The organism is Qipengyuania aurantiaca (genome assembly GCF_019711375.1).
GTDB classification, from domain to species: domain Bacteria; phylum Pseudomonadota; class Alphaproteobacteria; order Sphingomonadales; family Sphingomonadaceae; genus Qipengyuania; species Qipengyuania aurantiaca.
In genome coordinates, this window is record NZ_CP081295.1 from 1,576,647 (window position 1) to 1,687,613 (window position 110,967).

Annotated in this window: 111 protein-coding genes and 1 tRNA gene (1 of these 112 cut by a window edge); 65 read left to right on the forward strand and 47 right to left on the reverse strand. The window is 64.9% G+C overall.

Translation table 11 applies throughout. The features are described from left to right. Positions 1–66: 66 nt before the first annotated feature. Positions 67–1,125 carry a helix-turn-helix transcriptional regulator gene (locus tag K3148_RS07620; RefSeq protein ID WP_221424251.1) on the reverse strand — a complete coding sequence of 353 codons (1,059 nt, stop codon included), beginning with the start codon at positions 1,123–1,125 and terminating at the stop codon, positions 67–69. A gap of 191 nt (positions 1,126–1,316) precedes the next feature. Further along, on the reverse strand, positions 1,317–2,039 hold the full coding sequence (locus K3148_RS07625) for an alpha/beta hydrolase (protein ID WP_221424252.1): 723 nt from the start codon (positions 2,037–2,039) through the stop codon (positions 1,317–1,319). A gap of 157 nt (positions 2,040–2,196) precedes the next feature. Here K3148_RS07625 and acs point away from each other — a divergent pair, with 157 nt between their 5' ends. Then, positions 2,197–4,146 (forward strand): acetate--CoA ligase, encoded by a 1,950-nt coding sequence (gene acs / locus K3148_RS07630; RefSeq protein ID WP_221424253.1) that lies wholly within the window; start codon positions 2,197–2,199, stop codon positions 4,144–4,146. Positions 4,147–4,157: 11 nt separating this feature from the next. Here the strand turns inward: acs and K3148_RS07635 are convergent, their stop codons facing one another. Together K3148_RS07635 and moaA are read right to left on the reverse strand one after the other, a co-directional pair. Further along, positions 4,158–5,342, reverse strand: a complete 1,185-nt coding sequence (locus tag K3148_RS07635; protein ID WP_221424254.1) for a molybdopterin molybdotransferase MoeA — start codon at positions 5,340–5,342, stop codon at positions 4,158–4,160. A 9-nt stretch (positions 5,343–5,351) separates the two neighbouring features. Then, the gene (gene moaA, locus K3148_RS07640) at positions 5,352–6,368 is read right to left on the reverse strand and encodes a GTP 3',8-cyclase MoaA (protein ID WP_247711512.1); all 1,017 of its coding nucleotides are present in this window, start codon (positions 6,366–6,368) and stop codon (positions 5,352–5,354) included. A gap of 107 nt (positions 6,369–6,475) precedes the next feature. Between moaA and K3148_RS07645 the strand changes: the two genes are divergently transcribed. Genes K3148_RS07645 through K3148_RS07660 form a run of 4 tightly spaced genes read left to right on the forward strand, consistent with a single transcriptional unit; the run spans position 6,476 to position 8,694 of the window. Beyond that, complete coding sequence (locus K3148_RS07645) at positions 6,476–7,426, forward strand: MBL fold metallo-hydrolase (RefSeq protein WP_221424256.1); 951 nt, start codon at positions 6,476–6,478, stop codon at positions 7,424–7,426. Beyond that, entirely contained in the window at positions 7,423–7,857 is a 435-nt protein-coding gene (locus tag K3148_RS07650) for a YeeE/YedE family protein (protein ID WP_221424257.1), read from the forward strand. Before K3148_RS07645 ends, K3148_RS07650 begins: the two co-directional genes overlap by 4 nt. Beyond that, a complete protein-coding gene (locus tag K3148_RS07655; protein ID WP_221424258.1) occupies positions 7,854–8,294 on the forward strand; it encodes a DUF6691 family protein in 441 nt (146 codons plus the stop codon). Before K3148_RS07650 ends, K3148_RS07655 begins: the two co-directional genes overlap by 4 nt. Continuing rightward, positions 8,287–8,694: a protein tyrosine phosphatase family protein gene (locus K3148_RS07660; RefSeq protein ID WP_221424259.1), complete on the forward strand. Its 408-nt coding sequence runs from the start codon at positions 8,287–8,289 to the stop codon at positions 8,692–8,694. Before K3148_RS07655 ends, K3148_RS07660 begins: the two co-directional genes overlap by 8 nt. A gap of 10 nt (positions 8,695–8,704) precedes the next feature. Here K3148_RS07660 and K3148_RS07665 read toward each other — a convergent pair whose 3' ends face one another. After that, positions 8,705–9,028 (reverse strand): ArsR/SmtB family transcription factor, encoded by a 324-nt coding sequence (locus K3148_RS07665; RefSeq protein ID WP_221426656.1) that lies wholly within the window; start codon positions 9,026–9,028, stop codon positions 8,705–8,707. A 193-nt stretch (positions 9,029–9,221) separates the two neighbouring features. Between K3148_RS07665 and K3148_RS07670 the strand changes: the two genes are divergently transcribed. The 7 genes from K3148_RS07670 to K3148_RS07700 are packed head-to-tail and all read left to right on the forward strand — an operon-like array spanning position 9,222 to position 16,671. Continuing rightward, the gene (locus K3148_RS07670; RefSeq protein WP_221424260.1) at positions 9,222–10,298 is read left to right on the forward strand and encodes a CaiB/BaiF CoA transferase family protein; all 1,077 of its coding nucleotides are present in this window, start codon (positions 9,222–9,224) and stop codon (positions 10,296–10,298) included. Between the two features lie 28 nt (positions 10,299–10,326). Then, positions 10,327–11,745, forward strand: a complete 1,419-nt coding sequence (locus tag K3148_RS07675; protein ID WP_221424261.1) for an aldehyde dehydrogenase family protein — start codon at positions 10,327–10,329, stop codon at positions 11,743–11,745. Continuing rightward, positions 11,745–12,194 (forward strand): MaoC family dehydratase, encoded by a 450-nt coding sequence (locus tag K3148_RS07680; protein WP_221424262.1) that lies wholly within the window; start codon positions 11,745–11,747, stop codon positions 12,192–12,194. Before K3148_RS07675 ends, K3148_RS07680 begins: the two co-directional genes overlap by 1 nt. A 58-nt stretch (positions 12,195–12,252) precedes the next feature. Beyond that, entirely contained in the window at positions 12,253–12,930 is a 678-nt protein-coding gene (locus tag K3148_RS07685) for an exopolysaccharide biosynthesis protein (protein WP_221424263.1), read from the forward strand. 41 nt (positions 12,931–12,971) lie between these two features. Then, a complete protein-coding gene (locus tag K3148_RS07690; protein WP_221424264.1) occupies positions 12,972–14,924 on the forward strand; it encodes a DUF3604 domain-containing protein in 1,953 nt (650 codons plus the stop codon). Continuing rightward, complete coding sequence (locus K3148_RS07695; RefSeq protein ID WP_221424265.1) at positions 14,921–15,706, forward strand: peptidyl-prolyl cis-trans isomerase; 786 nt, start codon at positions 14,921–14,923, stop codon at positions 15,704–15,706. The genes K3148_RS07690 and K3148_RS07695 overlap by 4 nt, the downstream gene beginning before the upstream one ends. Then, the gene (locus tag K3148_RS07700) at positions 15,703–16,671 is read left to right on the forward strand and encodes a HupE/UreJ family protein (protein ID WP_221424266.1); all 969 of its coding nucleotides are present in this window, start codon (positions 15,703–15,705) and stop codon (positions 16,669–16,671) included. Before K3148_RS07695 ends, K3148_RS07700 begins: the two co-directional genes overlap by 4 nt. Here the strand turns inward: K3148_RS07700 and K3148_RS07705 are convergent. From K3148_RS07705 to K3148_RS07720, 4 genes are read right to left on the reverse strand one after another with little or no spacing between them, the layout of a single operon-like run. Further along, complete coding sequence (locus K3148_RS07705) at positions 16,641–18,065, reverse strand: efflux transporter outer membrane subunit (RefSeq protein WP_221424267.1); 1,425 nt, start codon at positions 18,063–18,065, stop codon at positions 16,641–16,643. The genes K3148_RS07700 and K3148_RS07705 overlap by 31 nt on opposite strands. Continuing rightward, positions 18,065–19,057, reverse strand: coding sequence for an efflux RND transporter periplasmic adaptor subunit (locus tag K3148_RS07710; RefSeq protein ID WP_221424268.1), 993 nt, complete (start codon positions 19,055–19,057; stop codon positions 18,065–18,067). Before K3148_RS07710 ends, K3148_RS07705 begins: the two co-directional genes overlap by 1 nt. Then, a complete protein-coding gene (locus K3148_RS07715) occupies positions 19,057–19,761 on the reverse strand; it encodes an ABC transporter ATP-binding protein (protein ID WP_006833904.1) in 705 nt (234 codons plus the stop codon). Before K3148_RS07715 ends, K3148_RS07710 begins: the two co-directional genes overlap by 1 nt. Continuing rightward, complete coding sequence (locus K3148_RS07720) at positions 19,758–20,891, reverse strand: ABC transporter permease (RefSeq protein ID WP_221424269.1); 1,134 nt, start codon at positions 20,889–20,891, stop codon at positions 19,758–19,760. Before K3148_RS07720 ends, K3148_RS07715 begins: the two co-directional genes overlap by 4 nt. An 83-nt stretch (positions 20,892–20,974) precedes the next feature. On the opposite strand from K3148_RS07720, the gene K3148_RS07725 reads away from it, so the two are divergent. The 4 genes from K3148_RS07725 to K3148_RS07740 all read left to right on the forward strand — a co-directional run bounded on the left by K3148_RS07725 (position 20,975) and on the right by K3148_RS07740 (position 24,337). Continuing rightward, positions 20,975–21,613, forward strand: a complete 639-nt coding sequence (locus K3148_RS07725; protein ID WP_221424270.1) for a TetR/AcrR family transcriptional regulator — start codon at positions 20,975–20,977, stop codon at positions 21,611–21,613. 42 nt (positions 21,614–21,655) lie between these two features. Beyond that, positions 21,656–21,892, forward strand: a complete 237-nt coding sequence (locus tag K3148_RS07730; protein ID WP_221424271.1) for a hypothetical protein — start codon at positions 21,656–21,658, stop codon at positions 21,890–21,892. An 82-nt stretch (positions 21,893–21,974) separates the two neighbouring features. Continuing rightward, positions 21,975–23,945: an ATP-dependent zinc metalloprotease FtsH gene (ftsH, locus tag K3148_RS07735; protein WP_221424272.1), complete on the forward strand. Its 1,971-nt coding sequence runs from the start codon at positions 21,975–21,977 to the stop codon at positions 23,943–23,945. A gap of 95 nt (positions 23,946–24,040) precedes the next feature. Next, on the forward strand, positions 24,041–24,337 hold the full coding sequence (locus K3148_RS07740) for an entericidin EcnAB (RefSeq protein ID WP_221424273.1): 297 nt from the start codon (positions 24,041–24,043) through the stop codon (positions 24,335–24,337). Here K3148_RS07740 and K3148_RS07745 read toward each other — a convergent pair whose 3' ends face one another. Further along, positions 24,338–25,489: a DUF3667 domain-containing protein gene (locus tag K3148_RS07745; RefSeq protein WP_247711513.1), complete on the reverse strand. Its 1,152-nt coding sequence runs from the start codon at positions 25,487–25,489 to the stop codon at positions 24,338–24,340. Positions 25,490–25,594: 105 nt separating this feature from the next. On the opposite strand from K3148_RS07745, the gene K3148_RS07750 reads away from it, so the two are divergent. Continuing rightward, positions 25,595–26,377, forward strand: coding sequence for a sterol desaturase family protein (locus K3148_RS07750; RefSeq protein WP_221424275.1), 783 nt, complete (start codon positions 25,595–25,597; stop codon positions 26,375–26,377). Positions 26,378–26,430: 53 nt separating this feature from the next. On the opposite strand, the gene rpoZ is transcribed toward K3148_RS07750, so the two are convergent. Then, positions 26,431–26,775 (reverse strand): DNA-directed RNA polymerase subunit omega, encoded by a 345-nt coding sequence (gene rpoZ / locus K3148_RS07755; RefSeq protein WP_006833911.1) that lies wholly within the window; start codon positions 26,773–26,775, stop codon positions 26,431–26,433. A 113-nt stretch (positions 26,776–26,888) separates the two neighbouring features. Here rpoZ and K3148_RS07760 point away from each other — a divergent pair, with 113 nt between their 5' ends. Beyond that, positions 26,889–28,076 (forward strand): phospholipase D-like domain-containing protein, encoded by a 1,188-nt coding sequence (locus K3148_RS07760; protein ID WP_221424276.1) that lies wholly within the window; start codon positions 26,889–26,891, stop codon positions 28,074–28,076. Positions 28,077–28,080: 4 nt separating this feature from the next. Here K3148_RS07760 and K3148_RS07765 read toward each other — a convergent pair whose 3' ends face one another. Next, entirely contained in the window at positions 28,081–29,607 is a 1,527-nt protein-coding gene (locus K3148_RS07765) for a replicative DNA helicase (protein ID WP_221426658.1), read from the reverse strand. A gap of 136 nt (positions 29,608–29,743) precedes the next feature. On the opposite strand from K3148_RS07765, the gene K3148_RS07770 reads away from it, so the two are divergent. The 4 genes from K3148_RS07770 (at position 29,744) to K3148_RS07785 (ending at position 31,638) form a co-directional block, all read left to right on the forward strand. After that, positions 29,744–30,247, forward strand: a complete 504-nt coding sequence (locus K3148_RS07770) for a UPF0262 family protein (protein WP_221424277.1) — start codon at positions 29,744–29,746, stop codon at positions 30,245–30,247. A 6-nt stretch (positions 30,248–30,253) separates the two neighbouring features. After that, positions 30,254–30,961, forward strand: coding sequence for a glycoside hydrolase family 25 protein (locus K3148_RS07775; RefSeq protein ID WP_221424278.1), 708 nt, complete (start codon positions 30,254–30,256; stop codon positions 30,959–30,961). 11 nt (positions 30,962–30,972) lie between these two features. After that, positions 30,973–31,389, forward strand: a complete 417-nt coding sequence (locus tag K3148_RS07780) for a cytidine deaminase (protein WP_221424279.1) — start codon at positions 30,973–30,975, stop codon at positions 31,387–31,389. A 75-nt stretch (positions 31,390–31,464) separates the two neighbouring features. Beyond that, entirely contained in the window at positions 31,465–31,638 is a 174-nt protein-coding gene (locus K3148_RS07785) for a hypothetical protein (RefSeq protein WP_221424280.1), read from the forward strand. Between the two features lie 30 nt (positions 31,639–31,668). Here the strand turns inward: K3148_RS07785 and K3148_RS07790 are convergent, their stop codons facing one another. Further along, a complete protein-coding gene (locus K3148_RS07790; protein ID WP_221424281.1) occupies positions 31,669–32,808 on the reverse strand; it encodes a M14 family metallopeptidase in 1,140 nt (379 codons plus the stop codon). Between the two features lie 159 nt (positions 32,809–32,967). Here K3148_RS07790 and galE point away from each other — a divergent pair, with 159 nt between their 5' ends. The 3 genes from galE (at position 32,968) to K3148_RS07805 (ending at position 34,904) form a co-directional block, all read left to right on the forward strand. Further along, positions 32,968–33,981, forward strand: a complete 1,014-nt coding sequence (gene galE / locus K3148_RS07795) for a UDP-glucose 4-epimerase GalE (RefSeq protein ID WP_221424282.1) — start codon at positions 32,968–32,970, stop codon at positions 33,979–33,981. A 90-nt stretch (positions 33,982–34,071) separates the two neighbouring features. Continuing rightward, on the forward strand, positions 34,072–34,197 hold the full coding sequence (ykgO, locus tag K3148_RS07800) for a type B 50S ribosomal protein L36 (protein WP_006833921.1): 126 nt from the start codon (positions 34,072–34,074) through the stop codon (positions 34,195–34,197). 92 nt (positions 34,198–34,289) lie between these two features. Then, positions 34,290–34,904: an HAD family hydrolase gene (locus K3148_RS07805; RefSeq protein WP_221424283.1), complete on the forward strand. Its 615-nt coding sequence runs from the start codon at positions 34,290–34,292 to the stop codon at positions 34,902–34,904. Between the two features lie 89 nt (positions 34,905–34,993). Here the strand turns inward: K3148_RS07805 and K3148_RS07810 are convergent, their stop codons facing one another. Beyond that, complete coding sequence (locus K3148_RS07810) at positions 34,994–35,335, reverse strand: DUF8200 family protein (protein ID WP_221424284.1); 342 nt, start codon at positions 35,333–35,335, stop codon at positions 34,994–34,996. A 188-nt stretch (positions 35,336–35,523) separates the two neighbouring features. Here K3148_RS07810 and K3148_RS07815 point away from each other — a divergent pair, with 188 nt between their 5' ends. From K3148_RS07815 to K3148_RS13900, 3 genes are all read left to right on the forward strand, one after another. Further along, positions 35,524–36,078 carry a winged helix-turn-helix transcriptional regulator gene (locus K3148_RS07815; protein WP_221424285.1) on the forward strand — a complete coding sequence of 185 codons (555 nt, stop codon included), beginning with the start codon at positions 35,524–35,526 and terminating at the stop codon, positions 36,076–36,078. A 116-nt stretch (positions 36,079–36,194) separates the two neighbouring features. Continuing rightward, positions 36,195–36,389, forward strand: a complete 195-nt coding sequence (locus tag K3148_RS07820) for a hypothetical protein (RefSeq protein WP_345719523.1) — start codon at positions 36,195–36,197, stop codon at positions 36,387–36,389. Positions 36,390–36,561: 172 nt separating this feature from the next. Next, positions 36,562–36,912 (forward strand): hypothetical protein, encoded by a 351-nt coding sequence (locus tag K3148_RS13900; protein WP_247711516.1) that lies wholly within the window; start codon positions 36,562–36,564, stop codon positions 36,910–36,912. A 25-nt stretch (positions 36,913–36,937) separates the two neighbouring features. On the opposite strand, the gene K3148_RS07830 is transcribed toward K3148_RS13900, so the two are convergent. Both K3148_RS07830 and K3148_RS07835 read right to left on the reverse strand, forming a co-directional pair. Next, complete coding sequence (locus K3148_RS07830; protein WP_221424286.1) at positions 36,938–37,468, reverse strand: hypothetical protein; 531 nt, start codon at positions 37,466–37,468, stop codon at positions 36,938–36,940. A 72-nt stretch (positions 37,469–37,540) separates the two neighbouring features. After that, positions 37,541–39,049: a YifB family Mg chelatase-like AAA ATPase gene (locus K3148_RS07835; protein WP_221424287.1), complete on the reverse strand. Its 1,509-nt coding sequence runs from the start codon at positions 39,047–39,049 to the stop codon at positions 37,541–37,543. 213 nt (positions 39,050–39,262) lie between these two features. Here K3148_RS07835 and rpmH point away from each other — a divergent pair, with 213 nt between their 5' ends. The 5 genes from rpmH (at position 39,263) to yihA (ending at position 42,558) form a co-directional block, all read left to right on the forward strand. Then, a complete protein-coding gene (gene rpmH, locus K3148_RS07840; RefSeq protein WP_006833929.1) occupies positions 39,263–39,397 on the forward strand; it encodes a 50S ribosomal protein L34 in 135 nt (44 codons plus the stop codon). A gap of 91 nt (positions 39,398–39,488) precedes the next feature. Continuing rightward, entirely contained in the window at positions 39,489–39,872 is a 384-nt protein-coding gene (gene rnpA / locus K3148_RS07845; protein WP_221424288.1) for a ribonuclease P protein component, read from the forward strand. Beyond that, positions 39,869–40,078 (forward strand): membrane protein insertion efficiency factor YidD, encoded by a 210-nt coding sequence (gene yidD, locus K3148_RS07850; RefSeq protein ID WP_006833931.1) that lies wholly within the window; start codon positions 39,869–39,871, stop codon positions 40,076–40,078. Before rnpA ends, yidD begins: the two co-directional genes overlap by 4 nt. Positions 40,079–40,147: 69 nt before the next feature. After that, entirely contained in the window at positions 40,148–41,908 is a 1,761-nt protein-coding gene (gene yidC / locus K3148_RS07855) for a membrane protein insertase YidC (protein WP_221424289.1), read from the forward strand. Then, positions 41,905–42,558 carry a ribosome biogenesis GTP-binding protein YihA/YsxC gene (gene yihA / locus K3148_RS07860; RefSeq protein ID WP_221424290.1) on the forward strand — a complete coding sequence of 218 codons (654 nt, stop codon included), beginning with the start codon at positions 41,905–41,907 and terminating at the stop codon, positions 42,556–42,558. The genes yidC and yihA overlap by 4 nt, the downstream gene beginning before the upstream one ends. Before the next feature lie 15 nt (positions 42,559–42,573). On the opposite strand, the gene K3148_RS07865 is transcribed toward yihA, so the two are convergent. Both K3148_RS07865 and K3148_RS07870 read right to left on the reverse strand, forming a co-directional pair. After that, positions 42,574–43,047, reverse strand: coding sequence for a hypothetical protein (locus tag K3148_RS07865; RefSeq protein WP_221424291.1), 474 nt, complete (start codon positions 43,045–43,047; stop codon positions 42,574–42,576). Positions 43,048–43,097: 50 nt separating this feature from the next. Beyond that, entirely contained in the window at positions 43,098–43,517 is a 420-nt protein-coding gene (locus tag K3148_RS07870; RefSeq protein WP_221424292.1) for a VOC family protein, read from the reverse strand. A gap of 211 nt (positions 43,518–43,728) precedes the next feature. On the opposite strand from K3148_RS07870, the gene K3148_RS07875 reads away from it, so the two are divergent. Beyond that, positions 43,729–44,391: a glutathione S-transferase family protein gene (locus tag K3148_RS07875; protein WP_221424293.1), complete on the forward strand. Its 663-nt coding sequence runs from the start codon at positions 43,729–43,731 to the stop codon at positions 44,389–44,391. After that, a complete protein-coding gene (locus K3148_RS07880; RefSeq protein WP_221424294.1) occupies positions 44,358–45,251 on the forward strand; it encodes a S1/P1 nuclease in 894 nt (297 codons plus the stop codon). Before K3148_RS07875 ends, K3148_RS07880 begins: the two co-directional genes overlap by 34 nt. Here K3148_RS07880 and K3148_RS07885 read toward each other — a convergent pair. Next, complete coding sequence (locus K3148_RS07885) at positions 45,248–45,715, reverse strand: cupin domain-containing protein (RefSeq protein WP_221424295.1); 468 nt, start codon at positions 45,713–45,715, stop codon at positions 45,248–45,250. The two genes, K3148_RS07880 and K3148_RS07885, sit on opposite strands and share 4 nt — an antisense overlap. A gap of 29 nt (positions 45,716–45,744) precedes the next feature. On the opposite strand from K3148_RS07885, the gene dapE reads away from it, so the two are divergent. Together dapE and K3148_RS07895 are read left to right on the forward strand one after the other, a co-directional pair. After that, positions 45,745–46,878: a succinyl-diaminopimelate desuccinylase gene (gene dapE / locus K3148_RS07890; protein ID WP_221424296.1), complete on the forward strand. Its 1,134-nt coding sequence runs from the start codon at positions 45,745–45,747 to the stop codon at positions 46,876–46,878. Between the two features lie 24 nt (positions 46,879–46,902). After that, on the forward strand, positions 46,903–48,141 hold the full coding sequence (locus K3148_RS07895) for a dicarboxylate/amino acid:cation symporter (RefSeq protein ID WP_221424297.1): 1,239 nt from the start codon (positions 46,903–46,905) through the stop codon (positions 48,139–48,141). A gap of 315 nt (positions 48,142–48,456) precedes the next feature. Here the strand turns inward: K3148_RS07895 and nth are convergent, their stop codons facing one another. Genes nth through dapB form a run of 3 tightly spaced genes read right to left on the reverse strand, consistent with a single transcriptional unit; the run spans position 48,457 to position 50,639 of the window. Further along, positions 48,457–49,107 carry an endonuclease III gene (nth, locus tag K3148_RS07900; protein ID WP_221424298.1) on the reverse strand — a complete coding sequence of 217 codons (651 nt, stop codon included), beginning with the start codon at positions 49,105–49,107 and terminating at the stop codon, positions 48,457–48,459. A gap of 10 nt (positions 49,108–49,117) precedes the next feature. Further along, complete coding sequence (locus tag K3148_RS07905; protein WP_221424299.1) at positions 49,118–49,906, reverse strand: ion transporter; 789 nt, start codon at positions 49,904–49,906, stop codon at positions 49,118–49,120. Positions 49,907–49,910: 4 nt separating this feature from the next. Continuing rightward, on the reverse strand, positions 49,911–50,639 hold the full coding sequence (gene dapB, locus K3148_RS07910) for a 4-hydroxy-tetrahydrodipicolinate reductase (RefSeq protein ID WP_221424300.1): 729 nt from the start codon (positions 50,637–50,639) through the stop codon (positions 49,911–49,913). Positions 50,640–50,674: 35 nt separating this feature from the next. Here dapB and K3148_RS07915 point away from each other — a divergent pair, with 35 nt between their 5' ends. After that, positions 50,675–51,385, forward strand: a complete 711-nt coding sequence (locus K3148_RS07915) for an NAD-dependent deacylase (RefSeq protein ID WP_221424301.1) — start codon at positions 50,675–50,677, stop codon at positions 51,383–51,385. Here the strand turns inward: K3148_RS07915 and K3148_RS07920 are convergent. The 5 genes from K3148_RS07920 to rpsT form a co-directional block, all read right to left on the reverse strand. After that, entirely contained in the window at positions 51,382–52,248 is an 867-nt protein-coding gene (locus tag K3148_RS07920; protein ID WP_221424302.1) for a hypothetical protein, read from the reverse strand. The genes K3148_RS07915 and K3148_RS07920 overlap by 4 nt on opposite strands. A gap of 64 nt (positions 52,249–52,312) precedes the next feature. Further along, positions 52,313–53,080: a HesA/MoeB/ThiF family protein gene (locus K3148_RS07925; RefSeq protein ID WP_221424303.1), complete on the reverse strand. Its 768-nt coding sequence runs from the start codon at positions 53,078–53,080 to the stop codon at positions 52,313–52,315. Next, complete coding sequence (locus K3148_RS07930; RefSeq protein WP_221424304.1) at positions 53,077–53,508, reverse strand: DUF983 domain-containing protein; 432 nt, start codon at positions 53,506–53,508, stop codon at positions 53,077–53,079. Before K3148_RS07930 ends, K3148_RS07925 begins: the two co-directional genes overlap by 4 nt. A gap of 114 nt (positions 53,509–53,622) precedes the next feature. Then, positions 53,623–55,032 (reverse strand): chromosomal replication initiator protein DnaA, encoded by a 1,410-nt coding sequence (gene dnaA / locus K3148_RS07935; protein ID WP_425594633.1) that lies wholly within the window; start codon positions 55,030–55,032, stop codon positions 53,623–53,625. A 519-nt stretch (positions 55,033–55,551) separates the two neighbouring features. Then, complete coding sequence (gene rpsT, locus K3148_RS07940) at positions 55,552–55,812, reverse strand: 30S ribosomal protein S20 (RefSeq protein ID WP_006833949.1); 261 nt, start codon at positions 55,810–55,812, stop codon at positions 55,552–55,554. Between the two features lie 218 nt (positions 55,813–56,030). Between rpsT and msrB the strand changes: the two genes are divergently transcribed. Continuing rightward, complete coding sequence (gene msrB, locus K3148_RS07945) at positions 56,031–56,411, forward strand: peptide-methionine (R)-S-oxide reductase MsrB (RefSeq protein ID WP_221426660.1); 381 nt, start codon at positions 56,031–56,033, stop codon at positions 56,409–56,411. Positions 56,412–56,535: 124 nt separating this feature from the next. Continuing rightward, complete coding sequence (locus tag K3148_RS07950; RefSeq protein ID WP_221424306.1) at positions 56,536–58,734, forward strand: transglycosylase domain-containing protein; 2,199 nt, start codon at positions 56,536–56,538, stop codon at positions 58,732–58,734. Positions 58,735–58,808: 74 nt separating this feature from the next. On the opposite strand, the gene K3148_RS07955 is transcribed toward K3148_RS07950, so the two are convergent. From K3148_RS07955 to hflK, 3 genes are all read right to left on the reverse strand, one after another. Beyond that, positions 58,809–60,344, reverse strand: a complete 1,536-nt coding sequence (locus tag K3148_RS07955) for a Do family serine endopeptidase (protein WP_221426661.1) — start codon at positions 60,342–60,344, stop codon at positions 58,809–58,811. A gap of 163 nt (positions 60,345–60,507) precedes the next feature. After that, a complete protein-coding gene (gene hflC, locus K3148_RS07960) occupies positions 60,508–61,341 on the reverse strand; it encodes a protease modulator HflC (protein WP_221424307.1) in 834 nt (277 codons plus the stop codon). A 1-nt stretch (position 61,342) separates the two neighbouring features. Next, the gene (gene hflK, locus K3148_RS07965; RefSeq protein WP_247711517.1) at positions 61,343–62,473 is read right to left on the reverse strand and encodes a protease modulator HflK; all 1,131 of its coding nucleotides are present in this window, start codon (positions 62,471–62,473) and stop codon (positions 61,343–61,345) included. A 312-nt stretch (positions 62,474–62,785) separates the two neighbouring features. On the opposite strand from hflK, the gene K3148_RS07970 reads away from it, so the two are divergent. Genes K3148_RS07970 through K3148_RS07985 form a run of 4 tightly spaced genes read left to right on the forward strand, consistent with a single transcriptional unit; the run spans position 62,786 to position 68,277 of the window. Beyond that, a complete protein-coding gene (locus K3148_RS07970) occupies positions 62,786–63,556 on the forward strand; it encodes an Mrp/NBP35 family ATP-binding protein (protein WP_247711679.1) in 771 nt (256 codons plus the stop codon). Next, positions 63,535–65,826 carry a molybdopterin cofactor-binding domain-containing protein gene (locus K3148_RS07975; protein WP_221424310.1) on the forward strand — a complete coding sequence of 764 codons (2,292 nt, stop codon included), beginning with the start codon at positions 63,535–63,537 and terminating at the stop codon, positions 65,824–65,826. The genes K3148_RS07970 and K3148_RS07975 overlap by 22 nt, the downstream gene beginning before the upstream one ends. Then, the gene (gene hemH, locus K3148_RS07980; RefSeq protein ID WP_221424311.1) at positions 65,823–66,845 is read left to right on the forward strand and encodes a ferrochelatase; all 1,023 of its coding nucleotides are present in this window, start codon (positions 65,823–65,825) and stop codon (positions 66,843–66,845) included. Before K3148_RS07975 ends, hemH begins: the two co-directional genes overlap by 4 nt. 43 nt (positions 66,846–66,888) lie before the next feature. After that, the gene (locus K3148_RS07985; protein ID WP_221424312.1) at positions 66,889–68,277 is read left to right on the forward strand and encodes a cytochrome P450; all 1,389 of its coding nucleotides are present in this window, start codon (positions 66,889–66,891) and stop codon (positions 68,275–68,277) included. Here K3148_RS07985 and K3148_RS07990 read toward each other — a convergent pair whose 3' ends face one another. Then, positions 68,278–68,436, reverse strand: a complete 159-nt coding sequence (locus K3148_RS07990; RefSeq protein ID WP_221424313.1) for a DUF1674 domain-containing protein — start codon at positions 68,434–68,436, stop codon at positions 68,278–68,280. It abuts the gene before it with no gap. Between the two features lie 57 nt (positions 68,437–68,493). On the opposite strand from K3148_RS07990, the gene K3148_RS07995 reads away from it, so the two are divergent. Together K3148_RS07995 and K3148_RS08000 are read left to right on the forward strand one after the other, a co-directional pair. Continuing rightward, on the forward strand, positions 68,494–69,732 hold the full coding sequence (locus tag K3148_RS07995; protein ID WP_247711518.1) for an RsmB/NOP family class I SAM-dependent RNA methyltransferase: 1,239 nt from the start codon (positions 68,494–68,496) through the stop codon (positions 69,730–69,732). Between the two features lie 277 nt (positions 69,733–70,009). Next, positions 70,010–70,876 (forward strand): OmpA family protein, encoded by an 867-nt coding sequence (locus K3148_RS08000; RefSeq protein ID WP_221424315.1) that lies wholly within the window; start codon positions 70,010–70,012, stop codon positions 70,874–70,876. A 55-nt stretch (positions 70,877–70,931) separates the two neighbouring features. On the opposite strand, the gene msrA is transcribed toward K3148_RS08000, so the two are convergent. Next, positions 70,932–71,468 (reverse strand): peptide-methionine (S)-S-oxide reductase MsrA, encoded by a 537-nt coding sequence (msrA, locus tag K3148_RS08005; RefSeq protein ID WP_221424316.1) that lies wholly within the window; start codon positions 71,466–71,468, stop codon positions 70,932–70,934. A gap of 104 nt (positions 71,469–71,572) precedes the next feature. Here msrA and K3148_RS08010 point away from each other — a divergent pair, with 104 nt between their 5' ends. The 5 genes from K3148_RS08010 (at position 71,573) to folK (ending at position 75,023) form a co-directional block, all read left to right on the forward strand. Beyond that, on the forward strand, positions 71,573–72,397 hold the full coding sequence (locus K3148_RS08010; RefSeq protein ID WP_221424317.1) for a class I SAM-dependent methyltransferase: 825 nt from the start codon (positions 71,573–71,575) through the stop codon (positions 72,395–72,397). A gap of 76 nt (positions 72,398–72,473) precedes the next feature. Beyond that, complete coding sequence (locus K3148_RS08015) at positions 72,474–73,235, forward strand: SIMPL domain-containing protein (RefSeq protein ID WP_221424318.1); 762 nt, start codon at positions 72,474–72,476, stop codon at positions 73,233–73,235. Between the two features lie 12 nt (positions 73,236–73,247). Further along, entirely contained in the window at positions 73,248–74,111 is an 864-nt protein-coding gene (gene aguB / locus K3148_RS08020) for an N-carbamoylputrescine amidase (protein WP_221424319.1), read from the forward strand. Between the two features lies 1 nt (position 74,112). Then, positions 74,113–74,550 carry a hypothetical protein gene (locus K3148_RS08025; RefSeq protein WP_221424320.1) on the forward strand — a complete coding sequence of 146 codons (438 nt, stop codon included), beginning with the start codon at positions 74,113–74,115 and terminating at the stop codon, positions 74,548–74,550. After that, positions 74,547–75,023 carry a 2-amino-4-hydroxy-6-hydroxymethyldihydropteridine diphosphokinase gene (gene folK / locus K3148_RS08030; RefSeq protein WP_221424321.1) on the forward strand — a complete coding sequence of 159 codons (477 nt, stop codon included), beginning with the start codon at positions 74,547–74,549 and terminating at the stop codon, positions 75,021–75,023. The genes K3148_RS08025 and folK overlap by 4 nt, the downstream gene beginning before the upstream one ends. Here folK and K3148_RS08035 read toward each other — a convergent pair. After that, positions 74,989–75,561 (reverse strand): LbetaH domain-containing protein, encoded by a 573-nt coding sequence (locus tag K3148_RS08035; protein ID WP_247711519.1) that lies wholly within the window; start codon positions 75,559–75,561, stop codon positions 74,989–74,991. The genes folK and K3148_RS08035 overlap by 35 nt on opposite strands. Before the next feature lie 109 nt (positions 75,562–75,670). Here K3148_RS08035 and K3148_RS08040 point away from each other — a divergent pair. Next, positions 75,671–75,746: transfer RNA gene (locus K3148_RS08040), tRNA-Lys, on the forward strand. A 46-nt stretch (positions 75,747–75,792) separates the two neighbouring features. Here K3148_RS08040 and K3148_RS08045 read toward each other — a convergent pair. From K3148_RS08045 to K3148_RS08060, 4 genes are all read right to left on the reverse strand, one after another. Further along, a complete protein-coding gene (locus K3148_RS08045) occupies positions 75,793–77,340 on the reverse strand; it encodes a tryptophan halogenase family protein (protein WP_221424323.1) in 1,548 nt (515 codons plus the stop codon). After that, positions 77,333–79,117, reverse strand: a complete 1,785-nt coding sequence (locus K3148_RS08050) for a tetratricopeptide repeat-containing sulfotransferase family protein (RefSeq protein ID WP_221424324.1) — start codon at positions 79,115–79,117, stop codon at positions 77,333–77,335. Before K3148_RS08050 ends, K3148_RS08045 begins: the two co-directional genes overlap by 8 nt. Then, complete coding sequence (locus K3148_RS08055; protein ID WP_221424325.1) at positions 79,117–79,902, reverse strand: hypothetical protein; 786 nt, start codon at positions 79,900–79,902, stop codon at positions 79,117–79,119. Before K3148_RS08055 ends, K3148_RS08050 begins: the two co-directional genes overlap by 1 nt. 101 nt (positions 79,903–80,003) lie before the next feature. Next, positions 80,004–83,186 carry a TonB-dependent receptor domain-containing protein gene (locus tag K3148_RS08060; RefSeq protein ID WP_221424326.1) on the reverse strand — a complete coding sequence of 1,061 codons (3,183 nt, stop codon included), beginning with the start codon at positions 83,184–83,186 and terminating at the stop codon, positions 80,004–80,006. A 462-nt stretch (positions 83,187–83,648) separates the two neighbouring features. Between K3148_RS08060 and K3148_RS08065 the strand changes: the two genes are divergently transcribed. Together K3148_RS08065 and K3148_RS08070 are read left to right on the forward strand one after the other, a co-directional pair. Next, complete coding sequence (locus K3148_RS08065; protein ID WP_221424327.1) at positions 83,649–84,224, forward strand: TIGR04282 family arsenosugar biosynthesis glycosyltransferase; 576 nt, start codon at positions 83,649–83,651, stop codon at positions 84,222–84,224. 2 nt (positions 84,225–84,226) lie between these two features. Continuing rightward, entirely contained in the window at positions 84,227–84,943 is a 717-nt protein-coding gene (locus K3148_RS08070) for a glycosyltransferase (RefSeq protein WP_247711520.1), read from the forward strand. Here the strand turns inward: K3148_RS08070 and K3148_RS08075 are convergent. After that, complete coding sequence (locus K3148_RS08075) at positions 84,940–85,974, reverse strand: SDR family oxidoreductase (RefSeq protein WP_247711521.1); 1,035 nt, start codon at positions 85,972–85,974, stop codon at positions 84,940–84,942. The genes K3148_RS08070 and K3148_RS08075 overlap by 4 nt on opposite strands. Positions 85,975–86,062: 88 nt before the next feature. On the opposite strand from K3148_RS08075, the gene K3148_RS08080 reads away from it, so the two are divergent. The 3 genes from K3148_RS08080 to K3148_RS08090 are packed head-to-tail and all read left to right on the forward strand — an operon-like array spanning position 86,063 to position 89,012. Next, positions 86,063–87,478, forward strand: coding sequence for a dihydrolipoyl dehydrogenase family protein (locus K3148_RS08080; RefSeq protein ID WP_221424329.1), 1,416 nt, complete (start codon positions 86,063–86,065; stop codon positions 87,476–87,478). Next, positions 87,475–88,464 (forward strand): radical SAM protein, encoded by a 990-nt coding sequence (locus tag K3148_RS08085; protein WP_221424330.1) that lies wholly within the window; start codon positions 87,475–87,477, stop codon positions 88,462–88,464. The genes K3148_RS08080 and K3148_RS08085 overlap by 4 nt, the downstream gene beginning before the upstream one ends. 32 nt (positions 88,465–88,496) lie before the next feature. Continuing rightward, positions 88,497–89,012 (forward strand): DUF421 domain-containing protein, encoded by a 516-nt coding sequence (locus K3148_RS08090; protein WP_221424331.1) that lies wholly within the window; start codon positions 88,497–88,499, stop codon positions 89,010–89,012. Here K3148_RS08090 and K3148_RS08095 read toward each other — a convergent pair. After that, positions 89,009–89,695 (reverse strand): queuosine precursor transporter, encoded by a 687-nt coding sequence (locus K3148_RS08095; protein WP_221424332.1) that lies wholly within the window; start codon positions 89,693–89,695, stop codon positions 89,009–89,011. The two genes, K3148_RS08090 and K3148_RS08095, sit on opposite strands and share 4 nt — an antisense overlap. A gap of 149 nt (positions 89,696–89,844) precedes the next feature. Here K3148_RS08095 and K3148_RS08100 point away from each other — a divergent pair, with 149 nt between their 5' ends. From K3148_RS08100 to K3148_RS08110, 3 genes are all read left to right on the forward strand, one after another. After that, a complete protein-coding gene (locus K3148_RS08100; protein WP_221424333.1) occupies positions 89,845–91,188 on the forward strand; it encodes a NupC/NupG family nucleoside CNT transporter in 1,344 nt (447 codons plus the stop codon). A gap of 14 nt (positions 91,189–91,202) precedes the next feature. Then, positions 91,203–92,144, forward strand: a complete 942-nt coding sequence (locus tag K3148_RS08105) for an isopenicillin N synthase family dioxygenase (RefSeq protein ID WP_221424334.1) — start codon at positions 91,203–91,205, stop codon at positions 92,142–92,144. Between the two features lie 254 nt (positions 92,145–92,398). Then, on the forward strand, positions 92,399–95,902 hold the full coding sequence (locus tag K3148_RS08110; RefSeq protein WP_221424335.1) for a TonB-dependent receptor: 3,504 nt from the start codon (positions 92,399–92,401) through the stop codon (positions 95,900–95,902). Between the two features lie 75 nt (positions 95,903–95,977). On the opposite strand, the gene K3148_RS08115 is transcribed toward K3148_RS08110, so the two are convergent. Beyond that, entirely contained in the window at positions 95,978–98,737 is a 2,760-nt protein-coding gene (locus K3148_RS08115; protein ID WP_221424336.1) for an ATP-binding protein, read from the reverse strand. A 110-nt stretch (positions 98,738–98,847) separates the two neighbouring features. Here K3148_RS08115 and K3148_RS08120 point away from each other — a divergent pair, with 110 nt between their 5' ends. The 3 genes from K3148_RS08120 to K3148_RS08130 are packed head-to-tail and all read left to right on the forward strand — an operon-like array spanning position 98,848 to position 101,479. Further along, entirely contained in the window at positions 98,848–99,573 is a 726-nt protein-coding gene (locus K3148_RS08120; protein WP_221424337.1) for an energy transducer TonB, read from the forward strand. A 56-nt stretch (positions 99,574–99,629) separates the two neighbouring features. Beyond that, the gene (locus K3148_RS08125; protein WP_221424338.1) at positions 99,630–100,670 is read left to right on the forward strand and encodes a mannose-1-phosphate guanylyltransferase; all 1,041 of its coding nucleotides are present in this window, start codon (positions 99,630–99,632) and stop codon (positions 100,668–100,670) included. Next, the gene (locus K3148_RS08130; protein WP_221424339.1) at positions 100,667–101,479 is read left to right on the forward strand and encodes a class I mannose-6-phosphate isomerase; all 813 of its coding nucleotides are present in this window, start codon (positions 100,667–100,669) and stop codon (positions 101,477–101,479) included. Before K3148_RS08125 ends, K3148_RS08130 begins: the two co-directional genes overlap by 4 nt. Here the strand turns inward: K3148_RS08130 and K3148_RS08135 are convergent. The 5 genes from K3148_RS08135 to K3148_RS08155 form a co-directional block, all read right to left on the reverse strand. Then, entirely contained in the window at positions 101,451–104,003 is a 2,553-nt protein-coding gene (locus tag K3148_RS08135) for an HWE histidine kinase domain-containing protein (RefSeq protein ID WP_221424340.1), read from the reverse strand. The genes K3148_RS08130 and K3148_RS08135 overlap by 29 nt on opposite strands. After that, positions 104,000–104,536, reverse strand: coding sequence for a biliverdin-producing heme oxygenase (locus tag K3148_RS08140; protein ID WP_221424341.1), 537 nt, complete (start codon positions 104,534–104,536; stop codon positions 104,000–104,002). The genes K3148_RS08135 and K3148_RS08140 overlap by 4 nt, the downstream gene beginning before the upstream one ends. A gap of 168 nt (positions 104,537–104,704) precedes the next feature. Next, positions 104,705–105,007 (reverse strand): polyhydroxyalkanoic acid system family protein, encoded by a 303-nt coding sequence (locus K3148_RS08145; RefSeq protein WP_221424342.1) that lies wholly within the window; start codon positions 105,005–105,007, stop codon positions 104,705–104,707. After that, the gene (locus K3148_RS08150; RefSeq protein WP_221424343.1) at positions 105,007–105,765 is read right to left on the reverse strand and encodes a hypothetical protein; all 759 of its coding nucleotides are present in this window, start codon (positions 105,763–105,765) and stop codon (positions 105,007–105,009) included. Before K3148_RS08150 ends, K3148_RS08145 begins: the two co-directional genes overlap by 1 nt. Before the next feature lie 3 nt (positions 105,766–105,768). Continuing rightward, positions 105,769–107,016, reverse strand: a complete 1,248-nt coding sequence (locus K3148_RS08155; protein ID WP_221424344.1) for a toxic anion resistance protein — start codon at positions 107,014–107,016, stop codon at positions 105,769–105,771. A 158-nt stretch (positions 107,017–107,174) separates the two neighbouring features. On the opposite strand from K3148_RS08155, the gene K3148_RS08160 reads away from it, so the two are divergent. Beyond that, positions 107,175–108,191, forward strand: coding sequence for a PAS domain-containing protein (locus K3148_RS08160; protein WP_221424345.1), 1,017 nt, complete (start codon positions 107,175–107,177; stop codon positions 108,189–108,191). Positions 108,192–108,201: 10 nt separating this feature from the next. Here the strand turns inward: K3148_RS08160 and K3148_RS08165 are convergent, their stop codons facing one another. Next, positions 108,202–108,540 carry a response regulator gene (locus tag K3148_RS08165; protein ID WP_221424346.1) on the reverse strand — a complete coding sequence of 113 codons (339 nt, stop codon included), beginning with the start codon at positions 108,538–108,540 and terminating at the stop codon, positions 108,202–108,204. 189 nt (positions 108,541–108,729) lie between these two features. Further along, on the reverse strand, positions 108,730–110,469 hold the full coding sequence (locus K3148_RS08170) for a fatty acyl-AMP ligase (RefSeq protein WP_221424347.1): 1,740 nt from the start codon (positions 110,467–110,469) through the stop codon (positions 108,730–108,732). A gap of 196 nt (positions 110,470–110,665) precedes the next feature. On the opposite strand from K3148_RS08170, the gene K3148_RS08175 reads away from it, so the two are divergent. Beyond that, a protein-coding gene (locus K3148_RS08175) for a regulatory protein RecX (RefSeq protein ID WP_345719524.1) crosses the window boundary here: on the forward strand, positions 110,666–110,967 show its 5' portion. It continues 211 nt past the right edge of the window; the window shows 302 of its 513 coding nt (coding positions 1–302); its start codon is at positions 110,666–110,668; its stop codon lies off the right edge, out of view.

Sequence of the window (110,967 nt, forward strand, 5' to 3'; positions counted from 1 at the left end):
GGCAATCCGTCCCGCCGGGGTCACCGCCGGCCGCCGGTGCCGACTAACCGGGCCCTGCGTATCCGATCAGCCGATCCGGCCCTTGCGCGCGGCGGCGAGCATGGTTTCGCGGCGGGATACGCCGCATTTCATCTGCATGTTCTTGAGATGCCACCGTACCGTTTCGTATGTTAGGCCGCACCTGTCGGCGGCGAGGCGCAGGTCGTCTTCAGCAAGGAGGATGGCGAGGATATCGGCCTCCCGGGCGGAAAAATCATGCGCCGTTGCGAACAGGCGCGCGCTTGTTTCGGCCTGTTTCTCCTGGGCGACAATGGCGAGGAAGCAGTGGTCCTTGTCGGCCAGCCAGGCGAGGGCCTGCGGGACGCGGCTGAACTCCATTTTAACACCGGAAAGGTGCAGCGAAACCGGACGCTCGCCCAGCGCGGTCTCGATGGCCTGTTCGATGGCCCGATCAACGCCTTCGTTGCCGCTGGCAAGCAGATCGCCCGTCGAGGAGAGGGGCCCCGAACGCGCGAGATATTGGTCTTGGCTGCTGTCGGCAAAGATCACCCGCCGCGCCCGGTCGACGACCATGTAGCAATAGCCGTTGCCGCTCATATGGCCCGCCACGGACCGGGCGACACGGATCGAATCCTTCATGGCGCGCTCCAGCGTAGGGAGGATCACGGCGAGCCTCTCGGCCTCCCTTTCGGCAAAGAATTCCTCCTTGAAACCGCGCTGGATGCTGATCGAGCGCCGTCCGATCTCCGCATCGTTCGCGATGATACCGTGGACCGAATCCTTGACGTCACCATCGAGATTTATCGCCTGGAAATATTCGGTCTTCGCAATGCTTTCGTTGCGGACGTATTTCTGGCCCAGTTGAGCGCCGTGGAGCGGGGTGAGCCGTGCGTAGGGGGTGCGGGGGTCGAAGCGGTTGTAGTAGGAATTGTACCGGGCAAGCCCCTTGGGATCGTGGTTCCAGTCGAGCGTATGGCGATGGGGTCCGAGAAGACCCGCCCCAAGCATCATCCCCTTGGAGCCACCGACCCATTCGCCAATGTCGCGAAGGAGGGCATCCCACGCATAGGCACCCGTCGCTGCGTCGCGGCAGCGTCGTTCGAGCAGCTCGATCGAAAGCCCCATGGGGCTTCTCAACCAGAACGCCGGAGTTTTGGCAACCATGGCGGATCAAGCGGTTACGGCGATGATGCGCCGGTATCGGCGGCGTTTGCGCAGTCCAACCGGCGAACGCGAACCATTCCGACCCTCCTGCTTCTGGAAGCGCAGTAACACAGAGATGCCGGCGATAACCCACCCAGTTGGGTGGGCTGCGGTCAAATCCAGGAAAAAGCTCTATCCATTCCGGCGGTGAGGACTCCGAAATGTTCGCTTTCGGGCACGCGATGGAAATCGAGGCGGTCTTCCATCGACCGGGCGAGGCGAGCGGCGAGGTCCTCGGCCAGGCTGACCATGCTGCCGGGCCGGAAGGGCGCTGGGTCGGTTTCCAGGCCGCCGACGGAGAGGTGGAGTCTCGCGTCCGGTCGGGTTTCGAAGGTGGCGGCGAGTTCGTTTTCCAGCGCCGCGTCCAGCCACAGGGAGGCGGAGAGCAGACCAATATATTCGAGCCGCTCCAGTTCGCCGGCAAAGCGCATCGCGAAGGCGGCGGACAGCGAATAGCCGATCACGCCCACGAGAGTGCTTTCCGCGCGAACCAGACCCTTCAGAAATTCGGCCAGCTGTTCCGCCCCGCCGGTTTTTGGCAGCGCCGCAAAACCGAGATCATATTCCCCGAAGGTCAGATACTCCCCGCGCATGGGGTGGAGCGTAGCGTAATCCTCCGCATCGAAGCCGACCAGCAGCAGCGCGACATCGTCGAGCGTGCCGTCCACCGTCCGCGCGCGCAGGGCGGCGATGGCGGCATCGCCGATGAGATTGTCGTCGAGCACGAGGATCGTCCGCTTCGGGTCGGGAACGGGCGAATAGCGGCGCAGGGTGAAAGGTCCGTGGACCACGAGTTCGCTCGGTTTCAGTCGGATAGTTTCCGGTGCTGCGGCCACTGTTTTTCCCCTTCGAAGCGACGAGCTATGCAGGGTCGGGAGAGCCATTGGAACCCCTCGCTCCGCGCTCACCCACGCGCCAAGTCTCCGCTTGCCCCCGTTCCTGCTGCCGGTAAGGTCGAACCCGAGAGACGCCGAAGGGATGAGGAGCACCGCCATGAGCACGATCTCGCACGACCAGGACTGGGTCCGCCGCCCCGCCGCCGCTGGCGAGGGGACGCTTTGCGATGCGGCCGAATACGAGGCGCTCTATGCGCGCAGCCTTGAGGCGCCCGACGAATTCTGGGCCGAGCAGGCCGGGCGGCTCGACTGGGTGCAAAAGCCCGCGAAGATCGCCGACTGGAGCTACGACCCTGTCGACATCAAGTGGTTCGAGGACGGTGTCCTCAACATCTGCCACAACGCCGTGGACCGCCATGTCGAGGCGGGCAACGGCGCGCGCACCGCGATCATCTTCGAGCCCGACGACCCCGAGGGCGAAACGCGCCACATCTCCTACGCCGATCTGCAGCGCGAAGTGGTGCGGATGGCAAACACGCTCAAGAAGATGGGCGTGGCCAAGGGCGACCGGGTCACGATCTATATGCCGATGGTGCCCGAAGGCGCTTTCGCCATGCTTGCCTGCGCGCGGATCGGCGCGGTGCATTCGGTGATCTTCGGCGGCTTCTCGCCCGAAGCGATCGCGGGCCGGGTCGAGGATTGCAAAAGCGACTGGATCGTGACCGCCGATGAAGGCGTGCGCGGCGGCAAGCCGATACCCCTCAAAGCCAATGTCGATGCCGCGCTCGAAAAGGTGCCAGCCAAGGGCGTGCTGGTGATCCGCCATACGGGCGGCGCGGTCACGATGAAGGACGGGCGCGACCACTGGTATCATGAGCTTTCGCGCGATGTCGCCGCCGATTGCCCTTGCGAGCCGATGAAGGCGGAAGACCCGCTGTTCATCCTCTACACCTCGGGTTCCACCGGAAAGCCCAAGGGCGTGCTGCACACCACCGGCGGCTATGCGGTCTGGACCGAGACGACCTTCCGCTATGTCTTCGATTACCGGCCCGGCGAGGTCTACTGGTGCACCGCCGACATCGGCTGGGTCACCGGGCACAGCTACATCGTCTACGGTCCGCTCCAGAACGGGGCGACCGCGGTGATGTTCGAAGGCGTTCCGAACTATCCCGATCACGACCGGTTCTGGGCGGTCTGCGCCAAGCACAAGGTCAACATCTTCTACACTGCGCCCACCGCGATCCGCGCGCTGATGCGCGAAGGCGAGGGGCATGTGGCGAAGCACGATCTTTCCGCCCTGCGCCTGCTCGGCTCGGTGGGCGAGCCTATCAATCCCGAGGCCTGGCGCTGGTATCACGACCATGTCGGCGGCGGCACCACGCCCATTGTCGACACCTGGTGGCAGACCGAGACGGGCGGGGTGATGATTACCACGCTTCCTGGCGCACACGACATGAAACCGGGCAGCGCGGGCAAGCCTTTCTTCGGCATCTGCCCGCAGCTGGTCGATGCCGATGGCGGCGTGATGGAAGGCGCGGCGGAGGGCAATCTGTGCATCACCCGCAGCTGGCCCGGACAGGCGCGCACCGTCTATGGCGATCACGAGCGTTTCGTGCAGACCTATTTCAGCACCTATCCCGGCAAGTATTTCACCGGCGATGGATGCCGCCGCGATGCCGATGGCTATTACTGGATCACCGGGCGTGTGGACGATGTGATTAATGTTTCCGGCCACCGAATGGGCACGGCCGAAGTCGAGAGCGCGCTGGTGCTGCATCCCAAGGTGTCGGAGGCGGCGGTGGTCGGCTTCCCGCACGATATCAAGGGGCAGGGCATCTACTGTTACGTCACGCTGATCGCGGGCGAGGAGGCCACCGAGGAGCTCGAGGCGGAACTGCGCCAGCAGGTCCGGCGCGAGATTGGACCGATCGCGACGCCCGACCATCTGCACTTCACCTCCGCGCTTCCCAAGACGCGCAGCGGCAAGATCATGCGCCGCATCCTGCGCAAGATCGCGGAGAACGAGTTCGGCGCGCTGGGCGACACCTCGACGCTGGCCGATCCGGGCGTGGTGGAGACGCTCATCGAGGGACGGCGGAACCGCTGACCCGCGCGGCGCTAGAGCGGGAGCGCCTCGACGAGGCAGCCTGCACTTGCGGCTGGCGCATGAGGCGGGCGGCGGATGAGCCAGCTTGCCTCGGCGAGCACGGCCTGCGCGCCGCTGACCTGATTGCTCACCGGCACGAGGCCCTGCGGCGTGGCGCTCGCGCGGAAGAAGGTCTCGCGCGAACCGTTCGCTTCCAGATCGGCGCCGAGGCGGAGCGGCATGGTGGCGATTTGGGCCATCGGATCGCCTCCCTGCATCGCCGCCAGCAGCGGCTGAAGGAACAGGCGGGCTGTGACGAGCGCGGAGCCGGGATTTCCGGGCAGGCCGAGCACTGGCTTGGATCCGGCCTTGCCGAACCACACGGGTTTGCCCGGTTTGATAGCGATGCGCGAGAATAGCAGCTCCATCCCGGTCTCGGCGAACATGGGCCGCGCGTGATCGTGATCGCCCACCGAAGCGCCGCCGGTGACGACCACGCAATCGGCGACTTCGAGAGCCTGGGCGGCCAGGGTGGCCAGCGCCTCGCGGTCGTCGCGCCCGCGCACGTGAAGGACAAGCTCTGCGCCCATGCGGCTGGCGAGCGCGGCGACGGCGTGACTGGCCGTGTCGGGCTGGGCGAGAGGCTGGCGGTGCGCTTCGCCGGGCGGAACGAGCTCGTCGCCGGTCGCGATCAGGGCGAGGCGAGGGCGGTGCGCGACGTCCAGCTCCGCACGGTCGGCGGCGGCGGCGGCGATGATGGCTTGCGGCGTCAGCCGTGCTCCCGCCGCCAGCAGCCGCTCGCCTTCGCGAAAATCGCTGCCCTTCCGGCGGATGTGGCGCGCCGGGCCCCAGCCCTCGGAGAAGCGCACGGTATCGCCTGAGGCTTGCGCGTATTCCTGCATGATGACGATGTCGGCGCCCTTTGGGACTGGGGCGCCGGTGAAGATGCGGACCGCATTGCTCTCAGCGACGTGGCCCGCGAAGGGCGCTCCGGGTCTGGATTCGCTAGTCAGTTGCAAAGGCCTGTCCTGCCCTGCCGAATTCGCGCGCACGGCGTATCCGTCCATGACGGAGACATCGCACCGGGGGGCATCGTAGCGGGCTTGCAGGTCCTGGGCGATGAAGCGACCGGCGACCTGATCGAGGGGGACGATCTCGCTATCCAGCGCCGTCACCGAACGGGCGAGAATCGCGAGCGCTTCGTCGAAACCGATCATGGAATAGGCCTACCCGCCGATGGCGGCGAGATGCGGGGTCGTGCCGCTGTCGCCTTCGTGCAGCCGGTGGCCGCGGGTCTTGGACGGCATGGCCGAGCGGATGCGGCTCACCAACTCGTCTTGCTGGTCGTCGTGCTGGAGCAGGTCGCGCAGGTCCAGCCCTTCCGTGCCGAACAGGCAGAGGTGCAGTCGCCCACGGCTCGACAACCTCAGGCGGTTGCAGCTGTCGCAAAAGCCCGTCGAATAAGGGGCGATCAGGCCGATCTTCCCGCGATAATCGGGATGGGCGTATTCCACCGCCGGTCCGGCCCCGTCGGCGCGGGAGAGCGGGGTCCAGCCGCCGTCCCGAAGGCGCTCGCGGATCGCTTCGCCCGGGGTCGCCTGTCGCTGATGGAAGCCGGCGTTATCGTTCGTCCGCATCAGTTCGATGAAGCGCCAGGAGACTTCGCGTGCCGCCACGAAATCGAGCACCTGCTGCCATCCTTCGCCCTCCAATTCGCGCAGAAGGACGCTGTTGACCTTGACCGCATCGAAGTCGGCAGCGAGCGCCGCGTCGATCCCGGCCAGGACGTCGCCCAGCCGGTCGTGGCCCGTCACCCGCGCAAAGCTCTCCGCGTCGAGCGTGTCGACGCTGACATTGATCGCGTCCACGCCTGCCGCGCGCCATGCGTCCGCTTCGCGCGCCAGCCGGTAGCCGTTGGTGGTCATCGCAACGCGCCTGATGCCCTCCACTCCGGCAAGCTCGCGCGCAATTTCCGTGAAGTCGCGGCGCACCGTAGGCTCCCCCCCGGTGAGGCGCAGCTTCCACAGGCCGAGCCGCGCGAAAGCGGAAACGGCCCGGCGCAATTCCTCGCATGAGAGTTCGGGGGGCAAGCCGTCCTGCTTCACGAAACCGTTCGGCAGGCAGTAACTGCAGCGGAAGTTGCATCGGTCGGTGAGCGAGAGGCGCAGGTAGGAAAATCGCCGTCCGAACCCGTCTTCGAGCTGCCGGGACCCAAGGTAGGACCTTGAAAGTTGATCGGGCAAGGGTGGGTCCGAAAGAGCCATCTACCCAGCGCCTACACCCTGCTGCGGAGCATGGCCACCGCTTCGGCCCATTGACAGCCGACAAAGGTATATTAGATAATCCTGATATGAACCAGTCAACGACATCTTCCGCTCCCGACGACTCGCTTTCCGCCGCGACCGAACAGGTGCGCCGCGCCGCGCAGGACAAAGCGAAACGCCCCTCCATCGCAGGCTTCTTCGACGAGGCGACCAATACGGTTACCTATGTCGTGCACGATCCGGCGAGCGGCGAGGCGGCGATCATCGATTCGGTGCTCGATTACGATGCGGCTGCGGGGCGTACCTCGCATGGATCGGCCGAGCTGATCGTCGAATATGTGAAGGCCAACGATCTCACCGTCACTTGGCTGATCGAGACCCACGCCCATGCCGACCATATCTCGGCAGCGCCTTACCTGCAGGAAAAGCTGGGCGGGAAACTGTCCATCGGGCGCGAGATCATCCGGGTGCAGGACGTCTTCGGCAAGCTGTTCAACGCGGGCACCGATTTCGAGCGCGACGGGTCGCAATTCGATCACCTGTTCACCGATGGCGAGACCTTCAAACTGGGCGAGATCGAGGGCATTGCGCTCCACGTACCCGGCCACACGCCCGCCGACTACGCCTTCATCATCGGCGATGCGGCCTTTGTCGGTGACACGATCTTCATGCCCGACTTCGGCACGGCGCGGGCGGACTTTCCCGGCGGCGACGCGCGCCAGCTCTACCAGTCGATCCAGCGCCTGCTGTCGCTGCCCGGCGAAACGCGTCTGTTCCTGTGCCACGATTACAAGGCCCCCGGCCGCGACGAATACGCGTGGGAGACCACCGTTCGCCAGCAGCGCGAGGAAAACGTCCACGTCAAGCAAGGTACGAGTGAGGACGAGTTCGTCGCCATGCGGACCAAGCGTGACAGCACGCTTTCCATGCCCGAACTGATCATGCCGAGCGTGCAGGTCAATATCCGCGGCGGGCACCTGCCCGAGCCGGAGGAGAATGGCGTGAGCTACATCAAGATCCCGGTGAACACGCTGTGACGCTTCCCGGATTTCCCGACGCCGCCCCGCTCGACGGGCTCTTTGGCGGTCTCCTGATCGGCCTTGCCGCAGCGCTCATGCTGCTGGGCGCAGGCCGCATCGCGGGCGTTTCCGGCATCGTCGGCCGCGCCTTCGGCATCAACGACAGCGGCATGTCGCCTTCCAGCGCGTGGATGTTCGTGATCGGATTGCCGCTGGGTGCAGGGCTCGTCGCGCTGCTCAAGGGCCGCCTCGATCCTGAGTTTATGCCGCTGCCCGTGCTGGCTGTCGCCGGTGTCATCGTGGGCTTCGGCGCGCGGCTTGGCAGCGGCTGCACCAGTGGGCATGGCGTGTGCGGCGTCAGCCGATTCTCGCAACGTTCGATCGTCGCGACGCTCACCTTCATGGCCGCCGGAATTGCGACGGTCGCGCTCATGGGAGCCTTCGCATGATCCGCACCCATCTTCCCCCGCTCGTGTCCGGCACGCTGTTCGGAGCGGGCCTCGCGTTCGGCGGCATGACCGATCCGGCGCGCGTGCGCGGATTCCTCGATATCTTCGGCGACTGGGACCCGACGCTGGCCTTCGTCATGGGCGGCGCGGTCATCGTCATGGCCATCGCCTGGCGCTTCGTCCCGCGCATGCGCCACCCTCTCTTCGCCGGCGAATTCGCCCTGCCCGAACGCAGCGACCTGACCCCGCGGCTGATCGCCGGGGCCACGCTGTTCGGCATCGGCTGGGGCATGGCGGGCCTGTGCCCCGGGCCCGGCATCGCCTCGCTCGCCATCGCTCCGCTGGAAGCTTCGGTCTTCACCGCAGGCCTGCTTGGCGGGCTCGTGCTCAATCGGCTGGCCTTCGACCGGCCCGCAAAGGAAACCGCCCATGGATAGCAACCAGCTTACCGACAATCTCTGTGTGAGAGGGCAGGTCACGCCCGACGATGTCGCAGCAGCGAAAGACGCTGGCTTCACGCGCATCGTCTGCAACCGCCCCGATGGCGAGGCCGAGGGGCAGCCGGACGCCGAGGCCATTCGCGCCGCCGCGCAGGCCTGCGGCCTCGACTTCACCTACAACCCCGTCAGCCCCGGCGCGATCACGCCCGAGGCGGTGCAGCAACAGGCCGACGCCTTGTGCGCGGGCGAGGGCAAGGTTCTGGCCTATTGCGGCAGCGGCAAACGCGCCACGGTCCTGTGGGCACTCTCCAATCCCGAAGGGCTGAGCGTGGATGAACGCCTCGCACGGGCGGAGCGCGCCGGATACGATCTATCGGAACTGCGCGACCGGCTGTAACGCCGACAGCTTATTCAGCCGCTTCTTCGCCGTCCTCGTTGCAGGCGCAGAACTGGTCGTAAAGCGTGCCGATCACGGCTTTCACTTCCTCGCTGTCGAGCCCGTAATAGACATATTGCGAGCTGCGCCGCGTGGTCACCAGCCCTTCGCGCCGGAGCAGCGAAAGGTGCTGCGAGAGCGCCGATTGCGACAGCGAGACATGCTCGGACATCTCGCTCACGGTAAGCTCGCCCTGCGACAGCTGGCACAGGATCATCAGCCGCGATTCGTTCGCCATCGACTTCAGCAGCGAAGTCGCGCGCGCCGCGTTCTTTCGCAATTCGTCCAATGGCATGTCCACGTAAGGATCCCCTGTTAGCCGCGCCCCGCAGCCATGCTGCAACGCGGCATTGTACTCCTCTCGCTCCTTACGCGCAACGAGCGGTTTCAACTGTAACATTTGATGAAAGGTGCGAGCATCCTTCGATGCGAGTTGCATTTGCGCACTCTTTCGCTTTGTGTGCGAAGGAGAGTTCAGGGAGAGACTTATGAATAACGGACCGCTGAGCGGCCTTCGTGTCGTCGAATTCCAGGGCATCGGGCCGGGCCCGCACGTCGCCATGCTGCTTGCCGATCTCGGCGCGGAAGTCGTGCGGATCGAGCGGCCCGGACATCAGCCGATGAACGCCGTGGTCGAGCGCGCGCGCCACCGCGCGGCGGTCGACCTGAAGAGCGAGGAGGGGCAGGCCTTCGTGAGGCAGGCGCTCGCCTCGGCGGACGTCCTTGTGGAAGGGTTCCGCCCCGGCGTGATGGAGCGGCTGGGCCTCGGTCCCGACGAAATGCTCAATCTCAACCCGCGGCTCGTCTATGCGCGCATGACAGGTTGGGGGCAGGACGGGCCTCTGGCGCAAGCGGCGGGGCACGACCTCAACTATATCGCCATCACCGGCGCGCTCGACAGTATCGGGGCGAAGGGCGCATTGCCAATTCCGCCGCAAAACCTCGTCGGCGATTTCGGCGGCGGGTCGATGTATTGCGCCTTCGGCATCTTGGCCGCGCTGTACGAACGCCAGACCAGCGGCAAGGGGCAGGTGGTCGATGCGGCCATTGTCGATGGTGTGACCAGCCTGATGAGCTTCTTCTACGGCCAACCGCATAGCGCGCTGCGCACCACCCAGCGCGGGGCAGGCCTGCTCGGCGGAGCGGCGCATTTCTACCGCTGCTATACCTGCGCCGACGGCAAGGAGATAACCGTCGGGGCCATCGAGCCGCAGTTCTACGCCGAGCTCCTTGAACGCGCCGATGCGCCCGAGGAATTGCGCGAAGGGCAGATGAACCCCGCGAACTGGAACGATTACGCGGACCGCCTCGCGGCCCTCTTCAAGACAAAGCCTCAGGCCGAGTGGGTCGCACTTCTCGAAGGTACCGACGCCTGCTTCGCGCCGGTCGTCCCGCTGGACGAGGCGAAAGACCATCCGCATATGAAGGCGCGGGGCGCTTTCGTCGACCATGGCGGTCGCTCGCACACAGCGCCCGCACCGCGCTTCGACCGTACGCCTGGTACGATCCGCGACAGTGCACAGGACGGCGAAGAGGTGGTGGCGCGCTGGTCGCAAGGGAGCTAGAGAGCCGCGCATAAGGAGAGTATTTCCCATGCGCGATTGCACCAAGTTCTACATCGACGGCCAGTGGGTCGACCCGGTCACCGAGAATACCCAGCCGGTAGAAAACCCCGCCACCGAAGATACTATCGGCCACATCAGCTTCGGCACCAAGGCCGATGTCGACAAGGCGGTCGCCGCCGCGCGCCGCGCGTTTGAGAGCTTCAGCCAGACCACCAAGGAAGAGCGCCTCACCCTGCTGCGCGCCATCCAGGCCGAGATCGCCAACCGCAAGGACGATCTCGCGCTCGCCGTGAGCGAGGAAATGGGCGCGCCGATGAGCCTCGCCAACGGCCCGCACACCGGCCTGCTTGCCGGTCACTGCCAGACCGCCATCGAAGTGCTTGAGAAGTTCGAATTCGAACGCCAGGACGGCCCGACGCTCCACGTGTGGGAGCCGATCGGCGTGGTCGGCATGATCACTCCGTGGAACTGGCCGCTCAACCAGATCGCGTGCAAGGTCTTCCCCGCGCTGGCGACCGGCAACACGATGATCCTGAAGCCATCCGAAATCGCGCCGTTCGACGCCTATATCTTTGCCGAGATCATGGACGCGGCGGGCGTGCCGGCTGGCGTGTTCAACCTCGTCAACGGTGACGGTCCGGGCGTGGGCGAGGCGATGAGCGGCCATCCCGATATCGACATGATCAGCTTCACCGGCTCGACGCGCGCCGGCGTGCTAATCGCCAAGAACGCTGCCGAGACGGTCAAGCGCGTGGCGCAGGAACTGGGCGGCAAGAGCCCCAACATCATCCTCGACGACAGCGCCTTCACCAAGTCGGTCATGCGCGGCACCACCGCCATGATGGGCAATTCGGGCCAGACCTGCACCGCGCCCAGCCGTATGCTCGTGCCGCACAAGCGTATGGAAGAAGCCAAGGCCGCGGCCAAGGAAGCCGCCGAAGGCGTCATTCCCGGCGATCCCAAGGGCAACGCCACCATCGGTCCGGTGGTCTCCAAGGCGCAGTGGGAAAAGATCCAGGGCCTCATCCAGAAGGGTATCGACGAAGGCGCGACGCTGGTCGCAGGCGGTCCGGGCAAGCCCGAAGGCCTCGAAACCGGCCACTACGTCAAACCGACCGTCTTCGCCGATGTCACCAACGACATGACCATCGCGCGCGAGGAAATCTTCGGCCCCGTCCTCGCGATCCTCGGCTATGACGATTACGACGACGCGATCCGCATCTCGAACGACACCGAATACGGCCTCGCCAGCCACATCATGGGCGAGGATGTCGAGACCGCGAAGAAACTCGCCAGGCGCATCCGTGCAGGCCGGGTCGCCATCAACGGCGGCTACGACATGAACGCGGCTTTCGGCGGCTACAAGAAATCGGGCAACGGCCGCGAATGGGGCGAGTGGGGCTTCCACGACTTCCTCGAGGTCAAGGCCGTGATGGGCCACAGCTGATGGCGGGCAAGCACTTCGACGAATGGCAGGTCGGCGACAAGTTGACCCATGAAATCCGGCGCACGGTGACCGAGGCGGACAACCTCTTCTTCACCGTGATGACCCACAACCCGCAGCCGCTCCACCTCGACGTGGAAGCGGCCAGGGAAAGCGAGTTCGGGCAGATCCTGGTCAACGGGACCTACACCTTCTCGCTCATGGTGGGGCTGAGCGTCGGTGACACCACGCTCGGTACCCTTGTGGCCAATCTCGGTTACGACAAGCTGGTGATGCCCAAGCCCGTCTTCATCGGCGATACGCTGCATGCGACGAGCGAAGTCATTGCCTTGCGCGAAAGCAAGTCGCGCCCGGACACCGGCATCGTCACCTTCCTGCACGAGGCGGTGAACCAGCGCGGCGAAGTGGTCTGTCGCTGCGAACGCTCCGCGCTGCTCAAGAAAAGCGCCTGATCACGGGCGCTTGCACCCATTCCTCCCCTTCGCGCGTTGACGCTCGAAGGGGATAGGAATGAGTGAGCAAAAAGACGACAAGGAACCCGAAGGCGTCGAAGACGTCATCGGCGAACTCGACGAGCTGGCGGCCGAGAACGACGAGGTTTGCATCGCCGACGTGCTCGACGATTTCGGCGCGCGCAGCTTCGGCCCGGTCATCATGATCTTCGCCTTGATCGAACTCACCCCGATCGGCGCCATTCCCGGAGTGCCCACCGCGCTCGCCTCCATCATTGTCCTGATCGCCTTGCAGCTTCTCTTCGGCAAGGACCACATCTGGATGCCCCAGTTCATCCAGAGCCGATCGGTGGAATCGAAGAAGTTGCACAAGGCCGTCGGCAAGCTGCGCGGCGTGGCGCATTGGCTCGACGAACACAGCAGGGACCGGCTCAGCGCGCTGACCGAAGGCGTGTGGCTGAAGGTCGCCGCGCTGGCGATCATCATCCTGTGCGTCACCGTGCCGCCGCTCGAGGTGCTGCCCTTCGCCAGTTCCGGTCCGATGCTGGCAATCGCCGCAATCGGCCTTGCGCTAATCGTGCGCGACGGACTGGTCATGCTCTTTGCTCTCGCGCTTGCCATCGCCGCGCTGGGGGGCGGGACCTATTACTATTACACCTCCGACGAGGAGGAGGGCGAGAGCTCGGGCGGCATGGCGCTCGTACAGCCAGCCAAGGGCGAGAGCCGCTTGACCTGATCGCATAGACAGGCGCACAGTCCGCATCGGGAGGAGAGCCGATGCGATATCTGTTGGCAGTGGGAGCGGCGGGCCTCTTGCTCGCAAGCTGTTCGGACGGCGCGCCGGGGGAGGCTACCGAGGCCCAGCAAGGCGACGGCACCGACACGGTGGACCTCGCCGAGTTTCCCGACCGGCCCTATTGGGGCGACACCCACCTCCACACCGATGTCTCGGTCGACGCTTTCGGTTTCGGCGTGCGCCTTGGCCCGGAAGAGGCCCTGCGCTTCGCCCGCGGTGAGGAGGTTACCGCCACCACGGGCATGAAAGCGCAGCTCGACCGTCCGCTCGATTTCCTCGTCATCGCCGATCATTCCGACGCCATGGGCGCGACCCGCAGGCTTTACGATGCGCCGCGCATGATGGTGCGCGATCCCACGCTCAGGCGCTGGTACGACATGATGCACGAGAGTCCCGAGCAATCGACCCGCGCGGTGGCCGAGCTGATCACCGCGGCCGCCAACGACGAAATTCCGGAAGCCTTCCGCGATCCCGAACGCCAGGCCGCGGCCACGCGCGAATTGTGGGACCGCCACCTCGACGTGCTCGACCGCTATAACGAGCCGGGGCGCTTCACCGCCTTTGCCGGGTTCGAATGGACGCTGATGCCGTCGGGCAACAATCTCCACCGCGTGGTCATGTTTCGCGATGGCAGCGCGAAGACGCGCGAAGTGCTGCCCTATCCCGGCCTCGATGGCGACGTGACCGGCCTGTGGGACTACATGGACGCCTATGAGGAGACAACGGGTGGCAAGGTGCTGGCGATCCCGCACAATTCCAACCTCTCCAACGGGCAGATGTTCGAACTGGTCGGGCCCGATGGCGGCGCGATGAGCGCGCAATACGCCCGTCGCCGTGCCGCGCGCGAGCCGGTGGTCGAGGCGACCCAGATCAAGGGCGACAGCGAGACGCATCCTTTCCTCTCACCCAATGATGAGTTTGCAAGCTTCGGCGTGGCCGGCTGGGAGCTCGGCAACCTCCCGCTGACCGAGCGCAGCACGCCCGATATGTACGCGGGCAGCTATCTGCGCTCGGCCTTGCTGCGCGGGCTGACGCTGGAAGAGCGGCTGGGCGTGAACCCCTATGCCTTCGGCCTCATCGGCTCGACCGACAGCCACACCGCTCTCGCCACGGGGGACGAGGACAATTTCTTCGGCAAGCATACCGGCAACGAACCGAGCGCAGAGCGCGCCATGGACGCGCAGAACCTGGGCACGCGGCAGGGGCGCTTCGGCTGGCATTACTTGGCTGGCGGCTATGCGGCGGCCTGGGCGCGGGGCAACACGCGCGCCGAAATCTTCGACGCTTTCATGCGGCGCGAGGTCTACGCCACCACCGGCCCGCGCATGGTTCTGCGCTTGTTTGCGGGTCACGATTTTGCGGCAAGCGATTGGGGGGGCGATTGGGTGCGAGCGGGCTATACGCGCGGCGTGCCCATGGGCGGCGAGCTGGAGGACACGGGACGCGCGCCGACTTTCCTGATCTCCGCACTCAAAGATCCAGACGGGGCGAACCTCGACCGGGTGCAGGTGGTGAAGGGGTGGGTCGATGCAGGCGGGGAAGCGCAGGAGAAGGTCTTTGATGTCGCCTGGAGCGCGCGCGAGATGGACGGCGCTTCCGACAGCCCCGTTCCGCCCGTGGGCGATACGGTCGACCGTTTGCGCGCGACCTACAAGAACACGATCGGCGCGGCCGAGCTGCGGGCGACATGGACCGATCCCGAATATCGCCGCGGCCAGCGCGCCTTTTATTACGTGCGCGTGCTCGAAATCCCGACGCCTTCGTGGGTGCTCTACGATGCCGTGCGCTTCGGCCTTAAGCTGCCGGACAATGTGATCGAGGCGAATGTGATACAGGAACGCGCCTATTCCTCGCCCGTCTGGCTGCGCCCGAAGAACCGACCGCAGACGCGCCCGCAGGTGGGCGATGCGCCGCCGATCATGGAGGCGGAATGATCCGCAGCGCCTTGCGCGATCCGCTCGCGCATTTTCTCCTCGCCGGCGCGGCGATCTGGGGCGTGCTGGCGCTGGCCGGCGAGCCGGTCGATCCGGCGGAGCGGAGTATCACGCTGAGCCGCGAGCAGCAGGCGGGTCTCGCGCTCGCCTTCGAGCGGACTATGGGCCGCGCGCCGACCGATGCCGAACTTGACGCTCGCGTCGATCAATGGGTGCGCGAGGAGGTGCTTTACCGCGAGGCATTGCGGCTCGGGCTGGACGAGGGGGACCCGGTCGTCCGGCGACGGTTGGCGACCAAGATGGACGAACTGGCCGGGGCCGAGGCGGAACTGGCACGCCCGACCGAGGCGCAGCTTGCCGAGTGGTACCGCGACCACGGGACCGATTACGAGCGCGGCGGCATCCTCAATTTCGAGCAAGCCTGGTTCCCGACGCGCGAGGCCGCGCTTGCGGCGCGCGGGGAAGACCGGCCGCAAGGGCAATCCACCAGCCTGCCGCGCACCATGGCCAAAGCGGATCGCGAGGACATCGCGCGCGCTTTCGGGACCGCTTTTGCCGATGAGATGCTGGCGCTGAGCGTGGCGCGCGATTGGCAGGGGCCGATCCGCTCGGGCTATGGATGGCACCTCGTCCAGCTCTACCACCGCGAGGAAGGCAGCGTTCCGCCGCTCGAAGAGGTGCGCGACAGGGCCGAGAGGGACTGGCGCGGCCGCACGATCCAGGCCCGGCGTGAAAAGGCGTACCAGCTACTGCGCGACGCCTATACGATCGAGATCGAATGATCCGGCTGCTGGCCGCGCTGGTTATGCTCGTGTGCGCGGCGCCGGCGCTGGCCGACGAACTGCGCCCGGTGTCGATCCAGTTCGAGCAGCAGGCGGAGCGCGAATGGACGCTGGGCTGGAAAGAGCCGCTTGCCGGTTCGCGCGGGGCTCCGCTGGGGATGCCGCAACTCCCGCAAGGCTGCGCTATGGAAGGCATGGCGCGCGAACGCGCACCGGCGGCCATGCTCGGCCATGTCAATGTCCGCTGCGAAGGCCCGGTCGCGGGAGGGCGCATGGGCTGGGACGGGCTCACGGGTCAGGGCGAGGCCATTCTGCGCATCGCGCCGCTCGGCGGTCCGGTGCAGGTCCATCGCCTGACGGTGGCAGCGCCGGTGGCGGTCATCGAGGCGGCCCCTTCCTCGGCGCAGGTCTGGCGCAGCTATTTCGTGATCGGGGTCGAGCATATCCTGACGGGCTGGGACCATCTGCTTTTCGTGATCGCGCTGGTGCTCCTGCTCGCGCGCGGCTGGCCGGTGGTGAAGGCAGCGACGGCCTTCACGCTAGCGCATTCGCTCACGCTCGCAGCCGTGACGCTCGGCGCGGCTGGGCTGCCGCAAAGGCCCGTCGAAGCGCTGATCGCGCTGTCGATCCTGTTTCTCGCGGTCGAAGTTGCGCGGGGGACAAAGGATACGCTGACCCGGCGCTGGCCCTGGCTGGTCGCCTTCGCTTTCGGCCTGCTCCACGGCTTCGGCTTTGCTGGAGCCTTGCGCGAGATCGGCCTGCCGGAAGGCGAGGTGCCCGCGGCGCTGGTCAGTTTCAACCTCGGAGTCGAGGTCGGGCAATTGCTTGTGATCGCCGGTGTGCTGGCGCTGGTCGCGTTGCTGCGCCGCTTGGGACCCGAGCTGGAGGCGCGCGCGATCCGGCTTACCTCCTACCCTATCGGGATCATCGGGGCTTACTGGCTGGTCGACCGCGTCGTGGGCTGAGCCTCGCCGCCCAGCGCCTGCCACAGCACCACCCGCGCCCGCTGCGCCCGTCCGAGGGCAGCTGCGGCGCGTTCCCCGCTTGCATCGGCAGCGCGGCGCGCTTCGAGCACGGTGAGGAAATCGGCGAGGCCGGCCTTCTGGCGGGTCTCGGCAAGGCTGGCGGCGCGCTGGAGGCTTGCGGCCTCGGCCTGTGCTGCAGCCAGTTCGCGGTCGGCCGCTGCGATGAGACCGTAAGCCGCCTCGGCATCGCCCAGCGCGGTGTAGACCGCGCCGCGATAGGACTGGAAGGCGGCGCGCTTCTCCGCAGCTGCGCCATCGATTTCCGCCTCGATCCGGCCGAAGTCGAACAGCGGCCCCGCGACCGAGGCCGCCAGTGTGCCCACGAGGCTGTCCTCGTCGAAGAGGTCGGAGGGGCTGAAGGCGAGGAGGCCGATCACGGCGGAGAGATCGAAAACAGGGAAGCGGCGGCGCGCGGTGGCGGCAAGCTCTGCGTCCTCGGCAGCGAGCGTTGCTGCGGCGGCCAGCACATCGGGGCGGTTGGCGAGCAGAATCGACGGCAGCGCTACCGGCGATTCGGGCAGGGCGGGCTCCGGCGCGTCGAGCGCGAGCGCGCTGCGCACCTGCGCCGCCCCTTGCGCGGTCAGCGTCACCAGCCGCCCAGTCAGCCGCGCCCGCTCGCTTGCCAGCGCGGCAAGGCGGCTGCGCGAGGCGTCGGCGGCGCTTGCCGCGCGCACGCGGTCGAAACCGGGCGCGATGCCCGCTTCCTCGCGCACGCCGGCGAGCCGCGCGAGTTCCTCGGCGGCGGCAATGTCTTCCTCGATCGCGGCCTGCCTTGCATCGAGCGTGCGCCAGTCGATCACGCTCGCGGCGATCTCGGCGACCAGCGCGTTGCGCACGGCAAGCGAGGAGGCGGTGGCGGCGTCGACGCGGGCCAGCGCGGCGCGTTCCTGCGCGCGTAGTCGTCCGAAGATGTCGGGATCCCAGCGCGCGGTGAGATTGGCGGCGTAGCTCACGCGCTCGGTATCGATGGCCACCCCGGGCGGCAGGGAGGCCCCGAACTGCGCGGGGTTGGTCCGCTGGCCCGTGACCGAGGCGTTGGCGCCCAGCGAAGGGAGGCGCTCGGCCCCCGCACGGTCGGCTCCGGCGCGTGCCTGGTCGATCCGCGCGAGCGCTTCGGCCAGCGTCGGCGAACCCGCCAGCGCTTGCGCGGCCAGCGTATCGAAGCCGGGGTCGGCCTCAGGGAGCAGTTCAGCGAGCGCGGTCCCGGTCGGCGCATCGGGCGCATAGAGAAATTCGGGCGGCAGCACCGGCGTCGGCGTCGCCACTTCGGGCGGCGGCCCGCCGGCACAGGCGGCAAGGGCCAGCGTGCCCGCAAGGATCAGGCCGCGGCGCATCACTGGGCCTTCTTCGCGGGCATATAAGCATCGACCTGCTGGCCGACACGGAAGATGCCGCCATCGCCCACGGCCTCGCCGGGAAGCTCGTAGATGACCTGCAGCACGCGCACGTCGACGCGCTCGGCGGCCGAATTGGTAAGCGAGCGCTTGGGCACGACACGCGGCTCGGCGCGCACGAAGGTGGCCTGCACCTGCTGTCCTGACGCGCCACGTGGGGACACCGTCGCCGGTTCGCCCATGGCGAGGCGCGGGGCCTGTTCCTCGTCGATATCGATGCGCACATGCATGGGCTGCGTCTGGCCCATCTCGATGAAGGGCTGCGATCCGCCGCCGCCCATGGTCGAGACATATTCGCCCTTGCGAATGTTCACCGCGAGGATCTCGCCCGAAATGGGCGCGCGCACGGTCAGTCGGCCGAGTTCGGTCCGGGCGGAAGCGGCACGCGCCTCGGCCGCCTCGAGCCGCGCGCGGGCGAGCGAGAGACGCTGGGCGGCGGCATTCGCCTCGCCCTCGGCTCGGATGACTTCGCTGCGGCTGACCGCGGCGGGATCGTCGACATTGCGGTAAAGCGCCAGCTGGCTGGCGGCCGTGGCCTGCGCGCTGCGCGCTTCGGCAATCGCCGCGCGCGCTTCGCCGATGGCGGCGTTCGCCTCGCGCAATTGCGAGCGGGCCTGTCTATCGTCCACGGTGAACAGCGTCTGCCCTTCCGAGACCCGGTCGCCGGGCTGGACGTAGAGGCCGGTGACGAGCCCCGACAGGGCCGAGCCGATCTGCACCAGCTCGCTCGACGGTTCGACCACGCCCGAGCCTGCGACCCGCGCTTCGTCCGCCAGCGCTTCGGGCGCACGCGGAGGCTCGCGTTCCGGTTTGGACAGCTCGCGATCGGGCTGGCCCGAGAGGATGTAGAAAGCGGCGAAGATCAGGCCGATGACCGCGATCACCGGCAGGATCTGCCGCGAAAAGCTCAAATTGCGTAGGTTCAAGGCCATCAATGATCCTCCGGCATGTGCTTGCCGTCATGGGTGACCTTCCCGTCCTCGAGCACGAGGATGCGGTCGGCCATGTCGAAAATACGGTTGTCGTGGGTGACGATGATGCAGGCGCGGTCCTCGGCGACCGCGACCTCGCGCAGCAAATCCATCACGCGGCGGCCCGAAGCGGCGTCGAGCGCGGCGGTCGGCTCGTCGCAAACCACGAGGCGCGGTTCGTGAACCAGCGCACGGGCAATGGCGACACGCTGCTGCTGGCCGCCCGAAAGCTGGTTGGGCAGCTTCGCGGCCTGGTCGCCGATGTTGAGTTTCTCCAGCATGGCGACGGCTTTCTCGCGCGCCTCGTGCCGGTCCATCCCCTGCGCGATGAGGGGCACGGCGGCGTTGCTGGCCGCGTCGATCGAGGGGATGAGATTGTACTGCTGGAAGATGAAGCCGATGTTCTGCAGCCGGAAATCGACCAGCGCGTCGTCCGACAGATCATAGATGTCGGTGCCGAAGACCTCGACCTCGCCCTCGGTCGGCCAGAGGATGCCGCACATGATCGAGATGAGCGTCGTCTTGCCCGACCCGCTTTCGCCGACAAGAAAGGTCAGTTCGCCCGCGCGCACATCGAGGTCGATGCCGTGCAGCACGGTGATCGTCTGCTGCCCCGCCTTGAAATCGCGCGTGACGCCGCGGGTGGAGATGGCGGGACCGCTCACCGGAACACTGCCGCCGGTTCGGTCTTGAGCACGCTGCGCAGCGCGAGCCAGCCGGTCAGCGCCAGGATCAGCGTGACGGCGACGAGGCTTATGATCGGGATCTGCCAGGGGATGTAGAAGCCCTTGAAGGTGGGATCGGAGGAGAAGGCGGTGATGAACCCGACCGTCCCGAGCACGCCGAGGCCGTAGCCGATGAGGCCCACGAGACCCGCCTGCGCGGCGACCATCTTGCGGATCTTGCCGTTTGTGACGCCGATGGCTTTGAGCGCGCCGAACTGCTTGATATTGTCGCGGATGAAGAGGCTGAAGGTGAGGCCGACAATCGCCACGCCGACGATGAAGCCGAGCGCCACGGTGATCCCGAAATTGAGCGGGATGCCGGTGTTCTCGATGATGAAATCGACCCCGTCGCGGGCAAATTCCTCGCGCGTCTGGGCCTTGAGGCCGGTCTCGCGCTCGATCCGTTCGGACAGCGCCTTGGCCTCGGCCGGGTTTTCCGCCCCGACGAGGACGAAAGAGAGGCGATTGCGCGTGCCGGGGACGAAATTCAGCGCCTGGCTGTACTTGGTATAAAGCACCACCGTGCTGGTGAAACTGGGAATGGCGTCGGCAATCCCGCGGATGACAGCGCGCTGGTCGTTCAATTCCAGCCGCTCGCCGATAGGGGACTGGCCGGGGAACATGCGGGTCATGCCGACATCGTCGATAATGACGCTGTCGGGCTGGGAAAGGACATCGACCGAGCCTTCGACCATGTTCTTGGGCAGGCCGATCAGCGTCGCATCGTCCACGCCGATCACCGCCACGCCCTCGAGGTCGCCGTCCTTGGTGCGGACAGAGGCCTGCGCGCGGATATGCGGGACCGCCCATTCGACGCCCGGCACGCCGCGCACCTTGTCGAGCGCGGTGGAGGGCATGGCGTAGGCGACATCGGTGGTGCGGCTGACAGGATCCATCACCCAGACATCGGCGCTGGAGACGTTGTAAACCCCGCTCGCCCCGCGTTCGAGGAGGTTCACGAAGATCGTCAGCTGCTGGGTGATGAGCAGGGTCGAGAAGGCAATGCCGAACACCAGCCCGAAGAACTTCTGGGCGTCGCCGGTCAGCATGCGGATCGCGATCCAGATCATCTGCCTTGGTGCCTCCGCTTGCCTATTGCCTGCGACTCGTCCATTAGTGAACGCAGGCGTTCAACTGAACGGGACCGTTCACTTTGTCAAGCGAGACGAAAAAGGCAGGCCGGCCGGCGGACACGGCCAAGCGCGAGGCGATCCTCGCGGCGGCTTCGCGCGCGTTCTTCGATTCCGGCTTCGCGGCCACCTCGATCGAGCAGGTGGCGGCGGACGCCGGGGTGTCTAAGGTCACGGTCTACAACCACTTCGGCGACAAGCGCGGGCTCTTCGCGGCCGCGGTCGAGTGCGAATGCGAGAAGATGCGCGACCAGTTCGCCGTCGCGCCCGATATGCGTGGGTCCCTTCGCGAGAGGCTAACCGCGATCGGCGAGGCCATGGTGGCCTTCCTCTCGCGCCCCGAAATGGTCCAGTTCGAGCGCCGTATCGCCGCCGAGACCGAGCACGAACCGGCCATCGGCGTGGCCTTCCTCGCCTCGGGCCCGCACCGCATGAAGGCGGCCTTCGCCGGGCTGATGCGCGCCATGGTCGAGGCGGGCGAAGTGCGCATCGACGACGTGGAGCTCGCGGTCGAGCAGTTCGCCGCCATGTGCAAGGGCATGGGCGATCTGGAACGCCGTTTCGGCCATCCCGGCGATCCGCAACGCGACCGCGAACGCATCGAAGGCGCCGTCGAGGTGTTCTGCCGCGCCTATGCGGTCGAGGATTGCGGGAAATCTTAAACTGCATTCCGTATTAAGATCCCTCTCGCGGGGAGCAGGACCATGCACGACAACAAGAACGATATCCTCGCCGGTCGCGGACCGGACAAACGCAGTGCGCGGCGCAGGCATTTCGCCGTACTCATCCTCGGCGTGCTGGCCTTCGGGCTGGTGTACAACCTCCTGAAAGCGGCGAACATCCTGCCATACCTGCTCGTGCAACTCGCGCCTTTCGTGCTGATCGTAGGGATCGCCGTTTACACGCTGCGCAAGCGGATCGATCACGATGACCGGAATTAAGCGGAAAATCGCGAAGGCCTAAACTTGCCATTCACCAGCGCGCTCCTACATTCCTACAGTGTAGGAAAGGATTGCCACCGCAATGCGCGACGATAACCAGAACCAGCCTCCCGAACCCGAAGGCAACGGTCCCAATCCGTGGATCAAGAGCCTCATGGTGTGGGGCGGCGTATTCCTCGGCCTGTTGCTGGTGGTCTCCATGCTCGGCGGCGGCGGTCAGAGCGCGGGCACCTCGCTGCTCTATTCCGACTTCAAGGAAAAGGTCGCCGAGGGCGAGATCAAGTCGGTCGAGATCTCCGACGAGCGCATCACGGGCGTCACCAAGGACAACGAGACCTTCAGCACCATTCCCGTCCGCAGCGACACCACGCTGACGACGCTGCTCGAACAGAACGGCGTCGAGTTCAGCGGCAAGGAGCCCGATAACGGCGGCCTCCTGCTCTACACGCTCGCCAACCTCCTGCCCTTCCTCTTGCTGATCGGCATTGCCTTCTTCTTCCTGCGCCAGATGCAGAAGGGCGGCGGCGCCGGCGGGGCGATGGGCTTCGGCAAGTCCAAGGCCAAGATGCTCACCGAAAAGCAGGGTCGCGTCACCTTCGAGGACGTGGCCGGCATCGACGAGGCGCGCGAGGAGCTGGAAGAGATCGTCGAGTTCCTGAAGGACCCGAGCCGCTTCTCCAAGCTGGGCGGCCAGATCCCCAAGGGCGCGCTGCTGGTCGGCTCGCCCGGTACGGGTAAGACGTTGCTCGCCCGCGCCATTGCTGGCGAAGCGGGCGTGCCCTTTTTCACCATTTCGGGCTCGGACTTCGTCGAGATGTTCGTCGGCGTCGGCGCCAGCCGCGTGCGCGACATGTTCGAACAGGCCAAGAAGAACGCGCCCTGCATCGTCTTCATCGACGAAATCGACGCGGTCGGCCGCAGCCGTGGCCATGGCCTCGGCAACTCGAACGACGAGCGCGAGCAGACGCTGAACCAGCTGCTGGTCGAAATGGATGGCTTCGAAGCCAACGAAGGCATCATCATCATCGCGGCGACCAACCGTCCCGATGTGCTCGACCCCGCGCTGCTCCGTCCGGGCCGTTTCGACCGCCAGGTCGTGGTGCCCGTTCCCGATATCGACGGGCGCGAGAAGATCCTTGCCGTGCATATGCGCAAGCTGCCGCTCGCTCCCGATGTGAACCCTCGCACCATCGCGCGTGGTACCCCGGGCTTCTCGGGCGCGGACCTTGCGAACCTCTGCAACGAAGCCGCCTTGCTGGCTGCGCGCCGCAACAAGCGCCTCGTCGCGATGCAGGAGTTCGAGGACGCCAAGGACAAGGTCATGATGGGCGCGGAACGCCGCTCCATGGTTATGACCGAGGATGAGAAGAAGATGACCGCCTATCACGAGGCCGGCCACGCGCTGGTCAGCCTCAACGAGCCGGCATCGGACCCGATCCACAAGGCCACCATCATCCCGCGCGGGCGCGCGCTGGGCATGGTCATGCGCCTGCCGGAACGCGACAATTACTCCTACCACCGCGACAAGATGCACGCGAACCTCGCCGTCGCTATGGGCGGCCGTGTCGCTGAAGAGATCATCTTCGGTCACGACAAGGTCTCGAGCGGCGCGAGCGGCGACATCCAGTATGCCACCGATCTGGCGCGCAACATGGTCACCAAATGGGGCATGAGCGACAAGCTCGGCCCGCTGCAGTACGAGCAGAGCCAGGAAGGCTATCTCGGCATGGGCCAGACCGCGCGCACCATGTCGGGCGCGGAGACGAACCGTCTGATCGACGAAGAGATCAAGCGTCTCGTCGAAGAAGGCCTGAAGCGCGCGACGGATGTGCTGACCGACCAAGAGGACAAGCTCCACCTGTTGGCCCAGGCCATGTTGGAATACGAGACGCTGACCGGCGACGAGATCGACCAGCTCATGAAGGATGGCAAGATCGACCGGCCCGACGAGCCCAAGGGTCCCGTCTCGGTCAGCCAGCCGGGCGGCAGCACCGTTCCCAAGGCCGGCAAGAAGTTCGGCGGATCGGGCGAGGGCGCTCCCGCCGGGGCCTGACTATCAAGGCAATCGGTACGCGAAGGGCGTCGCTCGGGAAACCGGCGGCGCCCTTTTTGCGTTGAGAGGCAAAACACTTCCATGAGGATTTTGCCATGAAGCGCATCGTTACCACTGCCATCGCCCTTGCCACGCTCTCGCTCGCTGCCTGCTCGCAGGAAACGCAGGACGACGCCGCGCGCACCGCCGACCTTGCGGGCGACGATATCGAAGCCAACGCCGCCGTGGTGGGCGAAGTGCTGGAAGACGGGGCAAAGAAAGCGGCCGGCGCGGTCAGCGAAGGCGCGGCAAATCTCGAACGCAATATCGAGGAAGGCGACACGGAAACGCCGGGCCCCGCACCCATCACCGGGCAAGACCTCAACGAGGATCGTGAAGACCCGGCAGGGTAGTCAGAACGCCCCGATCACCAGCAGCAGTTGCAGGAACAGCACCAGCACGATCACGATGAAAACCATGAGCACGCACAGGCGCCAGAAGGCCGAAAAGCGGGATAGCCCGTAGGCTCCGCGCAGCTGCTTGTACATGTGGATCGGCGGGATGAAGCACAGCATGCTCCCCCAGACCGCCTCGGCCACGCCGAACAGGGCGAGCAGGGTGACTGTGAGGATCAGCAGCGTCATGAACGAGATCGAATAGGTGATGAAGATCGCGTGGTCATAGGCCTTGAAGCGCCGTTTCCACGCGAAAAGCAGCCACACGAAGGGGATCGATAGCGGGATCAGCAACCAGCTGAATTTGTAGAAATTGGTCTGCAGCTTGTAGAGCATCAGCCCCGGATTCTTGCGCCATTTTTCCAGCCCGCCGTCGATCCATTCGAGGCCCGACGACTTCATTTTAATCGTCGCCCCGTCGCTGTTCGTGAGCGGGACGATCGTGTTGCCCTCGGCATCGGTTTCGAGTTCGCGCGGTTCGCTGTCGTTGCGCAGGAAGGGCACATTCTCGCGCGCCTCGCGGATCGCGGCGACCTGGTCGGACAATTCCTTGCGCCGCTGTTCCAATTCCTCGCGCTCTTCCGCTGGCGTTTCCGGATCGGCCAATTCGCTCTCGACATCGGCAAGCCGCTTCTCGACGCGGTCGAATTCGGTCGCGGCCATTTCGGCCAGCTCTTCGCCGTTATCGCCGCGAATGTCGGTGGGCGCGCTGATCCCGGCGAACTGGAAGACGGCGAACATCAGGAAGATGCAGAACAGGAACAGCGCCATGGGCGAAACGAACCGCGCACGCTCGCCTTCGATATATCGCCGGGTGAGTTCGCCGGGCTTGAAGAAGAGCTTGGGCAGGGTGCGCCAGGTACGCCCTTCGAAATGCAGCGCGCCGTGCAGCAAATCGTGCAGGAAGGCGCCGAGCGTGCGGTGGAGATGCGCCTGCTGTCCGCATCCGTGGCAATGCGAGCCGATAAGCTCGGTGCCGCAGTTGAGGCACTGCCCCTCGGCAAAATGACCCTTTTCGAGCGGGGCCTTGTCACCGGAGCGCTCGTCCAGCGCCTTGGCGAAGAGCCCGCCTTCCACTGCCGTCCCGATGGCGTCGCCGATGTCGCTCACGCTTTCCCCCACCTAATCCGCGCCCGAGTATAAGTGCCTGTCGCGATAAGGCCAGAGGCTCACCGCCGCCTTGCACATGAGGGCGGCGATTGCGAGATAGCTGGAATGGATACGATCGGCACGGAATGGGAATTGGGCGCGTTCGGTGCAATGGCGCTGGTCTTCACCCTGTTCGCGCTGGTCGAGTGGCTGCGCCCGGCGCGAAAAGCGCCGCGGGGAAAGCGCTGGGTGACGAACCTGGCCTTGTTCGCGCTGGATACGCTGGCGGTGCGGCTCGTCGTGCCGCTGCTCATGGTCGGGGCCGCGGCGCTGGCGGCTGAGCGAGGCTGGGGACTGCTAAACCAGTTCGAACTGCCCGCATGGGCGGGCGTAGCGATAGCCCTCCTCGCGCTCGACCTTGCGCTTTATGTCCAGCACTGGGCGACCCACCGCGTCCCGCTGCTCTGGCGGCTGCACAAGGTCCATCACAGCGACCCCGCGTTCGACGTGACGACGGCGGCGCGTTTCCATCCGATCGAGATCGTGCTGAGCATGGGCTTCAAGATGGCGGTGGTGGTCGCGCTCGGCCTGCCGGTCTGGGGTGTCTTGGCCTTCGAGCTCGTTTTCAACCTCGCAACGCTTTTCACCCATGCAAATTTCGCGCTGCCCCGCGGGCTGGAGCGGCCGGTGCGCGCGCTGCTCGTCACGCCCACCATGCACCGCATCCACCATTCCGCCATCCAGCGCGAGACGGACAGCAATTACGGCACGCTGCTGTCGGGCTGGGACCGGCTCTTCGGGACCTACACGGAGGAGGCCGAGGGACGGCTCACCATCGGGCTGGAGGAGTACCAGGACACGCGGCCGCACCGGCTCGGCTGGAGCCTGCTGCTGCCGTTCCACAAATGAAAAACCCGCCCGGTGAGGGGCGGGTCTTCATGTTTTGCGCAAATGCGAAGGGATCAGCCCTCGTAATCGGCCCCGATCGAGGTCGAACGGGTCGGCGCCGATGCGGTAATCCGCAGCGCTTCGGCCGACTGGCTGAGCGAACCGACCTCATCGATCTCGTCGTCATCGTCCGGCAGGATCTTCTGCAGGTTGGTGACGGCGGCTTCCTTGAGGTCCTTGGGCTTGACCGTCTGTTCGGCAATTTCGCGCAGGGCGACGACCGGGTTCTTGTCGCGGTCACGCTCCAGCGTGATTTCCGCACCGCCCGAAATCTCGCGCGCCCGCTGGGCAGCCAGCAGGACGAGATCGAAACGGTTGGGAATCTTGTCTACGCAATCTTCGACGGTAACGCGCGCCATGGGCACTCCGGTGTAATAAGTTCGAGAATCTCGGAAGGCGCGGCAAATAGAGTGCAGGCGCGCGATAGTCAAGGATTTGCGCCGTGCGCGCGGCGCGCTAAGGGTTGCTGCACATGGGAGCAGAACCGACCACCGAGATGGCGACCGCCTATCGCGACCCGCCGCCCTTCACGGCCGAGGCGCAGGGCCAGTCGCTGACTTTCTATCCCGCCGGCAATGACCGGCGCGAGGCATTGATGGAGCTGGTGCGCGGCGCGAAGGAAACGCTCGACGTCTGCTTCTACATCTTCGCCGAGGACGAGGTTTCGACCGAGCTGCGCGACGGTTTGTGCGACGCCGCCTCGCGCGGAGTGAAAGTCACGCTGATCATCGACCGCTTTGGCGCTTCGGCAACCGACGAATTTCTTGCACCCCTGGTCGATTGCGGCGGGCGCTTCCTTTGCTTCAGCCCGCGCTGGACCATGCGCTATCTCATCCGCAACCACCAGAAGATGGTCATTGCCGACAATGCGAGCGCCATGTTCGGCGGCTTCAATGTGGAGGACGATTATTTCGCCCCGCCCGAACGCAACGGCTGGAACGACATCGGCATCCGCATCGAAGGCGACGGAGTGCAGGGCCTTTCCGAATGGTTTGCGCGCCTGCTCGACTGGACCGATGACGACGAAGCGCATTTCAAGGAAATCAAGCAGACCGTGCGCGATTGGTCGTGGACCTCGGAGGATGGCCACGCGCGCTGGCTGGTCGGCGGCCCAACGCGCGGCCTCTCGACCTGGGCGCGCTGCGTCACGCAGGACCTGAAGGAGGGCGAGAAGCTCGACATCTTCATGGCCTATTTCTCGCCGCCCTACACGCTCTTGAAGCGGATCGCGCGGGTGGCGAAGAAGGGGCAGACGCGCCTGCTGATGGCCGCCAAGAGCGACAACGGCGCCACCATCGGCGCGACCCGCTCGCTTTACAATTACCTGCTCAAACGCGGCGCGAAGATCTGGGAATTCTCACCCTGCAAGCTGCACACCAAGCTGCTCGTGCTGGATGACGCTGTTTATGTAGGCAGCGCCAATTTCGACATGCGCAGCCTCTATCTCAATCTCGAGATCATGCTGCGGATCGAGGACAAGGCACTGGCCGACCGGATGCGCGACTTCGTCAGCCACCATATCGAGGCGTCCGAACACATTACGCTGGAAAAGCACAGGAAGCGTGCAACGCTATGGAACCGGGTGCGCTGGTGGGCCGGCTGGGTGCTGGTGTCGGTGATCGACTACACCGTGGCGCGGCGCACCAACCTGGGGTTCTGAAACCCTATTCGTAATCGTCCTCGTAACCGCCGCGCATTTCGGGCGAGGAGAATTTGGTGAACTCGCTCTGGAACAGCAGCGGCACATTGCCGGTCGAGCCGTGACGCTGCTTGGCGACGATCAGTGTTGCGCGGTTGACCAGTTCGAGGTGGCGCGCTTCCCAGTCGGCGTATTTCATCCGAACTTCCTCGCTGCTGGTTTCGTCCGGCGTGTCGGGCTTCAGCGCGTTGTGGTAATATTCACCGCGGAAGATGAACCACACCATGTCGGCGTCCTGCTCGATCGAGCCTGATTCGCGCAGGTCGGACAGCTGCGGGCGCTTGTCCTCGCGCTGCTCCACCGCACGGCTGAGCTGCGAGAGCGCGATGACGGGGACATGGAGTTCCTTGGCCAGCGTCTTCAAACCACGGCTGATTTCCGAAATCTCGTTCACGCGATTGTCGCTCGCGCGGCCCGAGCCCTGCAGCAGCTGCAGATAGTCGACGATGACGAGGCCGATATCGTGGCGGCGCTTCAACCGGCGCGCGCGGGTACGCAGCGCGCCGATGGTGAGGCCGGGCGTGTCGTCGATATAGAGCGGCAGCTCGTTCAATTCCTGGCTGGCGAAGGAAAGGCGCTGGAACTCCTCCTTGCTCAAGCGGCCCGAACGCAGTTTTTCGGAGGAAATTTCGGCGGTCTCGGCAAGGATACGCGTGGCCAGCTGGTCGGCGCTCATTTCCAGGCTGAAGAAGGCGGTCGCCGCACCCGGGCTTTCGCTGCCTTCGATGCCCAGCTTCTTGTCGTCCATCAGGCGGCGCGCGGCGTTGAAGGCGATGTTGGTGGCAAGCGAGGTCTTGCCCATGCCGGGACGACCGGCGAGGATGACGAGGTCGGAATTGTGCAGGCCGGAAGTCTTGTCGTTGACCGTTTCGAGGCCCGTCGTTTTGCCGGAAAACTTGCCGCCCGAATTGATCGCCGCCTCGACCATTTTCAGCGCGCCAAGCGCTGCGGTGCGGAAATCCTGCGCTTCGTTGCCCGTGGTGGCCCCTTCGGCGACCTTGTAGAGATCGGCCTCGGCCTGGCTGATCCGCTCCATCGGCGCGACCTCGTCCGAGGTGTCGAGCGCGCCTTCGACGAGGTTGCGGCCGACATGGACCAGTTCGCGCAGCAGGGCGAGGTCGTAGATCTGTTCGGCCAGCTTGCCGGTAGCGAGCAGGCCTTGTCCGTCAGCGGTGAGCTGGGCGAGGTAGGTCACGCCGCCAAGCTGCTTGAGCGCCTCGTCGCTCTCGAAATAGGGCTTCAGCGTCACCGGTGTGGCGACCGAGTTGCGGTCGATCAGCTTGAGCACGCGCTCGTAGATGCGTTCGTGCACCGGCTCGTAGAAATGGTGCGGCTGCAACGGCGTGTTGAGCTCGCCCACCACCTGGTTGTCGATCAGCACCGCACCCAAAAAAGCGGCCTCGGCCTCGACATTGCTGGGCAGGGTGGTGCCTTGCGGTTCCTTGGCAGGAGTCGAATCGGTAGCGGGAAAGAGGAGATCGGTGTCGGCCATGGGCAGGACCATGCAGGAAAGCGGCGCGCGATTGAACCGGCTCGCAATTTCCCCTTGCGGACAGCCCTGTGGATGGATTGGCCAAAGTTCGACCTTGCCCCGCTTGACCGCAGTTGCGAAAGCACGTCCCCACACGATGACCGAATCCACACCTTCCTCCGGCGACCAGCGCATTGCCAAGATCGAGCTCGACGAAGAGACGATCATCTGGCGCAACGCCGATATCGAGCAGGAACGGCGGATCGCGATCTTCGACCTGATCGAGGAAAACACCTTCCGCCCCGTCCGCGCGGCCGAACGCGGGGCGAGCGGGCCCTACCATCTCACGCTGGCGGTGCGCGACGGGCGGTTGCTGATGACCATTGCCGACAGCGAGGATACGCTGGTCGAGGAATTGCTGCTGGGCCTGGCGCGCTTTCGCCGCCCGATCCGCGAATATTTCGCCATTTGCGACAGCTATTACCAGGCCATCCGCAAGGCGACGCCGGGCGAGATCGAGACGATCGACATGGCCCGGCGCGGCGTTCACAACCGCGCTGCCGAGCTGCTGCTCGAACGGCTGGAGGGCAAGGTCGAAACCGATTTCGCCACCGCGCGCCGCCTCTTCACGCTCATCTGCGTCCTCCATATCAAGGGCTGACGGGTGATGGCGAAACGCAGGAAGAAGGGCCGGTTCGGCCTCCTCGTAAAGCTGGTGTTGCTCGCCGCGCTGATCGGTGCGGGCTACTGGTTCTATACCGAATATGAGCAGCGCAGCTGGCGCCCTGACGATTCGACCTATCCTGACCAGGGCGCGCTGATTGGCGAGCGCGATGCCGCGGTCGATTTCGCGGTCCTCAAGGGGCTCGGCGCAAGCTTCGTCTATCTCGAGGCCAGCCGCGGCGCGCGCGGCAAGGACGCCAATTTCTCGCGCAATCTTGCTGCCGCGCGCGAGGCGGGGCTGCAGGTCGGCGCGGTCCACCTGTTCGACCCCTGCGAGACGGCGGACGGCCAGTCGGCCAATTACGTCACCATCGTGCCGCGCGACGCCGATCTCCTGCCCGCCGCCATCAAGCTCACGCGCACGACCGACGAATGTTTCGAGCGCGTCTCCGATGCGGCCGTGCAGAGCGAGCTGCTCACGCTGGTCAACCAGATCGAAGCCCATACCGAAGCGCCTGTGGTGCTCGCCCCGAGCGAGGAGTTCGAGGACCGCTACCGTCCCGCCCGCCGCCTCGAACGCGCGTTGTGGCTGACCGGCGATGGCGAGGAACCCGATTACGGCGGCCGCCCGTGGACCGTGTGGACCGCCAATTCCGCCTACGCCAGCGACGCCGCGCAAACGCCCTTGCGCTGGCTGGTCGTGCGCCCCTAGGACCCAATCCCATGACCGACGACGATCTCATTGCCGCCGCCCGCAAAGCGGCGCTCAATTCCTATTCGCCCTATTCCGACTTTAAGGTCGGGAGCGCGCTGCGCTTTGCCGATGGCAGTGTGGTGACCGGCACCAATATCGAGAACGCGAGCTACGGCCTTGCGCTGTGCGCAGAGACGGTGGCGGTGTCGAAGGCGATGGCGGACGGCGTGCGCGGCGGGTTGGAAGCGGTCGCGGTGACGGGGCCGCTCGACAAGGGCGGCGATGCGCCGATCACGCCCTGCGGCCGGTGTCGCCAAGTGCTCAACGAACTTGCACAGCTCGGCGGGACCGACCCGATCATCCTGTGCGTCGGCCCCAAGTCCGTGCGCCGCGTGCGCCTCAGCGAATTGCTGCCGGACGCGTTCGGGCCTGCAAGCCTCGACTAAAGCCTCCTAACGCTTCCTTCACCAATCGCGTTTAGCAAACTCACGTGGCGCAACATGCGTCCGGAGTAAGCGACAATGAAATTCGTCCAACTGGAATCGCGTGGCGGCAATTACCTCGTGGTCGCCAGCAACGTGGCCTATCTTCGCGTGGGCGAAAACGGCCAGACGCTGGTTGGCATCGTCGGCAGTCAGCCGCTGCTCGTCACCGGCACGCCCGAAAGCGTGGCCCAGAAACTGATGCAGGGCTGAGGCCCCGGTCGCCGGTGTTGCGGGGAGGCCTTACGCCTCCCGCGCTTCCATCCATTCCACCAACGACGCAAGGCAGTCGCGCGCGAGCATCTTGCAGCGTTCGGGCGACCAGCCCTGTTCGGGCTCGGGATCGGCCTTGTTGTCCTTGTAGGGCATTTCCAGCGTCATCGCGGTTGCGCCGAAGCGTTCGGCCACCTGGTTGGTGCTCATCGACAAATTCGCCTTGCCGGGCGCGGCCTTGGTGTAGCCCTGCTCGGTCTGGAAATCGGGCGTGCGGCGGTCGAGGATCGCCTCGTAATCGTAATAGCCTTGGCCCTGTTCGTCGGTCCACGAGGGGATGCCTTCGAAACCGGCGAGGAAGCTGACGGGGATCGCCTCATCGCCATGGACGTCCATCGCGAAGTCGACGCCGGTCTTGTCCATGTGGTTGCGGATGGCGAGCACTTCGGGGCTGCGTTCCGCGCTCGGGTTTTCCCATTCGCGGTTGAGGTTCGCGCCCGCCGCGTTGACGCGCAGGTTCCCGCGCTTCGAGCCGTCGGGGTTGCAGTTGGGCACAATGTGCAGGCGGCAGGTCTGGCGCAGCTTGCGGCCCACGCTGTCGGCGGGATCGGTCAGCACTTCCAACGCGCCTTCCATCCACCATTCGGCCTGCGTTTCGCCCGGATGCTGGCGGGCATAGAGCCACACGTTGAAGCTGCCCTCGCCCATTTCGAGGCAGTCAATCGGCTGGCCGTCGAGCGTGTTGCCGAGCGCGACATGGTCGACGCCTTCCGAAGCGGCGGCTTCGGCGACGAGGTCGTGGTGCCGCTCCATCGAATAGGGCGCGAAATAGGCGAACCAGGCGATGTCGCTGGCGGGCGTATAGCGGATCGTCAGCGTGCCGCCTTCTTCGTCCTTGTCATAGGTCGAGGCGGCGCGGCCCCAATAGTCGCGGTCTTCCGATACGCAGGCGTCGTAATCGGGCCAGCCATCGGGATAGGCGCTGTCGGAAAGCTGGGTGATCTTGAGCACCAGCTCGCGGCCCTTGGCGCCGGCGACGCGGAAGTGGAACCACTGCTTGAACTCGCTGTTCGTATCCAGCGGGATCGCCAGCCGCGCGGTTGCGCCGTCCACCGAAAGGACTTCGATATTGCCACTGTCGAAGGCGGAATCGATCCGGATATCGCTCACGTAAAACCTCTTCTTTTTGCTCTAGCCCAAGGCGTGCCGGCCCGAATGGGCGCTGGCAGTGCGATAGGCAAGGGCTGAATTTCGTGCGGCCAGAACGGCCTCATGCGGGAGGCCTCTAGGCGATTGCCCTTACCAAATCGTATGCTAGGTGCCTCCCCCATGAGCGAAACGACAAAAGTGCCGGTGCTGGTCACCGGGGGCGCAGGATATATCGGCAGCCACGCGGTGCTGGCGTTGAAGGACGCGGGCTGGCCGGTGGCGGTCATCGACAACCTCTCGACCGGCTTCACGTTCGCCGTGCCCGACGACGTGCCGCTTTATGAAGGCGATATTGCCGATGCCGAATTGCTTGCACGCATCTTTGCCGAGCAGGGCACGAAGGCCATCATGCATTTCGCTGGCTCCATCATCGTGCCCGAATCGGTGGAACAGCCGCTCGCCTATTACGAGAACAACACGGTGAAGAGCCGCGCTCTTATCGAGGCAGCGGTGAAGGGCGGGGTAGAGCACTTCATCTTCTCCAGCACCGCGGCCACCTACGGCATTCCTGAAAGCTCGCCGATTTCGGAAGACTCGCCTAAGAGCCCGATCAATCCCTACGGCTGGTCGAAGCTGATGACCGAGCAGATGCTCGCCGATGCGAGCGCCGCGCATGGCTTCAACTTCTGCGCGCTCAGGTATTTCAACGTGGCGGGTGCCGACCCGCAGGCGCGGAGCGGCCAGTCGACCGCAGGCGCAACGCACCTCATCAAGGTCGCCTGCGAGGCAGCCACCGGCAAGCGCGACGGCGTTTCGGTCTTCGGCACCGACTACGAGACGCCCGACGGCACCGGCGTGCGCGACTATATCCACGTGAGCGACCTTGCGAACGCGCATGTGCTGGCGCTGGGTGCGCTCATCGAGCAGCCCGAGCGCTCGCTCACCATGAACTGCGGCTATGGCAAGGGCTTCTCGGTCCTCGAAGTGCTCGATGCAGTGGACCGCGTGACCAACACGAAAATCGAGCGCCGCATGGAGCCGCGCCGTGCAGGCGACCCGGCCGAGCTCATTTCCGATCCCAGCCGCATCCGCGCCACCGTCCCGTGGCAGCCGAAACACGACGATTTGGGCGAAATCATCACACATGCGCTGCAATGGGAGCGGAAGCTGTCCGAAATTCGGGGAAATACTTGACCAGAATCACTGCCCCCGTTATCGGGCCCGCTTGAAATCGGCGCGTCGGGGCACCATCTCCGGCGCGTATTTATTTATCAGAGAGAAACGATGAAGATCCGCAACAGCCTCAAGTCGCTCAAGAGCCGTCACCGCGATTGCCGCGTGATCCGTCGTCGCGGCCGCACTTACGTCATCAACAAGACCAACCGTCGCTTCAAGGCCCGTCAGGGCTAAGCTTCGGCTGCGCGGAAGGTCCCTTCCGCGAGTGTCTACCGACCGGCCCGGCTCCGCGAGGAGTGCGGGCCGTTCGCATTTGCAGGTGAGCGATGAGCGATAACAGGGTCGATGCCGTGGTCTTCGACGTCGGGCGCGTGCTGTACCTGTGGCAGCTGTCCGCCCTGTTCGAGAAGATGACCGACGATCCCGCGCGCCTTGAAAAAGTGCTGGGCGAGGTCGTGACCGAGGAATGGCATTTCCTCCACGACGCGGGCCGCCCGCTTTCGCAGATGGTGCCCGAGCGAATCGCGCTCTATCCCGATTTCGCCGACGAAATCCGTGCCTATGCGACGCGGTTCAACGAGACCATTCCCGGTCCCGTCCCCGGCAGCCACGCGCTGGTCGAGCAGCTCGACGAGGCGGGCGTGCCGCTGTTCGCCATCACCAATTTCGGCGCAGAATTCTGGGCCGGTTTCCGCCCGCACGAACGCATCTTCGACCGCTTCATCGATATCGTCGTCTCGGGCGAGGAGCGGATTGCCAAGCCCGATCCGGCGATCTTCGCCCTGTCGGCGGCGCGTTTCGGCCACGCGCCCGAAGCCATGCTCTTCATCGACGACAACCCAGCCAATATCGAGGCCGCGCGCGGCTGCGGCTGGCAGGTGCATCACTTTACCGATGCCGCGTCGCTCGAAAGCGATTTGACGGGCCGCGGCCTCATCTGAACGCACACGAAAAAGCCCCGGCGCTTGGAAACGCCGGGGCATCGAGGTCCACCCTGATGGAGAGGGGGTGGGGGATTTCGTGGCCGGGATCAGCCGTTGCACTTGGCCAGCTTGTCGGCGTCGAGCGCTTCACCCTTGGCGGTGAAGGCAATCACGTCACCGGTGTCGCGCTGCAGTTCGCGGCAGACGCGCAGCGGGCGCGAGGTGCCCTTGCCGGCGACGCACTTGGTGCCTTCGCAGGTCCAGGCGACGCCGCCCGCGATCACGGTGCGCTCGGTGGCGGGCTGGGCGAGCTCGGCGGTGTAGAACGGGCCGTTGCCGCGCGCTTCGGCAGCCGTCGGGGCGACGAGCGCGCCGAAACCGGCGGCGGTGTAGAGGACAGCGGCGCCGAACACGCCGAGCTTGGTCGAGGGGGAATTGGAGAGGGTCATGGTCGATACCTTTCGGCTGATGCAATTTACTCAACACCAATTGCGATAACTGCAATATCAGTTTCTCTTTGCAACTGGTTGCGAATTGCTACCTATCTAGATAAGTTGCATTCCACAACCCTTTTCTCGAAAAATTTGGCTTGGGGCGGATTTGCGGTAGATAGGTTGCTCTGGAAGGACTGAATTTTATGGGCGATATCCGCGAACCCTTGCGTGAACTGACCGAATGCGGCCTGCCGCAAGCCTTGGAAGTGATGGGCGAACGCTGGAGCTTCATGATCCTGCGTGCCAGCTTCAACGGGCTGCATCACTTCGAGGAATTCCTGAGCGAGCTGGGCATTGCCCGGAACATCCTCTCGAACCGGCTGGCCAAGCTGGTCGAGCACGGCATCCTCAAGCGCGATCCTTGCCCGGACGATCGCCGCAAGATCGAATACCGCCTGACCGAGAAGGGCTTCGACCTCCTCCCCGCCATGGTCGCGCTGCGCCAGTGGGGCCAGAAATACGGCGCCGAGGTGATCGAGAACCCGGTGCTGGTGGACGAGCGCGATCGCCTGCCGATCGGCCCGACCTCGATCCTCAGCCACGACGGCCGCATCCTCGGCCCAGCCGACCTCCACCTCGTCGAACGCGCCAATCTCGGCCTGCGCGCCGATGGCACCAAGGCGAAACCGGGCAAGGCGCTCGAACGCGGTTCGGTCATCGAGCTCGACGCGCGCCGCAAGGGCCGCGACGCAGCCTGACCGGCGAGGTTCAGCGAACCGCCGACGGGCGCTATATCGTGGTGCGCGGCCGGTTATGGCGGGCGAGCAACCCGGGTTTGCCTGAAGCGAAGCGCGAATCACTCGTGCACGAATTGATGGACGCACGCCGCGCCGTCGCGGCGGCCAAGCGCTCCGACGATGCGAAAGCGGAGAAGGCGGCGCGGGCACGCGTGCATGACGCCAAGGTCGGGCTGGGCGAACGTGGGCCGGTCTGGTGGGCCGATGGCGCCCCCGATCTCAACCGCCACCTTGTCAAAAACACGCCCTACGCTGCGGAATTCGAGACCTGACCGCTTGCGCCAGGCCTCGCCGCCACTTCGGCAAGCTGGTTAACAAGGCTTTGCAAAAGTGACGTCAAATCAGGCTCTGGCGGTGTGACGTCATCGTTAAAACCATCGCAACACCTTTATGCGATACCTTGCGGTGAATCGGGGCGCCTGCCCCTTTGAGCCGGATAAAAACGTGATCGAAATCGAAGTCCAGAACGAGACGCACCAGACGCAATTCCGCATCAAGGCGGTGAGCGTGCCGCGCATTGGCGAAGGCCTCCGACTGAAGGAGCCCGACGGGACCTGGGCGAGCTACGACGTGCTCGACGTGTGGTACCAGCAGGCCGATTACGGCGAAGTCTGGGTGCCCTATCTCCACGTCAAGACCACGCCCGCCGACGGCATGAGCGCCCCCGCACCGACACCGGGCGAGGCCGTGGCCATGGACCAGGCCATGCCCATCGCCGACTTCCTCGCCAAGTTCGAGGGCGACCACGAACATGAGACGGTCAAGCTCAACCTCGACATGAGCGAGGAGCAGTAGATTCGCTCTGAGAGAATGAGAAACTTTAAGGCGTCTCTGATATGGTCTCGGCCGCTTTCGTCACGGCATACGTGATCTGAACGACGTCATCCCCAGCCGCATCTGTCAGGTGAACAAGGGTGAAAACACCTGTCGGATGGGTGGCGAGCAAAAGTCTCGGATGCTGGGTATCCAATGCCTTCCCGAACTCCGTGCCTAGCTCCGAGGCCATTTGCTCGAGAACATCCTGAAGGATGGCCTGCGAAGTCGAACCCTCGGAGGGGCGGATTGTGGCCAATGTTGCAAAGCCGAAACCGCTGTAGTTCGAGAGCGCCTTCATTTTGCTGCGATTTGATCGAGAATATAGCGAAGACATACCGTTATCGATCACTTCGAAGCGCGCGCTCGAACGAATGACAATTGGGCGATCCAGAAGGCTCTCGGTCGTCTCTGCAGTTTCCGTCACCGATGCAGCAGGAACCTCCGGCGCCTCTTCTGCTTCGGCCGAACATCCGCCGATGACGAAGGGCATAAGGACTAGAAGCGACTGGGTCGCCTGTTTGCGGGTGAAAACCAATTTCAATCTCCTGTCTCGAAAAATAAGCATGGACCTGCTGTCCACCGTCTGCTGAACCTGTTCTGTCTTGTGCTAAGCCCGCGGCGGCTGCCTGCGATAGCTCAGCGCCTCCGCCACATGGATGCGGCCCACCTTCTCCGCTCCCGCCAAATCCGCAACCGTGCGCGCCACTCTCAACATCCGCGTGTAGCTGCGCGCCGATAGCCGCATCGCGGTGGCTGCCTGCATCAAAAGTTCGCGCCCCTTTTCGTCGGGGCCGGCGAAGTCCTCCAGCGCGTCGCCCTGGAGTTCGGCGTTGGTGCGCGCGCCGCTTGCCTCGGCGCGGGCCGTTTGAACCTCACGCGCGGTGGCGACCCTTGCGGCGACTTCGGCGCTGCCCTCGGCGGGCGGGGGCAGGGCGAGGTCGGCGGCGCTGACCGGGTCGACCTCGACATGGAGGTCGATGCGGTCGAGCAGCGGGCCGGAGACTTTGCTCTGGTAATCGGCGGCGCATTTGGGGGCGCGGCTACACGCCAGCGCGGGATCGCCCAGATGCCCGCAGCGGCACGGGTTCATCGCCGCGACCAGCTGGACATTGGCGGGGAAGATCACATGCGCGTTGGCGCGCGCGACATCGACCGTGTTGGTCTCCAGCGGCTGGCGCAGCGAATCGAGCACGGCGCGCTGGAACTCGGGCAATTCGTCGAGGAAGAGCACGCCCAGATGCGCGAGGCTGACCTCGCCCGGTTTCACCTTCAGCCCGCCGCCGGTAAGCGCGGCCATGCTCGCCGAATGGTGCGGCGCGCGGAACGGGCGGGCGCGGGAGATGCGGCCTTCCTCCAGCAAGCCGGCGACCGATTGCACCATGCTCACCTCCAGCGCCTCGGGCGGGGAAAGCGGGGGGAGGATGCCGGGAAGGCAGCTTGCCAGCAGCGACTTGCCCGCACCCGGCGGTCCGATCATCAAAAGGTTATGCCCGCCCGCCGCGGCAATCTCGAGCGCGCGCTTGGCGGTTTCCTGCCCCTTTACCTGTTTGAGGTCGGGCGCCTTGCCCGCATCCTCGATCATGCCCTGTTCGGGCTGGGCCAGCTGGCTGGTGCCCTTGAGGTGGTTGAGCAGGCTGGCGATATCGGGTGCGGCGAGGACCGGGACCTCGCTCGCCCACTTGGCTTCCGATCCTTGCCCGGCGGGGCAGATCAGGCCCTTCTCCGCCTCGCTTGCGTGAATAGCCGCCAGCAGCACGCCGGGCGAGGGCTGGACGCGCGCATCGAGCGCCAGTTCGCCGACCACGATCCAGTCCTCCAGTTGCTCGGCATCGGTGATCCCCATCGCCGCCAGCACGGCGAGCGCGATGGGGAGGTCGTAATGCGAACCTTCCTTGGGCAGGTCGGCCGGCGAGAGGTTGATGGTAATGCGCTTGGGCGGCAGCGCGAGGCCCATGGAGGACAGCGCAGCGCGCACCCGCTCCTTGCTCTCGCCCACCGCCTTGTCGGCCAGTCCCACGATGTTGAAGTTCGGCAGGCCCGGCGCGAGGCTGCATTGCACCTCGACGCTGCGCGCCTCCAGCCCGAGATAGGCCACCGTACGGACCAGTGCGACCAAACCAAATCCCCCCTTGTTGTCTGGCGGTCTGGCAAGAAGTCCTTATATTGTCGAGGCCTGCGTGATCGGGATCGCGCCCGCGTGCCTTCAGGCTTGACCTTCGCCCCCGATTTCCTTAAGCGCGCCCCTCCAAGAGCGGTCGCCTGCCACTGGCGGCCCTTTTTCGTCGCGGCGATTCGCCCGGCAGCAACGTAATTTACTGAAGGTGTTCCCATGAAGCGGACTTTCCAGCCCTCGAACCTCGTGCGCGCCCGTCGCCACGGTTTCTTCGCGCGCAAGGCCACCCCGGGCGGCCGCAAGGTTCTTCGTGCACGTCGCGCTCGCGGCCGCAAGAACCTTTGTGCGTGATTGACTGACCGGTCGCGCCTCGCGCGTGACCTTACAGTCTGAGCGAAGCTGCGGGCTCCCTTCGGGGGGCCCGTTCGCGTATGTAACGCCCATGCATCCGAGCCTGTCCGTCATCCGCAAGCGCAGCGATTTCCTCGCCGCCAATCGCGGTATGCGCAACGCGAAGCCGGGCTTCGTGCTGCTCACCCGCCCGAACGAGGGGCAGGGCAAGCGCTACGGCATCACCGTAACCAAGAAGATCGGCAACGCCGTGGTCCGCAATCGGATGAAGCGGCGCTTTCGCGAACTGCTTTGGGCGGCGCTGCCGGACGGGGGCCTGCCCGATCACGACCATATCCTCATCGGCCGCGAGGGCGGGGTGGAGCGTGATTTTGCCGCGCTGGCCGAGGAACTGGACGCCGCACTCGCCCGCGCGGCACGCGGCGAAGGCGACCGCGCCCGCCGTCCGCGCCACTCCCGATCGCGCCGCGCGTGAAGTACCCGCTGATCTGGATCGCCCGCCTGTGGCAGCTCGGTCCGAGCCGCATCCTGCCGCCCACCTGCCGCTTCACGCCCTCGTGCAGCCAATACGCCATCGAGGCGCTGCAGAAGCATGGCGCAATCAAGGGTGGATGGCTGACGCTCAAGCGGCTATTGCGCTGCCAACCCTGGGGGGGCTGCGGCCATGACCCGGTTCCCTGACGGGCCGGTGTCTTGACGTAGCAACACACCCTTCCCATCTGACGAAGACAACTACCACCGGGATCGACCTTGGAAAATTCACGCAATTTCGTGCTCGTGCTCACCCTTTCCCTGGCCGTGCTGATCGGTTGGCAGTGGGCGATGGACCATTTCTATCCGCAGCCCGACGACGTGCCGGTCACCGCGGAAAAGGTCGACACCCCGGCAGAAGCCGCGGCCGTGGCGCACACGCGCACCGGCGGTCTCCAGGATCCCGCCGCCCTTGCGCAGGAAGAGGCCGATCTCGCAACCGCGCTGGCCTCGCCCGAGCGCCTCGTCATCGATTCGCCCAAGATTGCCGGTTCGATCAACCTGCAGGGCGCGTTCCTCGACGACGTGGTGCTCAAGGATTACGCCGCCAGCACCGATGCCGATGACGACGAGCCGGTGCGCATCTTCTCGCCGCGCGGAACGCCCGCGCAGCAATATTCGCAGTTCGGTTTCCTGCTGAATGGCCAGAAGGTCTCGGACGACGCAGTCTGGACCGCGACCGGCGATCGGCTTTCGCCGGGCAATCCCGTCACGCTTACGCACGATGCGGGCAACGGCATCGGCCTGCAGCTGACCTATTCGATCGACGATCAGTACATGCTCACCGTCGAGCAGACGATCGCCAACCGCTCCGGCGACGCGATTGTCGCGCAGCCTTTCGGCCTCGTCGGCCGCACCAGCGACACGGCGAGCGAAGACTTCTTCATCGCCCATTCGGGCCCGATGGGCGTCTTCGGCGACGCCGCGAATTACGACTACGACTACGACGACATCGACGACGCCAAGAAGGTGACGCCCGAAGGAGCGCCGAGCTGGTTCGGCTTCACCGACATCTACTGGCTGGCCGCGATGGTCCCGCAGGACGGCACGGCGCCCGATGCGACCTTCCGGGCGCTGGGCGGCAACACCTACCGCGCCGACATGATCTACGACACCGTGCGTGTCGAAAAGGGCATGAAGCACACCACCACTTCGCGCCTCTACGCCGGTGCGAAGGAATCGACCGTCCTCGATTCCTACGAGGATGCGGGGCTCGAAAAGTTCGGCCTCGCCATCGACTGGGGCTGGTTCCGCTGGTTCGAGAAACCGTTCCTCTGGCTGCTCAAGAACATCTTCGGCCTGGTCGGCAATTTCGGCGTCGCCATCATCATCCTGACGATCATCGTGCGCGGGCTGATGTTCCCCATCGCGCAGAAGCAGTTCGCTTCCATGGCCGCGATGAAAGCGATCCAGCCCAAGATGAAGAAGCTGCAGGAACGCTACAAGGACGACCGTGTCCGCCAGCAGCAGGAAATGCAGAAGCTGTTCAAGGAAGAGCAGGTCAACCCGCTCGCCGGCTGCCTGCCGCTGATCCTGCAGATCCCGATCTTCTTCGCGCTCTACAAGGTGCTCTACCTCGCCATCGAGATGCGCCACCAGAATTTCCTCTGGATCGAGGATCTTTCCGCGCCCGATCCGGCGACCATCCTCAACCTGTTCGGCCTGCTGCCGTTCACCCCGCCGAGCTTCCTTGCCATCGGCGTGCTTGCCGTGCTGCTGGGGGTGACCATGTGGCTGACCTTCAAGCTGAACCCCAGCGCGATGGACCCGGTCCAGCAGCAGGTCTTCAGCATCATGCCCTGGGTGCTGATGTTCATCATGGCGCCGTTCGCCGCCGGCCTGCTGCTTTACTGGGTGACCTCCAACGTGCTCACTCTGGCGCAGCAGAAGTACCTCTATTCGAAGCACCCGCAGTTGAAGGCGGCGGCCGAAAAGGAAAAGGCTGAGAAGGCTGCCGAAGCGGCAAAGGCGAAACAGTGACCGAAGAAGAAGCCGCCGAACTCGCCCAGCTGGAACGGCGCGCCAACAAGCTGTTTTCCGGCCGGGTGGAGTTTCTCCTATCGGCCCCGCAGCTGAAATTCCTGCCCGAGCCGACCGTGCCGGAGATTGCCTTTGCGGGGCGCTCGAACGTCGGCAAGAGCTCGCTGCTCAACGCTCTCACCGGGCGCAAGAAGATCGCGCGCGCCTCGGTAACGCCAGGCCGCACGCAGGAATTGAACTTCTTCGAAGTGGGCGAGCCGACGCTCTTCCGCCTCGTCGACATGCCGGGTTACGGCTTTGCCAAGGCCCCGGTGAAGGTCGTCGAGAAGTGGAAGAACCTCGTGAAGACCTACCTGCGCGGACGGCAGGTGCTGGTCCGCAACCTCGTGCTGGTCGACAGCCGCCACGGGCTGAAGGATGTCGACCGCGAGATGATGAAGATGCTCGATGAGGCCGCGGTGGGCTACCGCGTGGTCCTCACCAAGGCCGACAAGATCAAGGCGAGCGAACTGGCCAAGACCGTCGAAGCGGTCGAGGCCGAGGCCAAGAAACACGTCGCCGCCTATCCGCAGATCCACGTCACTTCGAGCGAGAAGGGCATGGGGATCGGGGAACTGAGGGCCGCGCTGCTCAGGGACGCGGGCGTTTAGAGCGAGAGCGCCAGACTAGTTCGGCGTGCCACGAGAGCGATCTACCAAGCCGAACACGCCGAGGCCATCCTCCGGATCGGCAATTCCGGCGCCCACGTTGAAATGCAGACTGAGGCTCTTGCGGACGCATTCGACGACCTCCGCGTTACGGGGCGACCCATCGACCACGACAAAGGTGCGATGCGACCAGTTGGGTTCGAACCATGGGTTCTGAGCACCGCAATTCGTAAAGATGCTCGCAAAGTCGCGCCAATACTCTGCGGTCAGTGGCGTTGAATAGGCGCTTCGGATGGGCCAATCGCCCACGCCCTGTATCTTGCCGGAACCGCCGCGGACACCGTCGGGGAATTCGAAAACGAGATATGCGGCCCGGCCGACCTTTGATGGTTTTCTGGCCTCGAAAAAATCCTCGACCGTTCCGTTTGGCATGGCTGCCTCATCTGCCGCACTATCTTCGGTGACCGCGCGCGAACTGTCCTTCCCGCCCATGCAACCGGCAAGAAGCAGGGCATGAGCGACCACCGCGAATATTCGCCGTTTCATGTTGCAAACAGCATCGCGTCGTCGGCGAAGGCCTTCATCTCCAGCGCGTTGCCGCTGGGGTCGCGGAAGAACATGGTGGCCTGTTCGCCGGGCTGGCCCTTGAAGCGGACGGTGGGCTGGATGATGAAGTCGACCTCGGCGGCTTCGAGGCGGGTCTTGAGCGCGTCCCACTCGTCCATCGTCAGCACCACGCCGAAATGGGGGACGGGGACCTCTTCGCTGTCGACCTTGGTTCGCGCTCGGTCGGCGACGAGGCCGGGGGCCTGGTGGGCGACAATCTGGTGGCCGTGGAAATCGAAGTCGATCCAGTCGTCGCTGCTGCGCCCTTCCGCGCAGCCGAGCAACTCGCCGTAAAAGGTGCGGGCGGCGTCCAGATCGTGGACGGGAAAGGCGAGGTGGAAGGGGCGCAGGCTCATGGGCGCACCTTAGGCGCGGCGATTGCATTTTCCTACTCCCCTTGGGCCGTGCAAGCCCTTGCGAATGCTTGAAGACATCACTCCAGAAGAGGCGCGCGCCGTGGTGGCGGATTACATCGCAGGACTGTGCTCCATCCGCTCCACCGTTCAGGCTCGACAGCGCAGGGATGAACGCCTAGGGCGCGGGGAACAGGGAAAAGGTGGGCCAGCCATGAAGATCATCATCGGCAACAAGAACTACTCGAGCTGGTCCTTGCGCGGCTGGCTCGCGGCCAAGCAATCGGGGCTGGCGTTCGAGGAAATCACCGTCCCTATGGGCGGCGAGGCGTGGGACGAACTGAAGCAGGACGGCAGCGGCACGCAGCCCTCGCACGGCAAGGTCCCGATCCTGTGGGACGACGAGGTGGTGGTGTGGGACAGCCTCGCCATTCTCGAATACCTTGCCGACAAGGTCGGGCGCGAACGCTTCTGGCCCAAGGACGACACGGCGCGCGGCATGGCCCGGTCGATGGTTGCCGAAATGCACTCTTCCTACCTCTCGCTGCGCAGCGAATGCCCGATGAACGTGCGCAAGCGCTTCGACGGGTTCGAGCCGAGCGAGGCCTGCCGCGCCGACATCCTGCGCATCCTCACCATCTGGGCCGAAGCGCGCAGCCGGTTCGGCAATGGCGGGCCCTTCCTCTTCGGCACCTTCGGCGCAGCGGACGTGTTCTTCGCCCCCGTCGTCAGCCGCTTCATCAGCTACCAGATCCCCGTCCCGGGCTTCGCCGCGGCCTATATGCAGGCCGTGTGGGAGCACGAGTGGATGCAGGCGTGGGTCACCGCATCGGAAAACGAAGAATGGGTCATCGAACAATACGAAACCGTCTCCTGACGCTGGTCGCGGCGGCGCTCGCGCTGCTGCCCGCACAAGCGCAGGCCTGGGGCTTCTTCGCTCATCGCACGACCGCCGAGATCGCGCTCGAGAACGTGAAGCCGGAAACGCGTGCCGGAATTGCGCGCTTGCTGAAGGCCGCGCCGGAACTGGGCGTGCCCGGTTGCGATCTCGCGAGCCTGGAGGATGCGAGCGTGTGGCCCGATTGCCTGCGCAAGGACTACTGGCGCTGGGGCTACACCTTCGCCTGGCATTACCGCACCACGCCGGTGTGCGAGGCGTATGAGCCGCGCAAGAACTGCTCGGGCCAGAACTGCATTCTCGCCCAGATCGAGCGCAACCAGCGCATCCTTGCCGACGAGGGCCTGCCCGCGAATGTCCGGCTCGAAGCGCTGGCCTTCCTCGTCCACTTCATCGGCGATGTGCACATGCCGCTCCATTCGGGCGATCACGAGGACCGCGGCGGCAACGATATCGACACCGCCTATGGCATCGCGCCGGGGCTGAACCTGCACTGGATCTGGGACGGCCCGCTGGCCGAACGCGCGATCACCTCGGCTGAGATGCCGCTGGTGCGCCGCTACAGCGCGAAGGAACGCGCCGAACTGGGGGGAGGCACGCCCGCCGACTGGGGCCGCGAAAGCTGGGAGACGAGCCGCGACTTCGTCTATCCCAACGCCTTCGACCGCGCCCCTTGCGAAGGCGAGGACCTGCCCGACGAAACCGCGCTGACGCAGGAGGATATCGAGAGGGCCATCCCCATCTCCCAGCGCCGCGTGACGCAGGCGGGCATCCGCATGGCCGAATATCTCGACGCCGCCTTTGCGCCGGGCCCCTTGCCGGAGCCGGAGCGCGACTAGGGAACGCGCTTGGTCGGGTAGGGCGTGCCGTCCTTGCGGAAGTATCCCTCGGGCGTGAAGACCATGTCGATATCGGGGTATTCGCCCCGGTCGGTATCCCGGTCGCCGCCGCTGATGGCGAAGAAGACGCAAGGAATGTCTCCGCGATTGTGCAGGCGGTGGCCGTTCTTCTCGCCCGCCGGCCAGGCGAGGATGTCGCCGGGCCCGACCGGGATTTCGCCCTCGTCCTCAATCAGCATGGCCTCGCCCTGCAGGATCACCACCAGCTCGTCCTGCCCCTCGTGCCAATGCCGCTGCGAGGAGTAGGCGCCGGGCTGGAGCACCACATGGCTCGCGCCCAGCTTGGTCAGCCCGCCGACCGGAGCGAGGCGGCGATAGTGCCGGCCCTCGACCTCCGCATCATAAGGCGGCGGATAGCCCGTCGCGTTGGTCTGGGGGATGGCGTCGAGATCGAGCTTGGGCATTGGCGGGCACTCCTGCTAGCGGAGCGAATATGACTGAGGTTCTCGAACTCGCCAAGCGGCTGATGGCCGCCGAAAGCGTCACTCCCGCTACGGGCTCCGTCTTCGACCGCATGGAGGCGATGCTCGCGCCGCTCGGTTTCGAAGTGCACCGCTTCACGCGCGGCGAGGGTGCGGCGGGCACGCCCGAAGCTCCGGTGGAGAACCTCTTCGCGATTCGGCGCGGCCCCGAAGGTTCGAAGCATTTCGCCTTCGCCGGCCATCTCGATGTCGTCCCACCCGGCGGCGGCTGGGCGAGCGACGCCTTCGAGCCCGAAGTGCGCGGCGACCTGCTCTATGGCCGCGGGGCGGTCGACATGAAGGGCTCGATTGCCTGCATGGTCGAAGCGGTAAAGCACGTGCCGGCCGAGGCAGGCACGATCAGCTTCATCATCACCGGCGACGAGGAAGGCCCGGCGCTCCATGGCACCCGCGCGCTGATCGACTACATGCGCGAGGCAGGCCACCAGCCCGACCTCTGCCTCGTCGGCGAACCTACCAGCGTCAATCGCTTGGGCGACATGATGAAGATCGGGCGGCGCGGTTCGGTGAACATCTGGCTGGAGGTCGAGGGGACGCAGGGTCACGTCGCCTACCCGCATTTGGCCGACAATCCGATCCCCAAGCTGGTCGCCATGCTGGCCGAACTCGACGCTCTGGTGCTCGACGAAGGCAATGACTGGTTCCAGGCCTCCAACCTCGAGATCACCGATCTCGAAGTCGGCAATCCGGCGCACAACGTTATTCCGGAAACCGCCAAGGCGCGCATCTCAATCCGCTTCAACGACGAGCATTCGGGCGCTTCGCTGTCCGAGAAGGTGATGGCAATTGCCGAGAAGCACGGCGGCAAGGCAATGCCGATCATCTCGGGCGAGCCCTTCCTCACCCCGCCGGGAGAATTCAGCGACATCATCGCGCGCGCCGTGAAGGCGGAAACGGGCATCGATCCCGAGCCTTCCACTACCGGCGGCACCTCGGACGCGCGCTTCCTTCGCGCCGTGTGCCCGGTGATCGAATTCGGCCTCGTGAACGCCACCATGCACAAGCGCGACGAGGCTGTAGCCATCGAGGACCTTTCCACGCTAAGCCGCATCTATACGGCGATCGCGAAGGATGCGCTGGCATAAGAAAACACGTCTGAGGGGACAGCAATGCTGAGGGTCTGGTTCGAAATTCCGCTGTGGCAGCGCGTTCTGACCGCGCTCCTGCTGGGCGTGCTCACCGGCTATGCCTGGGGGCCGGAAGCCGAAAGCATCAAGTGGATCGGCGACTTCTTCATCAAGTCGATCAAGATGCTGGTGGTCCCGCTGATCTTCTTCAGCCTCGTCTCCGGCGTCGCCGCCATCGGCGATCTGCGCAAGCTGGGTGCGGTCGGCGGACGGGCCATGCTGCTTTTCGTCATTACCGGCCAGATTGCGGTGTGGCTGGGCCTTGCGCTCGGTACCTTCGTGCAGCCGGGCGCAGGCGTCGACACCAGCGCCATCCAGCGCGGCGAAACGCCGGTCCCCAACGAGACCACGGCGGTGGACATGATCCTCTCCATCGTACCCGAAAGTCCGGTGCAGGTGATGGCGGATGTGGCGGTGCTGCCGCTGATCGTCTTCTCGCTGCTGGTGGGTGTCGGCATATTGATGGCCAAGGAAGAGGGCGCGCCGGTCCAGAAGGTCTTCGATAGCGGCGCTGTCGTCATGCAGAAGGTCACCATGGTGGTGATGGAACTTACCCCCTTCGGCGTCTTCGCGCTGATGGCCTGGGTGGCGGGTACGCTCGGCCTCGACGCGCTGGTGAGCCTCGCCAAGCTGGTCGGCCTCAACTACCTCGGCTGCCTGCTGATCATCGTCTTCATCTACGGCAGCATGATCAAGTTCCTTGCCAAGCTGCCGGTGCGCGACTTCTTCCGCGGCATCATCGATGCGATGGCGGTGAGCTATTCGACCGCTTCGTCGAACGCGACGCTGCCCGTCACCCTGCGCTGCGCCGAGCGGAACCTCGGCGTGTCGAACTCGGTCGCCAGCTTCGTCATCAGCCTCGGCGCGACGATCAACATGAACGGTACGGCCATGTATCTCGGCCTCGCCACGCTGTTCGGCGCGCAGATCTTCGGCGTCGATTTGTCGATGGGCGACTACTTCCTCATCTCCATCCTCGCCACGCTCGGCGCAGTCGGCGCGGCAGGCATCCCGGGGGCAGGCCTGATCATGATGGCCCTGGTTTTCGGCGCGGTCGGTGTGCCGCTGGAGACGATCGCTTTCGTCGCCGGGGTCGACCGGATCATGGACATGATGCGCACCACCACCAATGTCAGCGGCGACGCGGCGGTGGCGACGACGGTGGCCGTGATGACGGGAGAGATCGACACCGCCGAGATGGTTTCGGCGGACGATGTTTAACCAGATTCAAAGGGCCAACTACGGGCGAGTAACTGCGAAATGGGTGCTCACGGCATTGGGGAGCACCATACTTCCGTTGTGCATCTTAAGTGCGTATCTGGTCGCCACGCGAATAATTTTCGACCGCGTTATGACCTTCGACATACACGCATTGGTCATCGCTGTTGCGATCGGTGCTGCGAGTATCTTTGTGACACCGATATCGAGAGCGAAGCGATTTGCCATTGCGATCCTTTACCTTCCTATCGCGGCGATAGGCGGCTTTTGGTTCGTTCTGCTTTTTGTATGTGCGGCTTTCGGCGACTGCCTGTAAACCTATCGCCCCTTCGGCTTCTCCGTTACCTTCTTCCGGTAACTGCACAAATCCACCACCGGACACCGCCAGCATTCGGGCGTGCGCGCTTTGCAGACATAGCGGCCGTGCAAGATGAGCCAGTGATGCGCGCCTAGGCGGAAGGGCTGAGGCACGCGCTTTTCCAGTTTTGCCTCGACCTGTTCGGGCGTCTTGCCTTTCGCCAACCCCGTCCGGTTGCCCACCCGCAGGATATGCGTGTCGACTGCAAAGGTTTCCTGCCCGAACCAACAATTGAGCACCACATTGGCAGTCTTGCGGCCCACCCCGGGCAGACGGACCAGATCTTCACGCGTGTCGGGGACCTCGCCGCCATATTCGTCTACCAGCAGTTGGCTGAGCAGGATCACGTTCTTGGCCTTGGAATTGAACAGGCCGATGGTCTTGATGTGCTCCTTCAGCCCGTCCTCGCCCAGTTCGAGCATCGCTTGGGGCGTCTCGACCTCGCGAAACAGCGCGCGGGTGGCCTTGTTCACGCCCACATCGGTCGCCTGCGCGGACAGCGCCACGGCCACCACCAGCTGGTAGCAATTGCCATATTCCAGCTCGGTCTCGGGCGAGGGGTTGTCCTCGGCGAGCCGCCGGAAGAATTCGAAAATCTGATCCTTGGTCATATGGGCCGCGTCATCCGTTCTCGATCTCGGCCAGCGCGCGCGCCACGGCTTCGCGGCGGCGCTGCATGGCGTCGGAGAAGGCGGCGGCGAAGATGCCCGTCGGCAGCGCGACCAGCAGCACTCCGCCGAGCGCGACGAAGCTGCCCACCACCTTGCCCGCCGCGGTGATCGGATAGGCGTCGCCATAGCCGACGGTGGTGAGCGTGATGACTGCCCACCACAAGGCGCGCGGGATACTGCCGAAATGGTCGGGCTGGAGGTCGCCCTCGAGCCAGTAGAGCCCGCTCGCGCCCACTAGCAGCAGGCTGAGCGCCAGCGCGGCGCAGACCAGCAGATCGTAGCTGCGCTCCTTCAGCGCGGTCAGGATCTCGCGCATGGCGGCGGAGAAATGCCCCAGCTTGGCGAGCGAGAACACACGCATCAGCCGCAGCAGTCGCAGCGCCGCGGCGTTGGCGATGAAGAAGGGCGCGAGGCTAACGAGGACCACGGCAAGGTCGATCAGCCCGATGGGGGAGCGAATGAAGCGCCAGCGCTTGCCCCAGGGCGAGCCGAGGCCTTCCTCTTCCGGCGCGGAATAGATGCGGGCGAGATATTCGATCAGGAAAAACGCCCCGAAAAGGATTTCGGCGATCAGGATTTCGCTGCGCCATTCGTTCAGGATCACCGGCTCGGTCGAGACGACGCCCACCAGCACGGCAGCAAGGATCATGCAGATCAGCAGTTTGTTGAGCCCCGTCAGCCGCCCGTCGGGCCACGAACCGATGGTGATCTGCTGGTGGAGGTACTTGCGCAGGGTCATGGCGTCAGATGCCCAGCACCTCTTCCATGGAATAGCGCCCCGGTTCGGCCTCGCGCAGCCACTCGGCCGCCCGGATTGCCCCGCGCGCGAAGATCGTCCGGTTCTCCGCGCTGTGCGAAAGGGTGATGCGCTCTTCCTCGCCGGCGAAGATCACGCTGTGGTCGCCCGCCACCGTGCCGCCGCGCAGCGCGGCAAAGCCGATCGCGCCCGAGGTGCGCGGCCCGGTCTGCCCGTCGCGCCCGCTTTCGCTCACATCGTCGAGCGAGACCTTGCGCGCTTTCGCCGCCGCCTCGCCCAGCAGCAGCGCCGTGCCCGAAGGCGCATCGACCTTGCGGCGGTGGTGCATCTCGACGATCTCGATGTCCCAGTCCTCGCCCAGCCGTCCCGCCGCCTCACGCACCAGATGGGCGAGCAGCGTCACGCCGAGCGATGTGTTGCCGGTCTGCAGCACGGCGATCTCGCGCGCCGCTGTGTCGATCATCGCGTGGTGTTTCGTCTCGAGCCCGGTGGTCCCGATCACGATCGGCACGCCCGCACGCTTGGCGGCATCGAGGTTTGCCTGCAACGCGGCAGGGGCGGAAAAATCGACCAGCGCGTCGCTCACCTTGGCCAGCTCGCCCACATCGTCGCCCTTGTCGGCGCCGCCGGCATAGTCGTGGCCCGAAGCCTCGATCACGCGCCGCAGGGCTTCGCCCATGGCGCCCTTGCTGCCGATCACACCGATATTGGCCATTGTCATCCCCTCGTTTCCCGTGGTTCATGGCGGCTATGAGCGACATCCGCAATATCGTCGTCCTCACGGGCGCAGGGATTTCCGCCGAGAGCGGCATCGACACCTTCCGCGATTCGGGCGGCCTGTGGGAACAGCACCGGGTGGAGGACGTCGCCACGCCCGAGGGCTTCAGCCGCGATCCCGACCTCGTCCACCGCTTCTACGACGCGCGGCGCGAGGCGGTCCAGCAGGTCGAGCCGAACCCCGCGCACGAAGCGCTGGCGCTGCTCGACAAGAGGTGGGACGGCGACCTCCTCATCGTCACCCAGAATGTCGACGATCTGCACGAGCGCGCCGGGGCGAGCCGCGTGCTCCACATGCATGGCGAACTGCTGAGCGCGCTCTGCGCCCGCTGCGACGCTCGCCACCGCTGGAGCGAGCCGCTGTTCGGCCGCCCCGAATGCCCCGGCTGCGGCGAGGCGGCGCTGCGCCCCGACGTCGTCTGGTTCGGCGAAATGCCCTACGAGATGGAGCGCATCTACGACGCCCTGCGCCGCGCGGACATGTTTGTGAGCATCGGCACTTCGGGCGCGGTCTATCCCGCCGCCGGCTTCGTGCGCGACGCCCGCGAATTCGGCGCCCGCACGCTCGAACTCAACCTCGAACGCGGCGAAGGCTCCTACTGGTTCCACGAAAGCCGCCAGGGCCGGGCGAGCAAGCTCGTGCCGGAATGGGTGGGCGAGGTGTTGGGGGGAATGCCCAGCTAAAGGAGTGGAAGGTTGGCGATGTAGTCCTTTTGCGGACGGCATCGCCGGTCAGTCTGGCCTATTCCGAAGCCCATTGCGCCCGGAGGGTCGGGGACGAATGCGCCGCGCATGTAAGACCATGGCGCGGAAGGAGCGTCGGCGAGGACGATGTGTCCGTGCCGGTTTCGGGCCCACCCTGAACTTTCGGTCGCGCGCATGATTAGCGGGGAGAGTTCCATCAGGTTTGCCGCCGGGCGAGCCGAATACTCGCCGTCGCCCACAAGGAGGCAGAACTCACGGTCGCCGGCATAGCGCTGGGCCGCGGCGACGACCGTGAAGGGCCACACCGCAATGGAGACAACCGCCACACTGAGTGTCGCCGTTGCGGCAAGCGAATAGGCGATGCTCTGGTCGCGCTTCCATCGGCGGTGAACGAGCGCCCATCCCGCTGCACTCAGAATGATGAGGAGCAGGAGGACCGCAGAGGCACTCCAAGCCCGGGCTAGGGGTGGCCCGAATTCGAAGATCGCTCCGGCGAGGGCAACCGTTAGGGCCGAAAACTTGGTGCTGGTCCAGTCGAGAGGGCCGTCACCCGATAAGCTCGGAATGAACGGTATCGCGGCGATAATGAGTCGCACCGCTACGGCCACGATAGCCGCGAGGAAGGCGAGCAGGAGGATCGCTTCTCCGAACCACGCCCAACCGTCGGACGATGACTTAGGCCGTGATGCCACCCAATAGAGGAAGAACCAAGCGGGGATGAGCGCGGCGATGAGGTAGGGATAGTGAGACCGCGGCCAGACAAGAAGCAGAAGCGAGCTACACAAGCCAAGGACGACAATGGGTATGAAGAGGGGCGCGATCAGTTGGTACAGCGAAAGCATTTGCGCGGTTTATGTCAAACTGGTGAGCGGTCGATGAATCCTGGGAGGATTATGGAAGATTCGCCTAACGTCCACACCCCTTGCATTCCGGGTCCTTGGCAATCGTAAACTGCCGCATGCCCGGTTTCATCCCGTCGAGCAGGTTCACGCGGCTCCACTGCGGGTCGCCATAGGCGCTGACGCCATCGAGCAGGACGCGGATGGCGTGTAGCGCGGCGAAAGTGGCGACCCAGCCGGCCATGGCGCCCAGCATCCCGTCCTCGGCGCAGGTGTCGCAGTCTTCGGCGTCGAAAGCGTCGCCGACGAAGCAGCGGTAGCAAGCCTCTTCGGGCAGGTGGCCCGCAAAGGCACCGACCTGGCCCTGAAAGCGACCGACAGCGGCGGAGAGGAGCGGGACGCCCGCGCGCACGCAGGCATCGGAAACGGCGAGGCGGGTGGCGAAATTGTCGGTGCCGTCGAGGACGAGGTCTGCGCCTGTCACCAAGGCGTCGGCACGGGCTGCGTCGATGCGGCGGTCGCTGATCTCGACGTCGAGTTCGGGGTCGAACAGCTTGACCCAGCGCTTGGCGGAAATGGCCTTGCCGTGGCCGATGTCGCGTTCGTTGTAGAGCGTCTGGCGCTGGAGGTTGGAGGCGTCGACCTTGTCGTCGTCGACCAGAGTCAGCTTCCCGATCCCGGCGGCGGCGAGATATTGCAGCGCCGGGCTGCCGATGCCGCCGAGGCCGACCAGCACGAGGTGCTTGCCCGCCAGCGCGACTTGGCCCGCGCCGCCGACTTCGGGCAGGACGATGTGGCGCGCGAAGCGATCGAGGCGTTCGGGCGACAGGCTCACGCGGGCGGCTCCCCGGCGCGTTCCTTGCGGAAGCCGTGCATCCCGTTCCACCATTGCAGCGCAATCACGCCGCCCTTGGAGGGCTGGAGCAGGCCGATCAGCATGACCACCGCCAGCGGGATGACGATGGCAAGCAGCGCCATGGCCGAAAGCGCAAAGCCGGTCACAAGAGCGATGATGACGGGTGCGAGCAGATGGCCGGTCACGAAGATGCCGATATAGGCCGGCAAATCGTCGGCGCGCTGGCCGGATATGTCGAGCTGGCAATGGGCGCAGGTATCGACCGGTTTGAGCCACTTGCGAAACAGCTTGCCCTCGCCACAGCGCGGGCAGCGGCCCAGCACACCGCGAAGCAGGCACGCCATGAACGTGGCGGGCAGATCGTAGCGGGCGTTGGACTCGTCGGTCGGGTCGGTGGACAGGCTCATGGAAAGCCTGTTGGCATCATGTTGGTTGGCTGTCGACAGGCCTCTGCGATGGACCTGTCGACGAGCACTCCCCCCTTTTGAGAGCGATCCGAAGGGCTGGGATGATGCGGGTGATCAGCTTTCGAGCTGGCGCAGCAGGCTGCGCACGTCTCCGTCCATGTCGGCATCGCGCTGGCGCAGGTCTTCGATCAGGCGCACGGCGTGGATGACGGTGGAGTGATCGCGGCCGCCGAACTTGCGGCCGATTTCTGGATAGCTGCGCGGGGTCAGCACCTTGGAAAGGTACATCGCGACCTGGCGCGGGCGGACAACGGCACGCGCGCGGCGCTTGCTCGACATCTCGCTGCGGTCGATGCGATAGAACTGGCATACGGTGCGCTGGATCTCGTCAATCGTGATCCGGCGGCGGTTGGCCGAGAGGATGTCGGTCAGCTGCTCTTCCGCAAGCTGGAGCGAGACTTCCTGGCCCGTAAGCTGCGCATAGGCGATCAGCTTGTTGAGGCCGCCGACCAGTTCGCGGACATTGCGCGTGATCGTGCGGGCGAGGAATTCGATGACGTCCTCGGGCACGGCAAGCGGTGCAAACTTGGTGAGCTTGGAGTGCAGGATCTTCTTCCTGAGTTCGATATCGGCCGGCTGGATGTCGGCGACAAGACCCATGGAAAGGCGCGAGAGAAGGCGCGGTTCGACCCCGTCCAAGGCCTGCGGGGCACGGTCGGCGGCGAAGACCAGGCGCTTGCCTTCGGCGAGCAGCGCGTCGATCGTGTAGAGCAGTTCTTCCTGCGCCGATGCCTTGCCGATGATGAACTGGATGTCGTCGACCAGCAGAAGGTCGAAGCTGCGCAGGCGCGCCTTGAATTCGATCATCCGGTTGGCCTTCAGGGCCTGAACGAATTCGACCATGAAGCGCTCGGCGCTGCAGTAGAAGATGCGGCTGCGGCTGTGCGTCTGCAGGAAAGTGTGGCCGATGGCGTGCAGCAGGTGCGTCTTGCCCTGGCCGGTGGCGGCCTTGAGGTAGAGCGGCGAGAACTGCGGCTTTTCGGTCGCCGCCATGCGCTGCGCGGCGTTGAAGGCGAGGATATTCGCCTCGCCCGTCACGAAAGCGGCAAAGGTGAGGCTGGCGTCGAGACCCACGGAGGAAGTGAAGCCGGTATCGCCGAGCGTGTCGGCGCCGATGGCCATCATCGAGGTATCGGCGTCGTTCGCCGGGCGGCGGCCGTCGCTGTGCAGGCGCAGGTCGGCGACCTGGCGGCGGCCCGGGTGGACCGAAATGGCAACCTTGCGCACTTCGCTGCGGGCGATCTTCCACGCCAGGCTCAGGCGGTCGGCAAAGCGATCCTTGACCCAGTTGGCGCTGAATTCGGTCGGCAGGAAAAGGTCGAGCGTGCCGGTTTCGGCATCGATCTTGCCCAGCTGGATCGGCTTGATCCACTGGCTGTGAAGCTGGTGACCCAGATCCTTGCGCAGCCCCTGGCTGATGTCGGCCCAATCGGCCGCCAGGTTCACCGCATCCAGATCTTCCATTTCGTCAATTGCCTTCCGCTTGCCCAAAGGCCCGCTTGCCGATTTTGCCATTACAAACATTCCCCCCGAGCGGACCCATCCAAGGCCGCCAGTTACGCGTCTTTTTCAAAGGCCGGTGAGGGTGAATAGGCACGGCTCTGCCGTACCCGGAATCGCGTGATTCACGGGTGGTCCCTCCCCATAGGCCATCGATGTGAATACCCGGGCTGTCCCCCCCGAGCAGGACTATTGTGTAGGTCGCTCACGAGATGAGTCGCAAGGGGGATAACTGTAAAAAAGTCGAAATAATGTTGTTGACTCACCCCTGACCCGCAGGCCTGCGTTGATGTGTTTGAAAAAGCTATAATTTTATTCGAAACCACCTGCGAATCGCGGGGATTCCGTGACTTCTTTTCGGAGGCAACCGGCGTTGCATTTTGGCATGCAACGCAACTCGTCCCAAGATAGCACGAAGGGGCCGTCGCATGGCGCGACGACCCCTTCGGAAAAATGCGAATCCGGCCGCAGCCGGAGCGCGAATCAGAGCGCGGCGACGCGCTTCGTGAGACGGCTCAGCTTCCGCGATGCGGTGTTCTTGTGCATCACGCCGCGAGCGACGCCGCGAGCCAGTTCGGGCTGGGCGTTCTTGAGAGCGGTCTGGGCGGCGTCCTTGTCGCCGGCTTCACAGGCCGTTTCGACCTTTTTCACGAAGCCACGGATGCGGCTCATGCGCGCACCGTTGATCTCGGCGCGGCGGGTGTTGCGACGAATGCGCTTCTTGGCTTGCGGCGTATTGGCCATGTTTGTCCTCGGTCGGGCCGCAGGAAGAGCGGCGAAAAATCTGTGTGGGCGTGTCGAAAAAGGCGGTTGGACCGCCGGAAAGCGGCGCACTTAGCGGCGAGGGTGCGAATCGTCAAGCAAATCGTCCATCCCCACCTTGGAACCGCGTGCAGCGCCTTCGGTTGCCCCTATATGGGTAACGCGCAGCAAAAGGACAAGCGGTGACCGAAAAGCTCGAAATGACCGACGCCGAATGGCGCGAGAAGCTCAGCCCCGAACAGTATCACGTGCTACGCGAAAAGGGCACGGAGCGGGCCTTCACGGGCAAATACGAAAAGAACAAGGCAGACGGCGAATACCATTGCGCCGCCTGCGGGCAGCTCCTGTTCGAGAGCGCCGAGAAATACGACAGCGGATCGGGCTGGCCCAGCTTCACCGCGCCGGCCGATGAGGACGCAGTCGAGGCGCATCGCGATGTCAGCCATGGCATGGTGCGCACCGAGGTCGTCTGCTCGAAATGCGAAGGCCATCTCGGCCATGTCTTTCCCGATGGCCCCGGAGAAACGGGCCTGCGCTATTGCATCAACTCTGCGGCGCTCGATTTCGAACCGGAGGACTGACCGGCTCTTTGCGCCTTTGCGTTCATCGCGTTAACCCGAGGTTCCGTCTCGCCATGACAGATTGTGGCGGATATAGGGCGGCACTCGGGCCGTGGCCCATGCAAGATTAGGAAAGCCGGAGCGAATGGACAGACGGGGCAACCGCCGCAAAAGCAGCAAGCGGGCCGAGCAGGCTCGCCGCGCCGAAGCGGAGGGCCAGCGCGATTACAGCGGCGTGAAGCGGTTCTTCAAGCGGCTCTTCCTCTGGGGCGGCGGCCTGGCGCTGCTGGGTGTCGTATTCCTCGGCATCGCGGTGGGCTTTGCCGCGCGCTCGCTCCCCAGCTTCTACCAGCTCAAGGCGACGCAGAACGCGCAGACCATCGTCGTGCGCGCGCGCGACGGCACCGAGATCGTCGAACTCGGGCCGAGCTATGGCCGCTGGATCCCCTCGGAGGAAATCCCGCAGGTGATGAAGGATGCGATGGTTTCGGTCGAGGACCGGCGCTTCTATTCGCATTTCGGCACCGACCCGGTCCGCCTGACCGGCGCGGTGATCGAAGGCGTTACCGGTGAACGCGCGCGAGTGGGCGGGACCTCCACCATCACGCAGCAGCTGGCGCGCAACGTCTTCCTCAACTCCAACCGCACGCTCGACCGCAAGCTGCGCGAGGCGATCCTCGCCATGGCGTTGGAATGGAAGTTCTCGAAGGAGCAGATCCTCGAGCTCTATCTCAACAAGGTCTATTTCGGCGGCGGGGCCTATGGCATCGATTCGGCGAGCCGGAAGTTCTTCAGCCATCCCGCTACCGAACTCTCTACCGCGGAGGCCGCGATCATCGCCGGGCTGGTGAAAGCGCCGAGCCGCTATTCGCCCACCGCCGATGTCGACGCCGCCGTCGGCCGCGCCAGCGTGGTGCTGCGGCTGATGCGCGAGCAGGGCAAGATCAGCGCGAGCGACGCGCAGGTCGATGTCTCGGCGGTCAAGCTCAAGCAGGAGCAGGGCACGAATTCGGTGCGTTATTTCACCGACTGGGCGCTGCCCCAGCTCGACGTGCTGCTGCCCGAAACCTTCGAGCCGATCGAGGTGTGGACCACGCTGGATCCCGGCATGCAGAAGGCGGCGACCGCCGCGATCCAGGGCAACGCGCCCGAAGGCGCGCAGGGCGCGCTTGTCAGCCTCGACCGCGACGGGGCGATCCTCGCGCTGGTGGGCGGGACCGACTACGTCGAGACCAATTACAACCGCGCCACCAACGCCATGCGCCAGCCCGGATCGAGCTGGAAGCTGTTCGTCTATCTCGCGGCGCTGGAAGCGGGCTACACGCCCAACGACCGCGTGGTCGATACGCCGGTGTCGATCGGCGGATGGAGTCCGAAGAATTCGAACGGCCGCAACATCGGCGAGACGAATTTGCGCACGGCGTTTGCCTATTCGATCAACACCGTGGCCGCGCAGCTCGGCAACGAAGTCGGCTTCAGCCAGGTCGCCTCGATGGCGCGGCGCTTCGGCATCACCTCGCCGATCAATACCTATCCCGCCATGGTGCTGGGATCGAACGAGGTGCGCCTGATCGACATGGCGCGCGCCTTTGCCGCGGTCTCGGCGGGCGGCTCTTCGGTCGAGCCCTATGGCATCGTGAAGGTGACGACGGCGGAGGGAGAGCTGCTTTACCAGCACAAGCGCGCCCGCAGCACGCAGCTCGTGCCCGAGCATGTCGCGCGCGGGATCACCGATCTCCTGCAGGCGGCGGTCCAGACGGGCACCGGCCGGGCGGCGCAGATCGGGCGTCCGGTGGCAGGCAAGACCGGCACGACCAGCTCGAACAAGGACGGCTATTTCGTCGGCTTCTCTTCCGGCGTGACTACTGCTGTGTGGATGGGCCGCGACGATAACCGCCGCGTAAGCGGCCTCCAGGGCGGACGCGCTCCGGCGCAGGCCTTTGCCGCCTTCATGCGCTATGCAGTGAAGGACCGTCCGGTGGAGGAATTCGATACAGAGCTGCAACTGCCCGAATGGCAGCTGGACGAGGAAGACGACTTCTTCTTCGGCGACCCGGACGAGTATTACTACATCGACGAACAGGGCAATCTGATCGAGCCGGGCCGTGGTGCGCCCGGCCCTGACGGGGCGCTGCCGGGACCGGGCGAAGCGCCGCAGCCGGGCGCGGGCGACGACGGCACTCTGCCGCGTATCCAGCGCGTGCCGGGTCCTCGCCAGCCTTCGACCGGACGCGGGGCGGATGGCGCGCCGCAAGCGATCGACGACGATTTCCTCGACGGGGTCATCGGCCGCGACCGGCCCCGTCCCTCGCCGACACCGACCCGGCCTCCCGACCGGCCCTGACCGTCAGGCGATAAAGAAAAAGGCCCTCCCGGCGCGAACCGGGAGGGCCTTTTCGTTGCGGAAGCCAGAGCGTCCTAGCGCAGGCGAACCGCGATATACTGCGGCGAGCCGCCACGACGCTGGACCCGTAGCAGGACCGCGTCGCGATCGTCGGACTGTGCGCCGCGAACGATCTTTTCCAGATCGGCGACATCGACCAGCGGGTTGTAATTCGCCGTCAGCAGGATGTCCCCGCGACGCAGGCCCTTGCGCGCCGCGTCGGAGTTCTGGTCGACCGAAGCAACCACCAGGCCGCGCGTAGCGGCATCCGCGCCCAGCTGGCGGGCGATTGCCGGCGTCAGTTCGAGAACCTGAAGGCCGAGGCTGTTCTCGATCACCTCGTTGTCGCTCGGCGCCATGTCGTCTTCCGGCTCGGCGTCGGGATCGAACATCTGGCTCTGGCGAAGCTCTTCCTCGCTCGGGCGCTTACCGACGGTGACGTTGATCTGTCGGCGCTGGCCATCGCGCATGACTTCGACCGGGATGGTCGTGCCCGGCGCGATATTGGCGACGAGGTAGGACAGCGTCTGGTCGGGTGTGACCTCGCGGCCGTTGACCGTAAGCACGATATCGCCCGGCTCGATGCCCGCGCGCGCGGCGGCTTCGCCCGGCTGGACCATCTGAACGATCTCGCCGCGATTACGGCGCAGGCCGAGCGAGGCGGCGACATCGTCGTTCACCGGCTGGATCTGGATGCCGAGATAGCCGCGCTCGATCTCGACGCCGCGGACCAGCTTGTCGACGATGGGCTCGGCGGTCTCGGCGGGAATCGCAAAGCCGATGCCCACGCTGCCGCCGGTCGGCGAAATGATGGCGTTGTTGATGCCGATCACATTGCCCTGCATGTCGAACAGCGGACCGCCCGAATTGCCGCGGTTGATGCTGGCATCGGTCTGGAGATAGCGGTCGTAAGCGCCGCCACCCGCGCTACGCAGCACGCTGGAGACGATGCCGCTGGTCACAGTGCCGCCAAGGCCGAAGGGGTTGCCGATGGCAATCACCCAGTCGCCCACGCGTGCCTGGCGCGAATCGCCGAAGGTCACGAAGGGAAAGGCCTCGCGGCGGCTGATCTTGAGCACGGCGAGATCGGACTGCGGGTCGGTGCCCACGACTTCGGCTTCGTATTCGTTGCCGTCGGGAAGGGTGACGGTCACCTCTTCCAGCTCTGCGCGCTGGCCGGGAGGGTTCACCACGTGATTGTTGGTGACGACATAGCCATCGGCCGAGATGATGAAGCCCGAACCCAGCGACTGGCCTTCGCGGAACTGCGGTTCGGCATCCTCGGTTTCGCCGCGGCGCTGGTTGAAGAGGTCTTCGAAGGGCGTGCCTGCGAAGGGATTGGTGTTGCGGCTCGCAACCTCGATCCGCTGGCGGGTGGAGATGTTGACCACCGCCGGCTGCAATTGCTCGGTCAGGTCGGCAAAGCTTTCGGGCGCGCCGGCGCGGGGCACCACGCGGGCCATCTGGCTGTCGTCGTTCTGGGCGACCTGCGCTCCGGCCGGGAACCCGGCAAGGGAAAGGGCGGCACCACCGGCAAGCAGGGTGGCGGTTACGGAATAGGCATATCGCACTGGCTTCACGTCCTTCTCAGTATCCTCGTAAAATCGTCACGGGCGAGGGGGTCTGCATATCCTATGCAGCCCCCCGCCTGCGGTTCCGGTCCCTCATGCTGGCCCCGCGCGCTGAACGCGTCTTGAACGGGCTGATCGCGAGACGGAATGCTTCGACGAAGCGTCAACGCCGTCCGCGGAATTGCTGCAGGTACTCATTGTCGGGAGAGAGGATGATGCTGCTCGCAGCGTCGCCATTCTCGGCCGCGAAGGTCGCATCGTAGCTCTGCATCGCGCGGTAGAAATCGTAGAAGCTGGCGTCCTTGCCGAAGCTTTCGGCATAGATACGCGCGGCTTCCGCGTCGGCTTCGGCGCGGATGATGCGGGCATCGCGTCCGCCCTGCGCACGGATCGTGCGCGCTTCGCGCTGGCGATCCGATTCCATCCGGGTGAAGGCCGACTGCAGCGGCGCTTCGGGAAGGTCGGTGCGGGTGATCTGCACGTCCACCACCTCGGCGCCGTATTGGCGTGCCTGGCGGTCGAGATTGGCGCGCACGTTCTGCAGGGCCGAGCCGCGTTCGGCGGTCAGCATGGCCTGGAAGGTGCGGCGACCCAGTTCCTGGCGCAGCACGGAGTTCAGGATCGGCTCGAGCGCGGTGCGCACGCCCTCCGTGGAACCGGCGCGTTCGACCATGCGCACGGGATTGGTGATACGGAAGCGCGCATAGGCGTTGACGAGCAGGCGCTGCTGGTCGTTCGAGAGGACTTCCTCGTCGTTCATTTCGAGGTCCAGCAGGCGCTTCTCGATCCGCACGACCTTGTCGACGAAGGGCCAGCGCCAGTGGAGCCCGGCGCCCATCTGGCCGTTCGGCGTGTTGATCGTGCCGACCGGTTCACCGGTGCGCACTATGACGACCTGCTCTTCCTCAGGCACGACGTAAGCGCTCAGCATCAGCGCCACGAGCGCGAGGCCGGCCGCGATGATCGAATAGCGGTGATCTTCCCACAAACGCTGCATCTTACTGTCCTCCCGGCGCGGTCACGGTGGTGGCGGGGCCTTCGGTCTGCTGCGCCCGGCGCCGGATTTCGGGAAGCGGGAGGTAGGGCGTCACGCCCGTGGCTTCCACGATGGTCTTGTCGGTCTTCGAAAGCACGCGCTCCATGGTCTCGTAATAGAGACGCTGGCGGGTCACTTCGGGGGCAAGGCGATACTGTTCGTAGACCTTGTCGAAAGCTTCCGCCTCACCTTGCGCCTGTGCGAGCACCTGCTGGGCATAGCCCTGTGCCTGGTTGCGCGCGGCGTCGGCGTTCTGTTCGGCGACCTGCACGTCGCGGAAGGCGTCGACGACCTGACCCGGCGGGTCGGCCTTTTCGATTTCGACACCCAGCACGCGAATGCCGGCCTGATAGCTGTCGAGAGTGCGCTGCATACGCTCGCGCACGTCCTGCTCGATTGCGGCGCGGCCCTGGCCCGAGAAGGTCTCGTCGAGCTGCTTTTCGGCAACCGCGGCACGCATGGCGGCTTCGGCGGCTTCGTTCACCGTCTCGACCGGATCGACCACGCGGAACTTGTAATCGGCGAGGTCCTTGATGTTCCAGCGCACGATATAGCTCAGATCGACGAGGTTCTGGTCGCCCGTCAGGATCAGCTTCACCTGGTTGTTGTTGCCCGGAATGCGCACGGCGCGCACGCCCTGAACGTCTTCAACATCGACCGTTTCGATCGGGAAAGGCGCGGAAAACTTGAGGCCGGAATCCAGCGTGCGGGTGTAATTGCCGAGCGTCTTCACCACCGCCTGCTGCTGCGGGCCGATCAGGTGGACGCTGGTCGCCAGAAGGCCCAACGCAATAATCCCGACCACGGCGACCGGGAACCAGCTCTTGCCGCCGGGGCGCTGGGGGAAGCGGAAGTTGGGACCGCCACCACCACCGCCGCCCTTGCGGCGCGGGCCTTCGGGGCCGCGGTTCTTGAAGATGTCCTCGATATTGGGGCCGCGACGTCCGTCGCCGCCGCCAGAGCCGGGCGGAAGCCAGGGGTTGCGCGGGCCGTTGCCCTTGTCGCCGCTTCCCTTGTCGCCCTTCGGCGCATCACCGTCACCGGAGCCCGACGAACCGTCGCCGCCCGTGCCCCAGGGATTCTTGCCAGCCATTGCGAGGCCGATCCTTTGTCCAAACCCGTCCAGAATTCTCATAACTGTCTTATAGGAAGGGTTTGGAGGAAAAACAGGGGTTGCGGTGCGCTTTTCGATGATACAGCAGCGCGATCCATGAGCCGCGCCGATTTTTCCGCCGATTTGCCGCCCGAAATTGCCGCCCGCGTCACCGGGTCGGTCCTTAACGAGGGGCGTGCCACTGTCGTGCTGGACGTCGCCGGAGTAGGCGAGGACGCGCGGGGCGCGCTCGAACGGGCCGTTATAAAGGCGCTTTCCGGGCGCGCGGACGTCAGCGATGTGCGCGTCGTCATGACGGCCGAGCGCAAGGGCCCGATGATCATCGCCGTGGGTTCGGGCAAGGGCGGCGTGGGCAAGTCGACGCTGACCGCCAACCTCGCCATTGCGCTGGCGAAGAAGGGCGTGAAGGTCGGTCTCGTCGATGCCGATATATACGGTCCCTCGCAGCCGGTGATCTTCGGCAGCCAGTCCGTGAGGCCGGACGCGCGCGACAACAAGCCGGTGCCGATCGAGAGCAAATACGGCGTCCCGCATCTCTCGATGGGCCATCTTGTCACCCCCGGCAAGGCGCTGGCATGGCGCGGGCCGATGGCCTCGGGCGCGATCACGCAACTGCTCGAAGCGCATTGGAGCAGCGAAACCGAGGTTCTGCTGGTCGACCTGCCGCCGGGCACGGGCGATGTGCAGCTGACCATGATCCAGAAGTTCAAGCCAGCGGGCGCGGTGCTGGTCTCCACGCCGCAGGACCTCGCGCTGATCGACGCCGCGCGCGCCGGGCAATTGTTCGACACGGCGGGCGTCCCGGTAATCGGGCTGGTCGAGAATATGTCGGGCTACGCCTGCCCCCATTGCGGTGAGGTGTCCGACCCCTTCGGCGCGGGCGGTGTCGAGGCGGCTGCCGGGCGTTTGGAACTGCCCTTCCTCGGGCGCATCCCGCTCGACATGGCGATCCGGCAGGGCAGCGACGCGGGCGATCCTCCGGCGGCAGGCGACGGGCCGATGGCCGAACCTTTCAACGCCATCGCGACAAGGCTGGGCGAATGGATCTCCGCGAGAAGCTGAGCGCCCTTCCGGTCTCGCGCCGCAAGCTCCTGGCGGGTGCGGCGGCAGGCGGGGGATTGCTCCTCGCCTGGACCTTCTGGCCGCGCGCCTATCCCAGCCCGCTCATCGCGCGCGAGGGCGAGGCGCTGTTTGGCGGCTGGATGACCATCGGGCAGGATGGCGTGGTCAGCGTGGCCGTGCCGCAGCTCGAAATGGGGCAGGGCGTCGGCACGCTGCTCGCCCAGATCGCCGCGACCGAACTGGGCGCGGACTGGCGGCAAGTGGGCATCGAGCCCGTCGCCCCGGCGGGTTTCTTTGCCAACCTCCCGCTGGCCGCCCAGTGGTCGCCGCTTTGGGAGGGCTTGTTCGGCGCAAGCGACGATCCGCAGGACAGCGCGGTCACCCGCTTCGCCCGTTCCCGCGATTTCTCCGTCACTGCGGCGGGGACCAGCCTCGCCGCTTACGAACTGCCCTTGCGCGAAGCGGCGGCTAGCGCGCGCGATATGCTGGTGCGCGCCGCCGCCGACCGCTGGGATGTCGAGCCGGAAGAATGCGAGGTCGCCGAGGGCTTTGTCATCCACGAGGAACGCCGCCTGCCCTTCGGTGCGCTGGTGGACGAGGCGGCGCAGCTGGATCCGCCCGATCCCGCGCCCTTGCGGCCCATGCCCGCCTTCGAGGAGCCGCTGCCGGGCGAGGGCGATGCGTCGACCATCTTCCCGCGGCTCGACCTGCCTTCCAAGGTTGATGGCAGCCATATCTTCGCGGCCGATATCCGCCTGCCGGGCATGGTCTTCGCGTCGATCCGCCACGGTCCGCACGGCTTGCCCGAATTGCTGCGCTTCAACGAGGACGCGGTGGCAGGCACGCGCGGGCTGGTCGGCGTGGTGAAATCGAAGCGCTGGCTCGCCGCGGTGGCCGAAAGCTGGTGGATCGCCGATCAGGCGCTGGCGAAGATGCGCCCCTATTTTACGGGGCCGGGCGCAGTCGAACAGGTCATACTCGACACCGAGATGGAGCGCGCTCGCGAAGACGCGGGCGAGCGGGCGGAGCGGATCGAGACTATCGGCGAACCCGACTCCCTGATCGGCGAGGCGCAGGTGACGCGCCGCTACGATGTTGCGCCCGCCCTCCACGCGCCGCTCGAAACCGCCTCGGCCACCGCGCGATTGGCCGACGGGCGGCTCGAGCTCTGGATCGCCTCGCAGGCTCCGGCGGCGGCGCGCGATGCGGCAGCCAAGGCCGTCGGCCTCTCGCCCTCCGACGTGATCCTCTACCCCGTTTCGGCGGGCGGCAGCTTCGACGCGCGGCTGGAGAAGCAGCACGCGATCGAAGTCGCGCAGATCGCCGCCGAGATCGGGCGACCGGTCCAGCTCACATGGTCTCGCGCGCAGGACCTGCAGATGGTGCCGCCCCGCGCGCCGGTTTCGGGCGAGATCAGCGCCACGATCGGTCCGCAGGGCCAGCCCGTCGCGTGGCGCGCGCGCATCACCGCGCCCTCGTGGATGCGCGAGACTGGTCATCGCCTCTTCGACAATTACGTGCCCGAAGCCGCCCGGCGCGAAAGTGTGGGCGAGGCCGATGCCTTCGCGGTCGAAGGCGCCGTGCCGCCTTACAGCATCGCCCATGTCGCCACCGAACACGTGCCCGCACGCATCGGCCTGCCAACAGCAAGGATGCGCGGCGGGGCGCATGGGTACACCGCCTTCTTTACCGAGTGCTTCGTCGACGAGCTGGCGCGCAACGCCGGACGCGACCCCTTCCTCTATCGTATGGCGATGCTGGGCGGCGCCCCGCGCATGGCCGAGGTGCTGCGCCGCGCCACGCGGCTGGGGGACTGGGACGGCGGACAGTCAGGTTCGGGGGAAGGTGTCGCCATGGTCCGCATGGGCCGCGACCCGCTCACTGCAGGCCACATCGCTTGCGTCGCCCACGTCCGCCGCGGCGAAGGCGGGATTGCGGTGACGCAACTGAGTGCGGTGGCCGACATCGGCCGCGTGGTGAACCTCGACCTTGCCCGGCAGCAGATCGAGGGTGGGCTTCTCTATGGTCTCGGCCTCGCGCTCGGTGCGCCGCTGACCTTCGACAGCGGCCATCCCGTGCCGCGCACGCTGGGCGAGATGCGCTTGCCGGGTCTTGCCGAAGTGCCTGACATGCGCATCGATTTCGTCGCCAGCGATGCCGAGCCCTTCGACGCCGGCGAACTGGGCGTGACCGTGTCAGGCCCAGCAGTGGCCAACGCGCTGTTTGCCTTGACGGGCGAGCGTTCTTACCGTTTGCCGCTTTCCGTATGACCTGGCAGCCGCAGACCCTTCCCGCAGACCATCCCCCGGTGAAATCCGGCGGCGTGGGTGTCCTGATCGTCAATCTCGGCACGCCCGACGCGCCTGAGCCGGGTCCGGTGAAGCGCTATCTCGCCGAATTCCTCTCCGACCGCCGCGTGGTCGAAATTCCGCCGATTGCCTGGCAGCCGATCCTGCGCGGCATAATCCTCAACACGCGGCCGAAGAAGAGCGCGCACGCGTATAGGCAGGTCTGGACCGACGAAGGCTCGCCGCTCGCCGTGATCACGCGCCAGCAGGCCGAGGCCATGCAGGCGCGGCTGGGCGACAGCGTTACGGTCGACTGGGCCATGCGCTATGGCACGCCCTCGATCCCGGAGCGGCTGAAGGCGCTGATGGACAAGGGCTGCGAGCGCATCTTGCTCGCCCCGATGTACCCGCAATATTCGGGCGCGACGACGGCGACGGTTGTGGACAAGGCTGGGGAAGCCTTGGGGAAGATGCGTTGGCAACCCTCCTTGCGCACCCTGCCGCCCTATCACGACGACCCGGCCTATATCGACGCGCTGGAGGTGGACCTCACCCGCCAGCTCTCCGCACTCGATTTCGAGCCGGAGGTCCTGCTTTTAAGCTTCCACGGTATGCCCGAGCGCACGCTTCACCTCGGCGATCCCTACCACTGCCACTGCATGAAGACCTCACGCCTCTTGCAGGCGCGGCTCGATGGCCGGGGGTTTCGCATCCGCACCACCTTCCAGTCCCGCTTCGGGCGCGCGAAATGGCTGGAGCCGGCAACCGATCACGTCATCGCCGAGGAAGCTGCCAAGGGTACGAAGCGCATGGCGATCGCCGCGCCGGGCTTTTCCGCCGACTGCCTCGAAACGCTGGAAGAGCTGGCGATGCAGGGCCGCGACCAGTTCCTCGAAAAAGGCGGAGAGAAATTTGCCGCGCTCACCTGTCTCAACACTTCGGATGTCGGCCTCGCGATGCTGGAGACGCTGCTGCGGCGCGAACTTTCAGGCTGGATTTAGATTGCTAATTGCCACTTAACCATTGCCTTGGCATAGTCGGCCCATGGCAACTCTCGCAGCACACGACCCGATCCCCACCCACTGGACGGAGGGCGCCCCTTCCGCAGACGATCTTGCCCACATTCCGGGCGAAGGCGGCTGGCCCGTGGTCGGCAACACTCTGAAGATGCTGAAGGACCCGCACGCCTTCACACGGCGCATGGTCGAGACCTATGGCCGGGTGTACAAGAACAAGGCCTTCGGTGGCTGGAATGTCGGTCTGATCGGTGCCGATGCGAACGAGCTGTTGCTGTTCGACCGGAATAAGAACTTCTCCTCCGAGCAGGGCTGGGGCCCGATCCTCGACCAGCTTTTCCCGCGCGGGCTGATGCTGATGGATTTCGACCATCACCGCGCTGATCGCCGCGCGCTGTCGATCGCCTTCAAGCCGGGCCCGATGCGCCACTATTCGGGCAGCCTCAACCGCGGCATCGCGAAGAAGGTGGAAGACTGGGGCGAAGGCCCGATGCAGTTCTACCCCGCGATCAAGACGCTGACGCTCGACCTTGCCGCAGACAGTTTCATCGGCATCGAGTGGGGGCCGGAAGCCGACAAGATCAACACCGCCTTCATCGACATGGTGCAGGCCTCGGTCGCGCCGGTGCGCAAGCCCTTGCCCTTCACGCAGATGAAGCGCGGGGTCGACGGCCGGAAGTTCCTCGTCGATTTCTTCACCGCCGAAACCCACCGCCGCCGCGCCGAGGGCGGGGGGCAGGACATGTTCAGCCAGTTCGCCACCGCCGAATACGAAGACGGCAGCCTCATGCCGGTCGTCGAGGTGGTCGATCACATGAACTTCCTGATGATGGCGGCGCATGACACCATCACCAGTTCGGCGACTTCGCTGATCTGGCTGCTCGCCAAGCATCCCGAATGGCAGGAAAAGCTGCGGCAGGAAGTGGAAAGCGTGACCGGCGGCATCGGTTCGGACGGACGCCCGCGCGATCTCGACTATGACGATATGGGCAAGCTCGACCTCGTTGAAATGGCCTTCAAGGAAGCGCTGCGGAAGGTTCCGCCGGTCCCTTCCACCCCGCGCCGTGCGCTGCGCGAATTCGAGTTTGGCGGCTATCGCATCCCGGCCGGCACGCACGTCGGCATCAACGCCTATTTCGTGCATCACGAGGAAGAGCACTGGGACAACCCCCATGCCTTCGACCCGATGCATTTCACGCCGGAAAACGTGAAGGCACGCCACAAGTACGCCTGGGTGCCCTTCGGCGGCGGCGCGCATATGTGCCTCGGCCTGCACTTTGCCTATATGCAGGTGAAGATCCTGATGGCGCAGTTGCTGCCGCGCTACCGCATCGAACTGGTGCAAGAGCCGGACTGGCAGCCCTGGCCGATCCCCAAGCCCCGCGATGGCCTGAAGATTTCGCTCAAGGCGATCTAGCTAGAAATCAATCGCGATGCCGTCCTTGACCCAGTCGCCATAGCGCGTCGGGCTGAGGTCTTCCTCGTCCTTGACCTTTTGCGGCTTGGGCGGCGGTTCGTTGCTCCAGTGTTCGGGCTTCTCGAATGTCTCGGGCCGCTTGGTCGCGCGTTTTGTCATGGCCCTAAAATGCGCAGGCTGGCGCAGGGTTTCAAGTGCGGGTAGGGGCGCATGGCAATGGCAAAGCCTCCCGGAATCCACGCGCGCCGCGCCGCGCTTCGCCTGCTCGACGCCGTCTTCCGGCGCGGCGAGACGCTCGACATCGCCTTCAATGCAGCGACCAAGGACGTGCGCAAGTTCGAGGACAAGGCGCTCGCCCGCGCCATCGCGAGCGAGGTGCTGCGCTGGCTGGTCGATCTCGACACGGCCATCGACAGCGCGACGAAGAAAGCGCTGCCGGAGGATTCCAAGGCCCGCATGGTGCTGCGCATGATGCTTGCCCAGTGGCTGCGTCTAGACACTCCGCCGCACGCCGTGATCGCCACCTGCTTGCCGCTGCTTGCGGGCGGCCCGCGGCGGCTGGCGCATGGCGTGTTTTCCACTCTGACCAAGCGAGAGATTGCTCTCCCCGAAGCGCCAACAATGCCTGAGGAGGTGGCGCAGCGTTGGGGCGAGCGCTCCGAAGACATCGCAGGGGGCCTCGCCGAACCGCCGCCGCTTGACCTCACGCTGAAGGATCCCACCCAGACCGAGATTTGGAAAACGAAGCTCGCCGCCGACAGCCTGCTACCGGGTCACCTGCGCCTGCCGCGCGGGGAGAATGTCGAGAAGCTGGCCGGGTTCGCGGAGGGTGAATGGTGGGTGCAAGACCTCGCGGCCTCTCTTCCCGCGCGCCTGCTCGGGGCGGGTGAAGGGCGCCACGTCCTTGACCTGTGCGCCGCGCCCGGCGGCAAGACGCTCCAGCTCGCCGCGCAGGGCTGGCAAGTCACCTCGCTCGATATCTCCAAGCGGCGGCTCGACCTGCTCAAGGCCAATCTCAAGCGGACCGGTCTCAAGGCTTCCGCCGTGCGCGCCGATGCGCTTGCGTGGGAGCCGAAGCACCATTTCGACGCGATCCTGCTCGACGCGCCCTGCACGGCGACCGGGACCGCGCGCCGCCACCCCGACGTCATCCACCGGATCGGCCAGCGCCAGATCGAGGAGATGGCGGAATTGCAGGCCTCGCTGCTTGCCCGCGCGGCGGAGTGGCTCAAGCCCGGAGGCGTCCTCGTCTACGCGACTTGCTCGCTCGAACGCGAAGAAGGCGAGGGGCAGGACCTGCCTTCCAGCCTCACAATCGCGCCGATTGCTGCGGACGAATTGCCCGATGGCATCAGCCCTGCGGGCGACGGCACGCTGCGCACCGACCCGGGAATGCTGCTCGAAAACGGGGGAATCGATGGATTCTTCATCGCACGGGCGATCCGCGGGGCCTGATTTGCGGCACAAATAGGGCAGGGTCCGGCTCAACTCGTCGCACCCCCGGCCCGAACCGCCCCCTGCCGGGCGAGCCTGAAAGCTTCGTTCATTTTCGTGAAAGGCCGCTGGCAACAGCTAGGCCCTCGTTAATTCGACCGCGGGCTCTTTCGACCCGCATATCCGTTAAGCCTATCAGGTAGACATTCCATAACCGGACCAGCCCATCCCCCGGGCGACCGGACATGATGCCGTTACCCCCCTCATCCGGCGTCGCATTATCTAGGAGTATCCCCAAGTGACTGCATTTACGAAGACCGCAGGTATCCCCCTCCTGCTTTCCGCCCTGGCCCTGCCGCTGGCAGCTCCGGTCGCCGCCCAGGACAACACCGACATCGACGTCTATGGTTCGGCCCTGACCGAAGGTCCGGAAGTCGAAGGCATCATCACCGCGCGCAGCGGCGACAAGATTCAGGTGACGATGGAAAACGGCCAGAACACGACGATCATCGTCGACGAAGGCACCGAAGTTAAGGCCACTGGCGGCTTCCTCGGCCTCGGCAGCAAGACGCTGCGCACCAGCCAGCTGATCAACGGCCTGCCGGTAGAAGTCGAAACCCTGCAGTTCCAGGGCGGCCTCGTCGCCAAGCAGGTGAAGCTGAAGGCTTCGGATCTCGAAACCGCAGCGATGATCCGCGGCGCAACGCAGCAGCAGTTCGCCGAACACCGCGCCGACATCGACGCCAACGCCGCTGCCGCCGAAGCGCTGCGTGGCCGCATGGCGAACATCGACCAGTACAACGTCCGCGGCGTGACCAACGTCTATTTCGACAGCGGCAAGTGGGCGATTTCGCCTGAAGGCCAGCGCGAGATCTGCGACATCGCTTCGCAGGCGCAGGAAATGGACAACGCCCTCCTGCTCGTCGTCGGCTACACCGATTCGGACGGTGACGAAGACTACAACCAGGTCCTCTCGGAGCGCCGTGCAGGCCGCGTCGTGAACTACCTGCAGCAGAAGTGCGGCTGGCAGCCCTGGCGCATGCTGACCCCGACCGGCATGTCCGAATCGGACCCGGCGGCCGACAACAGCACGCCCGAAGGCAAGGCGCAGAACCGCCGCGTTTCGGTGAACATCCTCGTCAGCAAGGCCACCGAAGAAGGCTGAGCCTGACCACAGGACAAAAAGAAGGGGCGGCCTTTAGCGGGCCGCCCCTTTTTTGTTACGCGTCGTCCTTGAGATATTTCTGGAAGCTCTTCCTGAGCTTCATCAGTTTGGGCGGGATGACCGCGAGGCAATAGGGGTTCCGTTGGCCTTCGCCTTCCCAGTATTCCTGGTGGTAATCCTCTGCCGGATACCATTCGCCGGTTTCGATCGTCGTCACCGCACTCTGGCCGGGATGCTCCTCGTTCCAGCGGGCGATCGCCGCTTCGGCGGCCTCGCGCTGGTCTTCGGCGGGGAAGATGGCGCTGCGATATTGCGTGCCGATATCGTTGCCCTGCCGGTTGAGCTGGGTCGGATCGTGCGTGCCCATAAACACGTCGAGGATCTGATCGAGGCTGATCTGGTCCGCATCATAGGTCACGCGCACACCCTCGGCGTGGCCGGTGTTGCCGGTGCAGACTTCCTTGTAGGTCGGGTTGGGCTGGTCGCCTCCGATATAGCCGCTTTCGACGCCGGTGACGCCGATCACGTCCTTCATCACCGCCTCGGTGCACCAGAAGCACCCGCCCGCGACGATAACCTGTTCCTGAGCCATGTCTTTCTCCTTTGCCCGGCCATGTAGGAAGCGCAGGCACGCTTGTCATCGCCTGCGCGCACAGGCAGGAGGGCAGCAATCGTTTCACAAGGGGAGACAGAACTATGCGCTTTTTGCTTGCCGCCGCCGCGACCGCCCTGCTGGCATCGCCGCTTGCCGCCGACGATCATGTGCCGACTATCGGCGAGGTTCTCGAGGCGGACCTGCGCGACGACGATCGCGCGCGCGACCAGTACCGCCACCCCGAACAGACGCTCGACTTCTTCGGTGTCGAGCCCACCATGACCGTGGCCGAGTTCGGCCCTGGCGGCGGCTGGTACACCCGTGTGCTAGCGCCCTATATCTCGCCCGCCGGCCGCTACATTGCGTTCCAACCCGATAGCGACGGGCAGGACTATCGCGACCGCGCGCAGGAAGCGCGCGCCAAGAGCTGGACCGAGCGTTTCACTACGAGCGTGGGCGAAATGGCCGGCGTGAACGCAGCCAATGTGACCGCCTTCGAGATCGACGAGATGCCCGAAGAGCTTGCCGGCACGGTCGACCGCGTGCTGATCTTCCGCTCGATGCATGGCCTCAACATGGGCAACGAGGCCGATACAGTGCTGAAGGCGGCGCGCATGATGCTGAAGGACGACGGCATGGTCGGCGTGGTCCAGCACCGCGCTCCGAAGGGTGCGAGCTATGACGATTACGGCGCCCGCCAGCGCGGCTATATGCGCACCGAGGACGTGGTGGCGATCTTCGAGGCTGCCGGTTTCGAACTGGCCGCCGAAAGCGAGATCAACGCCAATCCGCGCGATCCCGCCAATTGGGAGCGCGGCGTGTGGACCCTGCCTCCCGTCCTCCAGTTCGGTGACGAGGACCGCGCGCGCTACGAAGCGATCGGCGAAAGCGACCGGATGACGCTGCTTTTCAAGAAGGCCGACTGACCGCTTCGTCAGCCAGCGTTCATCTGAACACAGCCAATCCCCTCGATGTAATAGTGTTACATCGAGGGGATTTTTCATGCATAAACTGATTCTGGCCGCTTCCGCCCCGCTGGCTCTCGCCGCCTGCGCCGACCGGAGCGACGAGGTTCGCGGTGTCGATCATGGCGAGACGCTGCTTTCCGTCAGCGCCAGCGGGCAGGCCGAAAGCCGACCCGACCGCGCGCAGTTCAACGCCGGTATCGAGACCTATTCGCGCAGCGCCAAGGCGGCGAGCGAGGCCAATGCCGAGAAGATCGCGGAAATCGTCGCGGCTTTGCGCGAACTGGGCGTCGAGGAGGACGATATCCAGACGCAGAACGTCTCGGTGCGTCGGATCGACTGGGGCGACCGCAAGGGCCAGTACCAGGCGAGCAATGTGTTCGAAGTCACGATGGACAATCCCGATCGTGCGGGCGCTGCCGTCTCGGCGGTGACCGAGGCCGGGGCCAATGTCCTGTCCGGTCCCAGCCTCACCATGAGCGATCCCGAAGAGGTCGCCAACATCGCCTATGCCGATGCCTACAAGGCCGCCCGGGGCCGCGCCGAGGCCTATGCCGAAGCGGCAGGCATGGAGATCAGCCGCGTGCTCTACATCCGCGATGCGGGTGGGCAGCAGGGGCGGCAATGGCTGCGCGGAGCACAGGCCATGAACGAAATGGCCGCAGAAGTTGCCGCCCCTCCGCCGCCGGTAGCGCCGCCTCCGCCCATTCGGACACAGCAGTCCTCGCCCGGCATGATGATCGGCACCAGCCGCAGCCAAGTCTATATCCAGGTGGACTTCGCGCTGAAGGAGAAATAACGCTCCTCTCCCATGAGAGAACTTAGCGTTTCCGTCCTGCAGCTCGCCCTCGCGCGGGCTGACGAGGCCGACAATATTGCCGCCGTGGGCGCGCTAGTGGAAGAGGCCGCGGGCAAGGGCGCGCAGGTGATCCTGCCGCCCGAACTCTTCGCCGGCGACTATTTCTGCCGCGAGGAGGAGGAAGAGCTTTTCGCCCGCGCCCGCCCGCTGGCCGAAGACCCGAGCGTGCGCGCCATGCAGGAGCTTGCCGGGAAGCTCGGCGTGGCCATCCCGACCAGCTTCTTCGAGCGCGACGGGCATCACTATTACAACACGCTCGCCATGATCGGCCCCGATGGCGAGATTATGGGCACCTATCGCAAGAGCCACATTCCCGATGGCCCGGGTTACGAGGAAAAATACTATTTCCGCCCCGGCAACGACGGCTTCAAGGTGTGGGACGTGTTCGGCGCACGCATCGGCGTCGGCATCTGCTGGGACCAGTGGTATCCAGAATGCGCGCGGGTCATGGCGCTGAAGGGCGCCGAAGTGCTGTTCTATCCGACCGCGATCGGCTCTGAGCCTTACGACGCAGACCTCGACACCAGCCGTATGTGGCGGCGCGCGATGATCGGCCATGCGGTGTCGAACTGCATGCCCGTCTGCGCAGCCAACCGCATCGGCCACGAAGGCCCCGCCGACCGCCAGCAGAGCTTTTACGGCCACAGCTTCATCAGCGACGAATGGGGCGATCTGACACAGGAATACGGCGCCTCCGACAGCGGCGTGCTGGTGCAGACGCTCGACCTCGACCGCGCGGCCAAGCACCGGGCCGGGATGGGCTTTTTCCGCGATCGCAGGCCGCAGCTCTACGGGCGGATCTGCGAGGATATCTAGCTTGGGATCGGGTCGCGCCATCACTCAGGACCAGCTCGACCGGCTCTTCACTGCCGCGCTCGAGGCCGCCATCGGAAGGGTCGAGAAGGACGGGCATTTCCACCCGCTCGTTTTCGAACTGCGCCCCGGCGGCACGATCCAGGCGGTCGCGGTGCTGGAGACAGGCGTGACCGATACCTCGCGCGGCCCCGCCGACCGGATGGGGCAATTGCTGAAGCCCCGGGCGCAAGACGGCCGGATCGAGGCTTCGGCCATCGTCCGCATGCGCCAGCAGGAGCGCGCGCTCGAAGTGCGGCTGCGCGCGCCGAATTACTCGGCCGATATCGGCGTGCCCTTCACGCTGGAGACCTCGGGGCTGGTCAAGCGCCAGCGCCGCGTGGTGTTGGGCGCTTTCTCGGCAGAACCGGCCGGGAACGACGTGTTCGGGGGTGACGCGTGACCGTCCACCGTTACATCCTCGCGCTCGGCTCGAACATGCGCGTGCCCGGTATCGGCAACCCACGCCGCGTGCTGGCGACGGCGCTGGATGCGATGGCGGAGCGGGAGATCGAAGTCATTGCAGCCTCGCGCATTATAAGCAGCCGTCCGGTCGGCCCTTCGCAGCGCCTCTATGCGAACGGGGCGGCGCTGGTCGAAACGCCCCACGATCCCGAAACCATGCTGGACGAATTGCAGGCCCTCGAACGCCAGTTTGGACGCAAGCGTCGCGGGAGCCGCTGGCGCGGGCGGCCGCTCGATCTCGATATCGTCTTGTGGAGCGGCGGGGCCTGGCTCTCGCCACAGCTGACGATCCCGCATCCCCTCTTCCGGCAGCGCGACTTCGTGGCCGGCCCCGCCGCGCGCGTCGCCGCCGACTGGCGCGATCCGGTGACCGGCCTCACCCTGCGTCAGATCGCAGCGCGCGTTTCCTGACTTCGGTGGCGGGGTTGCCGCGGTAGATCGTCCAGCTTTCCGCATCCTCGAACAATGTCCCGCGCGCCGCGAGCACCGCCCCTTCGCCCATAGTGACACCCGGCCCGACGAAGGCCTCGGCGGCGACCCAGCAACGTTTCGAAATGTTGACCGGGCGCAGGACGAGCTGAAAATGGGTGTCGGAGGTGTCATGGGTTGAGGCGCAGATATGCGCACGCTGGGAAACAACACTGTCGGCGCCGATCGAAATTCGTCCCTGGTTGTAGAGGATCGCGCCGGGACCGATCAGCGCGTTGTCGCCGAGCTCCAGATTAGCGGGATGCCAGATCCGCGCGCTCGCGTGAACCCGCACATTTTCGCCCAGCTTCGCCCCGAACAGCCGCAGCACCAGCGCCCGCCAGCCGTGGAGCGGCGGCGGCGTCCAGCGCGCGAGCACGAGCCAGGCCGCCATCCACACGGCCCGCGCCAGCCGGTTGCCCAGCGAAAAGGAGGGGCCCCCGCTGCCGGCCTTCGATTGTCGCGCGTCGAGCGGCTCCATTGCCCCCACCTTTCCCTAGCCAACCACGCCTAATTGCCGCGCAGGTGCAAAAGCAAGCCAAACCACGCTTGACCGCTCCCGATCACCTCCCTAGGTGGCGGGCGTGGTCGGGCCGTTAGCTCAGTCGGTAGAGCAACTGACTTTTAATCAGTAGGTCGCTGGTTCGAACCCAGCACGGCTCACCACCTTCGCACCTCCCCCGCGTGATGTGTGATCTTCCAAAATTTTCATTTATGCCGGGGCCGGGTTCCCGGACACTCCGCTCGCTTGCTCGATGAAGCGCCGGTGGTCGGGCAGGCGCGCGCCGCTCTGGCGCAGCGATTGCGCGATGTGGGCGATCCGAGAGGCGATTGCCCCCGCATCGGCGCGCGCGGTGAGCGGGTGCGGTGAATCCGGAAGCAGGTTCTGGCCGATGAGCAGCGAGGTCCACGAGGTCTGCTGGAACAGGTGGCCGCCGTCGATGGCGAGGCTTCCATGCGCCTGCCAGAGATCGAGGCTCGCGGCGAGGCTGTCGGGGACCTCCATCGCGGCGCAATGGCGCCAGAATTCCGAATCCTGCCGCTGCGTCACCTTGTAATGCGCGATGATGAAATCGCGAACCTGCAGCCATTCCGCTTCGGACTGGCGATTGAAGTGATCACGCTCGCGGCTCGCTCCTGCATGCCCTGGAAACAGCTTCACGAAACGCTCCAGACCCGATTGGACCAGATGGATGCTGGTTGATTCCAGAGGTTCGAGAAACCCTGCGGCAAGGCCAAGGCCGAGGACGTTGCCCGACCAAGGATTGCGGCGGCGTCCGGTGGCGAAACGCAGGACGCGCGGCTCACCCTTTGGTGTCCCCGTGAGATTGGCGAGAAATCGTGCGAGCGCGTCCTCATCGCTTGAAAAGCGGCTCGAATAGACGTGGCCATTGCCGGTTCGTGACTGGAGCGGAATATTCCACTGCCACCCGGTCTCGTGCGCAATGGCCCGCGTGAAGGGAGCGATGGCTTCGCTGGCGGGATCGGTCTGGACCACCACCGCGCAGTCGGCGGGCAAGTAGTTCGACCAGTCGTCGAACTCCTCTTTCATGGCGTCCCCAAGCAGCAGGCTGCGGAACCCAGAGCAGTCGATGAAGAAGTCGGCCGCCAGCTCGCGACCGTCCTCCAGTGCCACCTGCGTGATGTCGCCGCTTTCGCCGTTGCGGTGGGCATGGGCGATCCGGCCTTCCGTCCGCATTACCCCTCGGCTTTCCGCGAGGCTTCTAAGATAACGGCCATAGGCAAGCGCATCGAAATGGTAGGCGTGGGGAAGCAGGCGCGACAGCTCGCTGCCCGGTCGCTGATCGATCGCGAAACGGTTCTCGTCGGCTGCCACACGCCCGAGGAACATGTCTTCCCACTTCGGATAACCGCTACTCTCGGCCTCACGTCCCAACAGCCACCAGTGATGAAGCGGGACCAGCGCATCCAGTTCCTGCGCCGTATGCCCGAAGGCGTGAATGTAGCGCTCGTCCTGGCGTCCCCAGTTCTCGAACTGGATGCCGATCTTATACGTGGCATCGGTGGCGCGGAGAAATTCCGCCTCGTCGACTCCGGCCAGCCGGTTGAATTCACGGATGGGCGGGATCGTCGCTTCGCCAACACCGACGATGCCGATGTCGTCGCTTTCGACAAGCTCGATTGCGACAGTCCGGCCCAGCGCCCTCGACAAAAAGGCCGCGGCCATCCAGCCGGCCGACCCGCCTCCCACGATCAGCAGCTTGCGGATGGGCCTTGTGCCGCGTCTGGCGTCAGTCATCGCCCAGGGCCTCGCGCAAGGGGGCGAGGTGGTCGGCATAGGTTTGCCAGGAACCGATGCCGCGTCGATTCAGAGGCTGGCGAACCTGTTCCGAACTCGCGGTCGCTACCGGTGCGTTGGAGCGGTGGAAGTCGAGCATGCTGTCCTCGTAAGGGATGCCCAGAAAACCGGCGACTCCGGTCAGGACCGACTCGGGCTCATCGACCAGTTCCTCGTAGCGCACCAGCATGATCCGGTCCGGGAAGGCTTCGCGCATTCCGTCGGTGAACTCGACATAGGTGCGGTAAAAACGTCCGATGTCGTGCAGATTGTTCGAAGCAGCATGGCCCTTCGAAAACAGCGTGCGGTAGTTCGACCAGCAGCAGTCCATCGGATCGCGGCGAATGTCGATTATCCGCGCCTCGGGCATGGCGCGCAGGATGAGCGAGAGGTGCCGCCAATTCATGTGCATCTTGTCGATCGCGAGATCGGCGTCGGGTCGCATCGCTTCGGCCATGCGCTCGCAATACCACTTGCCCTGCGCAGCCAGGGTTTCGGGCGACAAATCCGCGATCACTTCGTTGAGCTTCTCGCTGCCTTTGGTGAGTTCGAGGCGTTTGACCATGTGCGGGATGATCTGCAATTCGCCCAAGGCTTCCACGCGGGGGCTTTGCGCAAGCATGCGCTCCAGCAGTGTGGAGCCTGCGCGGGGCATGCCAACCATGAAGACCGGCGTAACCGGCTTGCTTCCGGCAGCAGCGCTGGGCAGTCCGCCGGGCACGCGAAGCCGTTCAAGCTGGTCCATCATGCGGGCATGGAACTGGCTTGCCGAATGCGATTCCTGCTTGGCGCGCACGGCGTTTCCGGAGGCGAATTGGGCAAAGGCCTCGTCATGCTCCCCGCGCGCGTGCAGCGCGATGGCGAGCGCGAAATGGAGATTGGTCTTCGCCTCCGCCGGGATGCTTTGGCTAGCAAGGAGATCTCGCAGGGTCGACACATCGGCATCGGTGATCGAGGACGCGTCGAGGTCCGCCATGCTCCACCAGCTTCGCGCGTGATCGGGCGCCAGCTCGAGCGCCCGGCGGTAGGCTTCCAGGGCTTCTTCGCGCCGCCCGGAAAACCGCAGCGCATCGGCGTGATCGGCGTGAAGGTCGGGAGATTTCGGCTCGAGGGTCAGCAGCCGCTCCGTCGTGCGCACGCAGGCTTCGAAATTACCCGCCCCGTTGGAAAGGCGATTGCTGAGCGCGAGGAGCGAGCGGTTGTCGGGTGCCGAGGCGAGCAGGAAATCAAGCTCCTTGCGCGCGTCCACCAGCTGGTCGGACAGCATCAGGGCGTTGACCAGAAGAACGCGGGCATGGCCGAAACCGGGCGCACGTTCAAGGACCGCGCGCAAGAGAGGGATCGCCTTGTCGGTCAGGCCGATCCCGAGCGCGCTCTCGGCCGACAGGGTGAGCCCGGCGAGATCCTTGGGAAAGGCACGGATATGCTGCGCGGCCAGCTCGCTCGCGCGGGCGAAATCACCTTCGGCGAGGGCCTTTGCGGCCTGCTGGAGGACGGGGTAGCGGCGCCCCTCCTCGAGCGCGACGAGTTCGGCGCGCGCAGCGTATTGGTGTTCCCCGCGCGCGCGGTGCGCGGCGGCCGCAATCCGCAGGGCGCGCGGTTCTCGTCCATCCTTCCGCAAGATCACCTGCGCTTGCTGGAGCGCGGCATTCGCGTCGATCCCTAGCAATTCCTCACCCCTGGCGATCGCTTCGTCGAGCGATCCGGGAGCGATCCGGGTGTTTGGCTCCTGCGCCATTATGCGTATCCCAATATGCCGCGCAGCTTGGGCGAGACGAGGTCCACAATGTCCTTCTGGATTTGCGGCAGTTCGTCCGGAATGCGGACACCCCTGATGGTGAGGTTTTCGCGCGCGGTCCCGCTCTGGCCGCGATCGGCGCCGATGGCCACGCGTTCGCGCCAGTCGTCCGGCTTGGCGATACCGCATGCTTCGAGCAGTCCGGTGAAATAGTCCTCGGCGGCTGGCGTATCGAGATTGCGAACGGCGTCGCGCAGTTCCTCGAAGCGAACGAGGTGAACCCCCGTGCCCAGCCAGGCAACTGCGTTGAAGAGATAGGTCTCATGCAGGCCGGGGCTTTTGCGCGGCATGCCGAAGATAACGATATTAAGAAGCTGTTCGGCGGTCAGGGGCGCCCGCTTGAGCACATCGAGATCGCCCTGGAATTCGTCGGACAGCATAAAGCGGGCCACGGCAAGGACCCAGTCGTAAGGGTCGCGCACCAGGAGGATCCGGCGCGCGGCACCCGTCGTCGCCGCCGAGATTTCGGCGAAGAACAGATGGCCCCAGCTCAGTTTGGCTGGTGGCCCGTCGAAAGCCGCAAGATGCTTTTGCAGGTTCGCAAACTGGATGAAGTCCGCTGAGTAGTGCTGCTCGACGGGCACGAACATGCGGATGATGTTGCGCAGCAAGTGACTGCCCGATTTCGGCAGGCTGTTGAGGAAGAGCGGCTGGGCCAGTTCGCGCTGGACGAACTCGCGGTTCCTCTCGTCGAGATTGTCCGGCTTTACGGTGATCGTTTGCATGGCAGAGGGCTTAAGGGGGCAGGCCAAAAGTGCAAGGGAGCCATAAGAAAAGGGGCGGAGCCTCGCGGCCCCGCCCCCCTTTTCGTCCAGACCGATCGGCCTTAGAACTTGATGCCAGCGCGCACGAAGGCGCGGCGGCCGAGCCAGTCGTACTGAGAAGCGAACAGCGGCGTGGCGCCACCGATCGTCGTGATGCCCGAAACTTCCGGCGGACGCGTGTCGAGCAGGTTCGACACACCGGCGGTGATCACGAACCGGTCGGCGAATTCCTTCGTCAGCGACAGGTTGTGGTAGAACACCGCGTCGGTGCGCGGACGCACACAGTAATCTCCGAGATAGACGAATTCGGCGAATTCGCTTGTCTCGGGAGTGCGGCAGAGCACGCCAAAGTCTTCGATGTAGTCTTCCTCGCTCGACGAAGCGCCGATGATGTCCATGCCATAAAGCAGCGACCAACCTTCGTAGTCATAGACCAGGTTGATATCGGCGGTGAACTTCGGATCGCCGACGTCGCCGTTGTAGTCATCGAACTCGCCGAGACGGTTGATCGTGTCTTCCAACTGGTAGGTCGATTGCGCAAGGAGCGACAGACGGCCGGCGCTACCGAAATCATGGCTGGCACGCAGCGTGAAGTCGATACCGCGGTTCAGCTGTTCGTCGACGTTGATGAACGCACGACGCACGCTGCGGATGTTGGTCGGATCGCCGTCCTGACCACGCTCGAACAGCTGGCAGAACGTGCTGTTCGGGAAGTCTTCCGAATCGTAGCAGTTGCGCAGGATGCTCGCTGCGGTCAGCTGGGCGATCTCGTCCTTTACCTTAATATCGAAGTAGTCGATCGTCAGGGCGAGATCCGAGTTCGGGCCGATGTAGGGCGTCAGGATCGTGCTTGCCGTCATGGCGCGCGACGTCTCGGATTCGAGAACGCCAACACCGCCCGAAGTGAAGACCGAGACCTGAATGCCTGCACCGGTCCGGTCCGGAGCGAGGCCTTCTGCTGCACAGTTGTCCGCGATCCGCTGGGTGATGGCGCCGTTCGCCAGCGCATCACCCCAGTTGACGCAAGGGTCGATCGTCTGGCGAGCACCGCTGACCTGGTCGGCAAGGAACAGCTCGAACAGCGCCGGAGCGCGGTAGGAGGTGCCATAGGTGCCGCGGAAGCGGAGCCAGTCGTTGACCTGCCAGTTGCCCTGCAGCTTGTAGGTGATGTTGCCGTTATCGGAATCTTCGAAACCATCGGAATCACGGACCGAATTCACGTTTGTGATACGAGCCGATGCCGAGATCGTGAGTTCCTGCACCAGCGGCTTGTCGCGCTGCAGCGGAACTTCGACTTCGACGAAGGCTTCCGACGTGTCGCGACGGCCAACCGTGTTGCCCGAAGAGAACGGGTTCGCAAAAGCGTTGTCGATGAACGGGCGTTCGTAATCCGGATCGTCTTCCGACAGGGTTGGATCGAAGTCCGGATTGGGCGCGTAAGTGACGTGGCCCGGAAGATCGTTGATCGTATCCCGGCGGTAGACCGCACCGGCTGCGAAACCGACCGTGCCTGCCGGCATGTCGAACAGTTCGCCGGCAATCGAGGCTTCGATGAAGGCCTGCGTGTAGAGCGTGTTGCCGGTTTCGGTTTCGGTCAGATAGGCTTCTTCTTCCGGCGTGAGATCGCCGGCCATGACGCGCGGATCGACCCAGTTGAGCTGGAGACATTGACGACCGCTGATCGGCGTGACGAGGCCCGCGCAGCCGTAGCCGTAGGCACGGTCGGTCTGCTGGCTGATCACGTCCTGCAGGATCTGGTCGATCGTGTAATCGCCATCCGAACGGCTGTACTGACCGTGGATGTCGAAACCGATCGAGTCGCTCAGATCGCCGCGGAAGCCGAGGACGCCGCGATAATAGTCGACTTCGATTTCGTTGTCGTAATTGTCGAGGATGCCGGTCGGGCTCAGGAACTGGATGTTGCCGTTCCAGCCGGGGAACGGATCGTCCGGGTCGCCTTCAGCGTAGTAGAGGCCGGAAAGCCCGAAGTTGTAAAACTGGCTGTGGCTATCGACGTAGGTGCGGCGACGGTTGAAGAGGCCTTCTGCATAGGCTTCGATCGAATCGCTGAGCGCGAACGAACCTTCGACATAGGCGGTGTAGCGATCCGTTTCGGGGATCACCGAGTCGCGCTGTTCGATCGGGCTGTAGCGGTTGGTTACGCCCTGTGATTCGGGGCTCCAGAAAGCGACCGGGAACCAGCCCGGAGGGGCCGAGATGTCGAAGAGGCCGGTCACCGGGCCCGGGGCCGGCACGAAGCGGCCGAGATCGTCGTCGCCATAGCTGTACTGCATCAGCACCGAAGGCGAGTTCGTGCGCGGGACGTTGTTCGGATAATAGGCCCAGACGTGGCCCCAGGTGGTGCCGTTACAGGCGAGTTCACCGGTGCGCGGGTCGATCAGGTCGACGCGCTCGTCGCCGTCTTCGGTACGGAAGAGGTAGTCGTAGTCGCAATCGAGGTAATCGCGATCCTGGCGTTCCAGTTCGTTCTGGCGATAGAATTCACCGGCGAACATGATGTGGCCGCGATCGAATTCCTTGCCCCAGGCAAGGCTGCCCTGGAAGATTTCGCCGCCGCTTTCGAACGGCAGGGTTACCGAACCGTCGATTTCGAGGCCGTCGGTCGAACGCTTCGTGAGGATGTTCACAACCCCGGCAACGGCGTCCGAACCGTAGATCGAGGAGGCGCCGTCCTTGAGAATCTCCACTGATTCCACGATCGAGGAAGGTAGGACGTTGAGGTCGAACGACGAAACGCCGCCGCGCGTACCGGCCGGACCGGCGCGACGCGAATTCAGCAGGACCAGCGTACGCTCGGCACCGAGGCCGCGCAGCGAGACCGTTTCGGCGCCCTGGCCGCCGTTGGCAACCGCGTTGGCCGAAATGGCCGAGGTGATCTGCGAGGAGCCGTTGGCGATCGGCGAATTCTGGACGATCTCGGCGGTGTCGGTCGCACCCGTGCGGCGCGCGATGTCGGGATCGATGATCTGCAGCGGCGCCGAGCTGGTCGCTTCGCTGCGACGGATGCGCGAACCGGTGACGGTGATCGTCTGCGCGTCGGTCGCGACAGTCGGCTCGTTGTCGACGCTTACGACTTCTTCCTGCTCTTCCTGTGCGCCGTCATTGACGACCGAGCCGTCCTGGGCAGCAACAGGCGACGCAAGCGTCATGGCAATGGTTGCCAGACCCGACCCGGCCAGGAGGCGCGAGACATTGCGGGTGCTGGAATACGGGCGGATTTTCATTAAGTCTGACCCCCTAAATTGGCCGGTCCTACCGGCGGGCAGTTCCCAAAAATAAGGCGCGCTTCCCCGCACGCCTGAATTCCGCCATTACTGCCGCAGTCCGGCGTAGTCGCAAGGCAAAGGTCCGCGTGTTTTGTCTTTTGTTATGGGGCGCTGCAAATTTGCAACAATTCGCTCCGTGGCGGCCCCGACTGACGCGCAAAATGTCGTTTGCCCGTGGATTCGCGCGCTTTTGGCAGCTCGGCAGCATGTGGCGCATCTGCCATGGGAAGGCGGTCGGCAGCACGCAGCGGCAAGGTCCTGGTTTGCCTCGATGCCACCGCGCTCAAACCCATCAGCATGAGTTTTGGCCGAGCAGACCCGTCCCGATACCAATTGCGCGAGATCCTTGACTCGCGCCTCGCCACCGCCAATTCCACAGGGTTTCCGAGCAGACCGAGAGGCTTATACCGCAGACCCGCTATGGCTGAACCGCAGCTCTCCATTTTCGCGCGCCTTCCCGTACCGGGCAAGGTCAAGACGCGGCTGATCCCTGCCTTGGGCGAGGAGGGGGCGGCGCGGGTCTATGCGCGGCTGCTGGCGCAGACGGTGGAGGTCGCAAGGGCTAGCGGGCTCGCCTTCGAACTGCGGGTGACGGGCGGAGAGGAGGCGGCGTTCCGCCAGCTGTTCGGCGAGGATATCGCCGTCGCGGAGCAGGGCGAGGGCGATCTCGGCGCCCGCATGGCGCGTGTGCCTTCGCCTGCCTTGATAATCGGGAGCGATTGCCCGGGGATCACGCCCGCGCTGTTGCAGGCGGCAGCCGAGGCGCTCGATGACCGCCGCGTGGTGATCGGCCCGGCGACCGATGGCGGCTATTACCTCATCGGCTATCGCGAGCCTGTCCCCTTTGTATTCGCCGATATGGAGTGGAGCACGCCGCGCGTCTTCACCGAAACCCTCGCTCGGCTGGCCGCCGAGGGCTACGGCCCCGCAATCCTGCCCGAACTTGCCGATATCGACACGGGCGAGGACCTCGCCAGCTGGCCCGAATTCCAGTGAGCGTGACGCTGCTCATCCCGACGCTCGACGAGGAGCGGGCTCTGCATGCGCTGGTGTCGACCCTCGCGGAATTAGACCCGCCACCTGAGGAAATCCTGCTCGTCGATGGCGGCAGCACGGACGCGACCTGCGCCATTGCGCGCGAAGCGGGCTGGCAGGTGCTGACGTGCGAAAAAGGACGCGCGCGGCAGATCAATCTCGGTGTCGACAAGGCAGAAGGTGAGATCGTCTGCGTGGTCCATGCCGACACGCTGCCGCCTCCTGACATGGTGCGGGTGATCGAGGAGACGCTGGCCGACCGGCGTATTGCGCTCGCCAGTTTCACACCCGTCATCCGGGGGCCGGACAAGACCCGCTGGGGCACCACGATCCATAATTGGGCCAAGACCTGGTACGCCCCGCTGATCACACGGCCGCATCTGTTCTTGCGTGGCGTCCGGCTGCTTTTCGGCGACCACGCGATGTTCTTCCGCCGCGCCGATTTCCTGCAAGTCGGCGGCTGCACGCCGGGCGATGCGGTAATGGAAGAGGCGGATCTGTGCGTGAAGCTGGCACGGCTGGGGCGGGTAAAGATGGTCCCGCGCCGTGTCATCACTTCGGACCGGCGCATCGCGGCATGGGGCCCGCTCAAGGCGAACTGGATCTATTTCAAGGTCGGCATGCTCTGGGCCTTCGGGCTGCGCAGCCGCATGGCGCGCCACTATCCCGACGTGCGCTAGTCGGCGGGTAGGAACCCCACCTCGATGCAGTGATCGATCAGGCGGCGGATATAGGCCTGTCCGGTCGGCGGGCAGGAAAGGCCCGTCAGCGCGCGGAACGCCTCGTCCGTGAAATGCGGGTCGCGCTGGAAATAGCTGGCGTAGAGCCCCGCCACGCGGCGGAACAGGCGCCGCTCCAGCGCGGGGAGGGTGGCCGGATCGAAGGCCTCGGGCGCGACCAGTTCGGGCTCGTGGAAATGCGGATAGGCGCCGATGGCACCGGTGAAATCGGCCACCGGCAGCGGCTGGCCCGAAACGAGGTGGAAGGTGCCGCCCGCCGCCTCCTTCATCCGGCCGGCCAGCGCGACGATCCCGCCAGCGACGTGGTCGATGGGTACGAAGTCCAGCGTCGCGCCCTCGCGCGCCGGCATGTGCCGCACGCGGCCTTCCGCGATCAGCTTGAAAGCGGCGTAAGTGGTGTCGAACTGGCGGATGCGGCCACTTTCGTGTTCGCCGACGACGATGGAAGGACGCGCTATGGCCCAGTCGAGATCGCTGTCTCGCACCAGCCGCTCGCCCGCCGCCTTGCTCGCCTCATAGCCATTGGCGAAGCCCTCCAAGGGAAGAGTATCGTCCTCGCCGATCACCCCGTCGCGCGCGCCGCAGACATAGGCGGTCGAGACATGGAGGAAGCCCATGCCGCCCGCCTCGGCCAGCGCCAGCGCATGGGCGACGCCGCGCACATTGACCGCCTCGTAATCGGCTTCCGACAGGTCGAAGCGAACAGTGGCGGCGCAGTGGATGAGGAGGTCGTGCGCGGCGGCGCCTTCGGCAAAATGCGCCTCGCTCCACCCGAAGCGGGGCTGCGAGACATCGCCCGCGAGTGTATCCACAGGCACCGCTCTACCATCGTTGGCGCGCACGGTCGGGCTCTTGTGGACGAGGCCGGTCACGCTGTGCCCCGCTTCGAGCAGGCCCACGCAGACCTCGCCGCCGACAAGGCCGGCGGCGCCGGTCACGAGAATGCGCATGGAAGGAGAGGTCGGTGCCATGTAACCGAAGTGCGCCTGCCGTCGAAGTGGGGAGGAAAGGTTGCGAGTTTCATTCGCATCTCCCGCAATTTGGGTTACGGAGCAAGCGATGAAATTCACTCATGACGTGATCGTGATCGGCGGCGGGGCTGCCGGACTGACCGCTGCCGGTGGGTGCGCGCTGTTCGGATTGCGCGTGGCGCTGATCGAAGCGCGCAAGATGGGCGGCGAGTGCCTCAACGATGGCTGCGTGCCGTCTAAGGCGCTGATCGCCGCCGCTGCCCGTGCGGCCGAAGCGCGCACGCCAACGCGGTATGGCATCACGCTGGAGCCGCCCAAGGTCGAATGGACCGGGGTGCATAAGCACATCCACGACGCCATTGCCGCCATCGCCCCGCATGACAGCGAGGAGCGGTTCGAGGAAATGGGCTGCGAGGTCTTTCGCGACTGGGCGCAGGTGACGGGTCCGCAATCGGTGGAAGTGGGCTGGCGCACGCTCACCGCCCCGCGGATCGTGATTGCAACCGGTTCGCAGCCCGCCGTCCCCCCGATCGAGGGGTTGGACGACGTGCCTTACCTCACCAACGAAAACCTCTTCGACATCGATGAACTGCCCGACCACCTGATCATCGTTGGTGGCGGGGTCATCGGCATGGAAATGGCGCAGGCCTTCTCCCGCCTCGGCAGCCGGGTCACGGTGGTCGAGCCGGGCGACCTCCTGGGCCGCGACGATCCCGACAGCGTTGCCGTGGTGCGCGAGGCGCTGGAGGAAGACGGCGTGCGCTTCGTGAAGGGGCGTGCGGAACGTGTGAGCGGCGAAGCGGGCGCCGTGCGGCTCGAGACCGGCGGCGAGACCATCGACGGCTCGCACCTTCTTATCGCCACCGGGCGGCAGGCCAATTGCACCGGCTTGGGACTGGAAGGGATCGGCGTCGCGATGGGCAAGGGCGGCATCACGGTCGACGACCGCCGCCGGACTTCGGTCAAGGGCATCTACGCCATCGGCGATTGCCGCGAGGGGCCGCGCCTGACCCATGTCTCGGGCTATGAAGGCTCGAATGTCGCGCTCGAAATCACGCTGGGCCTGCCCGCCAAGGTTGACTGGTCGGCTCTGCCCTGGGTCACCTATACCGACCCCGAAGTCGCGCAGATCGGCATGACCGAGGCCGAGGCGCGGAAGAAGCATGGCGACAAGGTGACGGTCGTCAAAGAGACCTTCCACGACAACGAACGCTCGCTGGCGGAGGCGAAGGATCGCGGGCACCTCAAGCTGGTGCTGAAAGGCAAGAAGGTGCTCGGCGCGAGCATCGTGGGCAAGAACGCGGGCGAGCTGCTGCTGCCTTTCGCGCAATCGATCACCGGCAAGAGCAGCACCTTCGCACTCGGCTCGGCGATCATCGCCTATCCGACCCGCAGCGAGATTTCCAAGGCCGCCGCCTTCAGCGCGTGGGAGCCGACCGTCTTCGGCGCCTTCCCCAAATGGTGGGCGCAGACGCTGGCGAAATTGCGCGCTCGCCTCGCATGACGAAGACCCGCACCATCTCTCGCAACGCGCCGCAGGGGCCATCGCCTTTCGCGGTCGAAGCCGCGCCGCTGCCGCGCGAGAAGTTCAGCGATCCGCGCATAACCGCCAAGGGCGAGCCGCGCGCGCAGGTGCCGCTGGCACGGCTGGAAACGCTGTGGCTCAACACCGGGACGCTGTGCAATCTGGCCTGCGCCACCTGCTATATCGAGAGCAGCCCGACCAACGACGCGCTGGTCTATCTTTCCGCCGACCACGCAGCGCGCTTCCTCGCCGAAGCCAAAGGGCTGGAGACGCGCGAGATCGGGTTCACCGGCGGCGAGCCCTTCATGAACCCCGATATGCTCCCGATGCTGACCGCCACTCTGGAACAGGGCTTCGAGGCGCTTGTGCTCACCAACGCGATGAAGCCGATGCGGCGGCACGAGGAGGCGCTGCTCGCCTTGCGCGAACGACACGGCGACCGGCTGACCCTGCGTGTCAGCCTCGATCACCACTCGCGCGAAGTGCACGAAGGCGAGCGCGGCCCGCGCAGCTGGATGCCGGCCATCGAGGGTCTGCGCTGGCTTTCGGATCACGGCTTTTCGATCGCGGTGGCTGGACGGCTCTTGCCGGGCGAGGGCGAACGGGAAGCGCGCGAATGTTATGCGGCGCTATTCGAGAAGGAAGGCCTTGCCATCGACGCGCGCGATCCGGCGCGGCTGGTCCTCTTCCCCGAGATGGACGCGGACAAGGACATCGCCGAGATCACCACCGCCTGCTGGGGCATCCTCGGCAAGTCGCCCGCCGACATCATGTGCAACACCAGCCGCATGGTCGTGCACCGCAAGGGCGAGGCGGCCCCGCGCGTGGTCGCCTGCACGCTAATCCCGTACGATCCCGGCTTCGACCTTGGCGAGACGCTGGCCGAAGCATCCTGCGATGTGCCGCTCAACCACCCGCATTGCGCGCGCTTCTGCGTGCTCGGCGGGGCGAGCTGTTCGGCCTAGGAGCCAATCCCCGCCCCCGCCGTTGAGGGGCCATGTTCTTCGAAGAAACCTGGCTCGACCTCCTCGCCCGCGGTATCATCCTCAGCTTCATCGGCCTCGTCTGGGTGACGCTCCTCATCCGGATCGTCGGCCTGCGCTCGCTGTCCAAGATGACGAATTTCGATTTCGTCATGACGGTTGCGCTGGGTTCGGTCCTCGCCAATGCGGTGACAACCGACAAGTGGATCACCTTCTGGCAGTGTCTCGCCGCCATGGTCGGCCTGTTCCTCGTGCAGGTCATCGCCTCGAAGATCCGCAAGACCTCCGACACGGCCGAGGATATCATGCAGAACCAGCCGGTCTTCCTCTATAAGGACGGCGCCTTTTGCGAAGAGGCCATGACTTCGGCGCGCGTCTCGAAAAGCGATGTGATCGCCAAGATGCGCGAGGCCAACTGCCTCTCGCTCGACCAGGCGCAGGCCGTGGTGCTGGAGGCGACCGGGGACGTGTCCGTCCTCCACGGCGATACGCTCGACGAGCGGATCCTGGAGGACGTGAAGACCGTCTAGCGGCGGCTATCGAGCCATTTGGCGAAGGCGACACCGCCGGTGATGAGAAACGGCACCAGCACGATGCTGAGCACGACCTTGGCTAGCACCTGCCCAATCAGCAGGTTTCCGATGGGGAACTGGCCGTAAAAGGCGAGTGTGATGAAGATTACCGAATCGATGGCCTGGCTCAGCGCCGAGGCAATCGCGCCGCGCATCATCAGCGACAGCGTGCCGGTATTCTCGTCATTGCCGCGCAGGCGCGAGAAGATCCAGACGTTGAGCAGGAGCGAGACGATGTAGGCCGCCGGGCCCGCCGCCCAGACGCGCCAGATCGTGGCGTGGACCCGCTCGAAAGCGGCGAGATCGTCCGCCCTGCCACCGGCCATTTCGGGAGAGGCGGGCAGGTTGAGGACAAGCTGCATCAGCAGCGCGGCCAGCAGCAGCGGCAGGAAGCCCCACCACACAATCCGGTTGGCCAGTTTCTCTCCGTAAAGCTGGGCAATGGTGCTCGAGATCACGACCAGCAGGAGAAAGGCGAAAATGCCGGCCTCGACCGCGAGGTCGGTCGGGTAAAGCTGCACCTGCTTGAAAGCCAGCACGCCAGCCAGCACGGTCATTCCGCCATATACGAGCGTGTAGACGAAGAGGCCTAGCGGCGTCGTTGCGGCGTGGATGCGGGTTTCGTTGGCCGGTGCGGTCATGGTGATTACGGGCGTGCCTTCGTGACTGGTGATAGCCGAAGCTGGAAATACGACCGCAAATTGACTAATCGGGGCCGCCGCGCAAGGTAGCGGCTGATTTCATCCGCAACTAGTCCTTGTTGCTCCCAGTGCACTGCGAAGGGGTCCGCATGCCACCTGTAGTAATCAATCTTCTCGGGATCCTCGCGATCCTGGCCATCGCCTTCCTGCTGTCGACGGGCAAGAAACGCATCAAGCTGCGCGTCGTCGGGGCGGCGTTCGCGTTGCAGGCCGTGATGGCGCTGCTCGTCCTGCGTACGCCCTGGGGCGTCGACATGATCCAGGGCATGTCCAACGGGGTCATCGCCCTGCTCGACTATTCCAAGGTCGGTATCGAGGCGATTTTCGGCCCCATGGGGTCCAACCCCTTCACCAACACCTTCCTCATCGCCGCCCTGCCGGTGATCGTCTTCTTCGCGGCCATCGTCTCGATCCTCTACCACTGGGGCATCATGCAGCGGCTGGTGCGCTGGGTCGGCGGCGCGATCGGCTGGATCACCGGCATCAGCAAGGTCGAGGCGCTGGGCAGCGCGGCGAACATCTTCGTCGGCCAGTCGGAAAGTCCGCTGGTGGTGCGGCCCTATCTCGCCGCGCTCACGCCGAGCCGGCTGTTCACTCTCATGGCCGTTGGCATGGCCGGCGTCGCAGGGACCATCCTCGCCGCCTACGCCAGCTTCATCGGTTCGGACGCGGTTCCCTTCCTCCTCGCCGCCGCCTTCATGTCGGCGCCGGGCGGGATCCTGATGGCCAAGATCATCATGCCCGACGACGAGAGCGAACTTGCCCGCAACGCCGCCGAGCTTTCGGGCACAGAGGACGAGATCGTCCTGCCGAAATCGCGCATCAGCGCCGAAGGACCGGCCGCGCTCACCGAAAGCGGCAAGCCGCACGAGGTCGAGGTGGCCGAGACGTTCGAGGAAGGCCACAAGCCCGCCAATGTTATCGAAGCCGCCGCGCAGGGCACGCAGACGGGTGTGAAACTCGCCGTTGCCGTGGGCGCGATGGTCATGGTCTTCGTCGCGCTGGTTGCGCTTGCCAACGGTATCCTCGGCGGGATCGGCGGCTGGTTCGGCTATCCCGATGTCACCTTCCAGCAGCTGCTCGGCTATGTCTTTGCGCCTGTCATGTACATGATCGGCATTTCGGACTGGAACCAGGCGCAGTTCGCAGGTGGCCTCTTCGGGACCAAGATCGTGCTCAACGAATTCGTGGCCTTCATCGAACTGGGCGCGATGGAGGCGGGCACGCTGACCGCGCGCAGCCAGGCCATCGCCACTTTCGCGCTGTGCGGCTTTGCCAATTTCAGCTCGATCGCGATCCAGATGGCGGTGACGGGCGGCCTTGCGCCGAACCAGCGCCCGGTGATCGCCAAGCTCGGCCTGCGGGCATTGGCCGCCGGCAGCCTCGCCAACCTGATGAGCGCCGCGCTGGCAGGACTCTTCCTTCCGTATTAAAGGGCGCAGCCATTATGACCGATTCGAACACCGATATCGCGGTTGTGTCGCTGGCACAGCCGCTTGAGAGCATTGCCGAGGACCTCGGCCGCAGTTTCCAGCAATACGGCTTTGCCGTCATTCGCGATCACGGCATCCCGCAGGAGCTGATCGACAAGGCGGAGAGCCTGTCGAAGGAATTCTTCGCGCTGCCCGAGGATGTGAAGAAAGCCTATCACATCCCCGGCGGCGGCGGCGCGCGCGGCTACACGCCCTTCGGCACCGAGAAGGCCAAGGACGCAAAGGTCCATGACCTGAAGGAATTCTGGCACGTCGGACGCGAGCTGCCCGAAGGCCACCCGCTGGCCGAATACATGGCCGACAACGTCTGGCCGGAAGAAGTCGACGGGTTCAAGCAGACCTTCGGCGATCTCTATTCCGCCTTCGAAACCGCCGGCGGCCGCGTGCTGGAGGCGATCGCCATCCACCTCGGCCTGCCGCGCGAGTTCTTTGCTCCGACCGTCGAGGACGGCAATTCGGTAATGCGCCTGCTGCGCTATCCGCCGCTCGAAGGCGAGGAAGCGGAAGGCGCGATCCGTGCCGCCGCGCATGGCGACATCAACACCATCACCCTGCTGCTGGGCGCGGAGGAGGCAGGTCTCGAACTGCTGACCGCGGATGGCGAGTGGAAGGCCGTGGCGCCGCCCGAGGGCGCGCTTGTGGTCAACATCGGCGACATGCTCGACCGGCTGACCAACCATAAATTGAAGTCGACCCAACACCGCGTTGTCAATCCGCATGGGGAAGCGGCCTACCGGGCGCGCTATTCGATGCCCTTCTTCCTGCACTTCAGGCCCGACTACATGATCGAGACACTGCCTTCGTGCATCGACCCGGAAAACCCGGCCGATCACCCCGAGCCGATCTCCAGCCACGACTATCTGATGCAGCGCCTGCGCGAGATCAATCTCGCCTGAGGCACGCCCCGGCGTATGCAAAATGACAGCCCCCGAATCTTTTTCGGGGGCTGTGTGCTTTTTGCAACAGCAAAAAATCCTTGAAAAGAAACGATTTTCCGAAGGTTTGGTGTGGCCCGTCCACACTGGCCGGGCCGTTGTCTTGACTCTGTCACAAAAGGATAGCTTTGGCGAAACATCGTCAGCCTAGCGGGGCGGCGCATCACAAGTGCTTTTCCATTTTTCAATCTGAAGAGACGAAGGGGTCTTCTCCGATGAAGTTCAAGTATCTCCTTGCTGCAAGCGCCGTAAGCCTTGCCGCGACCGGCGCGATCGTTGCCACTCCGGCAGCTGCGCAGCAGATCACCTCGGGCATCGAGGGTCAGGTCGTTGGTGACACCGGCGCAGCAATTTCCGGCGCGTCGATCACCGTAACCGACACGCGTACCGGTCAGAGCCGCACCCTTACCTCCGATGCCGACGGTTCCTTCCGCGTCGGCTCGCTTCCTCCCGGCGGTCCCTACACCGTTACTGCTACGGCAGCCGGTTTCGAAGGGCAGACGGTCGAGAACATCTTCATCAATATCTCGGGTAACACCGAGTTCACTTTCGAGCTCTCGCAGGGTGCAGCTGAAAACGTGATCGTCGTGACCGGCGCGCGTGCCAACGTCCAGCAGCTCGCTGTCGGACCGGGTACTGCTTTCGGTAGCGATACGCTCGAAGATTTCCCTTCGATCACGCGCGACGTGCGCGACATCATCCGCCTCGACCCGCGTGTCAGTCTTGAGCGTGACAACGACGTCGACCGTATTTCGTGTCTCGGCGGCAACGACCGTGCCAACACCTTCACCGTCGACGGCATCGTCCAGTCGGACGTCTTCGGGCTCAACGGCACGCCTTTCGCATCGCGTAACTCGCTTCCGCTTCCGTTCGATGTGATCGAGCAGACCTCTGTCGAATTCGCGCCTTACGATGTCGAATATTCAGACTTCACCGGATGTCTCGTGAACGTCGTTACCAAGTCCGGTACGAACAAGTTCCACGGCTCGGCATTTTACACCTATTTCGACGAGAGCCTCCAGAACAACGAAGTCGAATTCGCCGATGGCACGGTGCAGGAAGTCAACGCGGGCCGCGAAGAACGTTGGGGTGCGACCCTCAACGGACCGATCATTCCCGATCGCCTCTTCTTCTCGCTTGGCTATGAAGAAGTGAAGCTGCAGGACGGCTTCAACGAAGGTCCGTTCGGTTCGGGTGCTGCGAATGAAGTCAACTTCGTCACCCAGGCCCAGTTCGAACGTTTCGCGCAGATTGCTCGTGACGTTTACGGCCAGGACATCGGCGGCGCGCCGCAGCAGCTGCCCGAAGGTAACGTGCGCTACTTCGGCCGTCTCGACGCCATCATCAATGATGACCACCGCCTCGAAGCGACCTACCAGCGTCTCGAAGAAACCAATGTCGAGCAGGACACTGGTGACAACACCTTCACCGGCTACAATTCGTTCGAAGACGAAGGCACGATTTCCGACTACTACTCGGCCCGCCTCTACTCGAACTGGAGCGATACCGTTTCGACCGAGCTTCGCCTGAGCCGCGCCGAAGTTGGCGACGTTCAGGGCCCGGTCGGCTTCAACGAAGCCCAGGCCGAGAATCCGACCGTCCGCCTCGTTGTCGGCATCGACAATGCATCCAACGGCCTGATCCCCGACGGTGACGACGGCGGTTTCGCAACCGGCCCCGGCATCTTCCGTTCGGCCAACCAGCTCGACACCAAGATCGACCAGGCTCGCTTTATCATGAACATCGATGGCGGTGACCATCAGTTCAAGCTCGGCGCAGAACTGAACGATCTGGAAGTCTACAACCTCTTCGCCATCAACGCGACCGGAACGCTGTTCTTCAACGGTCTGGACGACTTCGAACAGGGCCTTCTGGCAGGCGGTTCTACCGGTAGCGCTTTCTCGAACCCTGACGACATCGTCACCGGCGGTGCTGGCGGCGGTACGATCGCCACCGGCATCGACGGCGACATCAACAATGCCGCCGCTCGCTTCAGCCGTCAGATCTGGTCGTTCTTCGCACAGGACGAATGGCAGGCTACCGACCAGCTGAGCCTGGCCGCGGGTCTCCGTGTCCAGCTCTATGATGGTGACGCACCGCGTGCCAACCCGCTGTTCCTGCAGCGTTACGGCTTCACCAACGCCAACCCCTTCAGCCGCATCGACCCGGTCCTGCTGCCGCGTGTCGCTGCAACCTATGAACTTGACAATGACGGGCTCTTCTCGAACACCCGCCTGACTGCCGGTGTTGGTCTTTTCGCAGGTGCCGACCCGGTCGTGTACTTCTCGAATGCCTTCTCGAACGACGGTTTCTCCTATGCGAACGGAGACACGGGCGATTGCGATGCCAGCGAACTCACCATCGACCCGGCCACCGGCCAGATCGACGTTGTCACTGGTGGCAGCTTCAACGGTATTCCGCAGTGTGCAATCGATGCAGCTGCAGCCGACGCCGGTGCCGGCCGCGGTGAAATCCAGTCGACCGATCCCGATTTCGATATCCCGACGGTTGTCCGCGCCAATCTTGGCCTCGCGACCGATTTCGGAACCGAAACCGGGTTCTTCTCGAACTGGCGTCTCAACCTCGATTACATCTACAGCCGCTACAACGACACGCTTGCAATCGTTGACCTGACACAGGTCGTCGATACGCGTCAGGCCTTGGACGGCTTCACTATCGATGGTCGTCCGATCATTGCGGCAATCGACCCGCTCGCCGACGGATGTAACGCCGTGTTCGTTGGCAATCAGCCGCCGACCTACACCGGTGTCACTGACGAATGCTTCAACACCGGTATCGACGAGTATCTGCAGCTGACGAACGGTCCGAGCTTCGACAGCCACAACGCTTCGATCCTGCTCAGCAAGCGCTTCGATGGTGGCCTCATCACCGATGGCGGTACCGTGAACTTCAGCCTCGGCTACGCTTTCAGCGACAGTGAGCAGACCATCAACGCCCGCTCATCGACCGCTGGTTCGACCTTCGACGGCACGGCTGTATTCGATCCGCAGAACCCTGCTATCTCGCAGTCGGGCTTCGAAACGCGTCACAACATTGTCCTGGCCCTCAACCTGCGCGAGCAGTTCTTCGATGGCTATGATACCGGTCTGGGCATCTTCTTCCGAGCTTCGGAAGGTCGCCCCTACAGCCTCGTGTTCGACGACGAATTCCCCTTCTTCCGGGATTCGGGTTCGGCTGAGCAGAACATCCTGGCCTACATACCGACTGGCTTCGATGACCCGAACATCGCTCCGCCGGAGTTCGATGCCGACGGCAATTGGACGCGTGTCGGTTCTGACCCGGTAGCACTTCAGCGCTATCTCGATGCGCTGAACGGTGAGGGTATCGTGAGCGAACTCAACTGCGAGTTCACTCGCGGCCAGACGATCGAACGTAATACCTGCCGCAATCCGTGGTTCTTCGACCTCGACCTGCGTCTCAGCCAGGAGCTCCCGTTCATCGGCAGCTTCACGGGTGTGACCGACGACTCAATCGAGCTGTATGTCGACTTCGACAACTTCCTGAACCTGCTCGACAGCGGCTGGAACGTCCGTCGTTCGCTGGGCGATTTCGACGGTCGTGTTGACCTCGTTGACGCGACCTACGACAGCGAAGGTCGCTACGTGATCCGCGATTTCAACGCTTTTGCCGGTCAGGCCGGAACCTCGGTCTCGAGCAGCATCTGGCGCATCCAGGTTGGAGCCCGTTACAAGTTCTAATTCTGTAGGACTTGATGAAACAGGAAAGGGCGGTCCTTCGGGGCCGCCCTTTTCATTTGCGCGCTGGGAATTGGCTCAGGCGGCTTCGAGTAGTTCCTGCGCAAGACGCTTGCGCACGTCCTTTTCCACCCCGGCGCGCAGCGCGCGTTCGAGCGCGGCGGCCTTTTCGCCCAGCGCTTCCTCGCCGAACATGCCCGCGGTCCCGGCCAGCTTGTGAACCGTGCGCGCGAGGTTTTCGACAGGCTTCCCCTCCAGCTCGTCCTCACGCAGGGCTAGCGTCACTGCCTCGATGGCTTCGCTGCGCCGCGCGTTCCAGCGTTCGAGCATTTCGGGCGAATGGCGCGGCTTGGACGAGCCGGCGACCGCTTCGCGGCTCCTAGTCTCGTCGACGATCTTCACCGGCAGCCAGCGGGCGAGCGCTGCGGCGAGTTCCTTGAACACCAGCGGTTTCGCCAGATGGTCCTGCATCCCCGCATCATGCGCCGCGGTGATGTCCTCGGGGTAAGCGTTGGCCGTAAGCGCGACGATCGGCAGCTTTGCCGGGCCGAGACCGCCCTTGCGGATCATGCGCGTGGCGGAATAGCCGTCACACCCCGGCATCTGGATATCCATCAGCACGAGGTCGAAAGCCTGCGGCGTGTTCGCCGCTTGCAGCACCATCGAGACCGCCTCCAGCCCGTCATGCGCCACGCTGACCTTCTGGCCGAGCTGCTCGAGCATGGCGAGCACCAGCATGCGGTTCACATCGTGGTCTTCGGCCAGGAGGATGCGCGCCTTGCTTGCTGGGCGCGCGAAGCTTTCCGGCTCGTCCGACTTGGTCTGCGCACCCCCGGCCGCCACTTCGAGTGGGACGCGCAGGGTAAAGCGCGAGCCGATGCCGGGCATGGATTCGACCACGAGCGACCCGCCCAGCAATTCCGCCAGCTGGCGCGAAATGCTGAGGCCAAGGCCCGTGCCGCCAAAGCGCCGGGTGGTGGTCGCCTCTTCCTGGATGAAAGGGTCGAAAATGTGCTCCAGCCGCTTGGGATTGATCCCGATTCCACTGTCCTCGACCGTCAGGCTGACCCATTCGCCCTCTTGCGTTACGCGGACCTCCACCACGCCCTGTTCGGTGAATTTGACCGCGTTGGAGATGAGGTTGAGCAGGATCTGCCGCAGCCGCAGTGGGTCGCTGACGATGCGACGCGGCAGGCCGGGGGCGCAGTCGAGCGCGATGCGGATGCCCTTGCGGTCGGCGCTGGCCGAATGCAGGCCGACGCAATCTTCGGCAAGCTGGCGCAGGTCGAACTCCTCTTCGTTCGGCACGAGCTGCCCGGATTCGATCTTGGATATGTCGAGGATATCGTTGAGCAGCATCATCATCGAGCGGCCCGACCGCTCGATCAGATCGGCGTAGCGCGCCGCATCGTCGTGCAGCTTCATCTGGCGCAGCAATTCGGCAAAGCCGAGCACCCCGTTCATGGGCGTGCGGATTTCATGACTCATATTGGCGAGGAACTGCGCCTTGGCGCGCGCGGCGTTCTCCGCATGGCGCGTGGCGCGCTTGAGCTGGCGTTCCAGCTCGACCCGCAAGGTAATGTCGCGCGCCGAAACGATGATCCCTTCGCGCTCTCCGGTTCTCCGGTCATAGGCAATCGCGCAATCGGCCTCGATATAGACGGGCTTGCCGTCCTCGTCGTCGAGCAGGCGGCGGTAGGTGAACCGCTCGGTCTCACTCTTGCCGGAGAGCAAGCGGTCCTCAACCCCGGCGATATCTTCGCGCGATTCGGGATGCGCCCGTTCGGAGGTGACCGAGCCGAGAAACGCTTCCGGCCCCACGCCTAGCACGTTGCGGGTGGAAGGCGAGGCGTAGGTGCACACGCCGTGGAGATCGTAGCGCAGGATCGCGTCTGTGATGTTCTCGGCCAAGAGGGCCAGCTGCTGCTTTCCCAGCGCCAGCTCGCGGTTCATCCGCTCGCGTGTGGACAACACGGCGGCCACAGGCATGCCGACGATCATCGACGAGGCGAGGAAAGCCTCGAGCAGGAAGATCTGCACGTCGCCCGGCACCGGATAAAGATGGATCGGCCCCATCCCCATCGCAGTGCAGATGGTTGCGATCACAGCGACCTTCATGACCGAGAAGGCTGTGCCAAGTGTGCCGAGCTGGAAGGCATGAGCGATCACGATCGGCGGAACGAGGAAAAGCAACGGGTAGGCGGTCTGGGTAAAGACGAGCAGCGTGACCGTCGTGCCTCCAATGGTCATCGCCATCCATTCGAGTGCCTCGCGGCGGGTAGGCCGACGGAGCTTTTCGAAAGCATCCCACAGGACCATGGTCGATGGTGCAAGGATCAGCATGCTGAGCGCGTCGGAAGCAGCCCAGCGTGCGACACCGGGCAAAAGGCCTGCGTCGCCACTCAGGGCGACATTTGCTACAATCGCGGAGGCAAGCGGGGCAGTGAGCCCGGCGGCAACCATGAAGCGCGACAGGTCACGCGTCTCCCCCATGTCCGGGCGCGGTCCGCACCAACGGCGCACGAGTGTAACCGCGACCCAAATCTCGACGAAGTTGGCGCTAGCGAGGACGGCGGCGGTGAACGGGCTGTCCCCGACCACGAGATTGGCGAAGACGTTGCCCGCGTAACATCCGCCAAGCAGCGCCGCCTCCGATTGCAGGCGTGTCCGCAGCAGAAAAGCGACCGCCAGCGCGTTGGGTAGCCAGACGACGGCAATCCGGCCCGAACCGCGCGTCAGCTCGATGCTGGTGTAGGCAAGCAGCCCGAAGATGATCGCCCCGGCGCAAGCCCAGGCCAGCTTCTTCATCCAGGCGGCGGCCTCCAGGCGGGGAGGCAAGGACTGAATCTGCGCTTGGGCCATTGCGTGTCTCACCCCCGGAGCTTGCGGAAGGCCCGCCAGCGCGGCCCCTTGTGGAACGTGGGGGGCATCTCCCCGTTTGTGCGGATATGGCCGAACAAGCGACCAGCTACAGCACGACGAAAAAGCGACCCAACCCCTGGGTAATCGCTCTTATACTCCTGATTCACATAGGAATCCTCTACGTACTCGCACGTAGCCTGGCGCCAAATGCAGTCAGCAACGTCGAACGCTCGGTGGTTTCCGCTTTCACAGTGACTGTGACCGCGCCGCCGGAAGAGACGCCCGTGGTCGAGCCTGAACCCGACGAGGGGGCGCAGGGCGATCCCGGTGAAGAGGCGGTTCCGCAGCCGGTCACCGCACCGACCCCGCGCCGCCAGTTGCGCGAGGATCGGCCCGTACCTCGCGCCTCCTCCACGGGCAGCGCGACCACCTCGGGCGCGACCCAGTCGGGCGAGGGAACCGGCGCGGCAGGCTCGGGCACCGGAACAGGCGCAGGACGCGGCGGCGGCGGGCAGGGCGGCGTGGCGGCCACCAAGCCGGTGCTCACGCGCTCGATCAGCGATGTCAGCGCCTTCCCCATCCCGCCGGGCGGGCGGCAGGCGCGCATCGGCAAGTCGGTTATCGTAAGGCTGATGGTGTCGGCCGAGGGCCGGGTGACGGCCTGCTCGGTCTATCGCGCCAGCCCCTTCCCGGAGACCGATGCCGTGGTCTGCCGCCTGTCCTACGACCAGATCCGCTTCGAACCGGCGCGCGATGCGGCGGGCAATCCGGTGGCCGCACCCTTCTATTACCAGCAGCGCTTCTTCAACTGAGGCTTGCATCGGGGCGGGTCTTGCCGCCAAGGGCTGAGGCGCGGCACAAGCGCCGCATGCCCGGAGGATCGCGCCCCGTGATACAACCAGTCATCCTGTGCGGCGGTGCGGGTACGCGGCTCTGGCCCCTGAGCCGACCCGAGCGTCCCAAACCCTTCCTGCCGCTGGTGGGGGAGGGGACGCTGTTCGAACAGGCGCTGGGCCGCGTGGCTGACACTTCGCGCTTCGCAGCGCCGCTGGTGGTGGCCGGCGAAGCGCATGCCGATTTCATCGCCTCGCAGGCGCACTGCCATCGCCTGATCGTCGAGCCGGTCGCCCGCAACACGGCGCCTGCCATCGCGCTGGCGGCGCAGAGCGTCACGCCCGATACGTTCCTGCTCGTCTGCCCGAGCGACCACCATATTGCCGACGAGGCGGCGTTTCTTGCAGGGGTGGACAAGGCCGCCACACTCGCGCGCGAAGGCTGGCTGGTCTGTTTCGGCGTCGAACCCGACCGGCCCGAGACGGGCTATGGCTATATCGAGCGCGGGGCGGCCGAGGGCGCTGGCCACCGGATCGCCCGCTTTGTCGAAAAGCCCGACGAGGCGGCCGCGCGAGTCTATCTTGCCTCGGGGGACTTCGCCTGGAACGCAGGCATCTTCGTCTTTCGCGCGGGCGACTTCCTCGAAGAGCTTGCTCGGCACCGTCCCGAGATGGCGGGGCACGTGGCGGCGGCGATGGAGCGCGGTCAACAGCAAGGCGCGGGGTTCTATCCCGATGCGGAAGCCTTTGCCGCCATCACGGCGGAAAGCATTGATTATGCCGTGATGGAGAACACCGCGCGCGGCGCCGTGGTGAGCGCGGCGATGGGCTGGTCCGACATCGGGAACTGGGACGCGCTGATGGCGGCGCAGGATGAAGACGCCCAAGGCAATGTGGCCGCGGCGAAACACGATCTGGTCGATTGCACGAATGTGATGGTGCGGAGCGACGGGCCGCGCGTCTCGGTGCTGGGGCTGGACGATGTCGTCGTCGTGGTCGATGGCGACGAAGTGCTCGTCACCCGCCGCACCAGCGCGCAGAAGGTCGCAACCCTCAAGGGCGCGCGCGGGGAATGAGCGGGCTACTTGGCACGACGCGGCTGCTGAAGCCCTGGGGGCGCAGCGACCTGCCGCCGCCCTTCGCCGACGACAGGGGCGAGCCGGTGGGCGAGATCTGGTTCGATGTCCCGCCGCTTATGCCGAGGATCCTCGCCAAATACCTTTTTACGGGCGAGCGGCTGTCGGTGCAGGTTCACCCGCAGGCGGAGCACAGTCCGACCGGGGTGGGCAAGGACGAATGCTGGCTGGTGACAGACGCGTTACCCGGTGCGCGGCTCGCGGTCGGCTTTCGCGACCGCTTCGAACCCGACGAGATCCGCCGCGCCGCGCTCGACGGGTCGATCGAGGATATGCTCGCCTGGCACGGGGTGACGCAAGGCGACTTTATCTACGTGCCCTCCGGCACGATCCATTCGATGGGGCCGGGGCTGACTCTGGTCGAGATCCAGCAGAACACCGACATCACCTACCGCCTTTACGACTACGGCCGCCCGCGCGACCTCCACCTCGACGAGGCGATGGATACTATCCTTGGCGCGCCGCATCCCGAAGATTTGCGCACACGGGTCGATGCGGATACGGACCGCCTGCTGGTCGATGGCGCGCATTTCCGGCTCGGCCATTGCGCCGGCCCTCCCGGTGACGCCATGCGCGAAGCGTTTGGCGGGCCGGTACAGGTCCTGCCGTTAGAGCGTCATTGCACCATCCTTGGCAAAACGGTGCAGGCCGGTGGTTCCGGCTGGGCCCTCAGCCTGGCCGAGATCGATTTCAGCAATTCGGGCCACTGTCTGCTGCTCGCTAACCCTCAGCCTCGCCGAGGATCTTGACCAGTTCGGCCTTGCCATAGGGCTTTGTCAGCAATCCTTTCGCACCCAGTTCCTCGACCCGGTCGGCCATTTCGCCATAACCGGTCGCCAGCCAGAAGGTGATGCCGCGGCGCGCCAATTCTTCGGCCACGCGCTCGCTGCTTTCCTTGCCGAGGTTGAAGTCGAGGATCGCAAATTCCGGCTCCTGCTTTTGCAACAGGGCGAGAGCCCCAGCGACCGTGCTCTCGACGAACACCTTATCGACGCCGAGCTCGTGCAGACAATCCTCTGTGTCGAGCGCAATAATCATGCTGTCTTCGACTAAAAGCACGCTTTCCGGAACCGTATCCAACGATTGCTGACCCCCTGCATCGCTCTTCGCGCCGGACCTCCCTGCGCTTTCGCCCTCGCTCCAAGTGACGTGGCGCGCCGGCACGCAGAATTGCGCGACGACGCCCGAAAGCTTGTAATCGATGCTCGCCTCGCCGCCGAGTTCGAAGGGGATCGAGCGCTCGATGATGGTCGAGCCGAAGCCGCGCCGGGTCGGCGGCTTGACGGGCGGGCCGCCCTTTTCGGCCCAGCCGAGTTGCATCGATCCATCCGCGTTACGGGTAACCTCGATTTCGAGGACGCCCGTGCTGTCCGACAGCGAGCCGTATTTGGCCGAATTGGTGATCATTTCGTGCACCACCAGCGCCAGTACGGTGTAGGCCTCCGGCGCGATCTGGACTTCGGGGCCGTTGAGGTGAACGCGGTCCTGCTGGCCGGAGAAATAGGCGTGACTTTCTGTTTCGACCAGTTCGCGCAGCGGGGCGGCGGACCAGTTGCCCTTGGTGATATTGTCATGCGCCGAGGCAAGCGAGGAAATGCGCCCGCCGACGATGTCGGAGAACTCTTCGATGGTGCGCGCCTCGCGCTTCGACTGGCTGATGAGGCCGCGGATGAGGTTGAGGATGTTGCGCACGCGGTGGTTGAGTTCCGCGATCAGCAGTTCCTGCTTGGACTGCGCCTTTGCGCGCTCCTGCATGGCTTCGTCGGTCAGGCGCAGGATGATTTCGAGCAGCGTCACGCGCAGCCCCTCGGCTACCTGTAATTCGCCTTCGGTCCACGGGGAGCTGCGCCCTTCGACCGATTCCTGCCAGGCCTCGAAACTCTTGCGCGGGGTCAGACGCGCGCCGTTGGGTCCGTATTCGACCGGCTTTTCCGGGTTTCCGGCCCAGAGCACCTTCTGGGTCAGCGGTTTGCGCCACAGGATCAGGTAATCGCGCGGCGTTCGCGAAACGGGAATGACCAAGGCGCCAACGGCCCGATCCTCGAAACGCTCGGCCTTGGGGATGCGGTCGGCAAGGGCGGCCGTCGACAGGATACGGCTGGTCGCGGCGCTGTTGAGCATGGGCGCGATGGCGCGGAACTCTTCTTCGTTTGGAGCGGCGCCCCGGGCATCGTAAATATCGTCGACGAAGACGCTGGCGCCGTCATGCGGGATGACCTGCTGGATCACCGGAGTGAGCATCGGCAGGCTCTCGTTCAGCGGCGTACCGGCGGCGATATCGCGCATCAGCTTGTCGTGCACCTTGCGTCCGCTTTCGCGTACCTCTTCGGTCTCGCGATAAAGCGCGCGTTCGAGCATGAGCGAGAACAGTTCGGAGAAGAGTTCGGCCGCGGTGCGCTGCGAATAGGGCAGGATCTTGGGGCTGTAGTGATGGCAGGCGAAAAGGCCCCACAGCTTGCCGTCGATCACGATGGAGATCGACAGCGATGCGCCGACACCCATGTTGCGCAGATACTCGATGTGGATGCTCGACACGGCGCGCAGCGTGCTCATCGACAGGTCGAGCGGCTCGCCTTCGGTGCTGGTGCCCGGCTCGATGGGCACCGGTTCTTCGTTCACATCGCTGATAATGCGGAAACGGTTGCGCTTGTAGAGTTCGCGCGCCTGCGCCGGGATATCGCTCTTGGGATAGCGCAGGCCGTGAAAGCCTTCGAGATCGTCGCGCTTGGCTTCGGCCACGACTTCGCCCGAGAGATCCTCGTGGAAGCGGTAGACCATGACCCGGTCAATATCGAGCGACATGCGTAGCTGCCGCGCGGCCTCGCTGACCAGTTTCTCGACGCTGTCGAACTTGTCGAGCCGCGCCATGACCGGGCGCAGCAGGCCGAGCTGGCGGTTGATGTCGCCTTCCTGATGAGGCTCGATCTCGATGATGGTGTAGTGGCCAGAGGTGTGGATCGCGCAATCGAACAGCGTCCCTTTGCCGAGCAAGTCGAGGCCGAAAAGGCGTTCGGTCTGGTCGGAATCGATGAGCGCGGCCACCGCGCTGCGCAGGCGCTGACGGCCCTTGTCGCTCACGAAAGTGGAAAGCCGTGAGCCGATCTCGACCGGTTCCTCCAAGCCGAGGATTTGCTCCAGATTAGCGGAGCGCTGGGCGAGGAACCAGTCGGAATTGACTGCGATAAGCGCGCCGAAGGACTGGATGTGGCCGAGCTGGTGGATCGGCTCGCGATCGCAGCTGGTCAGGTCAACCTCTTGTGTCACCTCGCTCATGCCGCCGCCTCCAGTTCGTGGCGCGTGAAGGCGGCCTCAAACACGGCAAAGGCTTTTTTGGCTCCGAGCACCGCTTCCGCAAGCTCGATGTGAGCAGGCGCGTTTTCGAGCACCGCCACGAGCTGGCGGAAATAGTTGGCCATCTGCGTGTCGGACAGGAAACGCTCGGGCCCGATGCATCCGGCCTTGTTGCGTTGCACCAGGATGGCGCGGTTGCCCATGGACGAACCGGACACGACCCAGGCCGCGCCAAGCGATTGCGACGCGTTGGCGAAACGCGTCTGCGGTGTGGCGCTCGTTGCGCGGTAGCCCATCTCGGACAGATCGGCCGCGAGGGACGCAAGCTGCGAGGGCATAGGAGCGAGGTCAGGTAGGGGATGCTTGGCAAGCGCGGGCTCGATCGCACTGCGCGCTCCGAATTGCGCCGTGAGGAAGGCCGAATAATCGGCCGTGTTGCCTAGCGGCAGCCCGCCGACGTGTGCGTCGAGCCGCGCGTGGACGGCTGCGGTTGCTCGCTTCAGTTCAGTTCGCAAATTAGGACCCCCGTCCAACGCCATTATCGCCCCTCGTGTTGCGACCCCGGCCAGCGATGAAGGAGCGCAGACGAGGCTAGGGCCGAATGACCCCTAAAGTTCCAGACGGGTAAGCGATTGGGGTTGCGAAAAGTTCCTGCCGCGAGAACATATTCCTCGCTCGAAGTCCTATTCGGCGGCCAGCAGCTTCTGCCCCTTCTTGCGGATAGCGCCCGCGATGATAGGTTCGACGAAGGAGAGCGCTGGGGGAAGGTCGATTTCGAAGACCACTTGCGTCTCCTCGATCAAAACCTGCGCGCGGGTAAGGTTGCCCATGGCGTTGATATCCAGCGCCATTCGGTCTTCGTCGGGCCAGCTGGTGGTGACCTCGGCCACGCCGCCGGGGATCGCATCGCCGATCTCGTGGCTGCGCGCGTGCAGGCGACGGCGGACCTCTTCCTTGCCGAGCTGGTGTTGCAGGGGAACGCGCATCAGGATTTGTGCTCCAGCTGGGGGGAGGTCTCGGCGCCTTGGCCGAACTTGTAGTCGAGGTAACGGTGCTTGATCGCCAGATCGTCGAGCGATCCTTCGGCAAGCTGGCGCGTGATCGAATCGATCTCGCCGCTGATCTTGCCGAGACTGTCGGTCAGCTGCTCGTCGGGCGTGGCGCCGGCGCGCTTCTCCTTGCGCAAATGCGCGGGGATCTTGCGATAGCTGTCGATCATCTCGGGCAGCTGCTCGCCCACCAGGCTGCGCACCTCGCGGGCCTTGGGGTGGTTCTGGTCGACGCCCTGGAGCTGCAGGCCGAGCGCGTCGAGCTGCACGCCCATGTCGCTGACGATGGCGGCCGCCGGGGCGGGTAGGGCCGGGCGCTGGCTTTCCAGCCAGAGCTCGGTCCGGCCGACCATGTCCTGCACATTGCCCTTGTTGAGGCTCTCGCGCTTGGGTGTCTTGAGCTTGGGGTAATTGCCCAGCACGGCAACCGCGACCACGCTCGCCACGATCAGCGCCATGACGCCGGCAAAGCCGATCCCGTTCAACACCAGCCCGGCAACGCCTGTCGCCACCCAGATCGCGAAGAGGGCAAGCGCGATGTTGCGGATGCGCTTGACCCAGATGTCCTTCTTGATCTTGGCCGACCCGCGCCCGATCGAGACTTCGCGCCGGTGACGGCCGCCGGTGCGGTTGTCGTCGAGAACGCGCGCGGAATCGGCCAGGATGCGGTCGCTGTCGCGGGTGAGATCGCCCATGGGTTAGCCTTCGATGCTCAGCAGGCTGTCTTCGGCAATACGGTTCTGCGCCTGGCTCTGGCCTTCGGCGCGCGCGATGTAGCCCTTGGACTTCTCGACCTCGTCCGACAGGACGGTGACGGTCTGCTTCATGCTTTCGAGCGCGCGGACCTTGAAGTCGTCGACCTCGTCCATCGTGTCGTAGATGTTCTGGAAGGCACGCTGGAGCGTTTCGAGCGGGATCGTGCTGGCGGCGGCCTGCTCGTGGATCTTGCCCGTCTGATCGCGCAGCATGGTGCTGGTGGAATCGATGATGCCCGCCGTCGTGTCGTTGAGGGCGGTGATCTGGCCCAGCACAAGGCGCTGGTTGGTCATCGCCTCGGCCACGGTCACTGCCGTGCGCAGCGCGCCTACAGTGGTGGTGCTGGCGCGGTCGACGCCCTTTACCAGCTCGACATTGTTCTTCTTCACGAGGTCGAGCGCGAGATAGCCCTGCACGCTCACCGCCATTTGCGTCAGCAGGTCCTGCGTGCGCTGGCGGACGTAGAACAGCGCCGTCTCGCGCACGGCCTTGGCTTTGGCCGGGTCGGTCGCGTCGAGTTCGGCGGCCTTTTCCTCCAGCTTCGCGTCCAGCGTGTTGGAGATGTGGATCATCTGTTCCAGATTGCCCATCGCTTCCCACAGCTTCTGACGTTCGACGTCGATGGCGGCGTTGTCCATGATCAGCTCGTCCTTGCCGCTGGCAAGGTTGCCGAGGATCGACTGGATATGCGTCTGCGCGCTCTGGTAACTGCGGAAGTAATTGGTCAGCTTGTTGCCAAAGGGAATAATGCCGAGGATCTTGCGCGTGCCCGACAGCTTGCCGCGCTTGCCCGGATCGAGATCCTCCACCACGCGGCGCAGCTCGGCAAGGTTGGCGCCGACGCCTTCGTCCTTGTCCATTGCGCGCACGGGGCGATCAAGAAAGCGGTTCGACATGCCGGCCGCCGCCATGATTTCCTTGCGGCCCATATTGGTCAGCTGGTCGACCTTCTTGCCGAATTCGGGCGAATTCGCGTCCTGCGCGATCAGGTCCGCAACGAAACCGTCGACCTTGGTTTCGAGCTTGCTCTTCACCTCCTCCGAGACCGGAACGAGCCCCGCAGCCTTTTCAGGCGCGACGGCGGGTACCGGATCGGGCGGGGTCAGATCGAATTCGGGCGGAGCCGCCGTCGTGGTGGGTGCGGTCGTGGGCGCAGCAGCCGTGCCAGCCTGCGGTTTTGCGTCACTCATGTCGGGCGAAGACCTCCGTTCAATTCCTGAGTCTGTATTAGGAAACTAAGACAGGATATTCAAGCAGGGTACGCTTATCCGAGGAAAGAGTCCCGAAAAACAATAATCTATGCTATGCGAGTCGCGGGGGGCCGTTCTAGGCCAAGCGGGGACGCGTCATGTCAGCTATCTCGGTCAAGCAGCTTGCGGGAGAAACCGACCTGTTGCTCGCGGCGATTCTGGATCAGAGCCAGGATTGCATCAAGCTTCTAAGCCCCTCCGGCGAAATCGAATATATGAACGAAAACGGTCGCCGCGTGATGGCGATCGAAAACTTCGCCGACATTGTGGGCCAGCACTGGTCGAATTTCTGGCCCGAAGAGACGCGCAAGACGATCAACACTTCGATCGACAAGGCGCGCCGCGGACAGCAATCACGTTTCGAGGCGCTCTGCCCCACGCTCGACGGTACGCCAACCTGGTGGGATGTCAGCGTCGGACCGGTTTGCGACACCGCCGGCAAGGTTCGCCACATCCTCGCCACCTCGCGCGATGTCACCGATTACATGACCCGCCGGCTCAGCGAACAATTGCGCCGCGAAGAGGCGGAGCAGCACGCCGAATTCTCAGAAAGCGTGGCGCGCGAAATGCGCCACCGCCTGAAGAACCAGCTCGCCGTAGTGGGCTCGGTCGCCAAGCTCCTTTCGCGCCATTCGGAAACGGCCGAGGAAATGCAGATCAAGCTGGAGCGCAAGATTTCCGCTCTCGCCAAGGCGCAGGACATGCTGACCGTGCACCGGGACGAGCCGGTGACTGCGTCTGCGGCGATCGAGCAAGTGCTCGGCGCAAGCGGTGCGGGCGAAGCGATCGAGGTGCTCGAAATCCCGGAGGTGCGCCTTGGCGACGACGGGGTGCAGCAACTGGCCCTGATGCTTGGCGAATTGCAGACCAATTCGCTCAAATACGGCGCGCTGCGCCGCGACAAGGGCAAGATTACCCTCTCCGCGACGCGGGAAGACCGCACCCTTTGCGTGCATTGGCACGAAGATATCGGGGAGCCGCTCGCCAAGCCCGAACACGTGGGCGCCGGCATGACCTTGCTCCAGCGCCTCGGATCGACCGGCAGCCATCGCGGGAAGGTCGAGTGGCACAGCACCGGACCTGCGGCGACTTTCTACCTGCGCACGCTGCCCTAGGGCGCTTGCCCTATCCGCCGAACGTGCCCGCCAGGCTCTCGATCACCTGGCTGCGAATGACCGGCTTGTCGATGCAGCGATGATCGCGAAAGTGGATCGGGAATTCGCGCGTTTCGCACTGCGCGCTTATGAAAATCATCGGCACGTTGTTGCGGCGCAGTTCCTCGGCAACCGGCCAGACGAATTCGCCGGCAATATCGATGTCGAGGAGAGCAGCGTCGATCTTTTCATTTCGCGCCAGGTCCATGCCGGTATCGAGATCGAGCGCGGGGCCGATCGATTGCGCCCCGGCTTCGGTGACCAGATCTTGTATGTCGAAGGCAAGGACGGGGTGATCTTCAACGATCAACACCCGTTTGCCAGGCAAGTGTCTCATCGGTTTCGTCCGTATGTCTTCGCGTTGCCACCCGCTTGAACATACTTCTGGAAACGAGAGAAAAACGGCGGAGTTCCGCCGGAAATCGACGATTCCGCACGGCTCGTGGAGCCGCGCCGGCTTCGCCAACAATATCAAATGTCAAATGCTTGGAGCGCTCGTTCAGGCGGCCATTTCCAGCTCGATCGGCTGGATTTCGCCCGAAAGATAGAGGCGCTTGGCCTTGGCCCGGCTGAGCTTTCCGGAGGAGGTGCGCGGAAGGGTGCGCGGGGGCACGAGTTCGACCACGCAGCTCATGCCGGTGACGCCGCGAACCTTGTCGGCGATCTGGTCGCGCAGCTTGAGGCGCTCTTCGGGCTCGGATACGCGGCAATGGACCAGCACGGCGGGTGCTTCCTCGCCATTTTCCGTATCGATCGAGAAAGCGGCTATGTCGCCGTGGTTGAAGCCGGGCAGCTGCTCGACCGCCCATTCGATATCCTGCGGCCAGAGGTTCTTGCCGTTGATGATGATCATGTCCTTCGCGCGGCCGACGATGAACAGATAGCCATCGGCGAGATAGCCCATATCGCCCGTGTCGAGCCAACCTTCGACAAGGCAGTCGTTCGTGGCTTCCTCGTTGCGGAAATAAGAGTGCATGACACTCTTGCCGCGGCACCAGACCTTGCCGATCTGGTGGTCGCCCTTCACGGCGCCATTCTCGCCGCGGATCTCGACTTCCATGCCCGGCAGCGCCTTGCCGCAATTGACGATGGCGCGGTAGCGCGCGGGCTTGGAAAGGTCGCGCGGGCGGCCCGAAAGGCGCTCTTCCTCGACCAGTTCGACGCGGATACCTTCGCCCGGCGGCATGACGGTAACCGCCAGCGTGGCCTCGGCCAGGCCATAGCTGGGCGTGAAGGCCGAGGCGTTGAAGCCGGCTTCGGCAAAGGCGTTGACGAAGTTCTGCATCACGTCGGGCCGGATCATGTCCGCGCCATTGCCGGCGGTGCGCCAGCGCGAGAGATCAAACCGTTCCGACACATGGCTCTGGCTAGAAATGCGGCGCGCGCAGATGTCGTAGCCGAAGGTCGGCGAATAGCTGAGCGTGTTGCCCTTGTTCCGGCTGATGAGGTCGAGCCAGGAAAGCGGGCGACGGGCAAAATGCTCGGTCTTGACGTAGTCGACCGAGGCCTGGTTGGCGATCGGCGAGAGGAAGCAGCCGACGAGGCCCATGTCGTGATACCACGGCAGCCAGCTGACCACGCGGTCGTTCTCGCCAAGGTCGACGCCGGTGGCGTGGCCGTAAAGATTGTGGAGCAGTGCCTCATGCGTGACGGCGACGCCGGTCGGGAAGCGGGTCGAGCCGGAGGAATACTGGAGATAGCTGATATCGTCCGGACTGGCCTCTGGCAGTTCGCATTCGGGGCCTTCGCGAGTGGCGAAGATATCCCAGCTTTCGCCCTCGCAGCCCTGCTGGTCCGCGGCGGCCTTCGCCATTTCGGCGATTTCGGGCGGATAGATCAGGATCTTGGGATCGCTGCTGTCGAGCTGGACCTTGAGCTGGTCGATATAGCTGTCCTTGCCGCCGAAGGTCGTCGGCAGCGGCAGCGGTACCGGCCAGGCACCGGCATAGATGCAGGCGCAGAACAGAGCGGCGAATTCGGGGCTGGTCTCGGCGACCAGAGCCACACGGTCGTCCTTGCCGATCCCGCTGGCGACCATCTTGTAGGCGAAGTCGAGCGCGTCCTTGCGCATCTCGGCAAAGGTATACACGCGCGACAAATTGCCGCGCATATCGTGAAAATTAAGGCCCTTTTCGCTGCGCGCAGCGTAATCGATCGCCTCGTTGAAGGTGGCAAAATCGCTCCTGCGTCGCGGCAGGTTGCAGTCGTTCGGCGTCGGCGTCAAAACGGCGTCGGTCATATTTGCTTTTTATACCTTTTGAAAACAATGCCTTAGAGGCGACCCTCGTGCGAACAGATGCCACCCTCCCACAAGCGACAGCCTTTTCAGCCTTTCCCATTCGTCAAGGTTTGTGGCACGAATATGGCCGATGCCTGATGGTGATGCAACACGAAGGCGCACTCGTCGCACACCCAAACCGCTCGACCGCAGGCGGATGAACGACCTCGCGCTGCATTATGTTGCGCGTTTCATGACCTCCTCAGGAAAGCTCGAGGCCTACCTGAAACGCAAGCTTCGCGAGCGGGGCTGGGAGGGTGAGGAAGGCCCGGATATTGCAGGCCTGGTCGCGCGCTTTGCCGAGAAGGGCTATGTAGACGACGAAGCCTATGCGCGGATGAAGGCGACCGGGCTGCTGGCACGTGGCTACGGCGCGCGGCGGGTCAACGAGACCTTGCGCGCGGACGGGCTGGACGAGGAGGTGCGGGCGCATAATGTCCCTGCCGACAGCGAGGCGCG

Coding starts and splice junctions, on each gene's coding strand:
- K3148_RS07620 (WP_221424251.1), bottom strand. CDS start 1,125: ATGGGGCTTTCGATCGAGCTGCTCGAACGACGCTGCCGCGACGCAGCG.
- acs (WP_221424253.1), top strand. CDS start 2,197: ATGAGCACGATCTCGCACGACCAGGACTGGGTCCGCCGCCCCGCCGCC.
- K3148_RS07635 (WP_221424254.1), bottom strand. CDS start 5,342: ATGATCGGTTTCGACGAAGCGCTCGCGATTCTCGCCCGTTCGGTGACG.
- K3148_RS07645 (WP_221424256.1), top strand. CDS start 6,476: ATGAACCAGTCAACGACATCTTCCGCTCCCGACGACTCGCTTTCCGCC.
- K3148_RS07655 (WP_221424258.1), top strand. CDS start 7,854: ATGATCCGCACCCATCTTCCCCCGCTCGTGTCCGGCACGCTGTTCGGA.
- K3148_RS07660 (WP_221424259.1), top strand. CDS start 8,287: ATGGATAGCAACCAGCTTACCGACAATCTCTGTGTGAGAGGGCAGGTC.
- K3148_RS07665 (WP_221426656.1), bottom strand. CDS start 9,028: ATGCCATTGGACGAATTGCGAAAGAACGCGGCGCGCGCGACTTCGCTG.
- K3148_RS07670 (WP_221424260.1), top strand. CDS start 9,222: ATGAATAACGGACCGCTGAGCGGCCTTCGTGTCGTCGAATTCCAGGGC.
- K3148_RS07675 (WP_221424261.1), top strand. CDS start 10,327: ATGCGCGATTGCACCAAGTTCTACATCGACGGCCAGTGGGTCGACCCG.
- K3148_RS07680 (WP_221424262.1), top strand. CDS start 11,745: ATGGCGGGCAAGCACTTCGACGAATGGCAGGTCGGCGACAAGTTGACC.
- K3148_RS07685 (WP_221424263.1), top strand. CDS start 12,253: ATGAGTGAGCAAAAAGACGACAAGGAACCCGAAGGCGTCGAAGACGTC.
- K3148_RS07690 (WP_221424264.1), top strand. CDS start 12,972: ATGCGATATCTGTTGGCAGTGGGAGCGGCGGGCCTCTTGCTCGCAAGC.
- K3148_RS07695 (WP_221424265.1), top strand. CDS start 14,921: ATGATCCGCAGCGCCTTGCGCGATCCGCTCGCGCATTTTCTCCTCGCC.
- K3148_RS07700 (WP_221424266.1), top strand. CDS start 15,703: ATGATCCGGCTGCTGGCCGCGCTGGTTATGCTCGTGTGCGCGGCGCCG.
- K3148_RS07705 (WP_221424267.1), bottom strand. CDS start 18,065: ATGCGCCGCGGCCTGATCCTTGCGGGCACGCTGGCCCTTGCCGCCTGT.
- K3148_RS07710 (WP_221424268.1), bottom strand. CDS start 19,057: ATGGCCTTGAACCTACGCAATTTGAGCTTTTCGCGGCAGATCCTGCCG.
- K3148_RS07720 (WP_221424269.1), bottom strand. CDS start 20,891: ATGATCTGGATCGCGATCCGCATGCTGACCGGCGACGCCCAGAAGTTC.
- K3148_RS07730 (WP_221424271.1), top strand. CDS start 21,656: ATGCACGACAACAAGAACGATATCCTCGCCGGTCGCGGACCGGACAAA.
- ftsH (WP_221424272.1), top strand. CDS start 21,975: ATGCGCGACGATAACCAGAACCAGCCTCCCGAACCCGAAGGCAACGGT.
- K3148_RS07740 (WP_221424273.1), top strand. CDS start 24,041: ATGAAGCGCATCGTTACCACTGCCATCGCCCTTGCCACGCTCTCGCTC.
- K3148_RS07750 (WP_221424275.1), top strand. CDS start 25,595: ATGGATACGATCGGCACGGAATGGGAATTGGGCGCGTTCGGTGCAATG.
- rpoZ (WP_006833911.1), bottom strand. CDS start 26,775: ATGGCGCGCGTTACCGTCGAAGATTGCGTAGACAAGATTCCCAACCGT.
- K3148_RS07760 (WP_221424276.1), top strand. CDS start 26,889: ATGGGAGCAGAACCGACCACCGAGATGGCGACCGCCTATCGCGACCCG.
- K3148_RS07765 (WP_221426658.1), bottom strand. CDS start 29,607: ATGGCCGACACCGATCTCCTCTTTCCCGCTACCGATTCGACTCCTGCC.
- K3148_RS07770 (WP_221424277.1), top strand. CDS start 29,744: ATGACCGAATCCACACCTTCCTCCGGCGACCAGCGCATTGCCAAGATC.
- K3148_RS07775 (WP_221424278.1), top strand. CDS start 30,254: ATGGCGAAACGCAGGAAGAAGGGCCGGTTCGGCCTCCTCGTAAAGCTG.
- K3148_RS07780 (WP_221424279.1), top strand. CDS start 30,973: ATGACCGACGACGATCTCATTGCCGCCGCCCGCAAAGCGGCGCTCAAT.
- K3148_RS07785 (WP_221424280.1), top strand. CDS start 31,465: ATGAAATTCGTCCAACTGGAATCGCGTGGCGGCAATTACCTCGTGGTC.
- galE (WP_221424282.1), top strand. CDS start 32,968: ATGAGCGAAACGACAAAAGTGCCGGTGCTGGTCACCGGGGGCGCAGGA.
- ykgO (WP_006833921.1), top strand. CDS start 34,072: ATGAAGATCCGCAACAGCCTCAAGTCGCTCAAGAGCCGTCACCGCGAT.
- K3148_RS07805 (WP_221424283.1), top strand. CDS start 34,290: ATGAGCGATAACAGGGTCGATGCCGTGGTCTTCGACGTCGGGCGCGTG.
- K3148_RS07810 (WP_221424284.1), bottom strand. CDS start 35,335: ATGACCCTCTCCAATTCCCCCTCGACCAAGCTCGGCGTGTTCGGCGCC.
- K3148_RS07815 (WP_221424285.1), top strand. CDS start 35,524: ATGGGCGATATCCGCGAACCCTTGCGTGAACTGACCGAATGCGGCCTG.
- K3148_RS07820 (WP_345719523.1), top strand. CDS start 36,195: ATGGACGCACGCCGCGCCGTCGCGGCGGCCAAGCGCTCCGACGATGCG.
- rpmH (WP_006833929.1), top strand. CDS start 39,263: ATGAAGCGGACTTTCCAGCCCTCGAACCTCGTGCGCGCCCGTCGCCAC.
- rnpA (WP_221424288.1), top strand. CDS start 39,489: ATGCATCCGAGCCTGTCCGTCATCCGCAAGCGCAGCGATTTCCTCGCC.
- K3148_RS07865 (WP_221424291.1), bottom strand. CDS start 43,047: ATGGGCGGGAAGGACAGTTCGCGCGCGGTCACCGAAGATAGTGCGGCA.
- K3148_RS07870 (WP_221424292.1), bottom strand. CDS start 43,517: ATGAGCCTGCGCCCCTTCCACCTCGCCTTTCCCGTCCACGATCTGGAC.
- K3148_RS07875 (WP_221424293.1), top strand. CDS start 43,729: ATGAAGATCATCATCGGCAACAAGAACTACTCGAGCTGGTCCTTGCGC.
- K3148_RS07880 (WP_221424294.1), top strand. CDS start 44,358: ATGGGTCATCGAACAATACGAAACCGTCTCCTGACGCTGGTCGCGGCG.
- K3148_RS07885 (WP_221424295.1), bottom strand. CDS start 45,715: ATGCCCAAGCTCGATCTCGACGCCATCCCCCAGACCAACGCGACGGGC.
- dapE (WP_221424296.1), top strand. CDS start 45,745: ATGACTGAGGTTCTCGAACTCGCCAAGCGGCTGATGGCCGCCGAAAGC.
- K3148_RS07895 (WP_221424297.1), top strand. CDS start 46,903: ATGCTGAGGGTCTGGTTCGAAATTCCGCTGTGGCAGCGCGTTCTGACC.
- nth (WP_221424298.1), bottom strand. CDS start 49,107: ATGACCAAGGATCAGATTTTCGAATTCTTCCGGCGGCTCGCCGAGGAC.
- K3148_RS07905 (WP_221424299.1), bottom strand. CDS start 49,906: ATGACCCTGCGCAAGTACCTCCACCAGCAGATCACCATCGGTTCGTGG.
- dapB (WP_221424300.1), bottom strand. CDS start 50,639: ATGGCCAATATCGGTGTGATCGGCAGCAAGGGCGCCATGGGCGAAGCC.
- K3148_RS07915 (WP_221424301.1), top strand. CDS start 50,675: ATGAGCGACATCCGCAATATCGTCGTCCTCACGGGCGCAGGGATTTCC.
- K3148_RS07920 (WP_221424302.1), bottom strand. CDS start 52,248: ATGCTTTCGCTGTACCAACTGATCGCGCCCCTCTTCATACCCATTGTC.
- K3148_RS07930 (WP_221424304.1), bottom strand. CDS start 53,508: ATGAGCCTGTCCACCGACCCGACCGACGAGTCCAACGCCCGCTACGAT.
- dnaA (WP_425594633.1), bottom strand. CDS start 55,032: ATGGAAGATCTGGATGCGGTGAACCTGGCGGCCGATTGGGCCGACATC.
- rpsT (WP_006833949.1), bottom strand. CDS start 55,812: ATGGCCAATACGCCGCAAGCCAAGAAGCGCATTCGTCGCAACACCCGC.
- msrB (WP_221426660.1), top strand. CDS start 56,031: ATGACCGACGCCGAATGGCGCGAGAAGCTCAGCCCCGAACAGTATCAC.
- K3148_RS07950 (WP_221424306.1), top strand. CDS start 56,536: ATGGACAGACGGGGCAACCGCCGCAAAAGCAGCAAGCGGGCCGAGCAG.
- hflC (WP_221424307.1), bottom strand. CDS start 61,341: ATGCAGCGTTTGTGGGAAGATCACCGCTATTCGATCATCGCGGCCGGC.
- hflK (WP_247711517.1), bottom strand. CDS start 62,473: ATGGCTGGCAAGAATCCCTGGGGCACGGGCGGCGACGGTTCGTCGGGC.
- K3148_RS07970 (WP_247711679.1), top strand. CDS start 62,786: ATGACGGCCGAGCGCAAGGGCCCGATGATCATCGCCGTGGGTTCGGGC.
- K3148_RS07975 (WP_221424310.1), top strand. CDS start 63,535: ATGGATCTCCGCGAGAAGCTGAGCGCCCTTCCGGTCTCGCGCCGCAAG.
- hemH (WP_221424311.1), top strand. CDS start 65,823: ATGACCTGGCAGCCGCAGACCCTTCCCGCAGACCATCCCCCGGTGAAA.
- K3148_RS07985 (WP_221424312.1), top strand. CDS start 66,889: ATGGCAACTCTCGCAGCACACGACCCGATCCCCACCCACTGGACGGAG.
- K3148_RS07990 (WP_221424313.1), bottom strand. CDS start 68,436: ATGACAAAACGCGCGACCAAGCGGCCCGAGACATTCGAGAAGCCCGAA.
- K3148_RS07995 (WP_247711518.1), top strand. CDS start 68,494: ATGGCAAAGCCTCCCGGAATCCACGCGCGCCGCGCCGCGCTTCGCCTG.
- msrA (WP_221424316.1), bottom strand. CDS start 71,468: ATGGCTCAGGAACAGGTTATCGTCGCGGGCGGGTGCTTCTGGTGCACC.
- K3148_RS08010 (WP_221424317.1), top strand. CDS start 71,573: ATGCGCTTTTTGCTTGCCGCCGCCGCGACCGCCCTGCTGGCATCGCCG.
- K3148_RS08015 (WP_221424318.1), top strand. CDS start 72,474: ATGCATAAACTGATTCTGGCCGCTTCCGCCCCGCTGGCTCTCGCCGCC.
- aguB (WP_221424319.1), top strand. CDS start 73,248: ATGAGAGAACTTAGCGTTTCCGTCCTGCAGCTCGCCCTCGCGCGGGCT.
- K3148_RS08035 (WP_247711519.1), bottom strand. CDS start 75,561: ATGGAGCCGCTCGACGCGCGACAATCGAAGGCCGGCAGCGGGGGCCCC.
- K3148_RS08045 (WP_221424323.1), bottom strand. CDS start 77,340: ATGACTGACGCCAGACGCGGCACAAGGCCCATCCGCAAGCTGCTGATC.
- K3148_RS08050 (WP_221424324.1), bottom strand. CDS start 79,117: ATGGCGCAGGAGCCAAACACCCGGATCGCTCCCGGATCGCTCGACGAA.
- K3148_RS08055 (WP_221424325.1), bottom strand. CDS start 79,902: ATGCAAACGATCACCGTAAAGCCGGACAATCTCGACGAGAGGAACCGC.
- K3148_RS08060 (WP_221424326.1), bottom strand. CDS start 83,186: ATGAAAATCCGCCCGTATTCCAGCACCCGCAATGTCTCGCGCCTCCTG.
- K3148_RS08065 (WP_221424327.1), top strand. CDS start 83,649: ATGGCTGAACCGCAGCTCTCCATTTTCGCGCGCCTTCCCGTACCGGGC.
- K3148_RS08075 (WP_247711521.1), bottom strand. CDS start 85,974: ATGGCACCGACCTCTCCTTCCATGCGCATTCTCGTGACCGGCGCCGCC.
- K3148_RS08080 (WP_221424329.1), top strand. CDS start 86,063: ATGAAATTCACTCATGACGTGATCGTGATCGGCGGCGGGGCTGCCGGA.
- K3148_RS08085 (WP_221424330.1), top strand. CDS start 87,475: ATGACGAAGACCCGCACCATCTCTCGCAACGCGCCGCAGGGGCCATCG.
- K3148_RS08090 (WP_221424331.1), top strand. CDS start 88,497: ATGTTCTTCGAAGAAACCTGGCTCGACCTCCTCGCCCGCGGTATCATC.
- K3148_RS08095 (WP_221424332.1), bottom strand. CDS start 89,695: ATGACCGCACCGGCCAACGAAACCCGCATCCACGCCGCAACGACGCCG.
- K3148_RS08100 (WP_221424333.1), top strand. CDS start 89,845: ATGCCACCTGTAGTAATCAATCTTCTCGGGATCCTCGCGATCCTGGCC.
- K3148_RS08105 (WP_221424334.1), top strand. CDS start 91,203: ATGACCGATTCGAACACCGATATCGCGGTTGTGTCGCTGGCACAGCCG.
- K3148_RS08110 (WP_221424335.1), top strand. CDS start 92,399: ATGAAGTTCAAGTATCTCCTTGCTGCAAGCGCCGTAAGCCTTGCCGCG.
- K3148_RS08120 (WP_221424337.1), top strand. CDS start 98,848: ATGGCCGAACAAGCGACCAGCTACAGCACGACGAAAAAGCGACCCAAC.
- K3148_RS08125 (WP_221424338.1), top strand. CDS start 99,630: ATGCCCGGAGGATCGCGCCCCGTGATACAACCAGTCATCCTGTGCGGC.
- K3148_RS08130 (WP_221424339.1), top strand. CDS start 100,667: ATGAGCGGGCTACTTGGCACGACGCGGCTGCTGAAGCCCTGGGGGCGC.
- K3148_RS08135 (WP_221424340.1), bottom strand. CDS start 104,003: ATGAGCGAGGTGACACAAGAGGTTGACCTGACCAGCTGCGATCGCGAG.
- K3148_RS08145 (WP_221424342.1), bottom strand. CDS start 105,007: ATGCGCGTTCCCCTGCAACACCAGCTCGGCAAGGAAGAGGTCCGCCGT.
- K3148_RS08150 (WP_221424343.1), bottom strand. CDS start 105,765: ATGGGCGATCTCACCCGCGACAGCGACCGCATCCTGGCCGATTCCGCG.
- K3148_RS08155 (WP_221424344.1), bottom strand. CDS start 107,016: ATGAGTGACGCAAAACCGCAGGCTGGCACGGCTGCTGCGCCCACGACC.
- K3148_RS08160 (WP_221424345.1), top strand. CDS start 107,175: ATGTCAGCTATCTCGGTCAAGCAGCTTGCGGGAGAAACCGACCTGTTG.
- K3148_RS08170 (WP_221424347.1), bottom strand. CDS start 110,469: ATGACCGACGCCGTTTTGACGCCGACGCCGAACGACTGCAACCTGCCG.